The following is a 92,456-nucleotide window of genomic DNA, read 5'->3' on the forward strand; positions in this document are numbered from 1 at the left end:
CGGACCGACGCTGAACTTGCAACGTTGATCCGCAACGACCGGCTGGACGCGCTGATCGACCTCGCCGGGCACAACGCCCGCGGGCGGCTGGGGGTCTTCGCCCGCAAGCCGGCGCCGGTGCAGGTGGCGTGGTCGGGCTACATGGCGACCACCGGGCTCGCCGCCATGGACGCGCTGGTCGCCGACGCCCACCATGTGCCGGAGGGGGCCGAACGCTTCTACAGCGAGCGCATCCTGCGCATGCCCGGCGCCTTCATCGCCTACGACCCGCCGCCGAACGCGCCGGAGCCCGGTCCGCCGCCCTGCCTGAGCGGCCAGCCGGTCACCTTCGGCGCCTTCAACATCCTGACCAAGCTGACCGACGAGGTCCTCGCCACCTGGGCCGCCCTGCTCGCCCGGGTGCCCGAGTCGCGTCTGTTGCTGAAGACCAAGGCCTTGTCCTGCCCGGAAACCGCCGCCCGGTGGCGTGGGAGGCTGGCCGCGGCGGGCATCGCGCCGGAGCGGCTGGTCCTGGCCGGGGCGACCGACAGCCGGGAGCATATGGGCTGGTGCGCCCGCGTGGACGTAGCGCTGGACCCCTTCCCCTTCGCCGGCAGCACGACGACGCTGGAGACGCTGTGGATGGGCGTCCCGGTCGTCACCCTGCCCGGCGAGACCTTCTCCAGCCGCCATTCCCTGGCGTTCCTGAACGTGGCGGGAGTCGAGGGCTGCATCGGCCGCGACCCGGCGGACTATGTGGATCGCGCCGCCGACTGGGCCGCCGACCCAGCGCGGCTGGCGGACCTGCGCCGGACCCTGCGCCCGCGCGTGGCCGCCGGACCGCTCTGCGACGGGCGGCGCCTGGCCGAGGCGCTGGCGACAGCCCTGCGTGGTTTAGCGAGGGGCGATTAGCCTTTCCGGATAGGACACCGCAAAATCTGAAATTAAGGGTTGTTTGGACACTAATTTTTCGTCACATGTTGTATATCAGATTCATCAAGGGTCGCGACGCCCAGGGGGTCCTGGATGCTGAACCTTTCGGCTGTCCGCACAGCCATCGAGGACGTGGAGCAAGCCATCGCCACGACGCTGGCGCCGGAGACGCTGGCCGCCAAGACGGTCGCCACCAACCGGCGGGCGCTGGCGCGCCTCTACACCGCCTATGCCCAGGGGCTTCTCAAGCGGCACGGCATCGCCGTGGACCTGGACGACATCTGCGGGCAATGCTGCCGCGACTGCCCGGATGGACGCTGCGCCCGGCTCCCCTCCTGAGTCACTTCTCCCCGATGAAGCGGACCCAGGGGAAATCCAGAACGTCGAACCAGCGCACCCCCGGCCCCTCCCCCCGCCGCTCCAGCGCGTCGAGCACCGCGAAGGGTGCGGCCTGATCCAGCATCCAGAATCCGCGCCCCTCCCGCAGAAAGGCCCCGATGTAGGCCGCGGTCGAGGCGAGGAAGGCACGCCCCCGCGGAGTCGGCTGGAACGCCGCGAAGCAGACGATGATTTCCCGCGTCGGGCCGCGCCAACGGGCGTCGCGCAGCAGCCCGACGTCGGCTCCGTCCAGCAGCGCCGCCAGCGCATCAAGCCCCCCGGCCAGCGTGCAGTCGGCGTCGAGATGCAGCAGGGGCCGCCCCCAGAGCGTCATCAACTGGTGCCAGCGCAGGAAACGGACGCAGGCGTAGTAGGTGGTCCGCCGATGATCGTCCCAGCCCGTGAAGTCCACCCGTTCCCGGCTGCAGCTTAGACGCAAGCGCTCCCGCCGCCGGGCGAGGTCGGCCAGGGTTTCCGGTGAAGGGTTCACGACATGGACATGGACCGCCACACCGCCGCCCGCCAGCTCCACCGAATCGAGCAGGCCGGTGGCGAAGCGCCGGTAGTAGCCGTCGTCGCAGGACACCGCCAGCAGCGGCCCGCTCCCCGCGGGCGGTTCGGCCAGCAGTTCCAGCGGGGGGAAAGCGACGAGCAAAGTGTCGGCGTCGGAAAGCCCATCCAGCGCCCGCCGCCCCGCCCGCACCATCGACCACAGGCGCAGCTCGAAATCCGCCGCCACCTCCGCCGCGGTGAATCTCCGGGCAAAGCGCCGCATGAAGCGGCTGGCGAGGTCCGTCCGTCCCTGCCGGTAGAAGCGGTAGGCGACCACGGCCGCCGCCCGCGTGTCGCGCGGGTTGCGGCGCAGGACCGTGAGGGCGGTGCGGGCGGCGCGGTCCAACAGCCAAGGCGGCGCCTGCCCGGCCTGGACGAGCGAAAGCGCCGTCCCGATCAACGCGTCCGCCGCCGCCCCATGCCGCGGATCGGCGGCCAAGGCGTGGGTCAGGGCATGCCCCGCGCGGTCCACCAACTCCGGGTCGAGGCGCCGGGCGTGCGACAGCGGGCGGTCCAGCCGCGTCGGGCTGCCCCGCCGCGCGCAGGGTCCGCGCCAGATTGCCGAGGAAATCCGCGTCGCCGGGCAGCAGGGCCACGGCGCGGCGCAGCAGCGGCAAGGCCGCGCCCGGCCAGCCGCTCTGGCTTTCCAGGACGCCCAGCAGGTGAAGCGCGTCGGGATGGCCCGGCTGGCTGCGCAGGATGCTATGATAGAGGGGCCGGGCCGCATCCAGCCGGCCCGCCTGATGGTGGCCGACCGCGGCGGCCAGGGCATCCCGAAGTGTCACCATGCCGCCTGTCTACACGCGCCGCCGGGCCGGAGTCCATGCGGCGCAGCGGTTGGGGGCACCGCCTGTTGCGAAGGAGAGACCATGGCCGACCGGCCGCTCGTCAGCATCATCACGCCAAGCTGGGGACGGGAAGCCTTCCTGCCGCTGTGCCACGCCCGCGTGCTGTCGCAGACCGTCCCCGACGTCGAGTGGCTGGTGTTCGACGACAGCCCGCGCCCGTCCGCCTATCTCCAGCCGCTCGCCGGGCCGCGGCTGAAGTATTTCTATGCGCCGCGCCGCTACGCCATCGGGGAGAAGCGCAACATCCTGGCCGAGCACGCGCGCGGCGAGGTCATCGTCCATTTCGACGACGATGACTTCTACGCTCCCCACTATGTGGAGCGGATGCTCGGCTGGCTGGAGGCGGGGCACGATGCGGTGACGCTGTCCGGCTGGTTCCTGCACAGCGCGGTGCACGGGACCTTCGGCTATTGGGACACGGCGCGGGGCGGCTCGCATCACCGCTGGGGCCGCACGGCGCGGTCCTATGTGGAGGCGCCGGAGACACCGCCGTCCGACGACAATGTGCTGGGCTACGGCTTTTCCTACGCCTACCGGCGGTCAGTGTGGGAGGCGGTGCGCTTCCCGCCGGTCAACGCCTGCGAGGACGCTCCCTTCATGAAGGCGGCGCGGGAGCGCTTCCGCGTCGCCGCTTTTCCGGACGCCGAGGGGCTTTGCCTGCACACTCTGCACGCCCGCAGCACCAGCCTGTGCCTGCCGCAATACGAATTGCCGCCCCTGCTGCTGGAGCGCCTGTTCGGACCGGACATCGCGGCTTACACGGGGGGCGGGGTGGGTCAGACCTGAACGTCGAGATACATGCCGCGGCGGTAATTGCGCGGCAGCGTCAGGATGCCGTTGACCAGAAGGCTGGCCAGTTCGCGGACGCTGGGAATGCGCTGGCGCCCGCCGCCGACCTGCTCCGCCCGGTTGCGGACGCCGACCGTGCCGGGCGACGCGACGCGCCCGCCCCCAACCTCGGAGCGGATCGGTTCGTTGGAGCGGTCACCGGTGCGTCGCGTTTCAACCATGGCCGAAATGGTACCGCATAGGCCGCCCCACCGGCAAGGCGGAGGCGGCGCGGTCCATCCGTTGTCGCGCGGAAGCGCCGATATCCCCCCTCCCTCCGGGGAGAGGGTTGGGGTGAGGGGGTTGCGCTTTTGCCGAACGTCGCGACACGCGCATCCCCCTCACCGGCTCTCAGCGGATGCCAGAGGCATCCGCCTACCGCCGTCAGCGCTGGCCTCTGGCCAGCGCGAGAGGCCCTACGGGCCACCCTCTCCCCAGAGGGGAGAGGGTTATTAAGAGCCGGATAAAATCTTCCCGATTCTCAACCGCCCCATCGCTTGACAAACTGTTATATCAGCGGTAACCGATACGTCTCTAAACCTTACGGTTTGGATGGGTATAGGTGGTTCGGGGCGTCGGAGGGAAGTCCATAACAATAAGCGCCCCGACCCGCCTTTCCTCTTCCGGCACAGCCGCTTACCGCAACCATGCGGTCAGCGCCGCCAGCGCGCTCAGCACCAGCACGTAGAGCGCGAGATCGAACAGCGGCGGGTGCCAGACCCAGCCGTAGAACCCCACCGCCCGCAGGCCGCGCCGCAGCAGGCCCGAGACGAACCAGGCCGCGATCGCCAGGATGAGCAGCGGGGGAATGAACAGCCCGTAGATGTCGATTTCGCCGATCATGCGGTCACCGATTCGCGGAGCGATTCGCTGGAGGATTCAGGTGCGGCGAAGGTCAGGTGCGGGAACAGCGCGCGGCGCAGCCCGGCCAGCGCGATCACCGCCCGGTCGCGCTCCGCCGACCGCGGCTCGGCCGACAGGTTGGACAGGGCGGCGTCCATCATCGGCAGGACCTCCGCCGGGGGCGTGCCGAGGCGGCGGCTCGACAGGCCGCGGAAATGCTGCCCCACCGCGCCCAGCAGCCGCGCCACATGGGGCGCCGCCGGGCCGCCCAGCGCGCGGCGGGCGCGCTGCAGCTCCGCCACGTTCAGACCGACCCGGAGGTCGTTCACCGCGTCCGCCGCCGCCAGATCCTGCTGCGGACCGGCCAGCGCCAGACGGGAGGAGAGCAGCCCCACCCGGTCGAGCATCCGGTTCTCGAAGCTGCCCACCGGAATGCCGGAGCGGGCGGCGGTCATCGCCGCGATCTCGCTCCAGCCGGCGCGGAGCAGGCGCCGGGCGCTCCAGGCCGCGCCGACCGAGCGGCAGAGCTGGGTGACCAGCAGCGCCGTGGCGATGCCCACCACCTGCGCCACGTTGCTGTTCAGGAAGGACGCGAAATCCCCCGTCCCGAGGTCGAGCAGGCTGAGCGAGCCGACCACCCCCATCAGCAGGGCCATCGCCTTGCCCATGGTCGCCGGCCGCGCCACGAAGACGCCCAACAGCAGGAAGGTCGGGGCGAGGCCCAGCACCAGCATGGGGAAGCTGTCGAAGGACGGCAGCACGACCAGCAGGTAGAAAGCGGCCAGCGGCACCGACAGCAGGGTGAAGACCAGGAACAGGCGGATGCCCGGCGCGGGATCGTCCAGCGAGGCGAAGAAACAGCAGAAGACCGCCGTCATCATCGCCGCCGCCGATCCCGACGACCAGCCGGTGGCGATCCAGAAGGCGCAGACCACCGCGATCCCGAGCAGCGCCGCGAAGCCCGACCACAGGGCCATGCCGGCGTCGAGATGGAAGACGTCGCGCGAGCGGCGGCGGGTCAGCGGGTCGAGACGCTCCGGCAGGCTGCTCTTGCCCTCGCGGATGTGCGCCCGCAGGTCGCGGCAGTCCTGATGGATGTCCACCAGCGAGCGCAGCCGGGTCAGCAGGTTGAGAAGCGTCGCCTCCTTCCAGCCGGTGTCCGCGCCGATGGCCGGGGACAGCCGGGCGATCTCGGCGCGCAGGCGCTCGGCGCCGCCCTCCTCATCATCACCACCCACCCAGCGGTCGAGATCGGCCAGCAGGGCGGAGACCTCGGCGGGCAACTGGCCGCGCAGGGCGTCCAGCCGGTCCTCGATGCCCGCGGTCAGCGGCAGCAGATAGGCCATGCGGTCCTGCATCGCCCGCACCGCCCGCGTCATCCAGCGCACCTCCGACGTGTCGTAGGGCAGATGGGTCGCCATGACGCGCAGTTCGGTGATGTCGCGGGCCAGCTTCTGGCGCTCCTGCGCGTTGGCCGCGCCCTCCGGCGCACGCTCACGAGACAGGGCTTCGCGCGTCCAGCGCTCCGCGTCGCGCAGCGTGGCGTCCAGCCGGCCGAGCAGAGCCGGGCCGACGCTCTGCGGGAAGACCACGCTGTGCACCACGGTGGCGCAGAGGATGCCGATCAGGATCTCCTCGACGCGGGCCAGACCGGTGTCGAAGATGGTCGACGGGTCGGTCACCGCTGGAAAGCCGATCAAGCCGATGGTGTAGCCGGCCAGCATGAAGAGATAGCTGCGCGGCGTGCGGTCGAGCAGCGAGATGAACAGGCAGACCGCCACCCACAGCCCCAGTGCCAGGGTCAGCAGCTCTGGCGAATCGGCCAAAGCCGGCACCAGGGCGATGGCCCCGGCGCAGCCCAGCACCGTTCCGGCGACGCGGAAGACCGCCTTCGACCGCACGGCGCCCGACAGCGGGCCGGAGACGATGTAGGCGGTCGCCATCGCCCAGAAGGGCCGTGGCAGCCCCATGGAGAAAGCGATGTAGAGCGCCGCCATGGCCGCCGCGAAGGCCTTGACCGAGAACAGCGCCTCGTTCAGCGAGACCAGTTTCAGGGCGGAGGTCTTCATTGCCCGGCCACCCGCTTGGCGGGCGCCCCCTGCTCCGTCTCGCGCACCACCTCGACGGTCACGGTGCGCCCGGCGACGAGGTCGCGGGGGTCGGGGATCTGCTCCAGCGCGACGCGCACGGGGATGCGCTGGGCCAGACGGACCCAGTTGAAGGTCGGGTTGACGTTGGGCAGCAGGCCGGTGCCTTCGGTGCGGTCGCGGTCGACGATGGCGTGGGTCACGCTGTCCACCCGGCCGGTCAGCCGCTCCGGCTCGCCCATGATGGTGACGCGGACCGGGTCGCCGACGCGGATGCGCGGCAGCTTGGTCTCCTCGAAATAGCCGACGACGTAGAAGGAATGGCGGTCGATCACCGCGACCACCGGCTGGCCCGCCGTTACATAGTTGCCGGCCTTGAGCTGGAGGTTGGTGACGAAGCCGTCCACCGTCGCCCGCACCTCCGTCCGCTCCAGGTTGAAGCGGGCGAGGTCGAGCGCCGCCTCCATCTGGCGGGCTGCGGCGGCGGCCTTGGCCTGGGCGGAGGCGACCTCCTGCCGCTGGGCGGTGGAGACGACGTTGTTGCCGAGCTGCGCGTAGCGGTCGGCCTCGGCCTTGCGGAAGGACAGCTCGGCGCGCGCGCTTTCCAGATTGGCCTCGGCCTGGTCGACGGCGAGGCGGTAGCGGCTGGGGTCGACGACGAACAGGACGTCGCCCTTGCGGACCGCCTGGTTGTCGATGACCCGCACCTCGGTCACCAGACCGGCGACGTCGGAGGACACCTGCACCACGTCGGCCCGCACCCGCCCGTCGCGGGTCCAGGGCTGGTTCATGTAGTAGTCCCACAACCACCAGCCGCCGCCGACGGCGCCGAGCGTGACGACCAGCGTGACCGTGATCCGAATGAGGAGGGAGAAGAGTTTCACCGTGATTCGTCCTTGCGCTCCACCGGCGCGGCCGGGAGCGATCGTTCCGTATCCCGCCGCTGCGGGACGCGCTGCTGTGTAGAACCGCCGTCAGCCCTTCATGGCTCGGGCGTTCGTCTCGATCGCCGCCATGACCCGCACCGCGCCGGCGATCTCCGGGCCGGAGGCGCCCTGGAGCAGGCGGCGGCGCACGTCGTTCAGCGCGGCGTTCACGCGGGCCAGCAGGTTGCGGCCCTGGTCCGTCAGGTGCAGCGTCTTGGCCCGCCGGTCGTCCGGGGCCTCCCGGCGCTCGACCAGCTTCGCAGCCTCCAGGCTGTCGAGCAGGCGGACCAACGATGGCCCCTCCACCCCCATCTCCTCGGCCAGCTCGCGCTGGCGCATCCCGTCGCCGAGTTCGTTGAGAAGCATCAGCGGCGAGATGACGGAGGAGGAGAAGCCGCTCTCCGCCAGCACCTTGTTCGCTTCCCGCCGCCACAGATGGGCGGCGCGGAACAGGTGGATGCCGAAGTTGGACGGAAAGTCCGGGGCGGGGGTGGACGGGCCATTCGATTGCATGCCTATTTAATAGCTTTGCTATCTATTTTCAGCAAGACGCCCCACCCCGCCGCTCGGTCATTGCAGGCATGCGCGCATCCGCGGCGTCATATGGTCGAGGAAGGCGCGCACCCGGTGCGGCACCCGCTCCCGCCCGGTGTAGACGGCGTGGATCTCCTCGCGGTCGACCAGAACGTCGTCGAGCACGCTGACCAGCCGCCCGTCGGCAAGGTCGGGGCGGATGTGGTATTCGGCCAGCCGGGCCAGACCGAGGCCGAGCAGGGCCATGTGGCGCACCGTCTCGCCGTTGTTGGCGACGATGCGCGTGTCGATCTCGCGGTCGACCAGCCGCCCGCCGGACTTCAGCGGCCAGACCGCGGCGGCGCGGCGGAAGTTGAAGCCCAGGCAGTCGTGACGCTCCAGGTCGGCGGCGCTCTCCGGCCGGCCCTTGCGCTCCAGATAGTCCGGCGACGCCACGATGCGCCGCCGCACATCGCCCAGCCGCACCGCCAGCAGGGCCGAGTCGGACAGCCGCCCGGCGCGGAAGGCCACGTCGGTCCGCGCCGCGTAGAGGTCCACCACCTCGTCGGTCAGGGTCAGGTCCAGCCGGATGCCGGGATAGACCCGCGTGAAATCGGGCAGCAGCGGCAGCAGGCAATGCCGCCCGAAGGGCACCGACACGCTGATGCGGATCAGGCCGGTGGGCGAGCGTGCGCCGCCCGCCACCTCCGCCTCCATGGCGTCGAGGTCGCCCAGCAGGCTCTCGGCCCGCTCGCGGTACAGCTCGCCCTCCGCGGTCAGGCGCAGCCGGCGGGTGGAGCGTTCGACCAGCCGCACGCCGAGCCGCTCTTCCAGCCGGGTCACCAGCTTGGCGGTGGAGGACGGGGTCATGCCAACCTCCCGCCCGGCGGCGCTGAAGCTGCCCAGCGCCGCGACGCGCAGGAAGACCCTCATGTCCCAGGCGCGGCTGTCGCTCATCAAAGGTGCCCTTCCGTCAATCTTGTCATTGAATGACACGATCATGCGAAAACGGACGGCATTCCGCATCCCGGATTTTTGGCTCATCTGATGCGTCCTGCACAGCTCGCATGGATGGAGCCTTCAGTCATGCCACTCGCACTGCTGGCGCTGGCGATCAGCGCCTACGCCATCGGAACGACCGAGTTCGTCGTCGTCGGCCTGCTGCCGACCGTCGCCACCGACCTGAACGTCAGCCTGCCGATGGCCGGCATGGTGGTCAGCGTCTACGCCCTGGGGGTCACCGTCGGCGCCCCGGTCCTGACCGCGCTGACCGGCCGGCTGCGGCGCAAGCCGCTGCTGCTCGGGCTGATGGGCCTCTTCATCGCCGGCAACCTGCTGGCCGGGGTCAGCCCCAACTACGAGACTCTGCTGGCCGCCCGCGTGCTCAGCGCCTTCGCCCACGGCGTCTTCTTCTCGGTCGGCGCGACCATCGCCGCCGACCTCGTGCCGGAGGACAAGCGGGCCTCGGCCATCGCCATGATGTTCTCCGGCCTGACCATCGCCATCGTCACCGGCGTGCCGATGGGCACCTGGATCGGCCAGCATTTCGGCTGGCGCGCCACCTTCCTGGCGGTCTCCGCGCTGGGCGTGATCGGCGCGCTGGGCGTCGCGGCGCTGGTCCCGGCGAAGCTCAGCCAGCCGCCCGCCGCCGGGCTGGCCACGCAGGTCCGCGTGCTGGCCAAGCCGCGCCTGCTGCTGGCCTTCGCCATCACGGCGTTGGGCTATGGCGGGACCTTCGTCGCCTTCACCTATCTGGCGCCGATCCTGGAGACGATCACCGGCTTCTCCAGCGGCACGGTCAGCCTCGTCCTGGTGCTCTACGGGGCGGCCATCGCGGTCGGCAACATGGTGGGCGGCAAGCTCGCCAACCGCAACCCGGTCCGCGCGCTGGCGTGGCTGTTCGCCCTTCAGGCGGTCGTGCTGATCGTCTTCACCTTCACCGCCTCCAGCCCGGTTCCGGCGCTGGTCACCCTGGCCGGCATGGGCGCGCTGGCCTTCGCCAACGTGCCGGGGCTTCAGCTCTACGTCGTGCAGTTGGCGCAGCGCCACGCGCCGGGCGCGGTGGACGTCGCCTCGGCCCTGAACATCGCCGCCTTCAACCTGGGCATTGCTGCCGGCGCCTTCTTCGGCGGGCGGGTGGTGGACAGCGCGCTCGGCCTCGCGGCAACACCGTGGGTGGGTGGGCTGTTCGTGCTGGGTGGGCTGGCGCTGACCCTGCTCAGCGGCGCGCTCGACCGCAAGGACGGGCGCCGCGGCGAGGCCGTCGCCCAGCCTGCGTGATACATTGATAAAAAATCCACGTTCGAGAGGATCGAGACCAATGCACAACGTGACCGCCAATGGCGCCTCCATCCCCGCCCTCGGCTTCGGCACCTTCCGCATGAGCGGCCCCGACGTGCTGCGCATGGTGCCGGAGGCCCTGAAGCTCGGCTTCCGCCACATCGACACCGCCCAGATCTATGGCAACGAGAGCGAGGTCGGCGAGGCCATCAAGGCGGCGAGCCTGCCGCGCGGCGAGGTCTTCCTGACCACCAAGGTCTGGGTGAGCAACTACAAGGCCGACGACTTCCGCCGCTCGGTGGACGAGAGCCTGGCGAAGCTGCGGACCGACTACGTGGACCTGCTGCTGCTCCACTGGCCGAACGAGGCCGTTCCGCTCGCCGAGCAGATCGAGTCGCTGAACGCCGTCCAGGCCGCCGGCAAGACCCGCCACATCGGCGTCAGCAACTTCAACCGAGCGCTGCTGGACGAGTCCGTGCGCCTCAGCACGGCGCCCATCGTGACCAACCAGATCGAGTACCATCCCTATCTCGACCAGTCGGTGATGCTGGAAGCGGCGCGCCGCCACGGCCAGTCGATCACCGCCTATTACGCCATGGCCGACGGCAAGGTCTTCAAGGACCCCGTGCTGACCGACATCGCCGCCCGCCTGGGCAGGAGCCCCGCCCAGGTGGTCCTGCGCTGGCTGGTGCAGCAGGAGGGGGTGATCGCCCTGTCGAAGACGGTCGGCGAAAAGCGCGCCGCCGAGAATCTCGCCGTCTTCGACTTCGAGCTGTCGGAGGCGGACATGGCGGCCATTCATGGCCTCGCCCGCCCCGACGGGCGGATCGTCAGCCCGGACGGTCTGGCGCCCGCCTGGGACTGAGGGAGCATTCCCTTCCCTCTCCCAGGACGGGAGAAGGCGTCTTAATGCGGCATCAGGGGCCAGAACAGCGCGATCGCCGTCGTGCCCAGCACGATGACGATCAGCGACAGCGGCAGGCCAAGGCGCGCGTAGTCGCTGAAGCGGTAGCCGCCCGGCCCCATGACCAGCGTGTTGCACTGGTGCCCGATGGGGGTGAGGAAATCGCAGCCCGCCCCCACCGCCACCGCCATCAGGAAGGCGTCGGGCCGCAAGCCCAGATGGTTGGCGAGGCTGGCCGCGATGGGGGCCATCACCAGCACGGTGGCCGCGTTGTTCAGGAAGGGCGTCACCGCCATCGCCGCCACCAGCATCATCGCCAACGCGCCGATGGGCGGCAGCCCCTGCGCGGCGATGGACAGCCAGCCGGCGATCAGCTCCGTCCCGCCGGTGGTGCGCAACGCCTCGCTGACGGGGATCAGGGCGCCCAGCAGCACCAGAATCGGCCATTCGATCGATTCGTAGGCCTCCTTCAGCGTCACCACGCGCAGCGCCGTCATGGCGACCGCGGCGCCGAAGAAGGCCAGCGTCACCGGGACGAGGCTGGTCGCCACCAGCCCGATGGTCACCGCCATCACGGCCAGCGCGATCCGCCGCTTGCGCCGCCGCCCGATGGACAGATTGCGCTCCGCCAGGGGCAGACAGCCGAGTTCGTTCAGCGTGTCCGACAACCCCGCCGCCCGCGCCTGAAGCACGACCAGATCGCCCGGCTGGAAGCGGACGCGGCGCAGCCTCTGGCGGATCGGCCGGCCGCGCCGGCTGAGCGCCAGCAGGTTGGCGCCGTAGCGCTCCCGCAGCTCGACATCCTCCACGTTGCTGCCGATCAGGGGGGAGCGCGGCTCCACCACCGCTTCGAGAACCGCCAGATCCTCGTCGCTCTCCACCCCCTCCAGCTCCTTCTCGTGCATCAGCTCCAGGCCGGCGTGCTTCACGAGGTCGCCCAGCGCCTGGGTGTCGGCCTCCAGCACCAGCACGTCGCCCGCGAGCAGCACCCAGTGGCCGGACGGGATGTGGCGGCGGTGCCGCCCGCGGATGATCGCCGCGACCGTCACGTCGCCCTCGCCGTAGGCCTCCAGGTCGGCCACCGTCTTGCCGACGAAGGGCGACTTCTCCGGCAGCAGCGCCTCCGCCGTGTAGTCGTCGATGGAGAAGCCCCCGGCGTTGCCCGACGCCGCCTGCCGGCCGGTGGGCAGAAGGCGGTAGCCGACCGTCAGGAAGGCCACCCCTGCCACCGCAACGGTCAGCCCGACCGGCGTGAAATCGAACATGCCGAAGGGTTCGCCGACCATCTCGTTGCGCAGGCGGCTGACGATGATGTTGGGGGAGGTGCCGACCAGCGTCATCAGCCCGCCGAGAAGCGAGCCGAAGGCCATCGGCATCAGCAGAGACGACACCTTCGTCCCGTTGCGCCGCGCCACCTGCATGGCGATGGGCATGAAGATGGCGAGCGCCCCGATGTTCTTGACCACCGCCGACAGCAGCGTCACCGCCCCGGTCAGCACGATGATCTGCGCCGGCACGGTCTTCATGCGGGCGCTGAGGGGGCGCATCACCTCCTCGACGATGCCGGAGCGGCCGACCGCCGCGCTGACCACCAGCGCCGAGCCGACGATGATGACGATGTCGTCGGAAAAGCCGCTGAAGGCGTCCTTTGGCTTGACGATCCCGACGGCCACTGCCGCCAGCAGCGCCAGCATGGCGACGAGATCGTAGCGCAGCTTGTCCCAGATCAGCAGCGCGATCACCGCGCCGATGATGCCGAAGGCGAGTCCCTGGTCGAGCGTCATGCAGCCCTTTTTTGGGGAATTGTTGGTGCGTCGTTACTGCGATTTGCCGGACGGGGAGCCCGAGGGAGCCGCGTCGCGCCCCTTGCCGGTGCCGCTGGAACCGGTGCTGGAGTTCGACGGGGACCGGGCGTTCCGGACGAGTTCGCCGCAGTGTGGCTGCTCGTTACTGCCTGGGTCAAGAAAAGGCAGGACGCTGGCCAGCGGCGTCAGCAGGACGCCGAGCGCCACCGCCGCGGCGCCGCGCGCCGCCGACTCCGTCGCGTTCACCCCGATGTCCGGCGCGCCCAGCGTGCCGCGGACATGGACCGGGACATGGGTGGCGAAGATCTGGGGGCTCTTGGCACGCCCCAGCACGGTCATGTCCATCGCCTCGCTGCGCAGGTTGATCGTGCCGTCCGCCGTCACCAGCGTTTCCGGCGTGTCGAGCACCAGAGCGCGGCTTTCCACCAGCCCGTCCTTCACCGTCACGTCGGCGACCAGGCAGTTGAAAGGCAAGGGCTTGTCGCCGGACAGGACAACGCCCAGCGTTTCCAGGATGTTGGTCTTCAGCCCCTTGACCGCGTAGCTGGTGATCCGGCCGCCGTCCACCGCGACGCCCAGCTTGCCGTCGGAGGACCCCAGGATGTTGGCGACCGTGGTGCCCTGCCCCTTGAGCTGAATGCGCCCGCTGGCCGTGCCGCCCATCTCCTGCGCGAAGGCCGTCTCGCGGAACAGCCGGGCCAGCTTGATCTGCCGAACGTCCAGGTTCACGTCCAGCGCCGGAGTCTTGCGCCCGCCGTCGAGCACCGCCGTCCCGGCGACCCGCCCGCCGCCGACGCCGAGCGACAGCGGGTCGAGCACCAGCCGCCCGTTCTCCAGCTTCGCCCGCGCGTCGAGCGCGTCCAGCGTTGAGAAGGGCGCCTCCACATGCTCGCCGCGGAACTTCACGTCCATGTCGGCGGTGCGCAGCTTCTCCAGCGGAACCTCGGTGGCCGGGATGATCCGCTCCCGCCCCTTGGTCGGGTAGTCGCCCCGGCCTTCCGGCGAGGCGCCGATGAAGCCCGCCAGATCGATCGCCGCCAGCTTGCGCGAGGTCAGGTCGCCGGTGATCCGCGGGCGTTCGCCGCCCAGATCCACCGCCACCTGACCGGACAGGTCGCTTTCCCCGACCTTGCCGTTCATCCCCTCGAAGCGCCAGACGTCGCCCTCGCGCCCAAGATGGCCGGAGATGGCGTAGGGCCGCGTCGTCGGCACGGGAATGCCCAGGATCGGGAAGACGTCGGCCAGATCGTCGCCGCGCAATTCCACCGACAGGTCGACGCCCTCAAGCAGCACCGGTTCGGCGATGGAGCCCTCGATCTTGCCGCGGGTCTTGCCGATGGCGGTCTCGACCCGCAAGGGATAGGGCTTCGGATCGTCGCGCAGATACTCCAGCGAGCCGCCGGCCGCCGTCAGGGTGAAGGGCTTTCCGGCGAAGTCGCCCTTGCCCTCCAGCCGGACCTCCTGGTCGCCGTTGCCACCGACCGCGGTGTTGACGCCGCTGTCGATGTCGATCTTGCGGGTCGGATCGCGGAAGCGCAGGCGCCCCTCCTCGACCACCAGCGTCTCGATGATCGGCAGATCGGTCCGGTCTTCCGGCTTGACCGTCTCCTTCGCCGCCTCCTTGCGCGGGTCCGGCCCGCCGAAATTCCAGTTGGCGGCGCCCTCCCGGTTCTTCTCCAGAAGCAGCTTGGGACCGGTGAGGCGGATCTCCGGAAACTCGAAGTCGCCGCGCAACAGCGGCCAGGGGCGAAGCTGAAGGTCCAGCACCCGCAGTTCCGCCATCGTCTTGTCGTCGCTCCACTCCGCGTTGGCGACCCGCAGCCCTTCGACGCGGATGCGCAGCGGGTCCCCCAAACGGACGTTGAGATCGCCGTCGATGGCGACCTCGCGGTTCAGCGCCTTGGACGCCTGCCGGGCGATGAAGCCGCGGGCGTCGTTCCAGTCGAAAACGGCCAGAGCGATGCCGACGCCCGCCGTCACGGTCACCACCAGCCCCAAAAGGCCGTAGCCGATCCATTTCACCACGGCCATCCGCCGCGCCCCCTTGTCTGCCCATACCGCACCCTGTGGCTGAATAACGGGCAAATACCCGGCGGTGTGACGCCTTACCTCCAAAGGGCAGAGAAAAGGACGGCCTTGCACGGACTTAACGAAAAATTGAACGAATCATGCTACGGATGGTAGCATTCCGTTTTCCACTTCCCTCCCGACCCGAGAACCATGCGTTCACTTACGAATTTTGCTCCCTCTACCTTCGAGGAGCGCGGCGCCGCCGTGGCCTTCACCACGCCGGTACTGGCGCAGACGCGGGTGCGCAAGGACGACCGGGACAAGCTGGAGGTCCTGATCCCCAACCTGTCGGACGGGCACGGGGTCTATGTGGTGCCGTGGAAGGGTCTGCCGGTCGCCTTCCCGATGACCGTCCACGACCGCATGTTGCAGGACCTGATCCGCGAGGCGGACGGCTGCTCGCCGGACGACATCCGCAAGGCGGTGCTCCAGGCGGCACGCTGCGGCCTTGCCGGTCCGCTGGCCGTGGAAGCGGCGGAGGCCGCGCTCCGCGACGAGGACGAGCAGCGGCTGCTCATCAACTACCAGTTGATCGTCGAGGTGATGAAGGCGGTCGGCTTGGAATCGACGGACATCCTGCGCGCCGGCCTCGGCTCCGAGAAGGGCGAGCAGCTGACCCGCAGCTACATGACCAAGGCGGCGCAGAGCCTCGCCCTGGAACCGACCGAGCTGTACGCGCGGGTGGCCGAGCTGGCGACCTTCATGGAGCCGGTGAGCATCGCCACCTCGCCGAAGCCGGCGCGGTTGCGCCGTCTGGCGCGCGACCTGCTGCAGTTCCGCGACAGCATGACCGACTGGGCGAACGGCAACGTGTCGGAGGCCGCTCCCATCGGCGCCTTCTGCGCGGAGGTGGCGGAGCACACGCTCAACCAGGTCCGCAACGTGGTGAACCAGCTCGACCAATCGTTGGCGGCCTTCGAACTGCTGCTGCGCCAGTGGGACACCAAGCGCACGCTGGTGCGGAAGGCGACCACCCGGCTGTCCTGGCTGCTCGACGGCTGGGACTTCATCGTCACGAGCTGGGCGGAAGCCCAGACCCGGAGCAAGCACGAGCAGGACATGACCGTGCATGAGCTGTTCCGCGTCCTGCCGCTGCTGCCCAAGGACGAGGAGAAGTCCGATCACGCGCTGCTGGCCGACGGGCTGCTGGCCGCGAACCGCCGCACGGTGTGCGCTTATGTGGACTGGCGCAGCGGCCAGCTCGACATGGACCTCGTGATGCGGATCGAGGCGATCAAGGGGAAGGCGGCCTGACCATGACCACGGACCCCAAGGCCCTTCTCAGCCTCGGCGCCAAGCTTCTGGACATCGACGAGGCCCGCTTCCGGCAGGTGGTCGATTTGCTGCAGCAGATCGGCGACCATCCCGAGGTGCAGCACACCTTCTCACTGATCCGCCCGCGTCTGGCGGAGGTGCGGCCCAGGCGGCGTCCGACCTTCAAGCGGCTGTTCTGCGAGCCGTTCGAGGATCTGTTCCAGCTTCCCGGCGGCAACCAGCCCGCCCCCCTGAACAAGCTGGACCGCAGGGTGGTCAACGCCCTGTGGCCGCTGGTGGAGGGGCAGATCGGCAAGGAGCGGCTGCGCGGCGTCGCCAGAGCACTGGGCGACGCCGCATCGCGAGCGGAGCCGGCCAGCGCCTTCTGGTCCATGGCCTCCGCCGCCGTGGCCGGCATTCTGGAGCAGACGGAAACGGGGCGCTTCGCGGACGAGCTGGGGCTGCGGCTGAACCCAGACCGCCTCCGCACCGTCGAGGACATCGCCCGCATCCTGACCATCGCCCAGCCGGCGGCCGAGTTGAAGGCCGTCCTGTCGCCCAAGCCGGTCCAGAAGCTGCACAAGGACCATCTGGACGGCATCCAGGCCATCGGGCGGCAGGTCGCGCGGGGGAGGCCGGAGGCGCTGAAGCTGTTCATCTTGCTGGCCGCGGCCCGCCTGTCCGACCCCTCGATCCTGCTGGGCAACCTGTGGGACATGGATCTGGGCCAGAAGTCCAGCGATCGGGCCGCCCTGTTCCTGGATCTCTGCGGTACGGTGGTGGCGCAGATCGAGGAACGGTCGCGCGGCGTCGCCTCGGCCTCGGGCGGCACGGTGGACCGCATGGCCGCCGCCACCCTCGCGGTCAATCTGGTGGCCAGCCTGGAGGCCACGCGCAACGCCATGGAGCACAGCCGCAACAAGGACTTCGACCAGCGACTGAAGATCATCCGGAACTCCGTGCACGAGTTGGTGCGCACCCAGGTGCTCGACGGGGCGGAGACCGAGATCCTGTCCGCGGTGGAGACCATGACTCCTGGAACGGACACCGCCCGGATGGTGCAGGCGGAGAACCAGGCGCGCGCCCTGCGCAAATGCTCGACCATCGCCGACACGCTGGGCCTGCGCGGCGCGTTGAAGAGCGTGACCCAGCAGGCCACCGCCTCGCTGACCGGCACGGCGCGGCAATCGCTGGCCGATGGCGTCGGCGACGTGCGGACCGGCTACACCGCCATCCGCATGATCGAGCTGATTGCCGGACCGGCGGAGGCCAACCAGATCATGGAGGACATCCTGAGGGGTGGCCGCCGCTGAGGGTACCGGGGAGATCGCATGACGCGTCGCGGAGGCTATGTCGGCTGGGCGCTGCCGGAGGCCGAACGCGCCCGCCTGCTGGCGCGGTTCCCGGCGCGCTACGCCCGCACCGTCGCCCATCATGTCACGCTGGCCCACGGCGTCGGGGCACGTCATCCGCTGCCCACGGAACGTGAGGGAACGGTCCTGGGGCTGGCCGACGACGGCGAGGGCGTTCAGGCGCTGGTTGTCGCCATCGCCGGGACGACCGACCGCCCAGGCGGCGGGACCTACCACGTCACATGGTCGCTGGGACCGGGCCGCCGCGCCGTGGAGTCGAACGCGGTGATCGCGCGCCTCGGCTGGACTCCGGTAGAGGCCGTCGCCGTCCGGCTGGAGCCGCGCTTTTTCCCGCTTTAGGCGCCTTTTCTTAAGCGCCGGGGCCGCCGCTGGCGTTGGCCTCCGCCGCCGCACCGCGGTTCAGCGCCTGCTCGCGGTGGAAGACGAACAGGCCGCTGCCGATGATGAGCAGCGCGCCGACGATGATGCGCAGGGTCGGCGCCGTGCCCCAGACCAGCAGGTCCAGCACCACCGCCCAGATGATCGAGACATACTGGAACGGCACCACCACCGCCGCCGGGCTGAGCTGGAGCGAGCGGTTCATCGCCGCGTGCCCGGCCAGCGCCGTGACGCCCAGCGCCCCCAGCAGCAGGAAGTCCAGCCCCGGCGGCGGCACCCAGACCAGCGGCAGCGCCGCACTGCCGAGCAGGCCGGTGCCGAAGGTCTGGAAGCTGACCAGCGACAGGTTGCTCGAATCGCGCAGCAGCCGGGTGGAGATCAGGCCGGTGGAGAAGACCAGCGTGCCGAACAGGGCGACCAGCGACGGCACCGCGTCGAACTGGCCCGTCGGGTTGAGCACGATCACCACCCCGGCGAAGCCGACCACCACCGCGGCCCAGCGGCGCCAGCCCACCTTCTCGCCGAGCAGCGGCACCGACAGGGCGGTGACGATCAGTGGGGCGGCCATGTAGATGGTCATCACGTTGGCGAGCGGCAGCGACCGCACCGCCCAGTAGAAGCAGGCGACCTCCCCGGCCACGCAGCCGACGCGCAGAAGATGCAACGGCAGCCGCTTCACCGCGAAGACCGACCGCACCCCCTCGCGCAGGATCAGCGGGGCCAGCAGCATCGCGCCGAACAGGCTGCGGATGGCCAGCAGCATCGCCACCGGATAGTCGGCGACCAGCCATTTGCCGAGCGCGTCGTTGACGGTGAACAGCGACATGCCCAGCAGCATCAGCAGGATGCCCAGGCGGGTGTCGGTGGCGGCGGAGGACGGGGTGCTGGAGGCGATCATCTCGGTTCACGCAAAAAATCCCTTCCCCGCATACGGCGGGGGAAGGGATGGGATTGGGCATTCGCATCGTATATCCCCTCTCCCCTCTGGGGAGAGGGTTAGGGTGAGGGGGTTGCGCTTTTGCCGAACGTACCGCCTCGCGCCCCCCCTCACCGGCCCTTCGGGCCACCCTCTCCCCAGAGGGGAGAGGGTTATGACGGTCGATACGATGCCCTGAAGGATGGGACAGGGGCGGCAAAATGACGGGTGCGCGCGGTTCAGACCACGCCCTTCTCCCGCAGGGCCGCGATGTCCGCCGCGCATAGGCCCAGCGCTTCCTCCAGCACGGCGTCGGTGTGCTGGCCGAGCGTCGGCGGAGCGACCGTATGCTCAATGGGGGTCACGGAGTAGCGGATCGGGCTCGCCACCGTCGGCACCGTCCCGGCGGTCGGGTGCGGCAGATCCTGGTGGATGTTGCGGGCCTGAACGTGGGGGTCGGCGAAGACCTGGGACACGTCGTTGATCGGCCCGCAGGGCACGCCCACCGCCTCCAGCGCCGACAGCCAGTCGCGGCTGGACCGCTGCTCCAGCAGCAGCTCCAGGATCGGCACCAGCTCCTTGCGGTTGGCGACGCGGGCCGGGTTGGTGGCGTAGCGCGGGTCCTGCGCCAGCTCCGGACGCCCGGCGACTTGGCAGAATTTGGCAAACTGCCCGTCATTGCCGACCGCCAGGATGATGTGGCCGTCCAGCGTGGCGAAGGCCTGATAGGGCACGATGTTCGGGTGCGCGTTGCCCAGCCGCTGCGGCGCCTTGCCGCCGACCAGATAGTTCATGGCCTGGTTCGCCAGCACCGCCACCTGCACGTCGAGCAGGGCGAGGTTCACCCACTGCCCCTCCCCCGTCCGGTCGCGGTGGGCCAGCGCGCCGAGCACGCCGATGGTGGCGTAGAGGCCGGTGAAGACGTCGGTGACCGCGACGCCGACCTTGACCGGCCCGCCGCCCGCCTCGGCGTCCGGCTGGCCGGTGATGCTCATCAGCCCGCCCATGCCCTGGATCATGAAGTCGTAGCCGGCCCGCTTGGCGTAGGGGCCGTCCTGCCCGAAGCCGGTGATCGAGCAGTAGACGAGGCCCGGGTTGATCGCCTTCAGGCTCTCATAGTCCAGCCCGTACTTGACCAGCCCGCCGACCTTGAAATTCTCGATGACGACGTCGGCCTGGGCAGCCAGCTTGCGGACCAGTTCCTGGCCTTCTGGGCGTTCGAAGTCGATGGTGATCGACCGCTTGCCGCGGTTGGTGGAGAGGAAATAAGCGGACTCCTCGCCCGCCCAGGGGGGACCCCAGGCGCGCGTGTCGTCCCCGGCGCCGGGCCGTTCGACCTTGATGACGTCCGCGCCGAGATCGGCCAGCGTCTGCGCCGCCCACGGCCCGGCGAGCACGCGGGAGAGTTCCAGGACACGGACATGGGAAAGCGGGCCGGGCATGCTCTACATCCCTATAAATTCGACCATTTCCCCTCTCCCCTCTGGGGAGAGGGTCAGGGTGAGGGGGGTTTGCTTGTGCCGGACCTTCCGCCGTGCACATCCCCCTCACCGGCTCTCAGCGGATGCCAAGGGCATCCGCCTGCCGCCAGCGCTGGCTTTCAGCCAGCGCGAGAGGCCCTTCGGGCCACCCTCTCCCCAGAGGGGAGAGGGCTTCAACAATCACCTCACGCGAAGGCCTGGATGCCGGTGATGGCGCGGCCCAGGATCAGGGCGTGGATGTCGTGCGTGCCCTCGTAGGTGTTCACCGCCTCCAGGTTCATCACGTGGCGGATGACGTGGAACTCGTCGGCGATGCCGTTGCCGCCGTGCATGTCACGGGCGACGCGGGCGATCTCCAGGGCCTTGCCGCAGTTGTTGCGCTTGATGAGCGAGATCATCTCCGGCGCCGCCTTGCCCTCGTCGAGCAGGCGGCCGACCTGCAGCGCGGCCTGCAGGCCGAGCGCGATCTCCGTCTGCATGTTGGCGAGCTTGAGCTGCGGGATCTGGTTCGCGGCCAACGGGCGGCCGAACTGCTTGCGGTCGATCTGGTACTGGCGGGCGGCGTGGAAGCAGAACTCCGCGGCGCCCATGGCGCCCCAGGCGATGCCGTAGCGGGCGCGGTTCAGGCAGCCGAAGGGACCGACGATGCCCTCGATGTTCGGCAGGCGGTTCTCCTCCGGAACGAAGACCTCGTCCATGACGATCTCGCCGGTGGCCGAGGCGCGGAGCGAGAACTTGCCCTCGATCTTCGGCGCCGACAGGCCCTTCATGCCCTTTTCGAGCACGAAGCCATTCATCTTGCCCTCGTCGGTCTTCGCCCAGACGACGAAGACGTCGGCGACCGGCGAGTTGGTGATCCACATCTTCGCGCCGCTGAGGATGTAGCCGTCCGCGACCTTCCTGGCGCGGGTCTTCATGCCGGCGGGGTCGGAGCCGGCGTCCGGCTCGGTCAGGCCGAAGCAGCCGATCCATTCGCCGGTGGCGAGCTTGGGCAGGTACTTCTCGCGCTGGGCGTCGCTGCCGTAGGCGTAGATCGGATGCATGACCAGCGAGGACTGCACCGACATGGCGGAGCGGTAGCCGCTGTCCACCCGCTCGACCTCGCGGGCGACCAGACCGTAGGAGACGTAGTTGACCCCGGCGCAGCCGTAGCCGTCGATGGTGGAGCCGAGGAAGCCCAGCTCGCCCATCTCGTTCATGATCTCGCGGTGGAAGATCTCGTGCCGGTTGGCCTCGGTCACGCGCGGCAGCAGCTTGTCCTGGCAATAGCTGCGCGCGGCGTCGCGGATCATCCGCTCGTCCTCGGTCAGCTGCTCGTCGAGGAGCAGCGGGTCCTCCCAGGCGAAGGAAGCGAGCTTGGCGGAGGCGGCTCCGGTCTTGGCGGCCATGTTTGAAATCTCCCTAGGTCCGATGCGCCCCAACATGGCGCGGTCGCTTTCATGGTTCAAATACATTTATCAGGGGACTTTAATATGATCCTCATATAAGACACTGGTATGGACCTGCGCCATCTCCGCCATTTCGTCGCCGTCGCCGAGGAGTTGCATTTCAGCCGCGCCGCCGCCCGGCTGGGCATCGGCCAGCCGCCGCTCAGCCAGTCGATCCAGGCGCTGGAGGCCGAACTGGGCGCCCGCCTGTTCGAACGCACAAAGCGCCGGGTCGAACTGACCGAGCCGGGCCAGCTCCTGCTGGGCGAGGCGCGCGAGATCCTGGCGCGGGCGGAGCGCGCCGCCGTGCTGACCCGCCGCGCCGCCAAGGGCGAGGTCGGCGAGCTGCGCGTCGGCTTCACCGCGGCGGCCCCCTTCCTGCCGATGGTGCCGCGGATCATCGACGCCTACCGCCGCGCCCATCCCGACGTGCATTTGACCCTGGTCGAGCTGCCGTCCAAGCAGCAGCTGACCGCGCTGGCCGACCGCCGGCTCGACGTCGGCTTCATCCGGGAGCCGCGCTTCATCCCCGATCCCGACTCCTTCCGCTTCCACGACGTGGTGCGGGAGCCGCTGCTGGCGGTGATGCGCGCCGACCACCCGCTGGCCGGGCGGGAGGTCGTGCCGCTGGCCGCCCTGCGCGACGAGCCCTTCGTCTTCTACCCCGCCGATTTCGGCACCAGCACGCACGAGCAGGTCTTCGCGCTGTGCGCCGCCGCCGGATTCCGCCCCAACGTGACCCAGGACGCGCGCGAGGCCTTCACCATCATCGGGCTGATCGCCGCCGGGCTGGGCGTGTCGATTCTGCCCGGCCAGCTTCGGCAGGTGGCGCTGGAAGGGGTGGTGTACCGGCCGCTCGACACGCCGGACGCCGTCACCACCCTGCAACTGGCCCAACGGAGCAACGAAAGTTCGCCCCTGGTGAAAAAATTCACCGGTCTCGTGGAGCGGATCGTTCCGTTTGTTCCACCCATCCCCGACGTGTGAGCAGCGACTCGGGGAAAATCACCCGTCCAGATCCCAAACCTCCCAAAGTCTGGGTTTTCAAGCGGTCAAGGAAGGAGCAAACTCCCGTTCAAACCGCGTGCACGGCCTTCGCAGATGCACAAATTTTCGTCAGACCGTTGAATTGATCGCGACGCGAGCAACGGGCTTGTCGAATTTATTAAACGGGTATACCGTCTGGCCCATTGCATAGGTCCTGTGTCGGGAACGCAACCCTGGCCCCGGACCGCGCTCGGGACACCTCGGACGGGGGGAGGATGATGGACGGCGGCATGGTCACGACCGCACAGGCACTGGTGCGCTTCGTCGGGGTCCAGAAGACCTATGACGGCGAACACCTCGTGGTGAAGAACCTCGACCTCGACATCAAGAAGGGCGAGTTCGTCACCCTGCTCGGCCCTTCGGGCTCGGGCAAGACGACCACGCTGATGATGCTGGCCGGCTTCGAGGTCCCCACCCACGGCGAGATCTATCTCGCCGACCGGCCGATCAAGAACATGCCGCCGCACAAGCGCGACATCGGCATGGTCTTCCAGAACTACGCGCTGTTCCCCCACCTGACGATCGAGGAGAACGTCGCCTTCCCGCTGACCGTGCGCAAGATGCCGCGGTCGGAGGTGAAGGAGCGGGTGCGCTCGGCGCTGCGCATGATCAAGCTGGAGAACTTGGCGCATCGCCATCCCGGCCAGCTTTCGGGCGGCCAGCAGCAGCGCGTGGCGCTGGCCCGCGCGCTGGTCTTCAACCCGCAGCTCGTCCTGATGGACGAACCGCTGGGCGCGCTGGACAAGCGGCTGCGCGAGCACATGCAGCTCGAAATCAAGCAGCTGCACGAGACGATGGGCATCACCGTCGTCTACGTCACCCACGACCAGAGCGAGGCGCTGACCATGTCGGACCGCATCGCGGTGTTCAACGACGGCATCGTGCAGCAGATCGACAAGCCGGACGCGCTGTACGAACGCCCGGTCAACAGCTTCGTCGCCAACTTCATCGGCGAGAACAACGTGCTGAGCGGCACCGTCGAGAATATCGAACAGGGCTTCTGCCGGGTGGCGCTGGCGTCGGGCGGTTCGGTCGTGGCCCAGGCGGTCAACGTCGCCGGCGCCGGGGCCGCCACCGCGCTGTCGGTGCGGCCGGAGCGCATCAGCATCCTGACCGACGGGCAGGCCCCGGACGGCATGAACGCCCTGCCCGCCCATGTCCAGGACACCATCTATCTCGGCGACCACGCGCTGGCCGTGCTGAAGGTCGCCGGCAACGGGGAATTCATGGTCAAGCTGCCGCCGGGCGCCCACGCGGGACTCAGCCACGGCCAGAGCGTGTCCATCGGCTTCCGCCCCGAGGACTGCCGGGCGCTCGATCCCGTGTGATCGGCCGCACCCGTCCGTCCGGTCTCTCCGGGAGGGGGGACCGGGGGCGCGCAAAACCTCCTGACGCAACCACACATAATGAAGGAACGGGGACGATGTCGAAGCTTAAGGTGGCAGTTGGGTTCCTTGCGACGTTCACCGCCGGTGTGGCGCTGGCCACCGCCGCGCAGGCCCGCGACCTGACGGTCGTGTCCTGGGGCGGCGCCTATCAGGAAGCCCAGAAGAAGGTCTATTTCGAGCCGTTCAAGAAGGCCGGCACCCCGATGAACGACGAGTCCTGGGACGGCGGCATCGGCGTGCTGCGCGCCAAGGTCCAGGGCGGTGCGGCGACCTGGGATGTCGTCCAGGTGGAGAGCGAGGAACTGGCCGTCGGTTGCGAAGAGGGCCTGTTCGAGACGATGGAGTTCAGCAAGATCGGCGGCGAGCAGGCCTACCTGCCGCAGACCGTCGATGCCTGCGGCGTCGGCGCGATCGTGTACGACTTCGTGCTCGGCTACGACAAGGACAAGCTGAAGGACGCGCCGAAGAGCTGGGCCGACTTCTTCGACACCACCAAGTATCCGGGCAAGCGCGGCCTGCGCCAGGGCGCCAAGACCACCCTTGAGATCGCCCTGATGGCCGACGGCGTCGCGCCGAAGGACGTCTACAAGGTCCTGGGCACCGAAGAGGGCCTGGAGCGCGCCTTCAAGAAGCTGGACACCATCAAGAACGACATCGTCTGGTGGAAGGCCGGCGCCCAGCCGCCGCAGCTGCTGGCCTCGGGCGAGGTGGCGATGACCTCGGTCTACAACGGCCGCATCGACGCCGCCAACAAGGCCGAGAAAAAGAACTTCGGCATGGTGTGGAACGGCGCGCTCTACACCATCGACAGCTGGGTGATCCTGAAGGGCAGCCCGAACAAGGAAGCCGCCTACAAGTTCCTCGACTTCGTCGGCAAGGCGGAGAACCAGGCCAAGCTGTCCGAGAACATCGCCTACGGCACCTCCAACAAGGACGCCCCGTCCAAGCTGGCCCCGGCGGTTCTGACGGACCTGCCGACCGCTCCGGAGAACATGAAGAACGCGGTCGAGATCAGCGTTCCCTTCTGGCTGGAGAACATCGATCGCCTGACCGAGCGCTTCAACAAGTGGGCGGCGAAGTAAGCCGCTGAGTCAGGCCCCCTCCCTAACCCTCCCCCGCTTCGCAGGGGAGGGGACCAATCTCCCTCCCCTGCGAAGCGGGGGAGGGCCGGGGTGGGGGCCCACCTCGATCACCCGCACACGTCTCTACCGCATTTTCGAAATAGGCCGCCCATGACAGCCGCGTTCGTCGCCGGCGCCGATGCGTCGTCCGAGGTGCCTCTCAAGCGCCGCCTGAAACGGGCGGAGCGGACGCGCCGGCTCAAGGCCCTGGCGCTGATCCTGCCGCTCCTCCTCTTCCTGCTGTTCACCTTCCTCGGTCCCATCGCCGGCATGCTCTGGCGGTCGGTCGACGATTGGGAGGTGCGTCAGGTCATGCCCCACACCGTCGCGGCCCTGGCCGACTGGGACGGCAAGGACGTTCCGGGCGAGCCGGCCTTCGCCGCGCTGGCCGGCGACATCCGCACGGCGCGCGACGCCGGCACCGTCGCCATCGCGTCCAAGCGGCTGAACTACGCGCTGAACGGCTTCCGCACCATCATGTCGGGCACGGCTCGCAACCTGAAGGCCCTGCCGGAACCCGGCACCGCCAAGGACACGCTGATCGGCATCAACCCGGCCTGGGGCGAACGCGCCACCTGGGCGGCGATCAAGGGCGCCAGCGGGCCGCTCACCAGCTTCTACCTGCTGGGCGCGCTGGACCTGACACGCAACGTGGACGGCGCCATCGTCGCCGCCCCCGAAGAGCAGGCGATCTACCGCGACGTCTTCGGGCGCACCTTCACCATCAGCCTGGGCGTGACGGTCCTTTGCCTGATCCTGGGCTTCCCGGTCGCCTACATGCTGGCGACGCTGCCCACGGGCCAGTCGAACGTGCTGATGATCTTCGTGCTGCTGCCCTTCTGGACCTCGCTTCTGGTGCGCACCTGCGCCTGGATCGTCGTGCTGCAGAGCGAGGGCATCGTCAACGACAGCCTGCGCTGGATCGGCCTGATCGACGAGCCGTTGCGGCTGATCTACAACCGCTTCGGCGTCTATGTGGCGATGACGCACGTGCTGCTGCCTTTCATGATCCTGCCGCTCTACAGCAGCATGCGCTCGATCTCCCCGGCCTACATGCGGGCGGCGGCGTCGCTCGGCGCCTCGCCGGTCACCGCCTTCCTGCGCATCTACCTGCCGCAAACCGTGCCCGGCATCGGGGCGGGCAGCCTGCTCGTCTTCATCCTGGCCATCGGCTACTACATCACGCCGGCCCTGGTGGGCGGCGCCGCCGACCAGATGATCAGCTACTTCATCGCCTTCTACACCACGGAAACCGTCAACTGGGGTCTGGCCTCGGCGCTGGGCGCGGTGCTTCTGCTCGCCACGCTGCTGCTGGCCGTCGTCTATGGAAAGCTGGTCCACGGCCAGCAGGTCACGGGAGGGATGAAGAATTGAGCGACAATCACGCCCCCCGCACGGCCAGCCAGCGCGCCGCCTGGATCACCACGGTGGTCGTCGCCTCGCTGGTGCTGGTCTTCCTGATGGCGCCGATCCTCGCGATCATGCCGCTGTCCTTCAGCTCCGGCTCCTACCTGACCTACCCGTTGCCGGGTCTCTCCCTGCGCTGGTACGAGGACTTCCTGAACTCGCCGCGCTGGGTGTCGTCGCTGAAGAACAGCGTCATCATCGGGGTGGCCTCGACCATCCTGTCGATGGTGCTGGGCACACTCGCCTCGCTCGGCCTCGCCCAGTGGAAGAGCAAGTTCAAGCCGCTGGTGCTGGCTATCGTGCTGTCGCCGGTGGTCGTGCCGGGCGTCATCACCGCGGTGGGCCTCTACTTCTTCTTCGCGCCGCTGGGGCTGACCGGCAGCTACGCCGGGCTGATCCTGGCGCACACCGCGCTGTCCACACCCTTCGTGGTCATCACGGTCAGCGCGACGCTGCAGAGCTTCGACATGAATCTGGCGCGGGCCGCGGCCTCGCTCGGCGCCTCGCCGATCTACGCCTTCCGCCGGGTGATCCTGCCGCTGATCCTGCCGGGTCTGGCCTCGGGCGCCCTGTTCGCCTTCGCCACCAGCTTCGACGAGGTGGTGGTGGTGCTGTTCATGGCCGGTCCGGAGCAGCGCACCCTGCCCCGCGAGATGTTCAGCGGCATCCGCGAGAACATCAGCCCGACCATCACGGCGGCGGCGGTGATCCTGACGACCATCTCGGTCATCCTGCTCGCCACGCTGGAGGCACTGCGCCGCCGCAACGAGCGGCTCAAGGGCAACCTGCGCTGACATGAAAAAGCCGGGCGGCCCGATGGGCGGCCCGGCCTTTCCTCAAATCCGGTGGAGTGATGTCACAGATACGGCGGGGTGCAGGCGCTGATGATTTCGCATTCCTCATCGCCGAGGTTGCGGAAGCGGTGCGGGATGCGGCTGTCGAACAGATAGGCGTCGCCGGGGCCGAGGATTTCCTTGCGGTCGCCGACCGTCAGCTCGATCCGGCCCTTGATGACGATGCCGCCCTCCTCCGATTCGTGCTGGAGCATGGTGCGGCCGCCGGTGTCGGCGCCGGGGGCGTATTTCTCGTGAAGGACCTGGAGGTTGCGGCCGCGCAGGTCGCCCACCTGCCGGAAGGAGATGGAGCCGACCCGGCTCTTCACCAGCCCGGTCAGCTCGACCAGATCGCCTCCCTTGAAGAAGATCTGCTCGCGCGGCGGCAGGTCGTCGGAGGAGAAGAACTCCGCCAGGGTCATCGGAATGCCCTGGAGCACCTTGCGCAACGAGGAGACGGACGGGCTGCACCGGTTCTGTTCGATCAGCGAGATGGTGCCGTTGGTCACGCCCGCCCGTTGCGCCAACTGGCGCTGGGACAGGGCGTGCGCTTCCCGAACCTGCTTCAGGCGCGCGCCCACGTTGAAATCGACAGCGTCCACATCCATGGATCGGTTCCTCGCTCCTGACCGGAAGGCATACCGGATTCGCGTGTGTGCGTCATCAAAAACTCAACACCCGATTAGGGTTGTTTAATTTATTAAACATGGGTACGCTCCCTTCACATCGCAAATCGAGGCTGATTCCCATGCTGTCGCTGAACGACCAGAGCCTTCTTCGGACACAAGCCTATGTGAACGGCGCGTGGCGCGACGCCTTCTCCGGCAAGACCTTCGCGGTGACCAACCCGGCGACGGGCGAGGAACTGGCCCAGGTCGCCGATGTCGGCGCGGAAGAGACGCGGCAGGCCATCAACGCCGCCGACGCCGCCCTGCCCGCGTGGCGCGCCAAGACCGCGAAGGAGCGCGCGGCCATCCTGCGCCGCTGGTTCGAGCTGATCATGGCGGCGCAGGAGGATCTGGCCGTCTTGATGACCTTGGAGCAGGGCAAGCCGCTGGCCGAAGCCCGCGGCGAGGTCGCCTACGGCGCCAGCTTCATCGAGTGGTTCGCCGAGGAGGGCAAGCGGGTCTACGGCGACGTGATCCCCAGCTTCGCCGGCAACAAGCGCATCGTCGTCCTGAAGGAGCCGATCGGCGTCGTCGCGGCGATCACCCCGTGGAACTTCCCCAACGCGATGATCACCCGCAAGGTCGGCCCGGCGCTCGCCGCCGGCTGCACCATCGTGGTCAAGCCGGCCGAGGACACCCCGTTGTCCGCCTTGGCGCTGGCCGAGCTGGCCGAGCGCGCGGGCGTCCCGGCCGGGGTGTTTAACATCGTCACCGGATCCGACCCGGTCGCCATCGGCGGCGAGCTGACCGCCAGCCCGATCGTGCGCAAGCTGTCCTTCACCGGCTCGACCGAAGTCGGCAAGATCCTGATGCGCCAGTCCGCCGACACGGTGAAGAAGGTGTCGCTGGAGCTGGGCGGCAACGCGCCCTTCATCGTGTTCGACGACGCCGACCTGGACGAGGCGGTCAAGGGCGCCCTCGCGTCCAAGTACCGCAACTCCGGCCAGACCTGCGTCTGCGCGAACCGCCTGCTGGTCCAGGCCGGCGTCTACGACGCCTTCGCCGCCAAGCTGGCCGAGGCGGTGAAGCAGATCCGCGTCGGCAACGGCATGGAGGCCGGGGTCACCCAGGGCCCGATGATCAACGGCCAAGCCGTCGAGAAGGTCGAGGAGCTGATGGGCGACGCGCTGGCCAAGGGCGCCAAGGTCGCGCTCGGCGGCAAGCGGCACGCGATGGGCGGCACCTTCTTCGAGCCGACGATCCTGACCGGCGTCACCACCGGGATGCGCGTGGCCCGCGAGGAAATCTTCGGCCCGGTCGCCCCGCTGTTCAAGTTCGAGACGGAGGCCGACGCCATCCGCATGGCGAACGACACCGAGTTCGGCCTGGCGGCCTATTTCTACAGCCGGGACATCGGCCGGGTGTGGCGCGTCGCCGAGCGGCTCGAATACGGCATGGTCGGCATCAACGAAGGCATCCTGTCGACCGAGGTCGCGCCGTTCGGCGGCATCAAGCAGTCGGGCATCGGGCGGGAAGGCTCCAAGTACGGTGTGGAGGACTTCCTGGAGATCAAGTACCTGTGCGTCGGCCTGGGCGCCTGACGCCATCCTTTCCAATCGGGGGTTTGAGATGAGCAACCAGTCCTTCCAGGATCGTCGCAACGCCGCCGTTCCGCGCGGCCTCGCCAACGCCATGCCGGTCTATGTCGACCGCGCCGAGAACGCCGAGCTGTGGGACGTCGAGGGCAACCGCTTCATCGACTTCGCGGGCGGCATCGCGGTGCTGAACACCGGCCACCGCCATCCGAAGATCATCGAGGCGGTGAAGGCCCAGCTCGACCGCTTCACCCACACCTGCGCGATGGTCACGCCCTACGAGTCCTTCGTGACCCTGGCGGAGCGGCTGAACGCGCTGGTTCCGGGCTCCACGCCGAAGAAGACCGCCTTCTTCACCACGGGTGCGGAAGCCGTCGAGAACGCCGTGAAGATCGCCCGCGCCCACACGGGCCGTCCGGGCGTGATCGCCTTCTCCGGCGCCTTCCACGGCCGCACGCTGCTGGCGATGGCGCTGACCGGCAAGGTCGTGCCCTACAAGGTCGGCTTCGGCCCCTTCCCGGCCGAGGTCTACCACGCGCCCTTCCCCAACGCCTACCGCGGGGTCAGCGTCCAGGACAGCCTGAAGGCGCTGGAGCAGCTGTTCAAGTCGGACGTGGACGCCACCCGCGTCGCCGCGATCATCGTGGAGCCGGTGCAGGGTGAGGGCGGCTTCAACATCGCCCCGCCGGAGTTCCTGCAGGCCCTGCGCAAGATCTGCGACGACAACGGCATCCTGCTGATCATCGACGAGATCCAGACCGGCTTCGCCCGCACCGGCAAGATGTTCGCCATCGAACATTCCGGCGTCGAGCCCGACCTGATGACCATGGCGAAGAGCCTGGCCGGCGGCTTCCCGCTGTCGGCGGTCACCGGCAAGGCGGAGATCATGGACGCCCCGATCCCCGGCGGCATCGGCGGCACCTACGCCGGCAGCCCGCTGGCGACCACCGCGGCGCTGGCCGTGCTGGACGTCATTGAGGAGGAGAAGCTGATCCAGCGCTCCAACGACCTGGGCGAGCGCATCGCCGGCCGCTTCCGCACCATGGCCCAGCGCAATACGCTGTCGGTGATCGGCGACGTGCGCAACCTGGGCGGCATGATCGCCATGGAGCTGGTGAAGGACCGCGGCACCAAGGAGCCGGCGCCGGAGCTGACCAAGGCGCTGGTCGCCAAGGCGGCGGAAAAGGGCCTCGTCCTGCTGTCCTGCGGCACCTACGGCAACGTTATCCGCATCCTGGTTCCGCTGACCGCGTCGGACGCGCTGGTGGACGAGGGCTTGGACATCATCGAGCGCTCCCTGGAGGAGCTGGTTTCGGCCTGATTTTTCAGCCCCGATTTTTCAGTGAAGTCCCCAGACTGCATGCCCTCCTTCCCGCAAGGGAAGGAGGGTTTCTTTTTGTGCGCCCGCCCGCCCGCGCTTTAGGATGAGGGTGCGGGGCAGAGGGGCAAGCGCATGGCCGGCGGGATCGACATCGTCATCATCAAGAAGAACGGGTTGGGCGACGCCGGGGCCAGCGTCTTTTTGGAGGTCGCGGAAACCCTGCGTTTCGCGCTGCGCCGCCTGGGCATCGACGCGGAGATCGTGTGGAACCGCGTCGGCCGCCGGCGCCGCGCCATCGTCCTGGGCGGCCACGACCTGACGCCGGAGGAAGGCGACCGTCTGCCCAGCGGCACTATCCTCTACAATCTGGAGCAGATCGCCACGCTCCACCCGCGCAACGCCCATTACCTGGACCTGCTGCGCCGCTGCCGGGTGTGGGACTACAGCCCGCGCAACATCGCCGATCTGGCCGGCCAGGGCATCCGGGCGCGCCTCGTTCCCATCGGGCATGTGGACGAGATGACCCGCATCCCGAACAGCCCCTCCCCCGGCATCGACGTGCTGTTCTACGGCGCCGTGAACCCGCGCCGCCGCGCCATCCTCGACGCGCTGGGCGAGCGCGGCCTGACCGTGGTCAGCCTCCAGCATTATTACGGGGCGCTGCGCGACGGCTTCGTCGCCGACGCCAAGCTGGTGCTGAACCTGCATTACTACGAGGCGGGCATCTTCGAGATCGTCCGCGTCTCGCACCTGCTGTCGAACCGTAAGGCGGTGCTGGCCGAGCGCCACCTCGGCACAGAGATCGACCCCGACCTGCTGGACGCCATGGCCTTCGCCCCCTACGACGGGCTGGTCGAGGCCGCCTGCGCGCTGGTCGCCGACGGTGCGCGGCGGACGGCGCTGGCCGAGGCAGGATACCGGCGCATGAGGGACCGGGACGCGGTGGCGCTGATGCGCGGCGCCGCCGCGGACCTCGGTCTTTCAATCAGCGAGGCTGGCGCGCTCACCGGCTCCTGAAGCGCCCGCTCACAACTCGACGACCGGCGCGAACCCGCCGAAGATCAGCCGCTTGCCGTCGAAGGGCATCGGATTTTTCTCCGCGCTGAACCGCTCGTCGGTCTTCATCAGCTCTTCCATCCGCTTCATGGCGGCGTCCCGCGTGGCCTTGTCCGGCCATTCGATCCAGGAGAAGACGACCGTCTCGTCCTCCGTCGCCTGCACGGCCCGGCGGAAATCGGTGAGCTTGCCGTTGGGCACGTCGTCGCCCCAGCATTCGAGGACGCGCGTCGCGCCGAGTTCCTTGAACACGCTGTCGGCCTTGTTCGCGTGGTCGATGAAGGCCTGCTTGTTGGCCGTCGGAACCGCAATGACGAACCCGTCGATGTAAGACATGTCTCCCCTCCCCTTGCTTGTTTGAAGTTTCGGCCCCGTCCGTCAGGGCGCCGCCGCGTCCGGCCCTTTCGCGCCGGTATGGTTCAGCATCCAGGGCGTGCCGAAGCGGTCGGTGACCATGGCGAAGCGCTTGGCCCAGAAGGTCTCGCCCGGCGGCATCTCCACGGACCGGGCGTCCTTCGCCAGCACGGCGAAGATACGGTCGAACTCGGCGAGCGACGGCGGGGCGATCTGCACCCGGAATCCCTGCGGCTTGCTGTACATGCTGTCCGGCGAGTCGGACGCCATCACCGTGGTCGCCCCCAGCTTCACCATCATGTTCATCACGAGGTGATCGCCGCCGGGCATGCGGCTGTCCGCATCCGGGGCGTCGCCGTTGCGGAACACGTAGACGACCTCGCCGCCGAGGGTTTCGGCGTAGTGGGTCATCGCCTCCAGGCAGGTCCCGTTGAAGAACAGGTAGATCGTCGGTTCCATGCTGTCGTTTCCTCCCGGTCAGACTGTTCTTGGGTCAGAGCGTCTTGGCGAGGGCTTCGAGCTGGTCGGTCGCTTTGCCCCAGCCTTCGTGGAAGCCCATCTTTTCGTGCTCGTCGCGCGCCTCGGCGCTCCAGTGCATGGCGCGCGCGGTGTAGAGGGTCTGGCCGCCGCCCGCGTCCTCGAACCGCACGTCGGCGGTCATGAAGGCCCGGCCCGACGGCCGCCAGCCGGGGCGGAAAGCGTCGGTGAAGACCAGACGCCGCCCCTCCTCCACGTCGAGGAAGACGCCGGGCTCGCCGAAGGATTCGCCGTTCGGACCGTTCATCAGCGTGAAGAACTCGCCGCCCGGCCGCAGGTCCATCCGTGCCTCGGACACGAACCAGGGCTTGGGGCAGAACCACTGTTTCAGCAGCTCGGGTTCGGTCCAGCAGCGCCACAGCGCGCCGCGCGGCGCGTCGAGGCTGCGGGTCAGAACGAGGTCGCGCTCACCTTCCGTCATGGGGATTCCCTTTCGAACGGGTCTGTGAAAAGAGCAGCGTGAGGTAGCGTTTCAGGTGATCGACGCTCTCCAGCGCGTCCTCGCGCCCGCCGGTCGCCTTGGCGAGGATGAAGGCGCCCTGGAGCACGGCCTGGGTGTGCCGCGCGAGGCTTGCCGGGGTCCAGTCGGCCGCGATCCCGCGCGCCGCCATGGCCGCCGCGATGTCCGGTTCGAGCGTCGCCGCGTGGCCGAAGATGCTGGCGGCGCAGGCGTCGCGGATCGCCGGATAAGACCCGTAGACCTCCTGCGTCATGGTCCCGACGAGGCAGGTGAATTCGGCGGGATCGCCGTCGATGATCGCCTTGCGGAACTCGACATAGCCGAACAGCCGATCGAGCGGGTCGTCGAGCCGGTGGTACGGCGCGTTCGCGAAGAAGGCCGAGGTGGTTTCCGCCCAATAGGCGGCGGCGGCGACACCGAGCGCTTCCTTGGTTTCGAAATGATGGAAGAACGCGCCCTTGGTGACCCCCGCCACCTTACAGAGATCATCGACGGAGGTCGCCGCGAAGCCCTTGGCCCGGATGACGTCCCGCGCCGCTTCGAGGAGCCGGATGCGGGCATCGCCGCGTTCGGGGTGATGTTTGGCAGGTCTCGGCATGGGTGAAACATACCGGTCAGTTGGTATGTACGTCAAGTGCGTTTCGGTTCACGGATTAACGGGAGGTTATTTGGCGAATTCTCCTTTCACCAATTTCTCCAGCTATAAATAGAGCTCTAAATTTAGGCGATAGCGAGAACGCCTTTTGAGGGAAACTACACAGCCAACAATTTTTCTATACTATAATCATCCGACACATCTTCTACACAACGAACGGAATAGCAAAGTAACTTGCAATTATTTATTTGTTTATTTCGCGCTCCAAATACATATCTATGTCGTTTATGTTAAAAATGATTTAATTAATTTTATATAATATAATATTACTGCGCAACAAATTCCTGATTGAATTAACAATCAATTAACGATAAAGATAGAACATAAATATGATGATGCGATCATTCGAAATCTAATGCTTAGATATCGAAGAAGCACCTCCTGAAACGCCTTTTGTAAATTTCGTAGACGAAGGAGATCGATATGATTGTCTCCGATCTATCGGGAGCCACAAGCGCAGCAAAGACGATCCCGGCCACGCCCCCGCCCGGCGCCGCGTCAACAAGAAACGATGGCGCTCAGGCCTTCAGCCGCGCAGGCTCTCAACAAGATTCCATTGTCCTCAGCCCTCTCGCCTCGGAATTGAAGGGAGACTCCCTTAAGGTCTTCTCACAGCTTTCAACCGAGGATCGGAGCAAACTTGGAAACTTGGTTTCCTCCGGAGCGATGAGCGCGCGGGACCTGGGACTTGCTCTGTCCAGTCATTTGAAGCAACAACGCGCCAACACATTCTGGGGGAAGGCATCCGATGCCGTCGAATCCCTCTCAGGCCGTGCATCCGGAACGCCCGGCCCGCTTGACATTTCGGCAGAGCAGATGAGTCAGACCGCCGCGCGGCGCAGCGCGATCAAAAACAGCGGCATGACCGGCGCTCAGGAAATCGCCGCGATGCAGCAAATGCAAAGCGAAATCTTCGGCAAGAATGCCGAGGGCTCTGCAGAATTCGAAGCCGCCAAAAAATCCTTTGGAAATGTTAGCACTCCGTACTTTATGAACGCTGGCGATGAGCGCTACGTGCAGAGTGATGAAGAACGCCAAGCCGGACAACGGCTAAACGAGCTTGGCTTCAAATCGGAAAAATTCGAATCCGCCATCAAGATGTTGGCCGAAGCGGACGTGAACAATCATGCGAAAGAAAACGAAAAGATCCTTGATAAAATCAAATCCGGATCGGCGTGGTGACACGGATTGAGAGAGCGAGCATGGGCAAGGCTGCCACCTCATGCCGCCCCCCCTGCAAGGCGCTACCGACATAGCCCTCTCGATCCGTGCCAACGCATTGATCTGCCGGATGTCACGGTTGGACAATAACGGACGCGATCATCGTCCGGCTGTATCACGCGCTCAGCAACGGCCCCGTACGCCGCAGCGTCGACCCCGCCACCTTGGCGATCCGCTTGCCCGCCAGGGTGAAGCGGGTCGCGCTGTGGGCGTAGAGCACGCCCGCCGATTCGCTGCGCACCTGGGTCATCTCGCCGGTCAGCGGGTCGAGGATGTCGGCGACCACGGCGCCGGCCTCCACGCGGTCACCCGCCTTGTGGTGGAAGACGACCACACCGCCCACCGGGGCGGTCAGGGGTTCGGAGGATTCCAGCGGGGTCGGGGCGCACAGCGGCTCCGGCAGGGCCGGAGGCTCGCCGGACAGGACGCCGGCATGGGTGAGGAAGCCGGCGATCGCCTGGGCGTCCGCTTCGCCCTGGGCGTGTTCCACGTCGGCCTGCCCGCGCAGTTCCACGGTCACGGAATGGCAGCCGAAGGGGATCGGGCGGTCGGGCCAGCGCTTGGCAAGCTCGTTCCAGGGGCGGCTGACCGCCTCGTCGAAGGGGTCGCCGCCGGATTCCTCGGCCAGGAAGACCGCCCGCGCCCCGAGAAGCCGTTGCAACGGGGCGAAGGCCTCTGCCGAGGGCGTCAGGGTGTAGAGGTGCATCACCGCTTCCAGGTCGCAATGCAGGTCCAGCACCCAATCGGCCTGGAGCGCCAGGTCCAGAAGACGGTGCTTCATGTGCTCCGTCTCGGTGCGCGGGGTGCGTTCGGCCAGGGACTCGGCCAGGGCGGCGCGGATGGCGGCCTTGTTGGCCTCGCCGTCGTCGGTCAGGCGGTCGGCCACGCGCTCGGCCACCGCCTCGGTCAGGTGGGGGTAGTCGCGGTTGAAGTTCTTGCCATCGTCCTGGTCGAAGCGGCCCAGGTGATGGTCCATCAGCGACTGGCCCAGACCCACCGGGTTGGCGACCGGGACGAGGATGACCTCGCCGGCGATCCGCCCCTCGGCCTCCAGCTTGGTCAGGATGCGGCGCAGCTTGTCGGCCACCAGCATCGCCGGGATCTCGTCGGCGTGCAGCGACGCCTGGATGTAGGCGCAGGGCCGCGCGCCCGCCGTGCCGAAGCGCTGGACGGTCAGGGTCCGCCGGGTGCCGGGGGTGGCGGACGGGAGGTCGATGATGGCGCTGTGCATGGCGGATCGCTGCCGGATAAATGAGAAGCCCGCCCCCACCGTGGCGAAGGCTGGGGCGGGCCGCAAGCGCCTTTTGCGCTGGGCTGTCGCGTCAAGATCCCCTCTCCCCCCCTGGGGAGAGGGCTGGGGTGAGGGGGTTGTGCTTTTGCCGGACGTACCGCCATGCGCACGGAGGAGTAGTAAAAGGGCTGAATGCCATGCCCGGGGCTTTTACGGAACCGTGGTTCCCGTCAGGACGGCGTCGAACTGCTCCAGCGCCCAATCGACCTGCTCGCGGGTGATGACCAGCGGCGGGGCGATGCGGATGGTGTGGTCGTGGGTGTCCTTCGCCAGGACGCCGCGCGCCCGCAGCGCCTCGCAATAGCGGCGCGCTCCGCCCGCCTCCGGGTGAAGCTCCACCGCCAGCATCAGGCCGCGCCCGCGCGCCTCGCGAATCACGTTGCTGCGGATGGCGCCGAGCTGCTCCAGGAAATAGGCGCCCTGGGTGGCGGCGTTGTCGATCATGCCCTCCTCCACCAGCACCCGCATGGCGGCGCGGGCGACGGCGCAGGCCAGCGGGTTGCCGCCGAAGGTGCTGCCGTGCTGGCCGGGCTTCAGCACGCCCAGCACCTCGGAGTTCGACAGCACCGCCGACACCGGGTAGAAGCCGCCGGACAGCGCCTTGCCGATCAGGGTGACGTCCGCCTCCACCCCCTCATGCTCCTCGGCCAGAAGCTTGCCGGTGCGGCCCAGCCCGGTCTGGATCTCGTCCAGGATCATCACGACGTTGCGCTCCGTGCACAGGTCGCGCACCCGGCGCAGATAGCCGGCGGGCGGGATGACCACGCCGGCCTCGCCCTGGATCGGCTCCAGCAGAATGGCCACCGTGTTGGGGGTCAGCGCCGCCTCCAGCGCCGCCGCGTCGCCGAAGGGCACGGTGCGGAAACCCGGCGTGAAAGGGCCGAAGCCGCCGCGGGCGTCCGGGTCGGTGCTGAAGCTGACGATGGAGATGGTGCGGCCGTGAAAATTGTCCGAGCAGACGATGATCTCCGCCTGGTTCTCCGGCACGCCGCGCACCTCGTAGCCCCACTTGCGCACCGTCTTGATCGCCGATTCCACCGCCTCCGCCCCGCTGTTCATCGGCAGGATCTTGTGCGAGCCGGTCAGCGCCGCCAGCTCCTCGTAGAACAGCGCGAGCTGGTCGTTGCGGAAGGCGCGGGAGGTCAGCGTCAGCTTCGACGCCTGTTGCACCATCGCCTCCAGAATCTTCGGGTGGCAATGGCCCTGATTGACGGCGGAATAGGCCGACAGGCAGTCGAGATAGCGGTTGCCTTCGGTGTCCCAGACATACACGCCCTCGCCGCGCGCCAGCACGACGTCCAGCGGCTTGTAATTGTGGGCGCCCAGGCGGTGTTCGGTCCCGATCAGGTCGGCGGCGTGCTGAAGCATGGCGTTCTCTCCGGGGTTTGTTTCTTATCAGAACGTCAGACGGCTTGGCCGCCGATCTGCGACTGGGTGACGGCGGGGTCGATGATGCGACGCCCGAACAGGCTGGCCACCAGATCGACCAGCAGGAGGGCGCTCTTGCCCCGCTCATCCAGGAAGGGGTTCAGCTCCACCACGTCCAGCGAGCCGACGACGCCGGCGTCGTGCAGCATCTCCATGATCAGATGCGCCTCGCGGTAGGTCGCCCCGCCCAGCACCGCCGTTCCCACCGCGGGGGCGATGGCGGGGTCGAGGAAATCCACGTCCAGGCTGACATGCAGATGGCCGCCGGCCTGCCGCACCCGCTCGATGATGCGGCGCATGTGGACGCCGACCCCGTGCTCGTCGATCAGCCGCATGTCCACCACGTCCACCCCGCGGGCGCGCAGCAGGCGCCGCTCGCCGGGGTCGAGGGAGCGGATGCCGAACAGATGCACATGCGCCGGGTTCACGGTGGCCCGCTGCTCCGGCGGGAAGACGTCGTCGAAGCCGTCCTCCCCGCACAGCAGGGCCACCGGCATCCCGTGCATGTTGCCGGACGGCGAGGTGTGGGGGGTGTTGAAGTCGCCGTGCGCGTCCAGCCACAGCACGAACAGCGGCTTGCCGGCCTCCCGGCAATGGCGGGCCACCCCGGTGACGGAGCCCATGGACAGGCTGTGGTCGCCGCCCAGGAAGACCGGCACCCCGCCCGCTTGCATCATGGCGTAGGAGCGGTCGGCCAGAGCCCGCGACCAGGCGGTGATCTCCGCCAGACGGGCCGTGGCGGCGTCGCCATCGCTCCAGGGGTCGGGCGTCAGGTCACCAAGGTCGCGAACCTCGTGCCCCAGTTCGCGCAGGGCGCGGACCAGCCCCGCCGTGCGCAGCGCCGCCGGCCCCATCAGGGCGCCGGGATGGCCGGCCCCCGCCTCGATGGGAACGCCGATGATCTCCACGAAGCGCTGATCGTCCCGATCCGCCGACGCCATGCCGTCCCTCTCCCTGTGCGATCGTGCCTCCCATGACTATCGGGGGCGGCACCGGCGGCAGAAAGACGGAAAAGTGCCAACGAACGGCGGCGTTTTTGACAGTTTGGCAAGCCCGACTTATCATTTTGGCATGGACGACCTGGACCACCGCCTGCTGGGCCTGCTGCGCGCCGACGCGCGCCAGCCCGTCGCCGGCCTCGCCGCCGCGCTGAAAGTGTCGCGCGCGACCGTCCGCGCCCGCATCGACCGTCTGGTCGAGAGCGGGGTCATCGCCGGCTTCACGGTGCTGCTGCGCAAGGATCTGCGGCCCGCCATGGTCCGGGCCATCACGATGATCGAGGTGGAGGGCCGCGCCGCCGAGACGGTGATCGCCCGCCTGCACGGTTTTCCGGAGGTGCGGACGGTCTACACCACCAACGGACGCTGGGACGTCGTCGCTGAAATCGAAACGGAGTCGCTGGAGGCCTTCGACGACACGCTGCGCCGCGTCCGGCAGATCGCCGGCATCGCCTCCACCGAGACCAGCATCCTGCTCTCCGCCCGCAAGGCGGTGCTGTAGCCTACCCGCCGAGACTGGCCAGGGCGCCGCCCAGAAGCGGCTGGCCGAACAGCGCGCCCAGCGCGAAGCCGACGATCAGCCCGACCGCCGCGGCGACCAGCGCCCGGCCGCCGCCGCCCTTCGGCGCCTCAGCCCCCGCGCCGCGCCCGTTGTTGCCGCCCGTGGACTCGTCGCCCTCGTCCGGCGCCGCCGCGCGGCGGGCGGTGTAGGAGGAGTCGGTGTCGGCGTGCCACGCGCGGATGCGGTCCTGCGCCGGCTTCAGCTGCTCGTCGGTCGGGGAGGAGCCGCGGCCGTGGACGATCTCCCAGCCCAGCGCCAGGAAGCGCGTGGTCGTCCGCCCCTCCGGGCTGAAGATCGCGGCGGGCATCCGGCGGTAGGTCGCCTTCACCACGTCCACGTCGTAGGGGATCGCCGTGCGGAACATCAGCTCCGGGAATTCGGAGCGCAGCAGGGTCAGCGATTCGCGCCCGACTTCGTCGTTGGTGATCGACAGCATCAGGATGCCGGCCACCGACAGGTTGGGGTTCATGCCCTTCTGGATGTGCTCGACCACCGACAGGGTGCGCTTCAGCCCGTCCAGCGCGTAGCGCCCCGGAAAGACGGGAAGCACCAGCCGGTCCGACGCCGCCAGCGCGCCCGCCGCCAGATGGCCGAGCGCCGGCGGGCAGTCGATCACCACGTAATCCGGCGGGTTGCGCGAGAAGTGCAGCGCCTTGCGCAGGCCGCGCTGCGACCCGCCGCGGGCGTCCAGCGCGTGTTCCAGCGAATAGAGCTTCCGCGCGCCGACGATCATCGACAGCCCGTCGAAGCTGGTCGGGGTGATGGCGTCCTCGACGAAGGTGTCCTGGCTCAGCAGGTCGTTGATGCCGACGCGCGCCTTCTCCCGCAGCAGGAAGTTGCTGGTGGCGCTGCTCTGCGGGTCGAAGTCGATCAGGACGACGCTCTTGCCCAGCGCGGCCAGCGCCAGGGCGAGGTTGACGGAGGTGGTCGTCTTGCCGACGCCGCCCTTCTGGTTGTACACCGCCAGGATGGTCGGCTGCCGCGTCTCCGGCGCGTCGAAGACGTCTTCGTGGCTGGTCATGTCCATTCCGCTTCGTCGTTTCGCGGGTGTTCGTCCTGCGGGCCAAGAGCCGCCGAAAGCGGCGCACTATACGCATTGGAACGCGCCGGTGTCTTCCCGCAGATGCGCCGGTGTCCCGAAAGGTAACAGGTTCAGCGTGCCTTGAAGGCCGCCAACTGGCCGGGCAGCGGCGCCATGGTTAGGCGGACGCGCACGATCTCCCACCGCCCGGTGGCGTCGGGAGGCACGCCGTCGCAGGGGCGGCGGTCGAGAATGTCGAAGGACAGACTCGACAGGCCGTCCTCCTCCGGGATCGTACCGCCGGCCCAATTGGCCTGGAACACCCGCTTGTTGACCCGTGAAATGGGCGAGGCCGAGGCGTCGGGGTTGAAGCCCTCGTTGTCGTGGTCCAGCGGCTCGAACCGGCCGGGCCGCCGCGCGGTCGGGATGCGGCGGGAGCGGATGCGCAGCGACAGGTCGAAATCCTCATAGCCCCAGCCCCAATAGGCGTTGGAATAGCCGTCGATGCGCCGGAACACGTCGTTGGGCATCAGCAGGACGCCGCCCATCGTGCTCTCCAGGTCGGTGGTCACCGTCTGGTCCGAGCGGCCGGGCGCCACCGGCCGCTGCTCCGCCCCGAAGGACAGGATGGGGGTCGGCCGGTCGACCCAGGAGTAATCGGCGTCGATGGGCAGATAGTCGATGTCGTGCAGGCAGGTGTAGCCGCTCTCCGCCTCGCCCAGCAGGAAGCCGACATTCTTGATGGCGCCCCGGTTGAAGGGCAGCCCGGCCTCCTGCTCGACGATGGTGACGCGGTAGTCGATGGGATCGGCAAGCGTTGCGAAGTAAGCGCCGACCCGCGGCACGAAGTCCCGCAGATGGGCCGCGCGGTCGCGGTAGGGCACGACGATGTGAAGCCGCCGGTCCGTGGTCGTCATCGCGGGTCTCCTGCCGGTGCGAAGCGTTGCCAGATCGCCCGATAGGCGTCCTCCAGATCGCGGGCGAAGCGGTCCCCGTCGAACAGCGGGCTGGCCGTCCGCGCCGCCGCCAGCCGCGCCTTCAGCCCGGCCAGCCGTGCCAGATCGCGGGCGAGGTCCAGGGCCAGCGCCTCATAGACCGCCGGCGAGTCCGTGACCAGCTCCGGCAGCCCGACCGTGTCGAGCAGGCTGGCCGCCACCCGCCCGGCGAAGGTCCCGCCGCGGCAGGTCACCACCGGAAGTCCGGTCCACAGCGCGTCGCTGGCCGTGGTGTGGGCGTTGTAGGGCAGCGTGTCGAGGAACAGGTCGGCCAGCCGGTGCCGCGCCAGATGTTCCGCCAGGGGGCGCGGCGGCGCGAAGACGAGGCGTTCCGGTGCTACCCCGCGGGCCGCCGCCTCGCGCCGCAGGTTGCCGGCCACCAGCGGGTTGCCGGCGTAGAGCCACAGCACGCTCCCCGGCACGGCGCGCAGCAGCCGCGCCCAGACGTCGAACACAGCGGGCGTCAGCTTGTAGGGGCTGTTGAAACAGCAGAAGACGAAGCCGTCCTCCGGAAGGCCACAGTCGGCACGCGACGGCGTGCGCTCGGCGATGGCGCGGTGGCGGTCGTTGGGCTGGTAGCAGTGGGGGAGCCGCACCACCGCCTCGCTGTAGAACCCCTCCTCGCCCGGCGGGATGGTCACCGCGTCGGCCAGGATCACGTCGATGAAGTCCGCCCCCATGGTGCCGGGATAGCCCAGCCAGTTCACCTGCACCGGGGCTGGCCGCGCCGCCAGGATCGCCGTGCGGGCGAAGGCCGTGTAGCCCTTCAGGTCCACCAGGATGTCGATGCCGTCGGCGGCGATGGCTTGCGCGGCGTCGCGGTCGGAGCGGTCGCGCAGATCCACGAAACGCTCGACCGCCGCGGTCAGGCGGCGGCGCATCGGGCTGCCGTCGTCGATGCCGGTGGAATAGGCGGTGACGGCGAAGCGCCTGCGGTCATGCCGCTCCAGAAGCTCCGCCATAAGATAGGCGGTGGCGTGCTCGTGGAAGTCGGCGGAGAGGTAGCCGATGCGCAGGCGCCCATCACCCGAGACCGTGGGCCGCGCCACGGCCGGCACGCCATGCGCCTTCTGCCGCGCCCAGCGCTCCGCCGCCGCCTGCTGGTCCGCCGGGGTCGTGTCCACCGCCAGGAGACCGAAGGGCGGCACGCCCAGCGCCCCGGCGCGCATCCGCCCGATCAGGTCGCGCTCCAGGGCCGGCAGGTCGCGCCAGTCGCAGGCGTGCCGCTGCTGCTGCACCAGCTGCGCCAGCGCCGGGTTGTAGGCGGGGGAGAGCCGGCGGACGCGGCGGAGGGCATCGATGGACGGCGCAACCCGGTCGGCCAGAGTCGCGGCGGCGGCGAGATCCTCCCACCCCGCCGGGTCGCCGGGATCGAGGGCCACCGCCCGGCGCAGCGCGTCGAGCGCGGCCTCCGGCCGCAAGGCGCCGGTCAGCGTCTGGCCGAGAACCCGCCACGCCGCGCCATGCTCCGGATGGCGCCCGATCGCGCCGCGCAGCACCGCCAGGGCGCCCGCCGTGTCGTGCAGGCCGCACAGTTCCACCGCCAGATCGACCGCCGCCAGGGAGTCTGGCTGGAGCCGGATAACCGTCCGGTACTCGGCCACCGCCTCCTCCCGCCGGCCGGCGGCGGCCAGCGCGTTGGCATGGTTGTGGCGCGGGGCGGGATCGTCCGGCGCCAGCCGCACCGCCACCGCACTCGCCCGCACCGCCTCGCCCCGGCGGCCCGTCGCGTGGGCAGCGTTGCCCAGCAGCATCCAGCCGTTCCGGTCCGCCGGGTTCAGCGCCGCCATGCGTCCGCCGATCCGCCACGCCTCGTCCGGGCGTCCGGCGGCCAAGGCGAGGCCGCCGAGATTGTTCAGGGAAACGGCGTGCTCCGGGTTGCGCGCCAGCGCCGCGCGGTAGGCGGATTCGGCCTCGGCGGTCCGGCCCAGAGCGTCCAGCGCGACCGCCAGATTCTTCCAGGTGCCGGCGTCCTCCGGCTGGTGGCGCAGGGCCTCGCGGTAGGCCGCCTCCGCCGCGCCGGGGCGGCCCTGCTCCTGAAGCGCCACGCCCAGATTGTTCCACACCGCGCCCACCCCTGGGCAGGCCGCCAGGACGGCGCGGTAATGCGGCTCCGCCTCCGCCGGGCGCCCTTGGGCATGAAGGGACAGCGCCACCCCGTAATGGGCGTCGGGGGAGTCGGGCGCCAGCTTCAGCGCCGCCGCATAGACCGCCCCCGCCGGGCCCCATTGCGACAGCCCGGCCAGCAGACTGCCGAAATCCAGATAGACCTCCGCGTCCTTGTGCAGCGCCAACGCCTGTTGGAACAGCGCCATGGCCTCGTGGACGCGGCCCTCGCGTTGGGCGGCGACGGCCTGCCGGTGCAGTGCTGCGGCCCGTTCGGCGGTTTCGGAAAGGCCCATGCGCCCTCTCAGTCCCGCTGGCGGGTGTGCAGCAGGATGCGCGGGATCTCCGGCGGGCGCCGATCATCGCCCCATTGCGAGATGTCGGGGATCGTGCTCACCCCACGGCGGCGGGCCAGCAGGCTAAGGATGCTCTGGTCGTGCCGGTGGTCGCGGAACTCCGGGTAGTTCGGCTTGCCGCACTCGTTCGGCGCGTCGGTGAGGATACGCTCGTCCTGGGCGAAGCGCAGCCATTCGGAGACGAAGGCGATGGTTTCCGGCGTCCGTTCGCAGACGATGAAACTCGCCAGGATCTGGGTGGCGTCGGTGTATTCGGGCCGGTCCAGCCGCATGAAATGGAAGCAATCGCGCTTGGTCCAGCCGCGGTTCTTGAATTCGTCCTGCAGCGTGAACAGCAGGATGGGCAGGTCGCGCCGCTCCCGGCACCGCTCAATCACCGGGTCGGCGCGGTGCACGAAATGGGCGCCGCTGTCGCAGTAGAACAGCACGTCGCCGTCCTTCAGATGGTCGCGCAGCAGGGTCCAGATGGCCCAGGGCTTCCACAGCCAATAGCCCGCGCCACGCGGCTGGTCGAGGATGAAGCGGTTGCGCTCGACGAAGGCCGGGTCGATGTGGCTTCGGCCCAGCATGGCGACGGAGTCGAAGCCGCCGATGTCCATCCCGCTCCGCGCGTTGCGCTTCTGCGCCGCCAGAAAGGCCCCGTCCGCGTAATTCAGCAGCACCCGCGCCATCGGCTCCCCCTCCCCCCAGCCCTTACAGCCGGCTCTCGATCCAGTCGGCGAGGCGGTAGGCGTCGAAATAAAACTCCTCCGTCCCCAGGAAGGGCGCCACGGCGCGGTGGGCGCAATAGGCGTCGTAATCGTCGTCCACCGCAAGGATGTGGTCCACCGCCTCCTCGTCCGTGGCGAAGCGCGACACGTCGATGAAGCTGCCGACCGCCACCTCGCGCTCCAGGTCGGGATCACCCCAATAGAGCGGCACCGCCCCGGCCTGGAAGACGTCCAGGATCTTTTCCGTCAGATAGCCGGGATGGCTGGCGTTCTCGAAGGCGAAGGCGAAACGGTAGCGTTCGAAGACGCGGATCTTCGACAGCCAGCCCATCTTGACGACGCTGCCGGTGTTGTTCAGGTGCCAGCCCACCGAATCGACGCGCCGCCGCCCGTCCAGCACCGGGAAGAAGCGGTTGCGGCGCTCCCCGTTCGGGTTCTTGTAGAGGAAGGCGCAGAAGCCGCGCTCCGCGAAGGCCGCCCGCGTCGGCGGCACCGGCGGCAGGACCGGCGAACAGAAATGCGGCACCGCCCCCTCCCGCATGTGCTCGTAGGCGTGCATGACGTAGAGCGGCAGGCGGTAATGGCGCGGGTCGTCGACGCGGTCGAAGGACACCGCCATGTCGAAGCCGTCCAACGGCGGGCGCACGTTCTCCCCGGTGAAGAACAGGGTGCGGCGGCTGCGCGCCTCGCGGTGCCGCCCGCCGAAGACCGACACGATGGCGAGGTCGCTGTCGTCCTCGACCACCGACAGGTCGAAGCGGCTGGACAGGATCTCGATGAAGAAGTTCGTGCCCTTGTCGAACTCCGGCCAGAAGTCGTGGAAGGCCAGCTTCAGCCGCGGTTTGCCGCCGCGCCGGCCGCGGTACGGGCCGTGCAGCAGGAAGCGGTCGAGCCGCTCGGGATCGCCGCCCGGCTTCGCCAGGAATTCCTCAAGAAACGCGCTTGTCCGCTGATCGAGCATCCCGCCATCCGCGCCGGATCGTTGCGCGACGCACGATACGGTCGCCGCGGCGGGAACGCCACCCCTTCCGCGCGCTCGCCCGGCCGGGTGACGCGGCGCGGACAACAAAAAACGCCCCGCGGATGACGGAGCGTTTGAAACACCACAACCCCTTGAGGGGAAGAAGTGGTGCCCAGGGACGGAGTCGAACCGCCGACACGGGGATTTTCAGTCCCCTGCTCTACCAACTGAGCTACCTGGGCACCGAGGCCGCGGTGGAGACCGCGGCGCGTCGAGGCGCGCTTTGTAGGCAAATTCGCCGGGCCTGTCCAGCCCTAAAATGCAGAAATCCGCCGCCCCGTCACTCCCGCTCGTCGGCCTCCTCGGCGTCCGGGCGGTCGGGGCTTTCGATGCGGTAGACGCCGCCCAGCCAGCGCGACAAATCCACGTCGGCGCAGCGCTTGGAGCAGAAGGGCTTGGTCTCCTCCACCGCCGGGCGGCCGCAGATCGGGCAGGCTTTTTCAACAGGCTTTTGGTTGTCGTTCATCGCTCAATCCTCCGCCGCGGCCGTGCGGACGGTTCCCAGCAATTCGGCCAGGGCCGTGCCGCGCCGGGCGCGGGTCATCTCCACCAGACCCAGCTTGGACAGGCCATAGACCTGGGTCTGCGCCGGGTCGTCCTCCACCGCGCGGGACAGGGCGTTCAGCAGCCGTTCGGCGTCGCCCCGGTTGCGCATGTTGACGAAATCGACGACGACGATCCCCCCGGCGTTGCGCAGGCGCAGTTGCCGGGCGATCTCCGCCGCCGCCTCCAGATTGACATCCAGCGGGTTGCCACGCTCCCCCGCGTTGACGTCTACCACGGTCATCGCCTCGGTCCGCTCGATGACCAGCGACCCGCCGCCGGACAGCGGCACCCGCGTGCCGAGCAACGTTTCGATTTCAGCGTCGAGGTCGCGCAGGTCGAACAGCCGTTGCCGGCCGCCCCCTGTTCGATCAGGGCACGGCGCGGCAAGAAGCCGGGCGTCGAAGGGCTCCACCCGCTCCTCCAGGTCCGGTGCACGGTCGGCGCACCAGTCGGCGAGGTCGCGGGCCAGGGCCACGTCGTCCACGATGATCCGCGACGGAGCGGTTGCCCCATGCTCGATCAGGGCGCGGCGCGGCGCGTCGGGACCGGTCAGCAGCAAGGAGGGGCCGCCGCCCCGCTCCGCCGCGTCGCGGATGGACCGCCACGCCAGATGCAGCGCGTCCGACTCCGCAGCCAGCAGCCCGTCCGGCGCGGTGGCGGCGCCCGCCCGGACGATCCAGCCGGCGCCGGGGGCGATGTCCTGGATGCGGCGGGCCAGTTCGGTGCGCTCCGGCCCGCTGCCCAGCCGCTTCGACACCGCCACATCGCGTCCCAGCGGCGCGTGCACCAGGAAGCGGCCCGGCAGGGTGATGTCCATGGTCAGGGACGGCCCCTTGGACCCGGTGGCGTCGGCCTTCACCTGCACCAGCACGGTCTGGCCGGTGCGCAGCAGGTTGCCGATCCGCTCGCCCTTGGCCTTCGGGCGCCCCTGCGGCCCGCGGGCGTCCAGCGCGGAGAGCAGGCCCGACTTTCCGGTGCCGAGATCGACGAAGGCACCGTCCAGCCCCGTCGCGATGCGCTCCACCCGGCCGAGGAACACATGCCCCAGCAGGGAGGGACGCTCGGCATGGTCGATATAGAGGTCGGTCAGCCGGCCGCCGGTCAGCACGGCGGCCCGCGTCAGCGGACCGTCGCGGTCGATGAGGATGTCCGATCCGGTACCGCCCGCCGGGCCACTCACGGCAGTGGGAACCCCGCGCCGCGCAGCAGCGCCGCCACTTCGAACAGGGGCAGCCCGACCACGTTGCTGTAGGAGCCGCCGATCCAGCGCACGTGGGCCGCCGCCCGGCCCTGGATCGCGTAGCCGCCGGCCTTGCCCTGCCATTCGCCGGAGGCGATGTAGGACTCGGTCTCCTCGTGGGACAGCGACTTGAAGGTCACGTCGGTGCGCACCAGCCGGTCCGACCGGCGCAGCGCCTCCCCGTCGCCGGTGGGCGACAGCAGCACGACCCCGCCGAACACCCGGTGCCGCCGCCCGGACAGCAGGCCGAGGCAGGCGCGCGCCTGTTTCTCCTCCTCCGCCTTGGGCAGGATGCGGCGGCCGCAGGCGACCACCGTGTCGGCGGCCAGCACGAAGGCGCCGGGATGGCGCGCGGCCACGGCGGCGGCCTTCTCGCCGGCCAGACGCAGCGCGTGCTGGGGCGGAAGCTCCCGCGGCAGGGGCGATTCGTCGATGTCTGCTGGGTCGACCGCGTCGGGCACCACGCCGATCTGGCGCAACAGGTCGAGCCGGCGGGGCGAGGCGGACGCCAGCACGAGCCGGTGGGTGGTTTCGGTGCTCATAACGCGGGGAGGATGGCCGACGGTGGAAACCGGTTCAACGCGGAAAACCGGTTCAATCACTTGAACCGGAACGTGATCCGGCCCTTGGTCAGGTCGTAGGGCGTCATCTCGACATTGACGCGGTCACCGGCCAGCACGCGGATGCGGTTCTTGCGCATCTTGCCGGAGGTGTGCGCCAGCACTTCATGCTCGTTGTCGAGCTTCACACGGAACATCGCGTTCGGCAGCAGCTCGACGACGGTTCCGGAGAACTCGATCAGATCTTCCTTAGCCATAGCCCCTTAAGTCCGTAACAGTTTCGAGGCAATAACTGACCTCCCGAAGCCGCCCGGTCAAGGGGGATTCCACCGGGGGCGGTGAGCCTCCGGCGTGGGGGTTGGCCAAAGCCTTCCAGATGGGACGGAAACAGCCGGCGGTTCAGCCGAGCGGGTTTCCGTCGCCGTTTTCATACTCCCCCGCGCCGTCCGCGTCCATGCCCGCGGTGCCGCCAAGCGCCGCCGACTGGAAAGAACTGAGCGGCGACGGGCCGCCATCGAGCCGGACGCGGGGTTCCGCGGCCTGCGCGATGCGTTCGAACATCTCTTTCTGGTCGGTGTCCATGCGGCGCGTCAGCCGCGCGACGGCTTCCGACGCCGTCAGCTCCCGGCCCGACGCGCGGTCGTAGAACAGGCCGCGGTTGCTCCGCGCCGCAGAGGGCAGAAGCTCCGCCGCGGCGGCCCTGGGCGACGACTCGGCGGCGCGGATCAGCTTGGCCGCCCCGCCCACGCCCAGCACATAGGCGATGCGGCTCTCGGTCTCCGACACCGGCCGCTTCAGCCGCTCCTCCAGCCGGTCGCGCCCTTCGGACAGGTAGCGCGCGGCCATCCCGGCGGAGAGGTCGACGTCATGGCGCAGCGCCAGGATCTGACGCCGCACCGCCGGGTCCTTGACCGAGGGAATGCCGTTGCGGCTCTGGATCGCGCTCGCCAGCTCCCCCTGGCCGTAGGCGGCGCCATGGCGGCGGAACAGGTCCAGCCACGTGCGCTCCAGGAACTGAAACGGGCCGGCGGCGGAGCTGGAGCGGTTGCGGGCCGCCGGATCCAGCCCGCTTTCCTGCGTCGCCTGGGCGAGAATGGCGGTGAAGCTGTGGCCCGACAGGCCGGCGACCTGCTGGGCCGCCAGAACCACCTGCCCGGCGGCCGGGCTGTTCGCCAGGGCGGCGCCGATCACCGTCGACTGGGCGACCGCCGTCGCGGCGGCCTCGGGCTTGCGGGCGGGAAACGGCACGCGGGTCCCGTCGGCGAGCTGGATCGGCGCCTCCGGCTTCGTGGCCGGCAGGGGCGGCACCTTCTGTCCGTTGGCCAGCCGCCCGCGGGGGACCGGCTGGGCGTCCGCCAGCGCGCTTTGGAACGATCCACCCGTCGCGGCGCCGGTGGCGGACGGCGACGCGGGAACATCCGGCTTGCGCTCGGGAATCGGGGCGAGTGGAGGCAGCGCGACCTTCATGGAACACCGGAACCGTCAGACCGGAACCGCCATCGCGGAATCCTTCGGCGCAGCTTTAGCACAAAAGCCTTAATTTTTCTTAATCATTGGCCCGGATCGGCACGGAGGACTCAATCGACCGGCGTGCCGGCCCTGTGGGTGGGTCCGGCGTCGACCGCCGTGCGCCGCCCCTCGCCGTTCCAATAATCGACGGCAGCCAGAAGGCGGTTCTTCTCCAAGGGTTTGGCCAGATGATCGTCCATCCCGGCCTGGCGGCAGCGCTCCACCTCCACGGCCAGCACTCCCGCCGACAGGGCCAGGATCGGGATGCGGCCCAGCGCGCCGGGAAGCGCCCGGATGCGCCGCGTCGCCTCCAGCCCGTCCATCACCGGCATCTGCACATCCATCAGGACGAGATCGTAGGTGCGCTCCTGCACCGCAGCCACGGCGGCGGCGCCGTCCGGCACCGCGTCCACATGGTGCCCGGCGCGGGTCAGCATGGCGATGACCAGATCGCGGTTCATCGCCAGATCCTCGGCCAGCAGGATCCGCGCGCCGCGGCTGGACGGCTCGTGATCGTGCAGGCCGCCGCCGTCATGGTCGTCCCGTTCCGGGGCGCTGGCGGGCTTCAGCGGCAGGCTGAACCAGAAGGTGCTGCCGACGCCGGGACGGCTCTCCACGCCGATCTCGCCGCCCATCAACTCCACCAGACGGTGGCAGATGGCCAGCCCCAGCCCGGTGCCACCACGCCCGCGGTCGAGCTGGCTGAAGCGCTGGAACAGCTCGCGCTGGCGGTCCTCGGGCACGCCGATGCCGGTGTCGCTGACGGTGAAGGTGTAGCGGCGGGGGCCGGACTCGTCGCCCATCGCCTTGACGGTCAGGAGGACGCTGCCCGTATCGGTGAATTTCACCGCGTTGCCCAACAGGTTCAGCAGGATCTGGCGCACCCGGTCGGGATCGCCCAGCACATAGCCGCGCGCCGCCGCGGAGACGGAGGTGTGGATCTCCAGCCCCTTCTGCTCGGCGGCCAGCCGCACGATGGCCTGGCAGCGGTCGGCCAGATCGTCCAACCGGAATGGCACGCAGACCAGATCGAGCTTGCCCGCCTCCAGCTTCGACAGGTCCAGCACGTCGTTGATGACGGTCAGCAGGGAGCGCCCGGCTTCCCGCACCTGGGAGGCGTAGCGCCGCTGCTCCGCCGTCAGCGGCGTTTCCAGGAGCATGTCGGCGAAGCCGATCACGCCATTCATCGGCGTGCGGATCTCGTGGCTCATGGTCGCCAGGAAGTCCTCCTTGGCACGGCTGCCGGCGCGGGCCTCCTCCATGGCGGCGCGCAGTTCCTGCTCACGCCGCTTCAACCGCCCCGACATGTCGTTGAAGGCGTTGGCCACCAGCCGGATTTCGTCGGGCGCGCCGCGGGCCTCCACCACGGTCCCGACGTCGCCGGCGCCGATCCGGGTCGCCGCCTGGCTGAGGACTCGCATCCAGCGCAGGACCGAGGCGTGGAGCAACGACCACAGCGCCGCCACGCTGAGCAGCCCGGCGATGCCGAGCAGGACCAGCCCGCGCAGCAGGTCGCGCTGGGCATCCGCCACGATCGGCCCGGTCGGCATGCCCACGGCGAAGACGGTGTCGGTTTCCGGGGAGTGGCGGAAGGCCCAGATTCGGTTCAGCCCATCGGCGCTTTCGCCCTCGAACGCGCCGCTGCCTTCGGCCAGCATGCGGCGGATGTGCGGGTAATCCGCCATGCTGCGCCCGACCCAGCCTTCCGGATCGGGCTGGCGCGCGATCACCACCCCGTGGCGATCCAGCACCAGGATTCGCGCGTCGTCCTGCCGCGTCACCTTCACGAGATCGGTCAGCCAGGCGAGATCGATGGCGACGCCCAGCACCCGCTCGATCTCACCGTTCACCAGAACCGGCTGCACCGCCAGGATCAGCGGCTTTCCCGACCGCTTGCCGATCACCACCTCGCTCAGCACGAAGGATTTGGTGTCCAGCGCCCGCTGGAAATACTCGCGCTCGCGCAGGCTCATCCCGGAGCCGGGGCCGGTGGTGTCGCAAATGAGAAGGCCGTTCGGGTCGGTCACCCACACGCCGGTCGTCCAGCGGTGCTGCCGCGGCATCGGCGCCAGCGTGGCGACGCAGGCGTCGGTGTTGCCGTGGGCGGCGTCGCGGACCGCCGGCACCAGGGCAAGGACGCCCAGCAGGTTCCGCGCCTCGCCGATCAGGTCGCGCTGCCGCTCCACCCCGTCCTCGGTCAGGTGCCGGGCCAGTTCCCGGGCGCTGCTCAGGCGCTGGTCGAGCTGCTGGTCGAAGAAGTACAGCGCCCCGGCCAGCGGCAGGGCCAGGGACATCAGCACGACGCCCATCAGACGCAGCCGGAGACTCCGCAGGCCGGTGGTACGAAACAGGCGGGACGGCAGACCGGCGAGCATCAGGCGGGGAACCTCTCAGGGACCGCTAAAGTCTAGGGGGAGGCGCGCATGCCATTCGATGATTCATCTCAATAGCACCTCAACCCAACCTTGAAAAAGCACTTCGCGAAATCCCGCCGCCAAACCACCGGATGGTCACACCGTCGGACCGCGGGAGAGGGGGAACCGCTCCTTGATCCTGGTCAGCAGCCCGTCGCGCACCTTCCGGTAGGCCTCCATCATCGCCTCGCGGTTGCCGTCCACCAGCGTGGGGTCGAAGGTGTTCCAGAACTCCACATCGCAGGCCATGGTGCGGGTCATCTCGATGGCGCGGTGCTGCGCCTCCGGCGACAGCGACACGATCAGGTCGAAATTCGTGTCCTCCAGATCCTCGAAGCTGCGGCAGCGGTGGCGGGACAGGTCGATGCCCATCTCCTCCATCACCGCCACGGCGAAGGGATCGACCTCGTCCCCCTCGCGCACGCCGACCGAGTCGACATAGACGCGCGTGCCATGGAAATGCCGCATGATCGCCGCCGCCATCGGGGAGCGGATCATGTTGTAGGTGCAGGCGAACAACACGCTCGTCACGGGGAGCGGTTGCAGCACCGGGGCCATGCGCCGCCCGACCCCGTCAGCCGCGGATGTGGAGGACGCAGATCAGCGTGAACAGCCGACGCGCCGTCTGGAGATCCATTTCGACCTTTCCGGCCAGCCGTTCGCGCAGCATCTCCGATCCTTCGTTGTGCAGGCCGCGGCGCCCCATGTCGATCGCCTCGATCTGCGAGGGCGTGGAGCGCTTGATCGCCTGATAGTAGCTTTCGCAGATCAGGAAATAGTCCCGGACGATGGACCGGAAGCCGGTCACCGGCAGGGTGATCTTGTCCAGCGCGCTGTCGTCGTCGCGCCGGACGTCGAAGACCAGCCGGTTGTCCTCGATCGACAGATGCAGGTGATAGGGGCCGTCGTCCGCATGGTCGCAGGGGCAGAACTCGTTGTCTTCGAGCAGGTCGAAGATGGCAACCGCGCGCTCGTGCTCCACCTCCGGCTTGCGCCGGATGACGGTCTTCTCGTCGAGCGTCACGTGGACGATGCGGCGGTTGCCCTTCGTGCTCACCCCTGACCTCCCCCCGGCAGGCGCAGCGCCACCGACAGCGCGTGCGCGTCCAGACCCTCCGACCGGGCCAGCGTCACCGCCGCCGGGCCGATCGCCTTCACGCTCTCCGCGTCGCAGGCGACGAAGGTCGTCCGCTTCATGAAATCCAGCACGTTCAGGCCCGACGAGAAGCGCGCGGAGCGCGCCGTCGGCAGGACGTGGTTCGGACCGGCGACGTAGTCGCCGATGGCCTCCGGCGTGTAGCGGCCGAGGAAGATGGCCCCGGCGTTGCGCACCTTCGCGGCCAGCGCGTCGGGGTCCTCCACCGCCAGTTCCAGATGCTCCGGCGCCAGACGGTCGATCAGGGCCGGCGACTCGGCCAGCAGGTCGCGCACCACGATGATGCCGCCGTGCTCGCGCCAGCTTTCCCCGGCGATGGCGGCGCGGGGCAGCGTCTCCAGATGCCGGTCCACCGCCGCCGCGACCGCGTCGGCGAAAGCCGGGTCGTCGGTGATGAGGATCGACTGGGCCGAGGTATCGTGCTCCGCCTGGGACAGCAGGTCCATGGCGATCCAGGCCGGATCGTTCCGGTTGTCGGCGACCACCAGGATCTCCGACGGGCCGGCGATGCTGTCGATGCCCACGGTGCCGTAGACCAGCCGCTTGGCGGCGGCGACGAAGGCATTGCCGGGCCCGACGATCTTGTCCACCGCGGCGATGGTCTCGGTGCCGTAGGCCAGCGCCGCCACGGCCTGGGCGCCGCCGATGCGGTAGATCTCGGTGATGCCGCAGCGCTTGGCGGCGGCCAGGACCAGCGGGTTGATCGCCCCGTCCGGGGTCGGCACCACCATGACGATGCGCTCCACCCCGGCCACCTTGGCCGGCAGCGCGTTCATCAGGACGGAGCTGGGGTAGGACGCCGTGCCGCCCGGCACATAGAGGCCGGCGGCGCCGACCGCCGTCCAGCGGGCGCCCAGTCGCACGCCCTGGGCGTCGCGGTAGTCGGTTGTCTCCGGCACCTGGAGCCGGTGGAAGCTCTCGATCCGCTCCGCCGCGGTGTCGAGCGCGCGCAGCAGGTCGCCGCCACACTGCCCGACCGCCGCGTCCACCTCCTCCTGGGAGATGCGCAGGGTGGCGGGAGTCAGCGTCTGGCGGTCCCAGCGGGCGGTGTAGTCGATCAGCGCCGCGTCGCCGCGCTTGCGCACCGCGTCGATGACGCCGGCGACCAGCGCCTGCACATCCTCGCTGGTCTCGCGCTTGGCGTGGAGAAGCCCCTCAAAACCTTTGGCGAAGCCTTCGGCGAAGCGGGGGTCCTGGGCATCAAGCCTGACGGGCATTCACAGCCTCCCGGAAGCGGTCGATCCAACCGGAGATTTCCTCGGGCCGCGTCTTGAAGGCGGCCCGGTTGACGATGAGGCGGGAGGTGACGTCGGCGATGTGCTCGATCTCCACCAGCCCGTTCGCCTTCAGCGTCGAGCCGGTGGACACCAGATCGACGATGCGGCGGCACAGGCCGAGGGTCGGGGCAAGCTCCATCGCACCGTTCAGTTTCACGCACTCCGCCTGCACCCCGCGCGCCGCGAAATGCTTCCTGGTGACCTCCGGGTATTTGGTGGCGACGCGCACGTGGCTCCAACGCGACGGATCGTCGCTCTCCCCCAGTTCGACCGGTTCGGCGACCGACAGGCGGCACTTTCCGATGCCGAGGTCGAGCGGCGCGTAGATTTCCGGATAGTCGAATTCCATCAGCACGTCGTTGCCGGCCACGCCCAGATGGGCGGCACCAAAGGCGACGAAGGTCGCCACGTCGAAGGACCGGACGCGGATGATGCTGAGATTCGGAATGTTGGTCGCAAAACGCAGGAGCCGGCTGTCCGCGTCGTCGAACGCCGCTTCCGGCTCGATGCCGGCGTGGGCGAGCAAAGGGCGAAGCTCCTTCAGGATGCGCCCCTTGGGCAGGGCCAGAACCAGCGGCTGACCGGCCGGCGCATTCGACGAGTCATCGGCCAACGCGCTGGGCGCCGGCGCGCCAAGAGCACGGGTATCGGCGGGCAAAGAACTCTCCTCGGGCTGAACCGCTGCCCGGATATACCACATTCCGCGCCGCCGTCACGGTCTTAGGAGGCATAGTGCGGTGCAGAGCGGCCCTGTCCGTCGATGAAATGGGGAACTCGCTCCGCCCGGACCGGTTGGATTCGCCTTTCCAGGAAAGGACAGACGCCATGGCACAGGACCGTTCCAACCAGCCGGTCAATCCCCGAGGCCTGCAGATCCCGGGCGACCCCAGCAGCACGGGCGGCCCCGCGCCGAACACCGACCCGCGCCGCTCTGACGACGCGCCGACCGGCATCTCCGAACGGCTTCAGGCCGAAAAGGAAGGCCGCCACCCGAAAACGACGACGCCGGATGGCAAGCCTTACGCCGACACGATGGACCCCGACGGGCACGAGAAGGGCAGCGCCACCATCGGCACGCCGGGCGGCGCGGTCTGACGACGCTTTCGACGGCCGCGCCCGCCGGTCAGTTGACCACCCGCCAGCTTCCGTCCGGCTGGCGGCAGGCGGTGCCGTAACCGGGCTGCGCCAGGCTGCCGACCATCACCGTCGTCTGGTACTCGCGGCAGAGCTGGCCGTTGCGCGCCGTGTAGGCCGGACCGGTCGGGGTGGCGGCGATGGGGGCCGGCGCCGGCTCGGTGAAGACCACCGTGGGCGACGGGGCCGGAACGGGCGCCGGCTGCACATAGACGACCGGCGGCGGGGCCGGCACCACGTAGACCGGCGGCCCATAGACCGGGTGCCCGTAGACCGGCGGCGGATAGCCGTGGAAATGCCGGTAGGGGGGCGGATAGTCGGGATAGACCGGCCCCCCGAAGGACAGGAACACCGACGACCGCGCCTGCGCCGGACCGGACGGGGCCGTCAGCCCGACCGCCAGCACCAGACCGAACATCACGCCACCGCAAACCGCACCGACGCGCCCGGACATGGGACCGCACTCCCGCAGGAAATCCGCAACAGATATAGACCTAAAGCTTGAGCCCCGCCACACCGTCGAGAATGGCGCCGTCCGACAGGGCGCGGCGCTCCAGCTTCGCCCCGAACATGCGGGCGTTGGTCAGGTCCGTCTTGGTCAGGTCGCAGCCGGCCAGATTGGCGAAGGACAGGTCGGCGCCCGCGAAATTCACCTCGCGCAGGCAGGCGCCGCGCAGGTCGGCGTAGCGCAGCCGCGCGCCCGACAGGTCGGACTGCATCGACCGCCTTTCGTCGAAGTAGAGCGGGCGCAGGTTGGCCTTGCGCAGGTCGGCGTTGTTCAGCTTGGCGAGCCGCAGGTTCACGCCGCGCAGGTCGCCGCCCACCAGCTTGGCGAGCCGGAGGTCGCCCTTCTCCAGGATCGCGGCCTGGAGCTGCACGTTGGTCAGGTCCAGCCCGTAGAGGGTCGCCCCCACCGCCCGCAGCATGGTCAGGCAGGTGTGGGCCAGCGATGGGGCGTGCCGCAGGTCGAAGCCCGACAGGTCGAGCGCCGTCCCCTCCGCCCCGCTCGACCCGACCCAGCGGATGTGGTCGTGCAGAAGCTCGTCGAGCGGACGCCCGAGTTCGGCGACGACGCGGCCCACCGGATCGTCGGTCAGCGCGTCCTCCATGTCGGCGTCGGCCAGTTCCGTCATCACCATGGTGGCGCCGGTCAGCACCGCACCGCGCAGGCAGGCGCCGCGCAGGTCCGCCCCCGAGAGGTCCGCCCCCTCCAGGTTCGATCCTGTGAAGTTGGCCCCGCGCATGGTCGCGCGGACCAGCTTGCACCCGCGCATCAGCGCGTCGGTGAAGTCGGTGTGGATCGCCATGGCCCCGGACAGCCGGGCGTTGGTCAGGTTGGCGCCGGACAGGTCGGCCCCCGACGCTTCCGTCGGCTGGCCCTCCACCCGGATGACGCGCAGGCTGCCGTCGCGGTCCTTTTCCGCCAGCGAGCCGTCGCGCAGGTCGGCCTCGAACAGGTTGGCGCCGATCAGGATCGACCCGCGCAGACAGGCGCCGCGCAGGTCCGCCTTGATCAGGCTGGCGTTTTCCAGATTGGCCAGCCGCAGGTCGGTGGCGAACATCGACGCGCAGTCGAGCCGCGCCCCGGCCAGATTGGCGCCGCGCAGGCTGGCCCCGACGAAGTCGGCATGGGCGAGGTCACGCCCCGCGAGATCGAGCCCGTTCAGGTCGAAAAAGGACAGCGTCGCCCGCGCTCCGCCGATGCGGGCGTTCCGAAACATCTCGTGCCGGCGCACCACCGCATCGAGCTGGACCTGATCCAGACGGGTGAGAGGACGCTGCTGCATGGCCGTGTTCGCCTCCGATCACGGTTTCAGAGTACCCTTTGTGGCCTTCACGAATGATTAAAGCGAACTTCCGTTCGCTTTAGACTCTTATCGCCTCATTCGCCGGCGGGCTCCGGTCGCATATGCGACCGGGACCGCCGTCGCGGTACAAAGCGGATTGCAATCCGCTTTAATGCAGCTCTCGATAGGAGACCGTTCCTGTCGCCGGAAACGCCGTTCCACCCGTCAGGCCGCGGACGGCTGGCGGAGCGGCTGGCGCTCCGTGCCCAGGGCGTTCAGCGCGTCGCGCAGCACGTCGGGGGTGACGGGCTTGTGCAGCAGACGGCAGCCGACGGCCACCGCCTCGCGGATGCGCTCGGGGGCGGTGTCGCCGGTCAGGATGATGCCGGGAATGGGGCGCCCTTGCTGCTCCGCCGCGCGGGTGACCGTCTCGGCGCCGGTCAGCGGTCCCGGCAGGCGGAAATCCGACAGGATCACGTCCGGACAGCGCGGCGCCGCGCGCAGGGTCGCCAGCGCCGCCGGCCCGTCCGCCGCCACCAGAACATCGTGCCCCCAGCTTTCCAGAAGGAGCTGCATCCCGGCGCTCTGCACCGGGTCGTCCTCCACGATCAGGATCAGGCGGGTGTCGGAGCCCTCCGCCCGGCCGGCGGGAGCCGCGGCCACCGCGTCCGTCCGCGATTCGCTGGCCGCCAGCGGAACCATGATCGAGAAGACGGACCCCTGGCCGGGACGCGAGCGGACCTCCACCGCGTGCCCCAGAAGCGCGGCCTTGCGGCGCACCTTGGGGAGCCCCAGCCCCAGGCCGCGGCGGCGGTCGCGCTCCGGGTTGCCCAACTGCACGAAGTCTTCGAAAATGGCGTCGAGATGCTCCGCCGCGATGCCGGAGCCGGTGTCCCACACCTCGATGCGCAGCCATTGGCCGCGCCGCCGGCAGCCGACCACGACGCCGCCCGCCGGGGTGTAGGCGATGGCGTTGCGCAGCAGGTCGCCCAGCATCCGCGTCAGCAGGGTGGCGTCGGTGCGCACCATGGCGGCGCAGCCGCGCACCCGCAAATCCAGTTTCTTGTCCGCCGCCAGCCCCCGGAACTCCGCCGCCACACCGTCCAGAACGGTGGCGACCGGCACGTCGGCGATGTTCGGGCGGACCACCCCGGCGTCCAGCGTGGCGACCTCCAGCAGCGCGTGCAGCAGCTTTTCTCCGCTGTCCAGCGCCTCGCCCATCTTCTCGGCGATGGACCGCTCGCGCGGCTCCTTCAGCCGTTCCATCAGCAGGTGGTGGAACAGGCGCAGCGCCTGGAAAGGCTGGCGCAGGTCGTGGTTGGCCGCCGACAGGAAGCGGGCCTTGGCCTGATTGGCGCGCTCCTTCTCGGCCAGGGCGCGGACGAGCTTCTGGTTGAGCGAGCGCAGGTCGGCGGTGCGCTCCTCCACCCGCTGCTCCAGCCGGGCGTTGGCGTCGCGCAGGGCGTCGCGGGCCGCCGCCTCGCGCCGCAGGCTGGCCCAGCCGAGCGCTGCCAGACCGAACAGCGCGACGACGCTGACGCCGACCATCATGAAGCCGTGCTGCAGGCGGTTGCTCCACGGCTCCAGGACGACGCTGCGCGGCAGGGCAACCGCCGCCACCGCCGGGAAGTCGCGCATCCGCTTCAGGCCGATGACCACCCCCTGCCCCGCGACGCTCCAGTCGCCGTCGCCGCTCTCCGCCCCCGGCTCCAGCGTGGGAAGCGGTCCGATCCCGGTGTCGCCTCCAGTGCCGCCCCCAATGCCGATGCCCCCAGCGCCTCCGATGCCGGCCAGCCGGGTGCCGTCCAAGCGGAACAGCCCGGCCACGCTGTGCCGCCCGTCGCCGAAGACGTCGAGCACGGTGTGCAGGCTGGAGGACGGAAGCGCCAGCAGGACCGCCCCCTCCAGGATGCCCTCGCGCCCCAGGATGCGGCGGACCATCAGGATGGAGTCCAGCCCGTCCACCTGTCCGTGCAAAAGCTCGAGAGCGCCGTCCGCCCCCTGGAACAGACTGGCCGTGCCGCCGTCGGGATGGATGGAGGGGCCGAACACCGTCCGGCCGCCGGCGTCCAGGATGGACAGCGCACCGAAGCGCGACGCCGCCAGCGCCTCGCCCAGAGCATGGTCGGGGAGCGCCGCGAAGCCGCCCTCCTCCAGACGGTCGGCCACCCGCGCCAGAGCGGCGGCGCCGCCGTCCAGCACCGCGTCGGCGTGGCCTTCGAGAAAGGCGGCGGCCTGCCGGGTGCCGCGCTCGGCCCGGTCGAGCGTGCTGACGTAATCGACCAGAGACAGCCCACCCCAGGCCACACCGCCAAGCAGCGTCATCACCAGGACAATGGCCGCCAGGATGGCCTTCGGGTGGAAGTTCAGCAGGGCGTTGACCGAGAGCCGGATCATGGGCGGGGGCGTCTTGGTAAGGCGGAACGGAGAGGGCGTCGCCGGCCCGCCGGATGCACGATGCCACAGGTCACCGGCGAAGCCTGTGCCTGGAGCGATGATCGATGGATGGGGAGGACACTCAATGGTTCGCGGGTCGCCGGACAGCAAATCGCGTCTGGGTCGAAAAGGCCGGAGAGGAATGGCGGCCGGACCTGCCCTTCATTGATCTTCCCGCGACTTCAACCCTAAAGACCCGGGGACGGCGTGGAAAGGCGAAAGTTGTCATCTGCGTTACACCCGTTTCCTCAGCCCTTTATCGAGAAGCTCCCGGACATCCCCCAGAAGTTTATTTGCCTTTATTGTCTGGAACCGATGATAGCATGCGATAGTTATCGGCGCGACCCGCCATGACGACTATGACCATGCTCATACCGAACCCACTCTTTGGGTGAGGGGGCACCAATTGGTTCGGCCAGGAGTTGAGGCTCCGGCATTCATCGGAAATTGTGCCGATGACGGGATCACCAAGGCGGTCTGCGCGTTCCTGTGCTGCTTCATGCCGCAACGCGCCCACACGAGGTTCAACCGTGAAGAAGCCGCCGTTCGCTCCTAAAGTTTTCCGCCAGTCCCGCATCCGGGAAGGTCTTCCCTACCCTCTCGGTGCCACATGGGACGGGCTGGGCGTCAACTTCGCGCTGTTTTCCGCCAACGCCACCAAGGTGGAACTGTGCCTGTTCGACCAGGAGGGACGCCGCGAGCTGGAACGGATCGAGCTGCCCGAATACACCGACGAGGTGTGGCACGGCTATCTGCCGGACGCCCGGCCGGGCACCGTCTACGGCTACCGGGTCCACGGGCCGTACGAACCCAAGGCGGGCCATCGCTTCAACCCGAACAAGCTGCTGCTCGATCCCTACGCCAAGCATATGGTCGGGCCGCTGCGCTGGTCGGACGCGCATTTCGGCTACCGCGTCGGCTCGCCGCGCGGCGATCTGTCCTTCGACCGGCGCGACAGCGCCCCCGGCATGCCGAAATGCGTGGTGATCGACCCGGCCTTCACCTGGGGCCATGACCGCCACCCGGCGATCCCCTGGGAGAAGTCGATCTTCTACGAGACCCATGTGCGCGGCTACACCATGCGGCACCCGGCGGTGCCGCCGCAGTACCGCGGCACCTTCGCCGGCTTCGCCCAGCAGGAGGTGGTGGAATACATCCGCTCGCTGGGCGTCACGGCGGTGGAGCTTCTGCCGGTCCACGCCTTCGTGGACGACCGCTACCTGCTGGAAAAGGGGCTGCGCAACTACTGGGGCTACAACAGCATCTCCTTCTTCGCGCCCGACCCGCGCTACATGGCAACCGGCGCGATCCACGAGTTCAAGGAGATGGTCGCCCGCCTGCACGACGCCGGGATCGAGGTGATCCTCGACGTCGTCTACAACCACACCGCCGAAGGCAACGAGATGGGGCCGACGCTGTCCTTCAAGGGCATCGACAACGCCTCCTACTACCGGCTGGCGCCGGACCCGCGCTACTACATCAACGACACCGGCACGGGCAACACGCTGAACCTCGTGCATTCGCGCGTCCTGCAGATGGTCACCGATTCCCTGCGCTACTGGGTGACCGAGATGCATGTGGACGGCTTCCGCTTCGACCTCGCCACCATCCTGGCGCGGGAGACCTACGGCTTCGACCACAGCGGCGGCTTCCTCGACGCCTGCCGCCAAGACCCGGTGCTGTCGCGCGTCAAGCTGATCGCCGAGCCGTGGGACTGCGGCCCCGGCGGCTATCAGGTCGGCGGCTTCCCGCCGGGCTGGGCGGAGTGGAACGACAAGTTCCGCGACACCGTGCGCTCCTACTGGAAGGGCGACGAGGGCAAGCTGCCCGAACTGGCGACCCGCATGGCCGCCTCGGCGGACGTGTTCAACCGGCGTGGGCGCAAACCCTGGGCCAGCGTCAACTTCGTCACCGCCCATGACGGCTTCACGCTGAACGACCTCGTCTCCTACAACGACAAGCACAACGACGCGAACGGCGAGGACAACCGCGACGGCCATTCGCACAACATCTCCTGGAACCACGGGGCGGAGGGGCCGACCGACGATCCGGAGATCAACGCCCTGCGCTTCCGCCAGATGCGCAACCTGCTGGCCACGCTGCTGCTGTCCCAGGGCACGCCGATGATCCTGGCCGGCGACGAGTTCGCCCGCAGCCAGAACGGCAACAACAACGCCTACTGCCAGGACAACGAGATCAGCTGGATCGACTGGGAAGGCGTCAGCGACGAGGGCTGGGCGCTGACCGACTTCGTCCGCCACCTGATCGGGCTGCGGCAGAGCCACCCGCTGCTGCGCCGCGGGCGCTTCTTCACCGGCGCCTACAACCCCGACCTGGAGGTGAAGGACCTCACCTGGATCACCCCCGCCGGCGAGGAGAAGACGACCGAGCAGTGGCAGGACCCCATGGCGCGCTGCCTGGGCATGCTGCTCGACGGGCGGGCGCAGGCCACGGGCATCAAGAAGGTGGCATCCGACGCCACGCTGCTGCTCATCATCAATGCCTACCACGACGTGGTGCCCTTCAAGCTGCCGGAGGTTGCGGGCGGCAGCCGCTGGCTGACGCTGGTGGACACCACGGAGCCCGACCGGCTGGAGGTCGCCACCGCCCAGACCGGAGACGAGATCCCGGTCAACGGGCGGTCGCTGCTGCTGTTCGAACTGATGCCCGACCGTCGTTCCGACATCGGGCTGAAGGCCGCCGCGCGGGCTCTGCGCGCCGCGTCCGGGCCGGGCGAGCCGGTGGCGGCGATCACGCCGGACAGCATCGCGTCGGGCTCCAGCCCGGCCGAGGCGGTGCAGCAGTCGGGCGAGTGATCACCGGCCCGATCTGGTCTTAGAGAACGGTGCGGCAGGACGCCGCACCGTTTCTCGATCTTTTTATATACAATTTTAGGCAAATAGACGATATCAAGATGGCGGACTGTTCGCGTTGAGCCATTGCTTGCGTCCGCAATGCAGCATCGACGACGTTTCCGCGCTCCGGGACGAAGGGTCGTCGCAACAATTCCAGGAGGTTTGGGCATGTGTCATGGCGACTACATCCGATTCCTGGTTGCGACCGAGGCCGACCCGGCCCTGCGTGTGGCGCTGCGGCGGGCGTCGCGCGGCCTGCTGACCCTGGGCGATCTGGTGGATTTCGCCGCCGGTCACGGCTTTCGCTTCACCGAGGCGGACATTCCCTTGGCCGTGGCCCAGCCCGTCGCCTGCGGAACCGACTGAGCCGGCCGGGAACGATCACGCAGGCGCGATCACGGCGGCGGCGCCGTGGTGCTGCAACTGCCGCGGATCGTCAGCATGATCCCGTCGTCGGACTGGAAGATGTCCTTGTCGGCGTCGCGCGGAATCGGAATTTTCTGGCGGCGGCAGAAAAGCAGGAGGATGCCGAGCGTCTTGCTGGGCATGAAGGCGACGTCCCGCACCTTCGCGGCCCCCTGCTGCACCATGACCACCACGCCCCCGTCCGATTTGGGAACGACGGAGGCGATCAGCCCCAAGGGAAGATCGGTCTGATTCGGCACCTTCTGGTACCAGCCGAAGGCTTTCTTGAGGGCCGAGTTCGTGAAGACAAGGTGACGCGTTTCGAAAATCATTCCGGACCAGTTTCAGGCCCGGCCGCCCTCCAGTTCCGGGTTCAACCGGAACGTGATCGCACGCCCCAGTTTGGAGTCCCGCAGAAGGATCTGCTTGGTCTCCAGCAGCTTGATGGCCCGGTTGACGTTGGGCCGCTGCATGCCGAGCGCATCCGCCAGTTCGGACTGGAGCACCGGCACGGGACGGTCGAAATGGAGCCGCCGGCTCAGATAGGTGAACACACGAAGCGCCTCCAGGGTGATGTCCCGATCGGTCGAAACGGTCCTGGAGAGGAGGTCATGATGCTGCATGGCGGCCTCGGAACGCAAGTTGGCTCGGCGTCGCAGTCCGGCTGCGCAACGCGCCGGGCGTATAATTTCGCCTGCTCCGCAGATTACCCCGCATTTGTTGTCCGAATGTGTCGCGTGCGTTTCCAAATTGACATAAAGCTGGGCCATTTGTGACGCCCCGGCCGGAACCCTTTCCCCCACCCTCCCGTTCCCCGAAGGAGCAACCGTCACGTGAGGAGGAGGGGACCCATGCATCGGCTCGTGCTGCTGCGGCACGGTCAGAGCGTCTGGAACCGCTCGGATCTGTTCACCGGCTGGACCGACGTCGATCTGACCGAACAGGGGGTGGCCGAAACCCGCCACGCCGCCGGTCTGATGAAACAGGCCGGATTCGATTTCGACGTGGCCTTCACCTCCGTCCTGAAGCGGGCGATCAAGACGCTCGACATCGTGCTGGAGGAGATGGACCGGATGTGGCTGCCGGTGCACAAGCACTGGCGCCTGAACGAGCGCCATTACGGCGCGCTCCAGGGACTGAACAAGACGGAGACGGCGGCCCGGCATGGCGCCGATCAGGTTTTCCTGTGGCGGCGAAGCTGGGACGTCCCGCCCCCGCCGGTCGAGCCCGAGGACCCGTGCTCCGCGGTGTCGGACCGGCGCTACGCCGGCATCGGCCGCGCGAATCTGCCCCGCGGCGAAAGCCTGAAGGACACCACGGACCGGGTGATCCCCTTCTGGGAGGAGGGCATTTGCCCGGCCCTGCGGCTGGGCGCGCGGGTGCTGGTGTCGGCCCACGGCAACAGCCTGCGCGGCCTCGTGAAGCATCTCGACAAGGTGCCCGACCAGGACATCCCGCTGTTCGAAATCCCGACCAGCCGCCCGCTGGTCTACGAGCTGGGCGCCGATCTGGTGCCGCTGCGCCGCTATTTCCTGACCGAGGGCGGCGGCACCGAGGAGATCACCTGGACCCGCCGGGAGGACAGCGGTCCGAGCGGCGTCGTGGCAGCGTGAGGGCTTGGAATTCCCTCTCCCGCCCCGGGAGAGGGTTGGGGTGAGGGGGTTGCGCTTGTGCCGAACCTGCCGTCACGCGCATCCCCCTCACCCGGCCCTTCGGGCCCCCCTCTCCCCAGAGGGGCGAGGGACAAACCTCATCCCCCGGCCGGCCGGCGCCCGCGATGCCCCGCCCCGCCCTTGCCGCGCTTGCGGCCGGGCAGCGGGTGGTGGAATTGCGGGTGGCCGCCCTCCGCCGGGGCCGCCCCCTTGTCCGGACCCCGCGCCCCGTCGGGACGGCGGCCGCGGCGGTCGCCCTGCCGCTCCTCCACCCGCCCGGCGTAGCAGCTGTCGCAGACCCGGAAGCGGTGGTTGGCCTTCAGCCGCGTGCCGCAGACCGGGCAGGCGCGGGCCAGCGAGCGTTCGGCCAGGGTCCGCTCGATAAAGGCGTTCAGCATGGCCCGGCGCTCCTGGCACAGGTCCATGTCCGGATAGGCGTCGGGGAAGCGGTAGGCCAGCCACGCGTAGGCGGTCAGCTCCTTCACCGCGCGCTCCGCCTTCTCCAACTCCACATCGGTGCCGACGCGGTGGTGGAAGCGTTCGGCGGCGTCGGGGGCGGAGTTGCGGATTCCCTTACCCTGGTTGGTCGCCCACAGCGCCAGCAGGCGCAGGTTGTTCTGGTCGCGCACGTCGATGGGGCAGCGCGCCAGCATGTCGCGCACCGCCAGCGGCAGCTTCGCCCGGTCCACCGCGGCTGCGGCCTGGATGCGCTGCTCCAAGTCGGTCATGCGGAAAGTCTGGTTGGCGCGCAGCAGCTCCTGCCCCGCCGTGCGCAGCACCTTGGCGAGGCTGTCGGTGTCCAGCTCGCGCGCGATGGCCTCGACATGGGTCAGGTTAGGGCTGATCCAGGCCCGCGGGTCCTCCGGCGGCACCGGCGGGGTGGTCAGCGCCCGGCGCACCGGGTTGATGTTCTCCCCCTCCAGCACCGCGACGCGGCCTTCCTCGTGCATGCCGAAGCGCCCCGCCCGTCCGCCGATCTGACGGATTTCGGAGGAGTTCAGGTCGCGCTCCTCCCGCCCGTCATACTTGCGGGTGGTCGACAGGACAACGCGGGCGACCGGCAGGTTCAGCCCCATGCCGATGGCGTCGGTCGCCACCAGCACGTCCGCCGTGCCGTCGCGGAAGCGCCGCGCCTCGGCCCGCCGCACCTCCGGCGACAGGGCGCCGTAGATCACCGCCACCGTGTGGTCGCGGGCCAGCAGCTCGCGCCGCAGCCCCATCACGTCCTTGCGCGAGAAGGCGATCACCGCGTCGCCACGGCGGACATTCTCCAGCGGCACCCGCTCCTCCTGCACGCGCAGCGGCGACTTGCGGGTGAACTCCACGACCTCCAGCTCCTCCCCCAGCGCCGTGGCGAGGCGCTGCACGTAAGGGATGGCGTCGGCGGAGCCGGTCATCAGGATTTCCGGAGCGGCCACGCCGGCCACCGCCTGGGTCCAGGCCCAGCCGCGGTCGGGGTCGCCGATCATCTGGATCTCGTCGATGACGCAGGCGCCCCAGACCTTGGACGTGTTGACCATCTCGATGGTCGAGGAGGTGAAGGAGGCGCCGGGCCGCACGTCGCGCTCCTCGCCGGTGACGAGGCTGCACGGGCGCCCGCGCGTCTCCAGCGCCTCCTGCCCCTCCAGCGCCAGCAGGCGCAGCGGGGCGAGGTAGCAGCCGCTCTGCGCCTCGGCCAGCCGGTCCATGGCGGCGTGGGTCTTGCCGGAGTTGGTCGGGCCGACGAACAGCCGCAGCTTGCGCACCATGGCGCGGGCCGTGGCGAAGCTGTCGAGATAGACACCGAGGCCGGAGGCGTTCTCCAGCCGCTCCCGCCGGACCTTCAGGCCGGCGCGGGCGGCGGCGGTGGAAAAGGCCTCCTCCAGCGCGTCCAGCAGGGTCTGCAGGCGCGGGATGCGGCCGCCGAAGCCGATCACCCGGCCCAGCTCGTCGGCGAAGCCCTTGGGCCGCCACGCCTCGCCGAAGCCGTTGGCGCGCTGGGCCATGGAGGCGAACCAGCCGTCCACCCGCCCGCGCGCCTTCTCGATGGCGGCGGAGGACAGGCAGGCCGCCTTGACCCGCTTGCCCAGTGTCTTCGCCTGGGGACGGCCGAAGCCCTCCTCCGCGGTCATCAGGCCCCACAGCTCCGCCTCGATGTCGGGCAGCGGCCCGAGCGCCACGCGGAACCGCAGCTTCAGCTTCCGGTCGGTTCCGGGAACGACCACCTCGTGGACGACGGCGACCGACCAGCGGGCCGGGGTGCTGTCGGCGTCCACCTCGATCCCGTCGCCGCGCACCACCGCGGCGATGGCGCGCAGCGCGTCGCGGCGGTCGAATTCGTCAGCGGTGCCGGCTTGGCGGGGGGTGGTCTCGTCGTTGCTCATGAACTGGTCTTCTTCCATCGCCGGCCCCGGAGAGATCGGCCTGAGAATTCAAGGGGCTGGTTGGCGGGCTGGTTGGGGCTGGCGGTCTTAAGAGGGCTTTGCCGGACCTCGAACAGTGCCGCGCCGCGGGACGGACGCCCACCCCCTATTCTGCACACCGGCACCCTACGGGCGTACCTATATGGTCGGAGCCATAGGATAGGGCAAGCCGATTCAGGGGTTCTCCCGGCGTGGCCGGGCTAATTCGCCTGAACTTTCCCCTCTCCCATCCCACCGCTGCGAAAAAGGGGCGGTGCCGGCCACATCATTCCCTGTTGTCCGGCGGTCGCGTCGAAAGGGGTACCCGGTAACGGTTTCGCCGGCTGCCACCAATCGAAAGTGTTAGCAAGCAATATCGTCTTACTGCACCGCAAACTGTCGGGCATCATCGTTGCACAGACAACGTAACTGTCGTCGCTTCGCAGATTTGGTTAGGAGATGTGCATGCCGACCCCTCGTGACGTCCTGGCACTGATCGAGAGAATACGGTGTATTTCTTGCGAGGACGAGCGCCATGCATTGATAAAGACATTGTCAGCCGTCGAGCGACCGACCATCCTGTCGTTCCTCAACGCTCACGGCGTGAACCTCTGCGCGGGATCCTCCGCCGCGTGGTCGGCCTTCCGCGCCTCCGACGTCCTGTTGCGGGACGGGGTGGCGCTGGAGACGGCCCTGCCGTGGCTCGACCAGCCGGTCGGGCTGAACATGAACGGCACCGACTTCATCCCGCTTCTCCTCCGCCACCTGTCGCCCCGTCGGGTCGCCGTCTACGGCACCGCGGCGCCCTGGCTGGACGAAGGGATCGAGCGGCTGAAGGAGCGGACCCCGCACGACTACGTCGATGCCCAGCACGGGTTCCATTCCGTGGAGCATTACATCGCCCGTGCGCGGGAGCTTCAGCCCGACGTCATCATCCTGGCCATGGGCATGCCCCGCCAGGAGGAGGTCGCGGTGCAGCTCAAGCGCGCGCTGGATCATAAGGTGCTGATCGTCAACGGCGGCGCCATCATCGATTTCCTCGCCGGGCGCTTCACCCGGGCCCCCGCCGCCGTCCAGCGCATCGGGCTGGAATGGGCGTTCCGGTTGGTCCAGGAGCCCCGCCGCCTGTTTCGCCGCTATTGCGTCGGCGCTTTCGGCTTCGCCCACACCGTCATGCTTATGCGCCGTGCCGCCATGCGTTCGTCCAGCGCCCCAGCACCAGCGCCCATGCATAAGGAGCTTTGAGACGTGGAAAATCTGCCCCAAGTCAATCATGGCGGCCATCACGGCGGTCCGCCGGCTCCGGTTCCGGCATGGCCCGCCGCCCCCGGCCCGTCCCGGCGCAGCGAGTTCGAATCCCAGACCCCGTCCATGGGTCCCGACTTCCGCTTCATCCTGCGCGTGCTGGGCAGCCACAAGTGGCTGATCGCGGCCATCGTGGTGGTGCTGACCGGCCTGTCGGCCCTGGGCGTCTCCACGCTCAAGGACCAGTACACCTCCGAAGCCCTTCTGCTGGTCGACAACCGGCAGGTCCGCGTCGTCCGCGAGGTCGAGCAGGTGGTGGGCGCGATCCCCACCGAGGACGCCGCCATCCTGAGCGAGATCGAGATCCTGAAGTCGCCGCAGGTGCTGAACCAGGTGGTGAACGATCTCCAGCTCGCCCAGCATCCGGAATTCAACCCGCCGGCGCAGGAGGACGAGACGCTCCCGCTCGTCGAGCGCGCGGTGGCCTACGGCCGCGACCTCGCCGGGCGCTTCTGGGAAGGCACCCCGCCGGCCCCGGTCGCCTGGCTGCTGAGCCACGGTGACGAGGTGGCGCAGGACATCCGGGCGCGCGAGGCGCACGCGGCGCTGGGCAACGACCAGATCATCGCGCGCATCCACCGCAAGCTGGACGTCGCCATCGTCGGCCGGTCGCGCGTGATCCAGGTGCGCTTCACCTCCAAGGAGCCGCAGCTGAGCCGCGACGTGGTGGACGGCATCGTCCGCCGCTACATGGAAACCCGCCAGCAGATGGACCGCGACCTGTCGACCAGCGCGATCTCCTGGCTGCAGGACCGCATCGTCCTGCTGCGCAAGGAGGTGGCCGAGGCCGACGCCAAGGTCGAGGAAGCGCGCGTCAAGGGCGGCCTGCTGAAGGGCGGCACCGGCCTGATGGCCCAGAACGAGCTTGAGCAGACCCGCCTGCGCCTGAGCGAGGCCTCGGCCATCCGCGCCCGCTCGGTCGCCCAGGCCGACACGCTGGAGCGCAACCTGAAGGCCGGCAACTGGAACGCCATCGGCGGCAGCATCGCCTCCCCGGTCGTCGCCCAGCTCCGCGCCACGGTCGCCGCCATCTCCACGGAAATGGCCCAGCTCTCCCGCCAGTACGGTCCGAAGCACCCGCGCATCGTCGAGCTGCAGGGCCGCCTGAACGAGGCCAACTCCTCGCTCCAGCAGGAAATCCGCCGCGAGATCAACGGCGTCCGCGAAGCCGCCCAGGTCGCGGTCGAGCAGGAAACCGCGCTCCGCTCCATGATCACCCGCATGGAGGGCAGCTACGCCACCATGCAGGAGCAGGCGATCCCGCTGCGCACCCTGGAATCCGAGGCGACCGCCAAGCGCCAGCTTCTCGACAGCCTGCTGGGCCGTCTGGAAGAGGTCGAGGCCCAGAAGGACAGCCGCGCCTTCCCGGCCGCCGTCAAGCTGGTCTCCGCGCCGCAGGTGCCGCACGAGCCGTCGGGTCCCTTCCGCGTCCTCCTGCTGCTGGCCGGCTTCGTCGCCGCCCTTGCGCTGGCCATCTTCAGCGTCTTCGGTCTGGAGCTTCTCCAGCGCCGCATCCACACCCCGGACGCCGTGCGCCGCATCCTGGGCGTCGGCACCGTCCACATCGTGCCGCACCACAGCGACCGCGGGGCCAAGGGCCGGCTCTACAAGATCTTCCAGCGCCACCCCTTCTCGCTGTTCAGCGAATCCCTGCGCGCCCTGTTCCGCAACCATCTGTCGGATCTCGGTCCGGTCGGTGCGCTGGCGGTGACCTCGGCCCGCCCGCAGGACGGCAAGACCTCGCTGACGCTCGCCGTCGCCCAGGTCGCCAGCCAGGCCGGCCGCCGGGTGGTGGTGGTGGACACCGACTTCCGCCGCTCCCGCATGGAGGGTCTGTTCGACCTGTCCACCAAGAAGGGCCTGTCGGACTGGATCGCCGGTGACGCCACGCTGGACGAGATCGTCCACACCTCCGACGACGTGCCCTTCGCCATGGTTCCGGCGGGCAAGCTGAACCCGATGACGCTGGACCGCTTCAACGTCGACAGCCTGGTGCAGCTGATGGCCGGCCTGTCGCCCAGCTTCGATCTGGTGGTGTTCGACACCGCCCCGGCGCTGGCCGTGTCGGATGCCCGCATCGTCTGCGGCGCCGCCTCCAAGGTGCTCTTCGTCACCCGCTGGGGCCACACCACGGCGAGCGACCTGGACGCGGTGGCCGACCTGGGTCCGATCGACCACAGCAAGTTCGTCTGCGTGATGACCGACGTGAACCTGAAGAAGGCGGCCAGCAAGGGCTACCAGGGTCCGTACAACAGCTACGTCGCCACGCGGAAATACTACGGCGACCAGACCCTGCGCGCCGCGCCGTAAGCGACGTCTCCTTCACCTCTGCCTGAATAACCCTCTCCCCCCTGGGGAGAGGGTGGCCCGGAGGGCCGGTGAGGGGGATGCGCTTGCGAGGGACGTTCCGACACGCACAACCCCCTCACCCTAACCCTCTCCCCAGGGGGAGAGGGAATTTTCATTTCATTCCAAACCACACGAGGCCCGACGCCCATGGCCCAGACCTCGCCAAAAGCCACCTCGCCGAAAACCCTCTCCTTCACGCGCCGGGACGCATTGCGCGCCGCCGCAGCCGCTGCGGTTCTGGCAAGCTGCAAGGCCGCCGCCGGCCCGTCCGTCGCCGAGGCGGCCTCCGCCACGGTGGCGAACGTTGTGCCCAACCCCACCCTGCGCGACGCCTGCCGGGCCGCCGGGATTCTTCACGGCGCCGCCCGCGACCATCTGATCGAGCCGGAAGACCCCATGCTCGACACGCTGATGGCGCGGGAATGCGACGTGGTGACGCCCGAGAATGGCGGCAAATGGGCCGTCTTCCAGCCGCAGGAGGGCAATTTCGACTGGGGCCGCTTCGACGCCGGGGTGGAGCTGGCCCGCCGCATCGGCGCCAAGCCCAATTGGCACTGCGCCCTGTGGCAGCACATGGGCATGCCCGACTACATGACGCTGCCGGCGAGCCGCCAGCGCGCGCTGGGCATCGGGGAGAGCGCGTATTTCTCGGCCGACGGCACGCTGTCCGAGGACAATTACTGGCCGCGCTTCACCGCCATGGTCGCGGCGGTCAAGCAGCGCTACGGCGACAGCTTCTACCGCATCGACGTGATGAACGAGGCCTTCTTCTGGGAGACCGAGCGCAGTCACCCGCAGGAGCAGGACCGCTACGGCTTCCGCAAGGGCATGTGGTGGGTGGTGGCCGGCGGCGCCAAGGGACCGGACTGGCTCGACCCCTTCTTCCACCACATCCGCAAGGAATTCCCCTCCGCCAAGCTGGTCATCAACGAGTTCGGCATCGAGATCGACGAGGGCTGGCAGCAGCGCAAGCGCGCCTATTTCCAAACCTGGCTGACCGACGCGGTCAAGCGCGGCGTGCCGATCGACGGGGTGGGTCTGCAAAGCCACCTGATGGCCGGCAAGCCCTACGACCGCGAGGGCATGAAGGGCTTTCTGCGGGCCATGGACCGGCTGGGCCTGCCCATCCATGTCACCGAGTTCGACGTGAACGAGAAGCACCTGCCACGCTCCTGGTCGCGGGCGGAGAAGGACCGCGCCATGGCCTTCCTGGCCGGGCAGTATCTGGGCGACATCGCCGGCAACGCCCGGCTGGCCGAGCTGTGCTGGTGGCACCTGCGTTCCGACCTGAATTACATCTCCCGGGAGATGCCGGAGCTGAAGCCCCATCCCTCCCCCTACGACGCGGCGTCGCGCCCGCTGCCCTTGTACGAGGCGTCGGTGCAGGCGTTGCGCGGGCGCAACCGGTCGGGGTGAGGCCGGTCGGGGTGAGGCGGACCGGGGTGAGGCGGACCGGGGCGAATCCGTCCGGCAGTCGGCGCGGTACCCCTTCCGGCCCCGCTACCCCGCCCGATCGCGCGGCCCGCTCCGCCGTCCGCGCCTGTAAGGATTTCCGACAGCGACCTTAGATTAGCGGAACAGCAGCGTTTCTCCCAACGAGGTGATCTGTGGACACGTTGACGTCGGATGAGCTGGTCGCCCGCTACAAGCGGAAGTTCGGTCTGGCCCCGAACTATCCCCTCAGCGAAACCATGGTCCGCCAGCATTGGGACCTGGAACGCCAGCTCGCCCGCGAGCTGCTGGACTCCCGCCGCGAAGAGCGCTGGACGGTGTTCGAGCGGAACTACACCACCCTCTACAGCGAATGCCCCTGGCTGAACGACGCGGTGGACACCGCGGCGCAGAACGACGAGCTGGACTTCCGCCACTTCCTGACGCTGCTCAAAGGTGCGCGGGACGTCTACGAGGTCGGGTCGGGCAAGGGCCGGCTGCTCAGCTACCTGGCCCGCCACGGCCACCGCTGCGTCGCCACCGAGATCACCCGCGAGCGTGGTGAGCGCTGGACGGACGAGCGCTCCAACGTGACGTGGCGCTGCTGCGACGGCGTGAACCTCGCCGAGTTCGAGCCGCGCAGCTATTACGACGCCGTCGTCTCCACCCACGTCATCGAGCATCTCCACCCCGAGGACGTGTCCGTGCACCTGTCCAACGTGCACGCCATCCTCAAGCCGGGCGGGCGCTACGTGCTCAGCATGCCGCACAAGCACGCCGGGCCGATGGACCTGTCGGAGGTCTTCGGGCTGGACGAGCCGATCTGCATGCATCTGCGCGAATACACCTGGAGCGAGACCGAGCGCGCGCTGCGCGAGGCCGGCTTCACCCGGATGGAGGCCGTCTACATCGCCCCGATGGCGATCCGCCGGCGCATGCACATCCATGGGTCCGGGCGCGGATACCTCGCCTATGTGAAGGCCGTGGAATCCTTCATGGGGGCGATGCCGTTAACCCTGCGGCGCAAGCTCGGGAAGCTCGGCCAACTCTACCTGTTCCGCCCGGAGGTCTTCATGGTGGCTCACAAAAGTCACGAGGGCTGAGGCGGCGGATTTCGGAAACCTTTCTGTAACAAGACTTTACACTTTCTCCTCCCCGTGGCCGCAAGGCCCCACTGTGGCGCGGAAACCGCAGCAAAGGCGGTTTTTCGCGCCTCATTCTTTTCACAGCCGCCCGTGGCTTTTGAGCAGCATTTCCCTAAAATCCGAAATATCTCGTTAACCAATTGGGCCTCACCTTTGCTCCACCGAAAATGGAGAGAGGTTACTTCCAATGGCAACGACCACCACGGGTCTCGTCGACACGACCTTCGTCGTCAACGCCTCGGGGCAGGCTGCCGGCGGGATCTGGCCGCAGTTCCGGCTGCTCCTGGATGGTGTCAACCTCGGCCAGGCGACGGTCAGCTCGACCAGCGCCGGCCGTTACACCTTCAAGGCCCAGGTCGCTCCGGATCAGGCGCACAAGCTTCAGATCGTCTACTTCAATGACGGTTCCGTGAACGGGCAGGACCGCAACCTGCTCGTCAAGTCGGTGGAAGTGAACGGCAAGACCGTCGACTCCACCAGCTCGCTGGTCACCTACGACCGCGGCGCCGCCGATGGCCAGGACGTGATCCCCGGCCAGGAAGGCATGTGGTGGGACGGTTCGCTCGACTTCGCGCTGACCAAGGACTATTTCCCGGTCCCGACGCCGCCGGCCCCCGCGGGCAACACCCAGGTCATCCTGAACCTTCAGGGCAACCCGGCGGGCGGCACCAACGCGCATTTCAACCTGCTGATCGACGGCAAAAAGGTCGGCGAGGGCGTGGCCGGCACCTCGGCCAAGGACTACGTCTTCTCGATCAACGCTTCGGCGGATCAGGCGCACAAGGTCCAGATCCAGTACGACAACGACGGCTTCGTGAACGGCCAGGACCGCAACCTGCTGGTCAACAAGATCACCATCAACGGCAAGTCCGTCCTGCCCACCGACAGCATCGTCACCTATGACAAGGGCGCGCTCGACGGCAAGGATGTGGTCCCCGGCCAGTCCGGCATGTGGTGGAACGGCACGCTGGTGGTGGACGCCGACAAGGGCTTCTTCCCCGGCTCCTCCACCCCGACCAACCCCACCACCCCGACCACGCCGCCGGCGCCCGTCACCGGCACCACCCAGGTCGTGCTGAACCTGCAGGGCAACGAGGCGGGCGGCACCAACGCCCATTTCAACCTGCTGATCGACGGCAAGAAGGTCGGCGAGGGCATGGCCGGCACGACCGCCAAGGACTACGTCTTCTCGATCAACGCCACGGCGGATCAGGCGCACAAGGTCCAGATCCAGTACGACAACGATGGCTTCGTGAACGGCCAGGACCGCAACCTGCTGGTCAACAAGATCACCATCAACGGCAAGTCTGTCCTGCCCACCGACAGCATCGTCACCTATGACAAGGGTGCGCTCGACGGCAAGGACGTGATCAAGGGCCAGCAGGGCATGTGGTGGGACGGCACGCTGGTTGTCGATGCCGACAAGAGCTTCTTCCCCGGCTCCTCCAATCCGACCACGCCGACCAACCCGCCGGCCCCCACCCCGACCAAGCCGACCCTGACGGTCAGCGACGTGTCGGTGACCGAGCCGACCGGCAAGACCAGCGGCATCGCGCCGGGCTTCCTGCACACCGAGGGCGGCCAGATCATGGACAGCAGCGGCAAGGCCGTGAAGCTGACCGGCGTGAACTGGTTCGGGTCCGAGGGCTACGCCTTCGCGCCGCAGGGCCTGTGGATGGACAGCTACCAGAGCCACATGAACCAGATGAAGGATCTGGGCTTCAACACCATCCGCCTGCCCTACTCCGACGCGATGCTCGACAACGGCCGCATGCCGACCGGCATCGACTACTCGAAGAATCCCGACCTGCGCGGCAAGACCTCGCTGGAGGTGTTCGACAAGATCATCGACTACGCCGACAAGATCGGCATGAAGATCATCCTCGACCACCACCGCTCCGGTGATGGCGCGTCGGCCAACGAGAACGGGCTCTGGTACACCAGCCAGTACCCGGAATCGAAGATGATCGAAAACTGGAAGATGCTGGCCGAGCGCTACAAGGGCAACGACGCCGTCATCGGCGCCGACCTGCACAACGAGCCGCACAACCCGGCCACCTGGGGCGACGGCGGTCCGAACGACTGGGCCCGCGCCGCGGAGCGCATCGGCAACGCCATCCAGTCGGTCAACAAGGACTGGCTGCTGATCGTCGAGGGCATCGAGACCTATCAGAACCAGTGGTACTGGTGGGGCGGCAACCTGCTGGGCGAGAAGAACTACGAGGTCAAGTTCAACGAGCCGGGCAAGCTGGTCTACTCGGTCCACGACTACGGCCCGTCGCTCTACATGATGGACTGGTTCAAGGCCAACAACTTCCCGAACAACATGCCGGCGAAGTGGGACCAGATGTGGGGCCACTTCATCCAGAACGATGAGACCCCGATCCTGGTCGGCGAGTTCGGCAGCCGCATGGAAACCGCCATCGACAAGGCGTGGATGCCCAAGCTGATCCAGTACATGAACGGCGACTGGAACGGCGACGGCAAGATCGACCTCGCCGCGGGCGATCAGGGGGCGAGCTGGACCTACTGGGCCTGGAGCCCCGGTTCGGGCGACACCGGCGGCATCATGAACGACAGCTGGCAGGTGGACTACAACAAGTACAACGCCATCAAGGCGGGTCTGTACAGCAGCACCGCCGCCAGCCCGGTCACCACCGACGCGGTGTTCACGATCAAGCTGTCCCAGGCCTACAACCAGACGGTGACGGTGGACTACGCCACGGCGGACGGCACGGCCAAGGCCGGCTCGGACTATCTGGCGACCAGCGGCAAGCTGACCTTCGCCGCCGGCGAGACCACCAAGACGGTCGCCGTCAAGGTGCTGAGCGACGACGTGGTCGAGGGTGTCGAGACCTTCAACCTGAAGCTCTCCAACCCGACGCAGGCGACCATCGCCGACGGGACCGGTGTGGGCACCATCAACCCGCCGGGCTCGGCCCAGGCCCTGTCGGCGGACCTGCTGGCCCACGCCCTGGCCCAGGACACGGCGACCGCTCAGTCGGCGGATGCGCAGACCGCGCTCGACCTCTCGACGGTCGACGTCGCGCACATGATGGCAATGGACGCCGCGAACCTGCTGCTCGAACATCAGGCCGCGTAACGACCGCGCAAGCGGTGAAGGTCCCCTCTCCCGCCCCGGGAGAGGGTGCCCGCGTAGCGGGCGGGTGAGGGTCGTACGAGGATCAGGCACCGATCCTTGGCGGCACCCTCACCCTTCCCACGCTTTGCGTGGGCCCCTTCCCTCTCCCGGGGCGGGAGAGGGAAATTTCAGGACGCCGATTGCAGGCGGCGGACGCGGCCCAGCAGCATCTTGCCCAGCATCGCCCGGCCCGTCGATCCCATGCCCGGACCGAACACCGCCGCCGCCAGGAAGACCAGCACCAGCAACACCTTCTCGGCGGTGAAGGCCGGGTCGACCTCAGTGCCGAACAGGTACCAGCCCGCCGCGTAGGCGAAGGCCGCCGGCACCAGGATCCAGCCGATCCGCACGGCGTTCAGCGGCACCTCGTCGCGGCAAATGCGCCGGCGCACCGTCTCGGTGAGCACGATCTGGAAGACCTCGCGCCCGAGGTTGGCCAACGCGGCACCGAGCAGGCCCCACTGCCAGACCAGCGCCAGCGCCAGCGCCGAGCCCACCGCAAGACTGGCCGCGGAGATCCAGGGCAGCACCCCGACGCGCTTGGCCTTCAGGATCGCCACCTCCGGGTTCATCCGCACCCCGTGCAGCACATAGGCCAGCACCAGGAAGGGCATGCTGGTCAGGACCGGCGTGTAGTCGGCCGACGCGATCAGCCAGAGGATTTCCGGCGCGGTCAGCGCCAGCCCCAGCCCGGCTCCGGTCAATAGGACGACGAAGAGGTGGAAGACGAAATCCGCCTGACCGTGGTCCGCGGCGCCATGCTGGGACTCCAGCCGGCTGACCGACCATATCTGCAGGAAGGAAGCGGTCAGGAACATGAAGAGGATTTGCGACAGCCGCATCCCAAAGGCGAACAGGCCCACCGCCGCCGTGGACAGCAGGATGTTCAGCAGCCAGCGCGAGACGAAGTTGTTGGCGATGTCCAGCAGAGACTGCGGCGCGTAAGGCAGCCCCAGCGCCGCCACCCGCTTCAGGATCGGCAGGGAGAAGGAGAAGCCCGTGTCCTTCAGGATCGCCACCACCAGCAGGAGGCCGAGCGCCAGGAAGGACGCGCCGTTCGCCAGGAAGATGCCCTCCACCCCGAGGCCGAGCGCCCACAGGAACAGCAGGTTGAAGGCCAGCAGGGCGATCACCTTGGCCAGCGACACCAGCAGGCACAGGCCCGACCGCTTGCGCGCCCGGTAATAGGCCAGCGCCAGCTCGAACAGGGTGGTCAGGGCGACGCCGGCCAGCGCGATCGCCATCACCGCCGCATGGCCGGTGTCGCCGAACATCGCCCAGCTTCCCGCCATGCCCAGCGGCCAGGCCAGCCCGACCATCGCCACCGACGTGCCGACCACCGCCAGCAGGCAAGTGCTGGCGACGCGCCGCCGGTCACCCTCCTCGGCGTGTTCGAAGTAGACGGCGGTGAAGGCGTTGTTCATGCCGATCATCAGCATGACCGCCAGCAGGTCGGCGACCACCACCACCAGCGCGTAGACGCCGAATTCGGAAGGGCTGAGAAGCCGTGTGTAGAGCGGCAGGAGCAGAAGCCCGGCAGCCCGGTTCACCACGTTGGCCAGCATGAACAGCCAACCGTGTTTCAAGATCGTCGCTGCTTCGGACGCCATCAGGAACTCCGCCTAGAACTCCGGTGGGGCGGCTCTGCCGCACCCGCGAACGCAATTCCGATGATTGGAACCGGACCGGGACGTTTCAATTTCGCGTTGGTGCCGTCGTCGTCCTCTTCGGACTTATCCCAATGGCAACCTCATGCCCCCACCCCGGCCCTCCCCCGCTCTCGGCGGACCAAAGGTCCGCCTGCCGCGTCAGCGCAAACCTTTGGTTTGCGTGAGAGCTTCGCAGGGGAGGGAGATGATCGCGAAGCGGCGGCAGACCCCTCCCCTGCGAAAGCGGGAGAGGGTTAGGGAGGGGGCAACACGGTCCACCACCCGGCAGACAACCGACCCAGCCTGCGAGGGCACTCCACCGTGATCAACGGGGCGTTGGAGACACAGTCTCATCCGGAATCGCCAAGCGGCTTCTTATGGGATACGCCCACGCTGCCGCCTCGGCGGGACAGGCAGACCAACTCGGGACATGCCGCTGCCGCCCGGTGCCGCACCCCACCATAGGGGACGCGGAACATCCCCCGAATACCTCCAATTTGCGGGAAGGAAAGGAGTAGTCGGAGAGCGGCGGAGGCAGCGCCGCCACCGATCCGGATGATCCGGACGAAGTCACCCACTTTCCTTAATCTCTTCAAACTCACCCAGGGGAATCCACTCTGGATGTAAGGGGTATCGCCGGTGGCGGAGGAAGCCTCTTGTGATTTGTTGATTGACGGCCGCCTTTATCCTAATTCGTGGAGAACAGCGCAACCTTCTGATCTGTCTGCACAGAGGCGGAGCACGCGCTGATATTTGTGTGTCTTTCTGAACACAGAAGGACTCAAAGAAAAAGCTGATGAGAAACCGTCTTTCGCTGCGGCGCGTTAGGTCAGGCGCGAGACGGATGACATTCCGTTTCACACATAAATGGGACCTGCGATGAGCAAACTCGACCCAGAAGCGGTCATCAATCTGGCCCCGGTGAAGAAGACGGCCATGCCGACGGTGGGACCCGGGCTGCTGTTGGCGCTGTCCGACGGCTTCATGCTCGCCCTGCTCGGCTGGACGCTCATCCAGCTGTTCGGAAGCGACACCCTGACCGCGGAAGCGGACCTGTCGCAGCGCGCCCTGGTCACCGGCCTGATGCTGGTGCCGCTGGTGAAATCGGTTTTCGGAATTTATTCGCTCGGCCGCTTCGACTATCTGGAGCGGACCCGCCGCACCTTCCAGGCCGCCCTGCTGTCTGTGGCCGTTCTCGCCGTGCCCTTCATCGTGATGGACGGCTTCCGCTCCTTCTTCGTCGAGGCGCTGTCGGTCGCCCTGATCGGCTTCGCGATCACCTACGCCGCCGACCTGCTGTTGGTGCACGGCCTGATGGCCAGCGCGCTGAACTGGCGCACCCCGGTGGTGATCGTCGGCGCCGGCCCGCAGGGTGCGGCCATCGCGGAGAAGCTGCAGCGCCTGCCCTGGCTGGGGATGCGCCCGGTCTGCTTCTTCGACGACGACGACACGCTGTGGCAGACCCGCGTCGCCAACCTGCCGGTGGTCGGCTCGACCGACCTGCTCGCCAAGTCCCCGGCCTACGCCCAGCAGGCCCAGGCTGCCATCGTCGCCGACATCGGTCGGCACAAGAAGGAACTGACGACCCTGGTCGAGCGGCTGCCCTTCAAGCAGGTCTACTGCCTGCTGGGCGAGGGCAACGTCAGCGCGGTGGACGCCACCTACCACAACCTGCACGGCTCGCTGGCCCTGCGCGTCTCGGTCCGTCCGCCGACCAGCTACCTGCGCATCCGCCGCGCGCTGGACATCCTGCTGTCGGGCATCCTGCTGGTGGCGGTGGCGCCGCTGATGCTGGGCATCGCCGCGGCGATCCGTCTGGACAGCCCCGGCCCGGTCATGTTCCGCCAGAAGCGCTGGGCCGGCGGCGACAAGACCTTCGACGTGCTGAAGTTCCGCTCGATGCACATCAACGCGGAGGAGCATCTCCAGCGCCTGCTGGAGAACGATCCGAAGATGCGCGAAGAGTACATGACCTACCACAAGCTGACCTACGACCCGCGCATCACCCCGGTCGGCCGCTTCCTGCGCAAGACCTCGCTCGACGAGTTGCCGCAGCTGGTGAACATCCTGATGGGCGACATGAGCCTGATCGGCCCGCGCGCCTACATGCCGAAGGAACTGCCGGAGGTCGGCGCCTCCGCGGACGTCATCGGCTCCGTCCGTCCGGGCCTGACCGGCTACTGGCAGGTGTCGGGGCGCCACCGCACCACCTTCCAGGAACGCGTCGCCATGGACGTCTTCTACGTCCGCAACTGCGGCCTGCTGTTCGACTTCTACATCCTGTGCAAGACCGCGGTGATCGTCCTCAAGGGCGACGGGTCATGACCCTGCGGCGCCCCATCCAGGCCCCTCTTCCCACCCGGGAGAGGGGCTTTCCCTTTTCCGGGGTCCGCTCCGACGCCGCCGGAACCGGCCGTCATAGGCCCTGCGGGACCCGCAAGATCGGGGTGGGTGGCCCAACCAGAGGTAGCCCTGACGGGGGCGGCCTCCTTCGGCCTAATGCCTCCGCCCGGCTACAGGTCCGGGCATCGGGTTGGCATCTTCAGAAAACGATGCGGTGCGCCCGTCATGGGCGTTCACTGCCATAGCAGCCCTTTTCACCGGAACAGCGGCCCCATGAAAGTCCTCGAAGTTCTGGAAAAGAGCATCACCGTCTTCTGCATCGTCTCGTTCGGCGGGTCGGTGCTCCCGGCGCTGCTGACCGGCGGCGGCGCGACCGATCCGGACGCGCCGGGCGCGGTGATCTACTTCATGGCCGTCTACGTCATGATCCTGGGCCTGATCGCGCTGCGGCCCAGCTTGGCCTTCCGCATCCCGACGGGAAGCCCGGCGGTGTCGCTGATCGTGGCGCTGGCCTTCCTGTCGGCCCTGTGGTCGATCTACCCGGACGTGACGCTGCGCCGCGCGGTGGCCTTCCTGTTCACCACCGCCTTCGCCGTCTATCTCGCCCTGCGCTACACCTTCCCGGAAATCGTCCGGATGCTGGCGACGGGCCTGTCGATCCTGATGGTGCTGTCCTACGCCTCGGTCTTCGCCATGCCGGCGGTCGGGCTCGACCACGAGCAGCATGTCGGCGCCTGGAAGGGCATCTTCTGGCAGAAGAACGTCACGGGCCGCATGATGGTCTGGCTGGTGCTCTGCCTGCTCTGGCTCGACTGGACGCGCGAGGGCAAGCGCTGGGTGGTCCGCCCGCTGCTGCTGATGGCCCTGCTGCTGATCGTGATGAGCCGGTCGGGCACCGGCCTGGTGACCTCGATCTTGGTCGCCGGCCTGCTGCTGGTCAGCGGCTTCGTGCGCGGCGGCATCCGCAGCTTCGCGCCGGCCATGGCCTTCGTCCTGCTGGTCGCGGTGGTCGGCATCACCAGCGGCACGACCTTCTGGCACGACATCCTCTACATGCTGGGCCGCGATCCGACGCTGACCGGGCGCACGGTGCTGTGGGAACACACGCTGATGTCCATCCAGGACCGCTTCCTGCTCGGCTGGGGCTACGGCGCCTACTGGTACGGAGCCTACGGTCCGGGCAGCACCTTCACCCAGGGCTGGGGCATCAACTCCGCCCACAACGGGTGGATGGAGGCGTGGCTCGACCTCGGCCTGCCCGGCGTGATCCTGACGGCGATGCTGATGGGCCGCCTGCTGATCCAGGGCTTCGGCGCCATCCGCTACAGCGAAAACCGCGCCGAGCCCGCCTGGATCTTCACCGTCGGCTGCGCCCTGCTGCTGATCTCGGTGTCGGAGAGCGTGTTCCTGGAGCGCCATTCCCTGAACTGGATCGTGCTGGTGATCGCGGCGACCCGTCTCGTGCAGCGCCGCCGCTGGGCGAAGATGCAGGCCCGGATGCAGGACCAGCAGCAGGCGTACAACGCCGGCTTCGCCAGTTCCTCCCCTTACGGAACCTCCTACGGCGGGCCTCCGGCCGCCGGCTGGAGCGGTCCGGCCCGGCCCGGCTGACGGAAGGAGGCCCCCTCATGTTCCGCCCCCCGCATTCTCCGTCGCGACAGAAGGTAATGTCATGACGTCCTCACAAGAGATGGTCACCGTCGTCATTCCCACCCGCAACCGGCCGGACATGGTCGCGCGGGCCGTGGAAAGCGCGCTGGCACAGACCTACGCCCCGCTCGAGGTCGTCGTCGTCATCGACGGGCCCGACCCCGCCACCGAGGAGCGCCTGAGGGCGTTCGGCGATGCGCGGCTGACCGTGATCGCGCTGGAACAGAACCGCGGCGCCGCCGGCGCCCGCAATCTGGGCGTGGAGCGCGCGAAGGGCGCCTGGATCGCCTTCCTCGACGACGACGACGAGTGGATGCCGGGCAAGATCGCCCTGCAGATGGCCGCCCGCCCGCCCGGCGTGCGCTACCCGATCATGAGCTGCCGCTGCAAGGTGGTGACGGCCCGCGGCGACTTCGAATGGCCGCGGCGCCTGTGCACCCCGCGGGACCGGATCGGCGACTACCTGTTCGTCCGCCACGGGCTGTTCAAGGGCGAGACCTTCGCCCCCACCACCACCCTGCTCGCCCCGAAGGCGCTGCTCCAGCGCCAGCCGATCCCGAAATCGGCCTTCGACGACTGGGAGTGGCTGATCTCCTGCGGGCAGATCGAAAGCTGCGCCCTGGTGACGGTGCCGGAAGTGCTGGCGATCCACTACACGGAATCCGACCGCATCACCCTGTCGACCTGCCACAACATCGACATGGCCCTGAACTGGGCGGAGTCGGTGCGGCCCAAGCTGTCGCCCCGCGCCTACGCCAGCCTGCTGCTCCAGGCCACCGGCGGCGAACAGGCGGCGCGAACCCCGGCGGTGCGCAAGCGCATCCTGAAATCGGCGCTGCGGGACGGCGCGCCGACTCCGATGGCGCTGACCACCTTCCTGATGCATTCGCTGATGCCGGTCGGGCTGCGGCGTCGGCTGCGTCAGGCCATCTTCTCGGCTCCCGGCGCGGCGTGAGGGCAGAATGGGTTTGATCGATAGGGGTTTCCGGCGCAAAAAGGCGGCCCGCGCCTGCATTGTCTTCGCCACCCCCGGCGCGCTCGACGGCGGCGGGGGGATCGGGCGGATGACGGGTTACATCGTCGACGCCTTCCAGAACAGCTCCACCGCCCCGGAGACCGTGGTGCTCGACACCCGCGGCACCGGCAGCGCCCTGCTGTCGCCGGTCTATCTGGCCGGCACGCTGGCGCGGCTGGGCGCCCTGATGCTGCGCCGCCGCCAGACGGTCGTGCACATCAACGTGTCGGAGAACGCCAGCGTCTGGCGCAAGGCGGTGGTCCAGCTCTTCGCCGGACTGTTCTCCTGCCCCACGGTGGTGCATCTGCACGGCGCGTCCTTCATGGAGTATTTTGAAAAGGGGCCGGTGTCCCGCGCGATCAGCCGTTGGCTGTTCGACCGCTGCGGCATCGCTCTGGTGCTGGGCGAGAGCTGGCGGAACTTCCTGGTGCAGTCGGTCGGGACGGACCCGCACAAGGTCCGCGTGCTCTACAACGCCGTGCCGGACATCGGCGCCGACCTGCCCGTCCGCGCGGCGCCGCCGGAGGGGGCGATCGTGTCGCTGCTGGTGCTCGCCAACCTGTCGGAGCGCAAGGGCATCGGCACGCTGCTGCGTTCCTGCCGGCTGATGAAGGACCGGGGCTTCCGCTTCCGCGTGACCATCGGCGGTGGCGGCGACGTCGAGGGCTACCGCCGCATGGCGGCGGAGCTGGGCGTGGACGGCGAATGCCGGTTCGAGGGCTGGATCTCCCGCGAGCAGGCGCACGCCCATCTGCGCGATCACGACATGCTGCTGCTTCCCTCGACCCACGAGGGGTTGCCCATGGTGATCCTGGAGGCGCTGTCCACCGGCATGCCCGTCATCACCACCCCGGTCGGCTCGATCCCGGAGGTGCTGACCGACGGGGAGACGGCGCGCATCGTCCCGGTCAACGACCCGGAGGCGTTGGCCCATGCGGTCCGCGACCTTGCCGCCCGGCCGGCGCTCTACGCGCACCTGTCGGCGGAGGGGCGCCGGCTGTTCCTGGAGAAATTCGTCATCGAGTCCTATGGCCGCAGCCTTCAGGACATCTATGCGGAGCTGAACCGTCCCGACGCCGTTCGGCGCCCCTCATTGGGAGCGCTGCCCGACGCCGCGGCGGCGAAGCCATCGCTGACCCGCGCGGGCCGACAGTAAGAACCCATTTTTCCGCGGGGTCCCTAATTCCTTCCTCCCTGAAGCCTCGCGAGGGGAGCGCGACAGTCAGGAGCGGATATGATCTACATCGTTTCACCCGGCGGCACGCTCGAAAAGGGCGGCATGGGGCGAATCGTCGACAACTTCACGACGGACTTACGGGAGAACCGTCCCGACGTGAAGTTCGAGGTGATCGACAGCTACGGGCCGGACGCGAAATTTCATCTGATGCCCTTCTACTTCGCCGCAGCGATGCTGCGCCTGTTCGGCTGCTTCGCGACCGGCAAGGCCCAGCTCGTGCACATCCACATGGCCGAATATGGCAGCGTGCTCCGCAAGGGGCTGATCGTCGCCATGGCCTCTCTGTTCCGGGTGCCGGTCGTCCTGCATCTGCACGGGGGCCGTTTCCCCAAGCATTACGAGGACGCCAAGCCGCTGTCCCGCTGGGCCATCCGCCACATGATGGAGATGACCAGCGAGGTGGTGGTGCTGGGTGAATACTGGCGCAACTGGGTGGTCACCACCTTCCCGGCCGTGCGCCGCACGACCCTGCTGCACAACGCGGTTCCGGGTCCGGAGACGATCCCGGAGCGCGCGGAGGACGGGCCGGTGCGCCTGCTGTTCCTCGGCCGCCTGATCAAGCTGAAGGGCATCGACGTGCTGCTGGACGCCCTGGCGTCCGAGGCGTGCCGCAGCCGCTCCTGGCAGTTGACCATCGCCGGCGACGGCGACCTGGAGACCTACCGCGTCCAGGCCAAGGCGCTGGGGCTTGAGGAGCGCGTGCGCTTCACCGGCTGGCTCGACCAGACCGGCTGCCGCAAGGAGCTGGTGCAGGCCCATGTGCTGGTCCAGCCCTCGATGTTCGAGGGTCTGCCGATGTCGGTGCTGGAGGCCATGGCCAACGGCCTGACCATCGTCGCCACCCCGGTCGGCAGCGTGGGCGACGCCATCGCCGATGAGGAGACCGGCCTGTTGGTGCCGCCGGGTGACCGGACGGCCCTGGCCGAAGCGCTGGCCCGCGTGATCGACGACGCGGAGCTGCGCCGCCGGCTGGGTCAGGGCGCCCGCCGCCGCTTCGAACGCCAGTTCGACATCGCCGTCTACCGGGAGCGCATCGTGGAGATCTACCGCCGCAACGCCCGCGGCTGGATGTCCGAGCCGGCGCCCACAGCCTCCATCGGGCCGCGCCGGGCGCGGTCCGGCTGACGATCCCGCCGATCCGGGCCCGGTTCCGAACCGAGCCCGTCCTGCCTTTCAACCGGTCCGCAACCGCCTCGCCAGCCGTGAACAAAGGACCGGAACCACAGCAGAGGTCCAATCCCCATGAAGCAAGCCATCGCGGCCGGAATCGTGCGCTGGACGGGAGTCGGTGCCCTGTTCCGAAACTTGTTCGCGCGCCGGAACGTGACCATCGTCGTGTATCACGATCCGGACCCGGAGGTGATGCGCGCGCACCTCGCCTGGTACACCGAACGCTACAGTTTCACCACGCTGGACGCGGTGGCCGATGCGCTGGAAAGCGGGCGGTGGGGTGACCTGCCGCCCTATCCGCTTGTCGTCACCTTCGACGACGGCCACCGCAACAACGCCCGCCTGGAACCCCTGTTCAAGGAATTCGGGGTGCGTCCGACCATCTACCTGTGCAGCCGTGTGGTCGGCACGGCCCGCCCCTATTGGTGGAAGACCGCCGCCGCCGCGCGAATCGGCGCCGAGACTCTGAAACGCCTCCCCGACCCGGAGCGCCGCCGCCAGCTTGCCGAAGCCGGCGACGATCCCGACCGGGACGGCGCCGACCGCCAGTCGCTGACCTGGGACGAGGTCCGGCATCTGGCCGCCGTCACCGATTACGGCGCCCACACCCGCACCCACCCGATCCTCCTGCAATGCGACGACCAGCGCTGCGCCGAGGAGATCGCGCTGTGCAAGACCGAGCTGGAGGAGGCCACCGGCCTGCCCTGCCGTCATTTCGCCTTCCCCAACGGCGATTTCAGCGACCGCGAGGTGGCGATCATCCGGCAGGCCGGCTACCGCACCGCGCGCACCATCGATCCGGGCTGGAACGGCCCGAAGGCCGACCCGCTGCGGCTGCACGCCGTGCCGATTTCCGACGATGCCTCGGTGGACTGGCTGTCGGTGCAGGTGACCGGCATTCCAGCCTGGCTGCGCAAGCGCAAAGGCGACGGCGTCACGCCGGCCCCCACCACCCCGACGCACGGCGATCCGCTGCCGGCGGCGTGATCCTCGCCTTATGACAAGCGCTTCCCATGTCCCCTCTCCCCTCTGGGGAGAGGGTTAGGGTGAGGGGGTTGCGCTTTTGCCGGACTTGGCGCCACGGGCACCCCCCTCACCCGGCCCTTCGGGCCACCCTCTCCCCGGAGGGGCGAGGGAAAGCACGCCCGCCCCTCAGCAACCATGACGAGAGCGATAGGCCCTCCTACGCCGCAAGTCAGAGAGGGCTCCCCAAGAGTACGAGAAGGTATTCCCTGCTCAATTGCAATGACCCTGAGTGGTTAGCCACTGTCTTCACCGTCCGATCGTCCTTTGCACTCTCGAAAACACCGCATTCGAATGCAATAAAGAATGACGTACTCGGCGGCGTTGCCGAAGCCTCTCTGCAAAGAACGGGAAATGCCTTTCCCAATCCCACGCAACGAGGCGGTAACACCGAAAGGAACGGAACGGCCCCTTTGGAGTAACTCCCAACGAGGCCGACCACCGTCCCGAACTGCCGGCCAAGGATCGACGATCAAACCCACAGGAGTTGCCAGCGACATGCGGACCGCCATCACCACCGAGACGACGACCCTGAGCGCACCCGCCACCCAGGAAATCCGCGCCTTCATCGTGGAGAACTTCCTGCTCGGCAGCGACTCCGGCTTCGACAACGCCGAATCCCTGCTGGAGACCGGCATCATCGACTCCACCGGCATCATGCACGTCGTGGCCTTCCTCGAGGAGCACTTCGGCATCATCGTCGAGGACGACGACATGGTGGCCGACAACCTCGAATCGGTCAGCCGCATCGCCGCCTACGTCGAGCGCAAGCGGACCCTGAAGGACGCGGCCTGATCCATCCGCCAGGACGGAACGGGTCATCGGGACAGTCACCGAAGCCAGGCAAGGGAACAGCGTCATGGCGCACCTGCTTCATCAGTTCCTCAGCGAAACCGCCGCAAGGCGGCCTCACCACACCGCGCTGATCGCGGGGGAGAACGCCGTCACCTTCGCCGAGCTGGATCGCCAGAGCGACGCCGTCGCCTGCGCGCTCCAGTCCGCCGGGGTGGTGCGCGGCGACCGGGTGGCGGTCATGCTGGAGAACTCGATCGAGTATGTCGCGGGCCTGTTCGGCGCGCTGAAGGCCGGGGCCGTCTACGTCCCCGTCAACCCGTCCACCAAGGCGGACAAGCTGGCCTACATCCTGACCGACGCCGGCGTCCGGGCGCTCATCGCACCCTCCGCGCTCGCCCGGCAGGTTGTGCCGGCGGCTGGCGAGGCGCCTCACCTCGCCACCACGCTGTGGGTTGGGCCCGCTGTGCCGGCCGGGGCCGGCGGGCTCTCCTTCACGGATATCGTGGCTACCCACCCGGACCCCCAATCCGGAGGCACCAAGCCGCAGAACCGCGGCCTGATCGATCAGGATCTGGCCGCCATCCTCTACACCTCGGGAACCACCGGGCGGCCCAAGGGCGTGATGCTCAGCCACGCCGCGCTGGTGAACACCACCTGGTCGATCTCCACCTATCTGGAGAACACGCCCGACGACGTCGTGATGTGCGTCCTGCCGCTGACCTTCGGGTACGGCCTGTCGCAGATCCTGACCGGCGCGCGCGTCGGCTTCACGGTGGTTCTGGAACGCTCCTTCGCCTTTCCGGCGGAAACGCTGTCGCGCATGGTGAAGCACCGCATCACCGGCCTGCCCGGCGTGCCGACCTTCTTCTCCACCCTTCTCGGGATGGAGGCGCTGAAGACCGCCGACCTGTCCTCCCTGCGCTACCTGACCAACGCGGCGGCTCCCCTGCCGACCGCCCACATCGACCGCCTGCGCGAGCGCTTCCCGGATGCTGCCTTCTATTCGATGTACGGCATGACGGAATGCTGCACCCGCATCTGCTACCTCGACCCGCGCGACCTCGGCACCAAGACCGCCTCGGTGGGCCGGGCCATTCCCAACTGCGAAGCCTATGTGGTGGACGAACTGGGCAACCGCGCCGCCCCCGGCGAGGTTGGGGAGCTGGTGGTCCGCGGCGCCAACGTGATGCGCGGCTACTGGAACCGTCCGGAGGAAACCGCCAAACGCCTGCGCAGCGGGCCGCAGGGCGAAACCCTGCTCTACACCGGCGACCTCTTCACCATGGACGCCGACGGCTGCCTCTACTTCGTCAGCCGCAAGGACGACGTGTTCAAATGCCGCGGCGAGAAGGTCAGCCCCAAGGAGGTCGAAAACGCCCTCTACGAACTGGAAGCCGTTGTCGAGGCCGCCGTTCTCGGCGTGCCCGACTCCGCCGACGGCATGGCGGTGAAGGCCTATCTGGTCGTCCGCCCCGGCGCCACCCTGACCGAGATGGCGATCCGCCAGCACTGCCGGGGCCGCCTGGAAAGCCATCTGGTGCCCAAATTCATCGAGATCCGCGACGAGTTGCCGAAGACCGAGTCCGGCAAGATCAAGCGCGCGATGCTCGCCGAAACCGCCTGACTTTCTTACCGCCGATCCCTTTCCCGCCGGATCAAGACACACAGGAGAGCGTGCGATGTGTGGTGTCGCCGGAGTTCTCGCCGGGCCGCGTGCCGAGCCCGCCGGACTCGACGAACTGAAGCGCATGATCGCCATGATCGGGCATCGCGGCCCGGACGGCTACGGCTTCTACCGCGACGGGCGGATCGGGCTCGCCCATGCGCGCCTCAGCATCGTCGGCTTGGCCGGCGGCTTCCAGCCGATCCACAACGAGGAGCGGACTCTCTGGATCACATTCAACGGCGAGATCTTCAACCACGTCGAGCTGCGGCGTGACCTGGAGGCGCGCGGGCACCGCTTCTACACCCGCACCGACACCGAGGTGATCGTCCACGCCTTCGAGGAGTACGGCCCCGCCGCCTGGGCCAAGCTGAACGGCCAGTTCGCCATCGGCCTGTGGGACGCGGTGAAGCGCGAGCTGTGGCTGGTCCGCGACCGGCTGGGCATCCTGCCGCTGTTCTACGCCCGCAGCGGCGACCATCTCGCCTTCGCGTCGGAGGCCAAGGCCCTGTTCGGCGGCGGCCGCGTCGAGCCGCGCTTCGACGCCGCCCGCCTCGCCCAGGTCTTCACCCACTGGAGCGTCGCCCCCCAGGGCAGCGTCTTCGCCGGGGTGCAGAGCGTGCCGCCGGCCACCGCCATCCGCATCGACGCCGACCTGCGCCTGCACGAGGCCCGCTATTGGGAGCCGGACATGGCCGGTGATCCCGCCCTGTCCCGCATCACGCTGGACGAGGCGGCGGACCGGCTGGAGGAGAAGCTGCTCGACGCCATCCGCCTGCGGCTGCGCGCCGACGTGCCGGTGGGCGTCTACATCAGCGGCGGGCTGGACAGCTCGGTGATCGCGGCGCTGGCCCGCAAGCTCGACACCACGCAGATGCACAGCTTCGGCGTGCGCTTCGCCGACAACGCCTTCGACGAGACGCCGCAGCAGCGGCTGGTCGCCGGCCATGTCGGGACGGAGCATCACGACATCCTCTGCACGGCGGAGGACATCCAGGCGGCCCTGCCCGATGTGATCTGGCACGGCGAATCGCCGCTGGTCCGCACCGCCCCGGCGCCGCTCTTCCTGCTCTCCCGCCTCGTCCGCGACAGCGGCATCCGCGTCGTGCTGTCCGGCGAGGGCGCCGACGAGTGGCTGGCCGGCTACGACATCTTCAAGGAGGACAAGGTCCGCCGCTTCTGGGCGCGGCAGCCGCACTCCACGGCGCGCCCGAAGCTGCTCAGCCGCATCCATCCCTACGCCGCCACCAGCGGCCAGAAGGACAGCCCGCTCTGGCAGGCCTTCTGGAAGCGCGGCATGACGGAGACCGACGATCCCTTCTACGCCCACCGCATCCGCTGGCAGAACACCGCCTGGACCCAGCGCCTGCTGGCTCCGGACGTGCGCTCCGCCGCCAACGCGCAGGCCTTCGACGAGGCCGTCGCCGTCCATCTGCCCGCCGGCTGGTCGCGCTGGAGCCCGCTTGCCCGCACCCAGTGGACGGAGATCGCCGCCTTCATGTCGCCCTACCTGCTGACCAGCCAGGGCGACCGGGTGGCGATGGCCAACAGCATCGAGGTCCGCTACCCCTTCCTCGATCCGGAGGTGGACGACCTCTGCGCCGCCCTCCCCGACCGGGTCAAGATGCTGGGGCTGCGCGACAAGCTGGCGCTGCGCCGCGTCGCCTCGCGCCTGCTGCCGGCGGAGATCTTCCACCGTCCGAAGCGCCCCTACCGCGCCCCGATGACCACCGCCCTCTTCGGCGCCCAGGCACCGGCCTATGTCCAGGACCTGCTGTCCGAGGAGTCGCTGAACCGCTACGGGCTGGTCGATGCCGCCGGCGTCGCCGCCCTCGCCGCCAAGGCCCACCGCACCGACGGCCGTATGGCCGGCGAGCGCGAGGAGATGGCCCTGGTCGGCGTGCTCACCCTCCAGATGCTCGCCAGGAACGTGCTGGACGAGCTGCCGGGTCGGGCCTCGACGCTCCGCGCCCGCTTGGACGCCACGCCCATCCACATTCTCGAAGAGCATTTGGACAGCGCCGCCGCCTGATCCGGCGGACCGGCGCGGTCCCCAAGGCACAGTCCTTCTCACAGTCCCCTTCTCACAGTCCCCTTCTCACAGTCGATGCAACAACGCCAACCGGGAAAACCGACACCATGCTGAACGCCCTGCATCCCTTCGACGCCAACGCCCTCTCGCTCGACTGCGCGGCGGCTGCCCGGGAGATCGAACAGTTCATCCAGCGCACCGTCGCCCACGACCTGAAGCGCCAGGGCATCGTGCTCGGCGTGTCCGGCGGCATCGACAGCTCGGTCTGCGCGGCGTTGGCCGTGCGCGCGCTGGGGCCGGAGCGCGTCCTGGCCATCCTGATGCCGGAGAAGGAATCCTCGCCCGACAGCACCCGCCGGGGCCGGTTGCTCTGCGAGAGCCTGGGCATTGAGCCGATCATGGAGAACCTTACCGCTCCGCTGACCGCGCTCGGCTGCTACGACCGCCGCGACAGCGCCATCCGCCGCCTTTTCCCGGAATACGGTCCGGGCTGGAAGCAGAAGATCGGCCTCGCCGCCGGCCTGCTCGACGCCGACCGCGTCAACTACTTCACCATGACGGTGGAATCGCCGGAGGGCGACCGCCAGACCAGCCGCATGCCGGTGGACGTCTATCTGTCGGTGGTCGCCGCCACCAACCTGAAGCAGCGCGTCCGCAAGACGATGGAATACACCCACGCCGACCGGCTGAACTACGCGGTCCTCGGCACGCCGAACCGGCTGGAGTATGAGCTGGGCTTCTTCGTGCGCGGCGGCGACGGTCTGGCCGACCTGAAGCCGATCGCCCATCTGTTCAAGACCCAGGTCTACCAGATGGCCGCCTGGCTCGGCCTGCCCGACGACATCCAGAGCCAGTCGCCGAGCACCGACACCTACACCCTGCCGCAGTCGCAGGAGGAGTTCTACTACGCCATCCCCTACGACAAGCTCGACCTGGCGCTCTGCGCCTATGGCCACGGCGTGCCGGAGGACGAGGCGGCCCGCGCCCTCAACCTGTCGGTCGATCAGGTCCGCCGCGTCTACAAGGACATCGTCCTGAAGCGCCGCACGTCGGGCCGCATCCTGCGCAACGCCGCGCTGGTGCAGCCGGTCGAGGTGGATGGGAGCGACGCATGACCGCAATGCCCTGGCTTCAGCGGGGTGTGGAACGGTTCATGTCCGAGGATCGTGTCGCGCTGGAGTCCTTCCAGCGCGACCACTTCGGCGCGGACTCCCCGCTGCTGGACGACACCCATTTCAATTGGCTGTTCGAGGAGCCGCCGACCCCCGATCCGGAGGGGATGCAGCTCT

The 92,456-nt window shown here is 68.7% G+C and carries 79 protein-coding genes, 1 tRNA gene and 1 pseudogene (2 of these 81 running past the window's edge); 38 read left to right on the forward strand and 43 right to left on the reverse strand.

Features of this window, described 5'->3' with window-relative positions; all coding sequences use genetic code 11:
- Together ABAZ39_RS19875 and ABAZ39_RS19880 are read left to right on the forward strand one after the other, a co-directional pair.
- Window positions 1-891: the 3' end of an O-linked N-acetylglucosamine transferase family protein gene (locus tag ABAZ39_RS19875; protein WP_040134504.1), read on the forward strand. 1,272 nt of this gene lie to the left of the window's left edge; only the last 891 of its 2,163 coding nucleotides appear in the window; the start codon falls outside the window, past its left edge; its stop codon occupies window positions 889-891.
- Window positions 892-1,005: 114 nt separating this feature from the next.
- Entirely contained in the window at window positions 1,006-1,251 is a 246-nt protein-coding gene (locus ABAZ39_RS19880; RefSeq protein WP_040134505.1) for a hypothetical protein, read from the forward strand.
- Between the two features lies 1 nt (window position 1,252).
- Here the strand turns inward: ABAZ39_RS19880 and ABAZ39_RS19885 are convergent, their stop codons facing one another.
- Window positions 1,253-2,314, reverse strand: coding sequence for a hypothetical protein (locus ABAZ39_RS19885; RefSeq protein ID WP_144243599.1), 1,062 nt, complete (start codon window positions 2,312-2,314; stop codon window positions 1,253-1,255).
- Between the two features lie 397 nt (window positions 2,315-2,711).
- Between ABAZ39_RS19885 and ABAZ39_RS19890 the strand changes: the two genes are divergently transcribed.
- Complete coding sequence (locus tag ABAZ39_RS19890) at window positions 2,712-3,476, forward strand: glycosyltransferase family 2 protein (protein ID WP_040134507.1); 765 nt, start codon at window positions 2,712-2,714, stop codon at window positions 3,474-3,476.
- On the opposite strand, the gene ABAZ39_RS19895 is transcribed toward ABAZ39_RS19890, so the two are convergent.
- From ABAZ39_RS19895 to ABAZ39_RS19920, 6 genes are all read right to left on the reverse strand, one after another.
- Complete coding sequence (locus tag ABAZ39_RS19895; protein ID WP_014198240.1) at window positions 3,467-3,700, reverse strand: hypothetical protein; 234 nt, start codon at window positions 3,698-3,700, stop codon at window positions 3,467-3,469. The two genes, ABAZ39_RS19890 and ABAZ39_RS19895, sit on opposite strands and share 10 nt — an antisense overlap.
- Before the next feature lie 454 nt (window positions 3,701-4,154).
- Window positions 4,155-4,361, reverse strand: a complete 207-nt coding sequence (locus ABAZ39_RS19900) for a DUF1656 domain-containing protein (RefSeq protein ID WP_040134508.1) — start codon at window positions 4,359-4,361, stop codon at window positions 4,155-4,157.
- Window positions 4,358-6,430: an FUSC family protein gene (locus ABAZ39_RS19905; RefSeq protein WP_051658286.1), complete on the reverse strand. Its 2,073-nt coding sequence runs from the start codon at window positions 6,428-6,430 to the stop codon at window positions 4,358-4,360. Before ABAZ39_RS19905 ends, ABAZ39_RS19900 begins: the two co-directional genes overlap by 4 nt.
- Window positions 6,427-7,332 (reverse strand): efflux RND transporter periplasmic adaptor subunit, encoded by a 906-nt coding sequence (locus ABAZ39_RS19910; protein ID WP_040134509.1) that lies wholly within the window; start codon window positions 7,330-7,332, stop codon window positions 6,427-6,429. Before ABAZ39_RS19910 ends, ABAZ39_RS19905 begins: the two co-directional genes overlap by 4 nt.
- A 90-nt stretch (window positions 7,333-7,422) precedes the next feature.
- Window positions 7,423-7,887, reverse strand: a complete 465-nt coding sequence (locus ABAZ39_RS19915) for a MarR family winged helix-turn-helix transcriptional regulator (RefSeq protein ID WP_040134510.1) — start codon at window positions 7,885-7,887, stop codon at window positions 7,423-7,425.
- 57 nt (window positions 7,888-7,944) lie between these two features.
- The gene (locus tag ABAZ39_RS19920) at window positions 7,945-8,844 is read right to left on the reverse strand and encodes a LysR substrate-binding domain-containing protein (protein ID WP_040134511.1); all 900 of its coding nucleotides are present in this window, start codon (window positions 8,842-8,844) and stop codon (window positions 7,945-7,947) included.
- 129 nt (window positions 8,845-8,973) lie between these two features.
- Here ABAZ39_RS19920 and ABAZ39_RS19925 point away from each other — a divergent pair, with 129 nt between their 5' ends.
- Window positions 8,974-10,167, forward strand: a complete 1,194-nt coding sequence (locus ABAZ39_RS19925) for an MFS transporter (protein WP_040134512.1) — start codon at window positions 8,974-8,976, stop codon at window positions 10,165-10,167.
- Between the two features lie 40 nt (window positions 10,168-10,207).
- On the forward strand, window positions 10,208-11,032 hold the full coding sequence (locus ABAZ39_RS19930) for an aldo/keto reductase (RefSeq protein ID WP_040134513.1): 825 nt from the start codon (window positions 10,208-10,210) through the stop codon (window positions 11,030-11,032).
- 41 nt (window positions 11,033-11,073) lie between these two features.
- On the opposite strand, the gene ABAZ39_RS19935 is transcribed toward ABAZ39_RS19930, so the two are convergent.
- On the reverse strand, window positions 11,074-12,855 hold the full coding sequence (locus ABAZ39_RS19935) for an SLC13 family permease (RefSeq protein WP_040134514.1): 1,782 nt from the start codon (window positions 12,853-12,855) through the stop codon (window positions 11,074-11,076).
- Window positions 12,856-12,888: 33 nt separating this feature from the next.
- The gene (locus ABAZ39_RS19940) at window positions 12,889-14,907 is read right to left on the reverse strand and encodes an AsmA family protein (protein ID WP_040134515.1); all 2,019 of its coding nucleotides are present in this window, start codon (window positions 14,905-14,907) and stop codon (window positions 12,889-12,891) included.
- Between the two features lie 189 nt (window positions 14,908-15,096).
- Here ABAZ39_RS19940 and ABAZ39_RS19945 point away from each other — a divergent pair, with 189 nt between their 5' ends.
- Genes ABAZ39_RS19945 through ABAZ39_RS19955 form a run of 3 tightly spaced genes read left to right on the forward strand, consistent with a single transcriptional unit; the run spans window position 15,097 to window position 17,912 of the window.
- On the forward strand, window positions 15,097-16,200 hold the full coding sequence (locus tag ABAZ39_RS19945; protein WP_040134516.1) for a hypothetical protein: 1,104 nt from the start codon (window positions 15,097-15,099) through the stop codon (window positions 16,198-16,200).
- Window positions 16,201-16,202: 2 nt separating this feature from the next.
- A complete protein-coding gene (locus ABAZ39_RS19950; protein ID WP_040134517.1) occupies window positions 16,203-17,513 on the forward strand; it encodes a hypothetical protein in 1,311 nt (436 codons plus the stop codon).
- Window positions 17,514-17,531: 18 nt separating this feature from the next.
- A complete protein-coding gene (locus ABAZ39_RS19955) occupies window positions 17,532-17,912 on the forward strand; it encodes a hypothetical protein (protein WP_040134518.1) in 381 nt (126 codons plus the stop codon).
- Window positions 17,913-17,922: 10 nt separating this feature from the next.
- Here the strand turns inward: ABAZ39_RS19955 and ABAZ39_RS19960 are convergent, their stop codons facing one another.
- The 3 genes from ABAZ39_RS19960 to ABAZ39_RS19970 all read right to left on the reverse strand — a co-directional run bounded on the left by ABAZ39_RS19960 (window position 17,923) and on the right by ABAZ39_RS19970 (window position 21,736).
- Window positions 17,923-18,849, reverse strand: a complete 927-nt coding sequence (locus tag ABAZ39_RS19960; RefSeq protein WP_014198227.1) for a DMT family transporter — start codon at window positions 18,847-18,849, stop codon at window positions 17,923-17,925.
- A gap of 257 nt (window positions 18,850-19,106) precedes the next feature.
- Complete coding sequence (locus tag ABAZ39_RS19965) at window positions 19,107-20,309, reverse strand: CaiB/BaiF CoA transferase family protein (RefSeq protein ID WP_040134519.1); 1,203 nt, start codon at window positions 20,307-20,309, stop codon at window positions 19,107-19,109.
- 224 nt (window positions 20,310-20,533) lie between these two features.
- A complete protein-coding gene (locus tag ABAZ39_RS19970; protein WP_040134520.1) occupies window positions 20,534-21,736 on the reverse strand; it encodes an acyl-CoA dehydrogenase in 1,203 nt (400 codons plus the stop codon).
- Window positions 21,737-21,844: 108 nt separating this feature from the next.
- Between ABAZ39_RS19970 and ABAZ39_RS19975 the strand changes: the two genes are divergently transcribed.
- The 5 genes from ABAZ39_RS19975 to ABAZ39_RS19995 all read left to right on the forward strand — a co-directional run bounded on the left by ABAZ39_RS19975 (window position 21,845) and on the right by ABAZ39_RS19995 (window position 27,532).
- Complete coding sequence (locus tag ABAZ39_RS19975; RefSeq protein WP_040134521.1) at window positions 21,845-22,762, forward strand: LysR substrate-binding domain-containing protein; 918 nt, start codon at window positions 21,845-21,847, stop codon at window positions 22,760-22,762.
- 278 nt (window positions 22,763-23,040) lie between these two features.
- Window positions 23,041-24,150: an ABC transporter ATP-binding protein gene (locus ABAZ39_RS19980; protein ID WP_040135656.1), complete on the forward strand. Its 1,110-nt coding sequence runs from the start codon at window positions 23,041-23,043 to the stop codon at window positions 24,148-24,150.
- A gap of 95 nt (window positions 24,151-24,245) precedes the next feature.
- Complete coding sequence (locus ABAZ39_RS19985) at window positions 24,246-25,292, forward strand: ABC transporter substrate-binding protein (protein WP_040134522.1); 1,047 nt, start codon at window positions 24,246-24,248, stop codon at window positions 25,290-25,292.
- A 150-nt stretch (window positions 25,293-25,442) separates the two neighbouring features.
- Window positions 25,443-26,705 (forward strand): ABC transporter permease, encoded by a 1,263-nt coding sequence (locus ABAZ39_RS19990; RefSeq protein ID WP_040134523.1) that lies wholly within the window; start codon window positions 25,443-25,445, stop codon window positions 26,703-26,705.
- Window positions 26,702-27,532, forward strand: a complete 831-nt coding sequence (locus ABAZ39_RS19995) for an ABC transporter permease (RefSeq protein ID WP_040134524.1) — start codon at window positions 26,702-26,704, stop codon at window positions 27,530-27,532. Before ABAZ39_RS19990 ends, ABAZ39_RS19995 begins: the two co-directional genes overlap by 4 nt.
- Before the next feature lie 62 nt (window positions 27,533-27,594).
- Here ABAZ39_RS19995 and ABAZ39_RS20000 read toward each other — a convergent pair whose 3' ends face one another.
- Entirely contained in the window at window positions 27,595-28,179 is a 585-nt protein-coding gene (locus ABAZ39_RS20000) for a cupin domain-containing protein (protein WP_014198218.1), read from the reverse strand.
- A 140-nt stretch (window positions 28,180-28,319) separates the two neighbouring features.
- On the opposite strand from ABAZ39_RS20000, the gene gabD reads away from it, so the two are divergent.
- The 3 genes from gabD to ABAZ39_RS20015 all read left to right on the forward strand — a co-directional run bounded on the left by gabD (window position 28,320) and on the right by ABAZ39_RS20015 (window position 32,112).
- Complete coding sequence (gene gabD, locus ABAZ39_RS20005; RefSeq protein ID WP_198129176.1) at window positions 28,320-29,780, forward strand: NADP-dependent succinate-semialdehyde dehydrogenase; 1,461 nt, start codon at window positions 28,320-28,322, stop codon at window positions 29,778-29,780.
- Between the two features lie 28 nt (window positions 29,781-29,808).
- Window positions 29,809-31,095: a 4-aminobutyrate--2-oxoglutarate transaminase gene (gabT, locus tag ABAZ39_RS20010; RefSeq protein WP_040134525.1), complete on the forward strand. Its 1,287-nt coding sequence runs from the start codon at window positions 29,809-29,811 to the stop codon at window positions 31,093-31,095.
- Between the two features lie 132 nt (window positions 31,096-31,227).
- The gene (locus ABAZ39_RS20015) at window positions 31,228-32,112 is read left to right on the forward strand and encodes a CgeB family protein (RefSeq protein WP_051658287.1); all 885 of its coding nucleotides are present in this window, start codon (window positions 31,228-31,230) and stop codon (window positions 32,110-32,112) included.
- 9 nt (window positions 32,113-32,121) lie between these two features.
- On the opposite strand, the gene ABAZ39_RS20020 is transcribed toward ABAZ39_RS20015, so the two are convergent.
- From ABAZ39_RS20020 to ABAZ39_RS20035, 4 genes are read right to left on the reverse strand one after another with little or no spacing between them, the layout of a single operon-like run.
- A complete protein-coding gene (locus tag ABAZ39_RS20020; RefSeq protein ID WP_040134526.1) occupies window positions 32,122-32,487 on the reverse strand; it encodes a DUF1428 domain-containing protein in 366 nt (121 codons plus the stop codon).
- Between the two features lie 42 nt (window positions 32,488-32,529).
- The gene (locus ABAZ39_RS20025) at window positions 32,530-32,964 is read right to left on the reverse strand and encodes a VOC family protein (protein WP_040134527.1); all 435 of its coding nucleotides are present in this window, start codon (window positions 32,962-32,964) and stop codon (window positions 32,530-32,532) included.
- 34 nt (window positions 32,965-32,998) lie between these two features.
- Window positions 32,999-33,463 (reverse strand): SRPBCC family protein, encoded by a 465-nt coding sequence (locus ABAZ39_RS20030; protein WP_040134528.1) that lies wholly within the window; start codon window positions 33,461-33,463, stop codon window positions 32,999-33,001.
- Window positions 33,450-34,100 (reverse strand): TetR/AcrR family transcriptional regulator, encoded by a 651-nt coding sequence (locus tag ABAZ39_RS20035; RefSeq protein ID WP_040134529.1) that lies wholly within the window; start codon window positions 34,098-34,100, stop codon window positions 33,450-33,452. The genes ABAZ39_RS20030 and ABAZ39_RS20035 overlap by 14 nt, the downstream gene beginning before the upstream one ends.
- A 480-nt stretch (window positions 34,101-34,580) precedes the next feature.
- On the opposite strand from ABAZ39_RS20035, the gene ABAZ39_RS37040 reads away from it, so the two are divergent.
- Window positions 34,581-35,339 (forward strand): hypothetical protein, encoded by a 759-nt coding sequence (locus ABAZ39_RS37040; RefSeq protein WP_247881662.1) that lies wholly within the window; start codon window positions 34,581-34,583, stop codon window positions 35,337-35,339.
- A 154-nt stretch (window positions 35,340-35,493) separates the two neighbouring features.
- Here the strand turns inward: ABAZ39_RS37040 and ABAZ39_RS20045 are convergent, their stop codons facing one another.
- The 3 genes from ABAZ39_RS20045 to rocF all read right to left on the reverse strand — a co-directional run bounded on the left by ABAZ39_RS20045 (window position 35,494) and on the right by rocF (window position 39,038).
- The gene (locus ABAZ39_RS20045; RefSeq protein ID WP_040134531.1) at window positions 35,494-36,609 is read right to left on the reverse strand and encodes a M14 family metallopeptidase; all 1,116 of its coding nucleotides are present in this window, start codon (window positions 36,607-36,609) and stop codon (window positions 35,494-35,496) included.
- Between the two features lie 210 nt (window positions 36,610-36,819).
- Window positions 36,820-38,037 (reverse strand): ornithine--oxo-acid transaminase, encoded by a 1,218-nt coding sequence (gene rocD, locus ABAZ39_RS20050; protein WP_040134532.1) that lies wholly within the window; start codon window positions 38,035-38,037, stop codon window positions 36,820-36,822.
- A 35-nt stretch (window positions 38,038-38,072) separates the two neighbouring features.
- Window positions 38,073-39,038 carry an arginase gene (gene rocF / locus ABAZ39_RS20055; protein ID WP_040134533.1) on the reverse strand — a complete coding sequence of 322 codons (966 nt, stop codon included), beginning with the start codon at window positions 39,036-39,038 and terminating at the stop codon, window positions 38,073-38,075.
- A gap of 130 nt (window positions 39,039-39,168) precedes the next feature.
- On the opposite strand from rocF, the gene ABAZ39_RS20060 reads away from it, so the two are divergent.
- The gene (locus ABAZ39_RS20060) at window positions 39,169-39,597 is read left to right on the forward strand and encodes an Lrp/AsnC family transcriptional regulator (RefSeq protein WP_014198205.1); all 429 of its coding nucleotides are present in this window, start codon (window positions 39,169-39,171) and stop codon (window positions 39,595-39,597) included.
- 1 nt (window position 39,598) lies between these two features.
- On the opposite strand, the gene ABAZ39_RS20065 is transcribed toward ABAZ39_RS20060, so the two are convergent.
- From ABAZ39_RS20065 to hisG, 16 genes are all read right to left on the reverse strand, one after another.
- Window positions 39,599-40,678 carry a ParA family protein gene (locus ABAZ39_RS20065; protein ID WP_247881663.1) on the reverse strand — a complete coding sequence of 360 codons (1,080 nt, stop codon included), beginning with the start codon at window positions 40,676-40,678 and terminating at the stop codon, window positions 39,599-39,601.
- A 131-nt stretch (window positions 40,679-40,809) separates the two neighbouring features.
- Entirely contained in the window at window positions 40,810-41,595 is a 786-nt protein-coding gene (locus tag ABAZ39_RS20070; protein WP_040134535.1) for a galactosyltransferase-related protein, read from the reverse strand.
- The gene (locus tag ABAZ39_RS20075) at window positions 41,592-44,075 is read right to left on the reverse strand and encodes a tetratricopeptide repeat protein (protein ID WP_040134536.1); all 2,484 of its coding nucleotides are present in this window, start codon (window positions 44,073-44,075) and stop codon (window positions 41,592-41,594) included. The genes ABAZ39_RS20070 and ABAZ39_RS20075 overlap by 4 nt, the downstream gene beginning before the upstream one ends.
- Before the next feature lie 8 nt (window positions 44,076-44,083).
- Window positions 44,084-44,806 carry a hypothetical protein gene (locus ABAZ39_RS20080; RefSeq protein WP_040134537.1) on the reverse strand — a complete coding sequence of 241 codons (723 nt, stop codon included), beginning with the start codon at window positions 44,804-44,806 and terminating at the stop codon, window positions 44,084-44,086.
- 22 nt (window positions 44,807-44,828) lie between these two features.
- Window positions 44,829-45,806 (reverse strand): glycosyltransferase family 10 domain-containing protein, encoded by a 978-nt coding sequence (locus tag ABAZ39_RS20085; RefSeq protein WP_040134538.1) that lies wholly within the window; start codon window positions 45,804-45,806, stop codon window positions 44,829-44,831.
- A gap of 166 nt (window positions 45,807-45,972) precedes the next feature.
- Window positions 45,973-46,048: transfer RNA gene (locus ABAZ39_RS20090), tRNA-Phe, on the reverse strand.
- Window positions 46,049-46,146: 98 nt separating this feature from the next.
- Window positions 46,147-46,332 carry a DNA gyrase inhibitor YacG gene (gene yacG / locus ABAZ39_RS20095; protein ID WP_040134539.1) on the reverse strand — a complete coding sequence of 62 codons (186 nt, stop codon included), beginning with the start codon at window positions 46,330-46,332 and terminating at the stop codon, window positions 46,147-46,149.
- Window positions 46,333-46,335: 3 nt separating this feature from the next.
- Window positions 46,336-47,592 carry a ribonuclease E/G gene (locus ABAZ39_RS20100; protein ID WP_040134540.1) on the reverse strand — a complete coding sequence of 419 codons (1,257 nt, stop codon included), beginning with the start codon at window positions 47,590-47,592 and terminating at the stop codon, window positions 46,336-46,338.
- Entirely contained in the window at window positions 47,589-48,194 is a 606-nt protein-coding gene (locus ABAZ39_RS20105; RefSeq protein WP_040134541.1) for a Maf family protein, read from the reverse strand. The genes ABAZ39_RS20100 and ABAZ39_RS20105 overlap by 4 nt, the downstream gene beginning before the upstream one ends.
- Before the next feature lie 56 nt (window positions 48,195-48,250).
- Window positions 48,251-48,469 (reverse strand): translation initiation factor IF-1, encoded by a 219-nt coding sequence (infA, locus tag ABAZ39_RS20110; protein WP_014198195.1) that lies wholly within the window; start codon window positions 48,467-48,469, stop codon window positions 48,251-48,253.
- A 142-nt stretch (window positions 48,470-48,611) separates the two neighbouring features.
- The gene (locus tag ABAZ39_RS20115) at window positions 48,612-49,679 is read right to left on the reverse strand and encodes a lysozyme family protein (RefSeq protein WP_040134542.1); all 1,068 of its coding nucleotides are present in this window, start codon (window positions 49,677-49,679) and stop codon (window positions 48,612-48,614) included.
- 110 nt (window positions 49,680-49,789) lie between these two features.
- A complete protein-coding gene (locus tag ABAZ39_RS20120) occupies window positions 49,790-52,096 on the reverse strand; it encodes a hybrid sensor histidine kinase/response regulator (protein WP_040134543.1) in 2,307 nt (768 codons plus the stop codon).
- A 135-nt stretch (window positions 52,097-52,231) separates the two neighbouring features.
- Complete coding sequence (locus ABAZ39_RS20125; RefSeq protein ID WP_103041045.1) at window positions 52,232-52,693, reverse strand: arsenate-mycothiol transferase ArsC; 462 nt, start codon at window positions 52,691-52,693, stop codon at window positions 52,232-52,234.
- Between the two features lie 16 nt (window positions 52,694-52,709).
- Entirely contained in the window at window positions 52,710-53,192 is a 483-nt protein-coding gene (locus ABAZ39_RS20130) for a UPF0262 family protein (protein ID WP_040134544.1), read from the reverse strand.
- Window positions 53,189-54,508, reverse strand: coding sequence for a histidinol dehydrogenase (gene hisD / locus ABAZ39_RS20135; RefSeq protein ID WP_040134545.1), 1,320 nt, complete (start codon window positions 54,506-54,508; stop codon window positions 53,189-53,191). Before hisD ends, ABAZ39_RS20130 begins: the two co-directional genes overlap by 4 nt.
- Window positions 54,492-55,268 carry an ATP phosphoribosyltransferase gene (hisG, locus tag ABAZ39_RS20140; RefSeq protein WP_372441498.1) on the reverse strand — a complete coding sequence of 259 codons (777 nt, stop codon included), beginning with the start codon at window positions 55,266-55,268 and terminating at the stop codon, window positions 54,492-54,494. The genes hisD and hisG overlap by 17 nt, the downstream gene beginning before the upstream one ends.
- A gap of 125 nt (window positions 55,269-55,393) precedes the next feature.
- Between hisG and ABAZ39_RS20145 the strand changes: the two genes are divergently transcribed.
- On the forward strand, window positions 55,394-55,663 hold the full coding sequence (locus ABAZ39_RS20145; RefSeq protein ID WP_040134546.1) for a hypothetical protein: 270 nt from the start codon (window positions 55,394-55,396) through the stop codon (window positions 55,661-55,663).
- Window positions 55,664-55,691: 28 nt separating this feature from the next.
- Here the strand turns inward: ABAZ39_RS20145 and ABAZ39_RS20150 are convergent, their stop codons facing one another.
- From ABAZ39_RS20150 to ABAZ39_RS20160, 3 genes are all read right to left on the reverse strand, one after another.
- Window positions 55,692-56,156, reverse strand: a complete 465-nt coding sequence (locus ABAZ39_RS20150) for an RT0821/Lpp0805 family surface protein (protein WP_040134547.1) — start codon at window positions 56,154-56,156, stop codon at window positions 55,692-55,694.
- A 40-nt stretch (window positions 56,157-56,196) separates the two neighbouring features.
- On the reverse strand, window positions 56,197-57,489 hold the full coding sequence (locus ABAZ39_RS20155) for a pentapeptide repeat-containing protein (protein ID WP_040134548.1): 1,293 nt from the start codon (window positions 57,487-57,489) through the stop codon (window positions 56,197-56,199).
- Between the two features lie 225 nt (window positions 57,490-57,714).
- Window positions 57,715-59,886: a hybrid sensor histidine kinase/response regulator gene (locus ABAZ39_RS20160; protein ID WP_040134549.1), complete on the reverse strand. Its 2,172-nt coding sequence runs from the start codon at window positions 59,884-59,886 to the stop codon at window positions 57,715-57,717.
- Window positions 59,887-60,455: 569 nt separating this feature from the next.
- On the opposite strand from ABAZ39_RS20160, the gene glgX reads away from it, so the two are divergent.
- The gene (gene glgX, locus ABAZ39_RS20165) at window positions 60,456-62,741 is read left to right on the forward strand and encodes a glycogen debranching protein GlgX (RefSeq protein ID WP_040134550.1); all 2,286 of its coding nucleotides are present in this window, start codon (window positions 60,456-60,458) and stop codon (window positions 62,739-62,741) included.
- Window positions 62,742-62,948: 207 nt separating this feature from the next.
- Complete coding sequence (locus tag ABAZ39_RS20170; RefSeq protein WP_040134551.1) at window positions 62,949-63,146, forward strand: Nif11-like leader peptide family natural product precursor; 198 nt, start codon at window positions 62,949-62,951, stop codon at window positions 63,144-63,146.
- Window positions 63,147-63,175: 29 nt separating this feature from the next.
- Here ABAZ39_RS20170 and ABAZ39_RS20175 read toward each other — a convergent pair whose 3' ends face one another.
- Both ABAZ39_RS20175 and ABAZ39_RS20180 read right to left on the reverse strand, forming a co-directional pair.
- Window positions 63,176-63,517, reverse strand: coding sequence for a hypothetical protein (locus ABAZ39_RS20175; protein ID WP_040134552.1), 342 nt, complete (start codon window positions 63,515-63,517; stop codon window positions 63,176-63,178).
- A 12-nt stretch (window positions 63,518-63,529) separates the two neighbouring features.
- Window positions 63,530-63,808 (reverse strand): MarR family transcriptional regulator, encoded by a 279-nt coding sequence (locus tag ABAZ39_RS20180; RefSeq protein WP_236778250.1) that lies wholly within the window; start codon window positions 63,806-63,808, stop codon window positions 63,530-63,532.
- Window positions 63,809-64,036: 228 nt separating this feature from the next.
- Between ABAZ39_RS20180 and gpmA the strand changes: the two genes are divergently transcribed.
- The gene (gene gpmA, locus ABAZ39_RS20185) at window positions 64,037-64,798 is read left to right on the forward strand and encodes a 2,3-diphosphoglycerate-dependent phosphoglycerate mutase (RefSeq protein ID WP_040134553.1); all 762 of its coding nucleotides are present in this window, start codon (window positions 64,037-64,039) and stop codon (window positions 64,796-64,798) included.
- 137 nt (window positions 64,799-64,935) lie between these two features.
- Here gpmA and ABAZ39_RS20190 read toward each other — a convergent pair whose 3' ends face one another.
- The gene (locus ABAZ39_RS20190) at window positions 64,936-67,200 is read right to left on the reverse strand and encodes a helicase-related protein (RefSeq protein ID WP_040134554.1); all 2,265 of its coding nucleotides are present in this window, start codon (window positions 67,198-67,200) and stop codon (window positions 64,936-64,938) included.
- A 483-nt stretch (window positions 67,201-67,683) separates the two neighbouring features.
- Here ABAZ39_RS20190 and ABAZ39_RS20195 point away from each other — a divergent pair, with 483 nt between their 5' ends.
- The 5 genes from ABAZ39_RS20195 (at window position 67,684) to ABAZ39_RS20215 (ending at window position 76,551) form a co-directional block, all read left to right on the forward strand.
- On the forward strand, window positions 67,684-68,463 hold the full coding sequence (locus tag ABAZ39_RS20195) for a WecB/TagA/CpsF family glycosyltransferase (RefSeq protein ID WP_456526563.1): 780 nt from the start codon (window positions 67,684-67,686) through the stop codon (window positions 68,461-68,463).
- A 3-nt stretch (window positions 68,464-68,466) separates the two neighbouring features.
- Window positions 68,467-70,833, forward strand: a complete 2,367-nt coding sequence (locus ABAZ39_RS20200; protein ID WP_244947763.1) for a GumC family protein — start codon at window positions 68,467-68,469, stop codon at window positions 70,831-70,833.
- A gap of 186 nt (window positions 70,834-71,019) precedes the next feature.
- Entirely contained in the window at window positions 71,020-72,288 is a 1,269-nt protein-coding gene (locus ABAZ39_RS20205) for an endo-1,4-beta-xylanase (protein WP_040134557.1), read from the forward strand.
- A gap of 191 nt (window positions 72,289-72,479) precedes the next feature.
- The gene (locus ABAZ39_RS20210) at window positions 72,480-73,406 is read left to right on the forward strand and encodes a class I SAM-dependent methyltransferase (protein ID WP_040134558.1); all 927 of its coding nucleotides are present in this window, start codon (window positions 72,480-72,482) and stop codon (window positions 73,404-73,406) included.
- 229 nt (window positions 73,407-73,635) lie between these two features.
- Window positions 73,636-76,551, forward strand: a complete 2,916-nt coding sequence (locus ABAZ39_RS20215) for a cellulase family glycosylhydrolase (RefSeq protein WP_081863176.1) — start codon at window positions 73,636-73,638, stop codon at window positions 76,549-76,551.
- A 167-nt stretch (window positions 76,552-76,718) separates the two neighbouring features.
- Here ABAZ39_RS20215 and ABAZ39_RS20220 read toward each other — a convergent pair whose 3' ends face one another.
- Window positions 76,719-78,200: a lipopolysaccharide biosynthesis protein gene (locus tag ABAZ39_RS20220; RefSeq protein ID WP_040134559.1), complete on the reverse strand. Its 1,482-nt coding sequence runs from the start codon at window positions 78,198-78,200 to the stop codon at window positions 76,719-76,721.
- Between the two features lie 918 nt (window positions 78,201-79,118).
- Between ABAZ39_RS20220 and ABAZ39_RS20225 the strand changes: the two genes are divergently transcribed.
- From ABAZ39_RS20225 to ABAZ39_RS20275, 11 genes and pseudogenes are all read left to right on the forward strand, one after another.
- Window positions 79,119-80,564 (forward strand): exopolysaccharide biosynthesis polyprenyl glycosylphosphotransferase, encoded by a 1,446-nt coding sequence (locus tag ABAZ39_RS20225; protein WP_040134560.1) that lies wholly within the window; start codon window positions 79,119-79,121, stop codon window positions 80,562-80,564.
- A 291-nt stretch (window positions 80,565-80,855) separates the two neighbouring features.
- Window positions 80,856-82,193: an O-antigen ligase family protein gene (locus ABAZ39_RS20230; RefSeq protein ID WP_040134561.1), complete on the forward strand. Its 1,338-nt coding sequence runs from the start codon at window positions 80,856-80,858 to the stop codon at window positions 82,191-82,193.
- 61 nt (window positions 82,194-82,254) lie between these two features.
- Window positions 82,255-83,187: a glycosyltransferase family 2 protein gene (locus ABAZ39_RS20235; RefSeq protein ID WP_040134562.1), complete on the forward strand. Its 933-nt coding sequence runs from the start codon at window positions 82,255-82,257 to the stop codon at window positions 83,185-83,187.
- A gap of 7 nt (window positions 83,188-83,194) precedes the next feature.
- Window positions 83,195-84,403: a glycosyltransferase family 4 protein gene (locus tag ABAZ39_RS20240; RefSeq protein WP_040134563.1), complete on the forward strand. Its 1,209-nt coding sequence runs from the start codon at window positions 83,195-83,197 to the stop codon at window positions 84,401-84,403.
- Between the two features lie 57 nt (window positions 84,404-84,460).
- Window positions 84,461-85,609, forward strand: a pseudogene (locus ABAZ39_RS20245) (glycosyltransferase family 4 protein); the annotation flags it as partial.
- Between the two features lie 117 nt (window positions 85,610-85,726).
- Entirely contained in the window at window positions 85,727-86,641 is a 915-nt protein-coding gene (locus ABAZ39_RS20250) for a polysaccharide deacetylase family protein (protein ID WP_040134565.1), read from the forward strand.
- 534 nt (window positions 86,642-87,175) lie between these two features.
- Window positions 87,176-87,472, forward strand: a complete 297-nt coding sequence (locus ABAZ39_RS20255; RefSeq protein WP_051658288.1) for an acyl carrier protein — start codon at window positions 87,176-87,178, stop codon at window positions 87,470-87,472.
- A gap of 64 nt (window positions 87,473-87,536) precedes the next feature.
- Complete coding sequence (locus ABAZ39_RS20260) at window positions 87,537-89,096, forward strand: class I adenylate-forming enzyme family protein (protein WP_040134566.1); 1,560 nt, start codon at window positions 87,537-87,539, stop codon at window positions 89,094-89,096.
- Window positions 89,097-89,151: 55 nt separating this feature from the next.
- Entirely contained in the window at window positions 89,152-91,167 is a 2,016-nt protein-coding gene (asnB, locus tag ABAZ39_RS20265; RefSeq protein WP_040134567.1) for an asparagine synthase (glutamine-hydrolyzing), read from the forward strand.
- A gap of 107 nt (window positions 91,168-91,274) precedes the next feature.
- Window positions 91,275-92,282, forward strand: a complete 1,008-nt coding sequence (gene nadE / locus ABAZ39_RS20270) for an NAD(+) synthase (protein ID WP_040134568.1) — start codon at window positions 91,275-91,277, stop codon at window positions 92,280-92,282.
- 38 nt (window positions 92,283-92,320) lie between these two features.
- Window positions 92,321-92,456 carry the beginning of a GNAT family N-acetyltransferase gene (locus ABAZ39_RS20275; protein ID WP_247875058.1) on the forward strand. Its footprint extends 929 nt past the window's final position, so 136 of the gene's 1,065 nt are visible here — the first part of the coding sequence; the start codon lies at window positions 92,321-92,323; its stop codon lies off the right edge, out of view.

It is taken from the genome of Azospirillum argentinense, from assembly GCF_000632475.1.
Lineage (GTDB): Bacteria > Pseudomonadota > Alphaproteobacteria > Azospirillales > Azospirillaceae > Azospirillum > Azospirillum baldaniorum.

Excerpts from the sequence above, each read along its gene's own strand:
- ABAZ39_RS19880 (WP_040134505.1), top strand. The coding sequence starts at position 1,006 with ATGCTGAACCTTTCGGCTGTCCGCACAGCCATCGAGGACGTGGAGCAA.
- ABAZ39_RS19890 (WP_040134507.1), top strand. The coding sequence starts at position 2,712 with ATGGCCGACCGGCCGCTCGTCAGCATCATCACGCCAAGCTGGGGACGG.
- ABAZ39_RS19895 (WP_014198240.1), bottom strand. The coding sequence starts at position 3,700 with ATGGTTGAAACGCGACGCACCGGTGACCGCTCCAACGAACCGATCCGC.
- ABAZ39_RS19900 (WP_040134508.1), bottom strand. The coding sequence starts at position 4,361 with ATGATCGGCGAAATCGACATCTACGGGCTGTTCATTCCCCCGCTGCTC.
- ABAZ39_RS19905 (WP_051658286.1), bottom strand. The coding sequence starts at position 6,430 with ATGAAGACCTCCGCCCTGAAACTGGTCTCGCTGAACGAGGCGCTGTTC.
- ABAZ39_RS19915 (WP_040134510.1), bottom strand. The coding sequence starts at position 7,887 with ATGCAATCGAATGGCCCGTCCACCCCCGCCCCGGACTTTCCGTCCAAC.
- ABAZ39_RS19920 (WP_040134511.1), bottom strand. The coding sequence starts at position 8,844 with ATGAGCGACAGCCGCGCCTGGGACATGAGGGTCTTCCTGCGCGTCGCG.
- ABAZ39_RS19925 (WP_040134512.1), top strand. The coding sequence starts at position 8,974 with ATGCCACTCGCACTGCTGGCGCTGGCGATCAGCGCCTACGCCATCGGA.
- ABAZ39_RS19930 (WP_040134513.1), top strand. The coding sequence starts at position 10,208 with ATGCACAACGTGACCGCCAATGGCGCCTCCATCCCCGCCCTCGGCTTC.
- ABAZ39_RS19935 (WP_040134514.1), bottom strand. The coding sequence starts at position 12,855 with ATGACGCTCGACCAGGGACTCGCCTTCGGCATCATCGGCGCGGTGATC.
- ABAZ39_RS19940 (WP_040134515.1), bottom strand. The coding sequence starts at position 14,907 with ATGGCCGTGGTGAAATGGATCGGCTACGGCCTTTTGGGGCTGGTGGTG.
- ABAZ39_RS19945 (WP_040134516.1), top strand. The coding sequence starts at position 15,097 with ATGCGTTCACTTACGAATTTTGCTCCCTCTACCTTCGAGGAGCGCGGC.
- ABAZ39_RS19950 (WP_040134517.1), top strand. The coding sequence starts at position 16,203 with ATGACCACGGACCCCAAGGCCCTTCTCAGCCTCGGCGCCAAGCTTCTG.
- ABAZ39_RS19955 (WP_040134518.1), top strand. The coding sequence starts at position 17,532 with ATGACGCGTCGCGGAGGCTATGTCGGCTGGGCGCTGCCGGAGGCCGAA.
- ABAZ39_RS19960 (WP_014198227.1), bottom strand. The coding sequence starts at position 18,849 with ATGATCGCCTCCAGCACCCCGTCCTCCGCCGCCACCGACACCCGCCTG.
- ABAZ39_RS19965 (WP_040134519.1), bottom strand. The coding sequence starts at position 20,309 with ATGCCCGGCCCGCTTTCCCATGTCCGTGTCCTGGAACTCTCCCGCGTG.
- ABAZ39_RS19970 (WP_040134520.1), bottom strand. The coding sequence starts at position 21,736 with ATGGCCGCCAAGACCGGAGCCGCCTCCGCCAAGCTCGCTTCCTTCGCC.
- ABAZ39_RS19975 (WP_040134521.1), top strand. The coding sequence starts at position 21,845 with ATGGACCTGCGCCATCTCCGCCATTTCGTCGCCGTCGCCGAGGAGTTG.
- ABAZ39_RS19980 (WP_040135656.1), top strand. The coding sequence starts at position 23,041 with ATGGACGGCGGCATGGTCACGACCGCACAGGCACTGGTGCGCTTCGTC.
- ABAZ39_RS19985 (WP_040134522.1), top strand. The coding sequence starts at position 24,246 with ATGTCGAAGCTTAAGGTGGCAGTTGGGTTCCTTGCGACGTTCACCGCC.
- ABAZ39_RS19990 (WP_040134523.1), top strand. The coding sequence starts at position 25,443 with ATGACAGCCGCGTTCGTCGCCGGCGCCGATGCGTCGTCCGAGGTGCCT.
- ABAZ39_RS20000 (WP_014198218.1), bottom strand. The coding sequence starts at position 28,179 with ATGGATGTGGACGCTGTCGATTTCAACGTGGGCGCGCGCCTGAAGCAG.
- gabD (WP_198129176.1), top strand. The coding sequence starts at position 28,320 with ATGCTGTCGCTGAACGACCAGAGCCTTCTTCGGACACAAGCCTATGTG.
- gabT (WP_040134525.1), top strand. The coding sequence starts at position 29,809 with ATGAGCAACCAGTCCTTCCAGGATCGTCGCAACGCCGCCGTTCCGCGC.
- ABAZ39_RS20015 (WP_051658287.1), top strand. The coding sequence starts at position 31,228 with ATGGCCGGCGGGATCGACATCGTCATCATCAAGAAGAACGGGTTGGGC.
- ABAZ39_RS20020 (WP_040134526.1), bottom strand. The coding sequence starts at position 32,487 with ATGTCTTACATCGACGGGTTCGTCATTGCGGTTCCGACGGCCAACAAG.
- ABAZ39_RS20025 (WP_040134527.1), bottom strand. The coding sequence starts at position 32,964 with ATGGAACCGACGATCTACCTGTTCTTCAACGGGACCTGCCTGGAGGCG.
- ABAZ39_RS20030 (WP_040134528.1), bottom strand. The coding sequence starts at position 33,463 with ATGACGGAAGGTGAGCGCGACCTCGTTCTGACCCGCAGCCTCGACGCG.
- ABAZ39_RS20035 (WP_040134529.1), bottom strand. The coding sequence starts at position 34,100 with ATGCCGAGACCTGCCAAACATCACCCCGAACGCGGCGATGCCCGCATC.
- ABAZ39_RS37040 (WP_247881662.1), top strand. The coding sequence starts at position 34,581 with ATGATTGTCTCCGATCTATCGGGAGCCACAAGCGCAGCAAAGACGATC.
- ABAZ39_RS20045 (WP_040134531.1), bottom strand. The coding sequence starts at position 36,609 with ATGCACAGCGCCATCATCGACCTCCCGTCCGCCACCCCCGGCACCCGG.
- rocD (WP_040134532.1), bottom strand. The coding sequence starts at position 38,037 with ATGCTTCAGCACGCCGCCGACCTGATCGGGACCGAACACCGCCTGGGC.
- rocF (WP_040134533.1), bottom strand. The coding sequence starts at position 39,038 with ATGGCGTCGGCGGATCGGGACGATCAGCGCTTCGTGGAGATCATCGGC.
- ABAZ39_RS20060 (WP_014198205.1), top strand. The coding sequence starts at position 39,169 with ATGGACGACCTGGACCACCGCCTGCTGGGCCTGCTGCGCGCCGACGCG.
- ABAZ39_RS20065 (WP_247881663.1), bottom strand. The coding sequence starts at position 40,678 with ATGACCAGCCACGAAGACGTCTTCGACGCGCCGGAGACGCGGCAGCCG.
- ABAZ39_RS20070 (WP_040134535.1), bottom strand. The coding sequence starts at position 41,595 with ATGACGACCACGGACCGGCGGCTTCACATCGTCGTGCCCTACCGCGAC.
- ABAZ39_RS20075 (WP_040134536.1), bottom strand. The coding sequence starts at position 44,075 with ATGGGCCTTTCCGAAACCGCCGAACGGGCCGCAGCACTGCACCGGCAG.
- ABAZ39_RS20080 (WP_040134537.1), bottom strand. The coding sequence starts at position 44,806 with ATGGCGCGGGTGCTGCTGAATTACGCGGACGGGGCCTTTCTGGCGGCG.
- ABAZ39_RS20085 (WP_040134538.1), bottom strand. The coding sequence starts at position 45,806 with ATGCTCGATCAGCGGACAAGCGCGTTTCTTGAGGAATTCCTGGCGAAG.
- yacG (WP_040134539.1), bottom strand. The coding sequence starts at position 46,332 with ATGAACGACAACCAAAAGCCTGTTGAAAAAGCCTGCCCGATCTGCGGC.
- ABAZ39_RS20105 (WP_040134541.1), bottom strand. The coding sequence starts at position 48,194 with ATGAGCACCGAAACCACCCACCGGCTCGTGCTGGCGTCCGCCTCGCCC.
- infA (WP_014198195.1), bottom strand. The coding sequence starts at position 48,469 with ATGGCTAAGGAAGATCTGATCGAGTTCTCCGGAACCGTCGTCGAGCTG.
- ABAZ39_RS20115 (WP_040134542.1), bottom strand. The coding sequence starts at position 49,679 with ATGAAGGTCGCGCTGCCTCCACTCGCCCCGATTCCCGAGCGCAAGCCG.
- ABAZ39_RS20120 (WP_040134543.1), bottom strand. The coding sequence starts at position 52,096 with ATGCTCGCCGGTCTGCCGTCCCGCCTGTTTCGTACCACCGGCCTGCGG.
- ABAZ39_RS20125 (WP_103041045.1), bottom strand. The coding sequence starts at position 52,693 with ATGGCCCCGGTGCTGCAACCGCTCCCCGTGACGAGCGTGTTGTTCGCC.
- hisD (WP_040134545.1), bottom strand. The coding sequence starts at position 54,508 with ATGCCCGTCAGGCTTGATGCCCAGGACCCCCGCTTCGCCGAAGGCTTC.
- hisG (WP_372441498.1), bottom strand. The coding sequence starts at position 55,268 with ATGTGGTATATCCGGGCAGCGGTTCAGCCCGAGGAGAGTTCTTTGCCC.
- ABAZ39_RS20145 (WP_040134546.1), top strand. The coding sequence starts at position 55,394 with ATGGCACAGGACCGTTCCAACCAGCCGGTCAATCCCCGAGGCCTGCAG.
- ABAZ39_RS20150 (WP_040134547.1), bottom strand. The coding sequence starts at position 56,156 with ATGTCCGGGCGCGTCGGTGCGGTTTGCGGTGGCGTGATGTTCGGTCTG.
- ABAZ39_RS20155 (WP_040134548.1), bottom strand. The coding sequence starts at position 57,489 with ATGCAGCAGCGTCCTCTCACCCGTCTGGATCAGGTCCAGCTCGATGCG.
- ABAZ39_RS20160 (WP_040134549.1), bottom strand. The coding sequence starts at position 59,886 with ATGATCCGGCTCTCGGTCAACGCCCTGCTGAACTTCCACCCGAAGGCC.
- ABAZ39_RS20170 (WP_040134551.1), top strand. The coding sequence starts at position 62,949 with ATGTGTCATGGCGACTACATCCGATTCCTGGTTGCGACCGAGGCCGAC.
- ABAZ39_RS20175 (WP_040134552.1), bottom strand. The coding sequence starts at position 63,517 with ATGATTTTCGAAACGCGTCACCTTGTCTTCACGAACTCGGCCCTCAAG.
- ABAZ39_RS20180 (WP_236778250.1), bottom strand. The coding sequence starts at position 63,808 with ATGCAGCATCATGACCTCCTCTCCAGGACCGTTTCGACCGATCGGGAC.
- gpmA (WP_040134553.1), top strand. The coding sequence starts at position 64,037 with ATGCATCGGCTCGTGCTGCTGCGGCACGGTCAGAGCGTCTGGAACCGC.
- ABAZ39_RS20190 (WP_040134554.1), bottom strand. The coding sequence starts at position 67,200 with ATGAGCAACGACGAGACCACCCCCCGCCAAGCCGGCACCGCTGACGAA.
- ABAZ39_RS20195 (WP_456526563.1), top strand. The coding sequence starts at position 67,684 with ATGCCGACCCCTCGTGACGTCCTGGCACTGATCGAGAGAATACGGTGT.
- ABAZ39_RS20205 (WP_040134557.1), top strand. The coding sequence starts at position 71,020 with ATGGCCCAGACCTCGCCAAAAGCCACCTCGCCGAAAACCCTCTCCTTC.
- ABAZ39_RS20215 (WP_081863176.1), top strand. The coding sequence starts at position 73,636 with ATGGCAACGACCACCACGGGTCTCGTCGACACGACCTTCGTCGTCAAC.
- ABAZ39_RS20220 (WP_040134559.1), bottom strand. The coding sequence starts at position 78,200 with ATGGCGTCCGAAGCAGCGACGATCTTGAAACACGGTTGGCTGTTCATG.
- ABAZ39_RS20225 (WP_040134560.1), top strand. The coding sequence starts at position 79,119 with ATGAGCAAACTCGACCCAGAAGCGGTCATCAATCTGGCCCCGGTGAAG.
- ABAZ39_RS20230 (WP_040134561.1), top strand. The coding sequence starts at position 80,856 with ATGAAAGTCCTCGAAGTTCTGGAAAAGAGCATCACCGTCTTCTGCATC.
- ABAZ39_RS20235 (WP_040134562.1), top strand. The coding sequence starts at position 82,255 with ATGACGTCCTCACAAGAGATGGTCACCGTCGTCATTCCCACCCGCAAC.
- ABAZ39_RS20240 (WP_040134563.1), top strand. The coding sequence starts at position 83,195 with ATGGGTTTGATCGATAGGGGTTTCCGGCGCAAAAAGGCGGCCCGCGCC.
- ABAZ39_RS20250 (WP_040134565.1), top strand. The coding sequence starts at position 85,727 with ATGAAGCAAGCCATCGCGGCCGGAATCGTGCGCTGGACGGGAGTCGGT.
- ABAZ39_RS20255 (WP_051658288.1), top strand. The coding sequence starts at position 87,176 with ATGCGGACCGCCATCACCACCGAGACGACGACCCTGAGCGCACCCGCC.
- ABAZ39_RS20260 (WP_040134566.1), top strand. The coding sequence starts at position 87,537 with ATGGCGCACCTGCTTCATCAGTTCCTCAGCGAAACCGCCGCAAGGCGG.
- asnB (WP_040134567.1), top strand. The coding sequence starts at position 89,152 with ATGTGTGGTGTCGCCGGAGTTCTCGCCGGGCCGCGTGCCGAGCCCGCC.
- nadE (WP_040134568.1), top strand. The coding sequence starts at position 91,275 with ATGCTGAACGCCCTGCATCCCTTCGACGCCAACGCCCTCTCGCTCGAC.